At 58.8% G+C, this 115,343-nt stretch carries 82 protein-coding genes and 4 tRNA genes (2 of these 86 running past the window's edge); 29 read left to right on the top strand and 57 right to left on the bottom strand.

Annotated features, from left to right (window positions below):
- Together KP808_RS09470 and KP808_RS09465 are read right to left on the bottom strand one after the other, a co-directional pair.
- A protein-coding gene (locus tag KP808_RS09470) for an imidazole glycerol phosphate synthase (protein ID WP_230018250.1) crosses the window boundary here: on the bottom strand, positions 1–2,545 show its start. Its footprint begins 2,648 nt before the window's first position; the window shows 2,545 of its 5,193 coding nt (coding positions 1–2,545); its start codon is at positions 2,543–2,545; its stop codon lies beyond the left edge, outside the window.
- Positions 2,546–2,594: 49 nt separating this feature from the next.
- A complete protein-coding gene (locus tag KP808_RS09465; RefSeq protein ID WP_230018249.1) occupies positions 2,595–6,881 on the bottom strand; it encodes a hypothetical protein in 4,287 nt (1,428 codons plus the stop codon).
- 280 nt (positions 6,882–7,161) lie between these two features.
- Between KP808_RS09465 and KP808_RS09460 the strand changes: the two genes are divergently transcribed.
- The 5 genes from KP808_RS09460 (at position 7,162) to KP808_RS09440 (ending at position 17,883) form a co-directional block, all read left to right on the top strand.
- Entirely contained in the window at positions 7,162–12,402 is a 5,241-nt protein-coding gene (locus tag KP808_RS09460; protein WP_230018247.1) for an RHS repeat-associated core domain-containing protein, read from the top strand.
- Between the two features lie 356 nt (positions 12,403–12,758).
- Positions 12,759–13,313 carry a fimbrial protein gene (locus tag KP808_RS09455; protein WP_230018245.1) on the top strand — a complete coding sequence of 185 codons (555 nt, stop codon included), beginning with the start codon at positions 12,759–12,761 and terminating at the stop codon, positions 13,311–13,313.
- A gap of 107 nt (positions 13,314–13,420) precedes the next feature.
- Positions 13,421–14,167: a fimbrial biogenesis chaperone gene (locus tag KP808_RS09450; RefSeq protein ID WP_219171259.1), complete on the top strand. Its 747-nt coding sequence runs from the start codon at positions 13,421–13,423 to the stop codon at positions 14,165–14,167.
- Between the two features lie 36 nt (positions 14,168–14,203).
- The gene (locus KP808_RS09445; protein ID WP_230018243.1) at positions 14,204–16,720 is read left to right on the top strand and encodes a fimbria/pilus outer membrane usher protein; all 2,517 of its coding nucleotides are present in this window, start codon (positions 14,204–14,206) and stop codon (positions 16,718–16,720) included.
- Between the two features lie 47 nt (positions 16,721–16,767).
- A complete protein-coding gene (locus KP808_RS09440; protein ID WP_230018241.1) occupies positions 16,768–17,883 on the top strand; it encodes a fimbrial protein in 1,116 nt (371 codons plus the stop codon).
- A gap of 41 nt (positions 17,884–17,924) precedes the next feature.
- Here KP808_RS09440 and KP808_RS09435 read toward each other — a convergent pair whose 3' ends face one another.
- The 3 genes from KP808_RS09435 to KP808_RS09425 form a co-directional block, all read right to left on the bottom strand.
- Positions 17,925–19,463 carry a hypothetical protein gene (locus KP808_RS09435; protein ID WP_219171257.1) on the bottom strand — a complete coding sequence of 513 codons (1,539 nt, stop codon included), beginning with the start codon at positions 19,461–19,463 and terminating at the stop codon, positions 17,925–17,927.
- A gap of 107 nt (positions 19,464–19,570) precedes the next feature.
- Positions 19,571–21,766: an autotransporter outer membrane beta-barrel domain-containing protein gene (locus KP808_RS09430; RefSeq protein WP_230018239.1), complete on the bottom strand. Its 2,196-nt coding sequence runs from the start codon at positions 21,764–21,766 to the stop codon at positions 19,571–19,573.
- A 321-nt stretch (positions 21,767–22,087) separates the two neighbouring features.
- On the bottom strand, positions 22,088–24,136 hold the full coding sequence (locus tag KP808_RS09425) for a hypothetical protein (protein ID WP_230018237.1): 2,049 nt from the start codon (positions 24,134–24,136) through the stop codon (positions 22,088–22,090).
- Positions 24,137–24,499: 363 nt separating this feature from the next.
- Between KP808_RS09425 and KP808_RS09420 the strand changes: the two genes are divergently transcribed.
- The 3 genes from KP808_RS09420 (at position 24,500) to xopAW (ending at position 27,145) form a co-directional block, all read left to right on the top strand.
- A complete protein-coding gene (locus KP808_RS09420) occupies positions 24,500–25,249 on the top strand; it encodes a response regulator (protein ID WP_122258728.1) in 750 nt (249 codons plus the stop codon).
- Positions 25,246–26,271 carry a sensor histidine kinase gene (locus tag KP808_RS09415; protein ID WP_058400478.1) on the top strand — a complete coding sequence of 342 codons (1,026 nt, stop codon included), beginning with the start codon at positions 25,246–25,248 and terminating at the stop codon, positions 26,269–26,271. The genes KP808_RS09420 and KP808_RS09415 overlap by 4 nt, the downstream gene beginning before the upstream one ends.
- Before the next feature lie 115 nt (positions 26,272–26,386).
- Entirely contained in the window at positions 26,387–27,145 is a 759-nt protein-coding gene (gene xopAW / locus KP808_RS09410; RefSeq protein ID WP_230018233.1) for an EF-hand domain-containing protein, read from the top strand.
- A gap of 45 nt (positions 27,146–27,190) precedes the next feature.
- On the opposite strand, the gene KP808_RS09405 is transcribed toward xopAW, so the two are convergent.
- The 8 genes from KP808_RS09405 to KP808_RS09370 form a co-directional block, all read right to left on the bottom strand.
- On the bottom strand, positions 27,191–28,240 hold the full coding sequence (locus tag KP808_RS09405) for an AI-2E family transporter (RefSeq protein ID WP_122258725.1): 1,050 nt from the start codon (positions 28,238–28,240) through the stop codon (positions 27,191–27,193).
- Between the two features lie 91 nt (positions 28,241–28,331).
- Positions 28,332–29,150, bottom strand: a complete 819-nt coding sequence (locus KP808_RS09400; protein WP_032707053.1) for a DUF4892 domain-containing protein — start codon at positions 29,148–29,150, stop codon at positions 28,332–28,334.
- Positions 29,151–29,289: 139 nt separating this feature from the next.
- Positions 29,290–30,144, bottom strand: a complete 855-nt coding sequence (locus KP808_RS09395; protein WP_230018231.1) for an alpha/beta fold hydrolase — start codon at positions 30,142–30,144, stop codon at positions 29,290–29,292.
- A complete protein-coding gene (locus KP808_RS09390) occupies positions 30,141–30,950 on the bottom strand; it encodes an alpha/beta fold hydrolase (protein ID WP_057403337.1) in 810 nt (269 codons plus the stop codon). The genes KP808_RS09395 and KP808_RS09390 overlap by 4 nt, the downstream gene beginning before the upstream one ends.
- Before the next feature lie 119 nt (positions 30,951–31,069).
- On the bottom strand, positions 31,070–31,513 hold the full coding sequence (locus KP808_RS09385) for a hotdog fold thioesterase (protein WP_004664705.1): 444 nt from the start codon (positions 31,511–31,513) through the stop codon (positions 31,070–31,072).
- 60 nt (positions 31,514–31,573) lie between these two features.
- Positions 31,574–32,029, bottom strand: coding sequence for a phosphohistidine phosphatase SixA (gene sixA / locus KP808_RS09380; protein ID WP_230018229.1), 456 nt, complete (start codon positions 32,027–32,029; stop codon positions 31,574–31,576).
- Entirely contained in the window at positions 32,026–32,316 is a 291-nt protein-coding gene (locus KP808_RS09375) for a DUF4389 domain-containing protein (RefSeq protein WP_230018833.1), read from the bottom strand. Before KP808_RS09375 ends, sixA begins: the two co-directional genes overlap by 4 nt.
- A gap of 79 nt (positions 32,317–32,395) precedes the next feature.
- Positions 32,396–33,421, bottom strand: coding sequence for an NAD(P)H-dependent glycerol-3-phosphate dehydrogenase (locus KP808_RS09370; RefSeq protein WP_230018227.1), 1,026 nt, complete (start codon positions 33,419–33,421; stop codon positions 32,396–32,398).
- A 161-nt stretch (positions 33,422–33,582) separates the two neighbouring features.
- On the opposite strand from KP808_RS09370, the gene KP808_RS25905 reads away from it, so the two are divergent.
- The 4 genes from KP808_RS25905 to fabB all read left to right on the top strand — a co-directional run bounded on the left by KP808_RS25905 (position 33,583) and on the right by fabB (position 37,615).
- Positions 33,583–33,711 (top strand): hypothetical protein, encoded by a 129-nt coding sequence (locus tag KP808_RS25905; RefSeq protein ID WP_268257619.1) that lies wholly within the window; start codon positions 33,583–33,585, stop codon positions 33,709–33,711.
- On the top strand, positions 33,708–35,645 hold the full coding sequence (locus KP808_RS09365) for an ATP-binding protein (protein WP_219171249.1): 1,938 nt from the start codon (positions 33,708–33,710) through the stop codon (positions 35,643–35,645). Before KP808_RS25905 ends, KP808_RS09365 begins: the two co-directional genes overlap by 4 nt.
- 220 nt (positions 35,646–35,865) lie before the next feature.
- On the top strand, positions 35,866–36,381 hold the full coding sequence (gene fabA / locus KP808_RS09360; RefSeq protein WP_002552989.1) for a 3-hydroxyacyl-[acyl-carrier-protein] dehydratase FabA: 516 nt from the start codon (positions 35,866–35,868) through the stop codon (positions 36,379–36,381).
- Positions 36,382–36,391: 10 nt separating this feature from the next.
- Positions 36,392–37,615 (top strand): beta-ketoacyl-ACP synthase I, encoded by a 1,224-nt coding sequence (gene fabB, locus KP808_RS09355; protein WP_058400468.1) that lies wholly within the window; start codon positions 36,392–36,394, stop codon positions 37,613–37,615.
- A gap of 1,245 nt (positions 37,616–38,860) precedes the next feature.
- Here the strand turns inward: fabB and KP808_RS09350 are convergent.
- Both KP808_RS09350 and htpG read right to left on the bottom strand, forming a co-directional pair.
- Positions 38,861–39,589: a dienelactone hydrolase family protein gene (locus KP808_RS09350; protein ID WP_058400467.1), complete on the bottom strand. Its 729-nt coding sequence runs from the start codon at positions 39,587–39,589 to the stop codon at positions 38,861–38,863.
- A gap of 90 nt (positions 39,590–39,679) precedes the next feature.
- Positions 39,680–41,587 carry a molecular chaperone HtpG gene (gene htpG, locus KP808_RS09345; protein ID WP_058409236.1) on the bottom strand — a complete coding sequence of 636 codons (1,908 nt, stop codon included), beginning with the start codon at positions 41,585–41,587 and terminating at the stop codon, positions 39,680–39,682.
- 313 nt (positions 41,588–41,900) lie between these two features.
- On the opposite strand from htpG, the gene KP808_RS09340 reads away from it, so the two are divergent.
- Complete coding sequence (locus KP808_RS09340; RefSeq protein WP_002552985.1) at positions 41,901–42,161, top strand: lipoprotein; 261 nt, start codon at positions 41,901–41,903, stop codon at positions 42,159–42,161.
- Positions 42,162–42,269: 108 nt separating this feature from the next.
- Here the strand turns inward: KP808_RS09340 and brnQ are convergent, their stop codons facing one another.
- The 10 genes from brnQ to sdhC all read right to left on the bottom strand — a co-directional run bounded on the left by brnQ (position 42,270) and on the right by sdhC (position 55,400).
- Complete coding sequence (brnQ, locus tag KP808_RS09335; protein WP_058409237.1) at positions 42,270–43,583, bottom strand: branched-chain amino acid transport system II carrier protein; 1,314 nt, start codon at positions 43,581–43,583, stop codon at positions 42,270–42,272.
- A 371-nt stretch (positions 43,584–43,954) separates the two neighbouring features.
- A complete protein-coding gene (gene sucD / locus KP808_RS09330; protein ID WP_003316562.1) occupies positions 43,955–44,836 on the bottom strand; it encodes a succinate--CoA ligase subunit alpha in 882 nt (293 codons plus the stop codon).
- The gene (gene sucC, locus KP808_RS09325; RefSeq protein ID WP_003316561.1) at positions 44,836–46,002 is read right to left on the bottom strand and encodes an ADP-forming succinate--CoA ligase subunit beta; all 1,167 of its coding nucleotides are present in this window, start codon (positions 46,000–46,002) and stop codon (positions 44,836–44,838) included. Before sucC ends, sucD begins: the two co-directional genes overlap by 1 nt.
- A 208-nt stretch (positions 46,003–46,210) precedes the next feature.
- A complete protein-coding gene (lpdA, locus tag KP808_RS09320; RefSeq protein ID WP_230018225.1) occupies positions 46,211–47,647 on the bottom strand; it encodes a dihydrolipoyl dehydrogenase in 1,437 nt (478 codons plus the stop codon).
- Between the two features lie 170 nt (positions 47,648–47,817).
- The gene (gene odhB, locus KP808_RS09315) at positions 47,818–49,038 is read right to left on the bottom strand and encodes a 2-oxoglutarate dehydrogenase complex dihydrolipoyllysine-residue succinyltransferase (RefSeq protein ID WP_044323471.1); all 1,221 of its coding nucleotides are present in this window, start codon (positions 49,036–49,038) and stop codon (positions 47,818–47,820) included.
- Between the two features lie 41 nt (positions 49,039–49,079).
- Positions 49,080–51,911, bottom strand: a complete 2,832-nt coding sequence (locus tag KP808_RS09310; protein ID WP_058400463.1) for a 2-oxoglutarate dehydrogenase E1 component — start codon at positions 51,909–51,911, stop codon at positions 49,080–49,082.
- A 259-nt stretch (positions 51,912–52,170) separates the two neighbouring features.
- Entirely contained in the window at positions 52,171–52,875 is a 705-nt protein-coding gene (locus KP808_RS09305; protein WP_004658943.1) for a succinate dehydrogenase iron-sulfur subunit, read from the bottom strand.
- Positions 52,876–52,887: 12 nt separating this feature from the next.
- Positions 52,888–54,660: a succinate dehydrogenase flavoprotein subunit gene (sdhA, locus tag KP808_RS09300; RefSeq protein WP_002552976.1), complete on the bottom strand. Its 1,773-nt coding sequence runs from the start codon at positions 54,658–54,660 to the stop codon at positions 52,888–52,890.
- A gap of 3 nt (positions 54,661–54,663) precedes the next feature.
- Entirely contained in the window at positions 54,664–55,032 is a 369-nt protein-coding gene (gene sdhD / locus KP808_RS09295; RefSeq protein ID WP_003382006.1) for a succinate dehydrogenase, hydrophobic membrane anchor protein, read from the bottom strand.
- Complete coding sequence (gene sdhC, locus KP808_RS09290; protein WP_002552975.1) at positions 55,026–55,400, bottom strand: succinate dehydrogenase, cytochrome b556 subunit; 375 nt, start codon at positions 55,398–55,400, stop codon at positions 55,026–55,028. Before sdhC ends, sdhD begins: the two co-directional genes overlap by 7 nt.
- A gap of 362 nt (positions 55,401–55,762) precedes the next feature.
- On the opposite strand from sdhC, the gene gltA reads away from it, so the two are divergent.
- Positions 55,763–57,052, top strand: coding sequence for a citrate synthase (gene gltA / locus KP808_RS09285; protein ID WP_002552974.1), 1,290 nt, complete (start codon positions 55,763–55,765; stop codon positions 57,050–57,052).
- Between the two features lie 67 nt (positions 57,053–57,119).
- Here gltA and KP808_RS09280 read toward each other — a convergent pair whose 3' ends face one another.
- The 9 genes from KP808_RS09280 to KP808_RS09240 form a co-directional block, all read right to left on the bottom strand.
- Complete coding sequence (locus tag KP808_RS09280; protein WP_122258717.1) at positions 57,120–57,731, bottom strand: START domain-containing protein; 612 nt, start codon at positions 57,729–57,731, stop codon at positions 57,120–57,122.
- Positions 57,732–57,788: 57 nt separating this feature from the next.
- Complete coding sequence (locus KP808_RS09275) at positions 57,789–58,046, bottom strand: YkgJ family cysteine cluster protein (RefSeq protein WP_230018223.1); 258 nt, start codon at positions 58,044–58,046, stop codon at positions 57,789–57,791.
- 94 nt (positions 58,047–58,140) lie between these two features.
- Complete coding sequence (locus tag KP808_RS09270) at positions 58,141–58,782, bottom strand: translation initiation factor 2 (RefSeq protein WP_326839560.1); 642 nt, start codon at positions 58,780–58,782, stop codon at positions 58,141–58,143.
- Positions 58,783–58,898: 116 nt separating this feature from the next.
- On the bottom strand, positions 58,899–60,338 hold the full coding sequence (locus KP808_RS09265; RefSeq protein ID WP_002552970.1) for an aminotransferase-like domain-containing protein: 1,440 nt from the start codon (positions 60,336–60,338) through the stop codon (positions 58,899–58,901).
- A 217-nt stretch (positions 60,339–60,555) separates the two neighbouring features.
- Positions 60,556–61,371, bottom strand: coding sequence for an OmpA family protein (locus KP808_RS09260; protein WP_011168312.1), 816 nt, complete (start codon positions 61,369–61,371; stop codon positions 60,556–60,558).
- Positions 61,368–61,721 carry a DUF4398 domain-containing protein gene (locus tag KP808_RS09255; RefSeq protein ID WP_004658957.1) on the bottom strand — a complete coding sequence of 118 codons (354 nt, stop codon included), beginning with the start codon at positions 61,719–61,721 and terminating at the stop codon, positions 61,368–61,370. Before KP808_RS09255 ends, KP808_RS09260 begins: the two co-directional genes overlap by 4 nt.
- Positions 61,722–61,731: 10 nt before the next feature.
- Positions 61,732–62,559 carry a substrate-binding periplasmic protein gene (locus KP808_RS09250; RefSeq protein ID WP_058409240.1) on the bottom strand — a complete coding sequence of 276 codons (828 nt, stop codon included), beginning with the start codon at positions 62,557–62,559 and terminating at the stop codon, positions 61,732–61,734.
- A 121-nt stretch (positions 62,560–62,680) separates the two neighbouring features.
- Positions 62,681–63,610 carry an electron transfer flavoprotein subunit alpha/FixB family protein gene (locus KP808_RS09245; protein ID WP_058400456.1) on the bottom strand — a complete coding sequence of 310 codons (930 nt, stop codon included), beginning with the start codon at positions 63,608–63,610 and terminating at the stop codon, positions 62,681–62,683.
- Entirely contained in the window at positions 63,611–64,360 is a 750-nt protein-coding gene (locus KP808_RS09240) for an electron transfer flavoprotein subunit beta/FixA family protein (RefSeq protein WP_230018212.1), read from the bottom strand.
- A gap of 519 nt (positions 64,361–64,879) precedes the next feature.
- Between KP808_RS09240 and KP808_RS09235 the strand changes: the two genes are divergently transcribed.
- Positions 64,880–66,535, top strand: a complete 1,656-nt coding sequence (locus tag KP808_RS09235; RefSeq protein WP_058400454.1) for an electron transfer flavoprotein-ubiquinone oxidoreductase — start codon at positions 64,880–64,882, stop codon at positions 66,533–66,535.
- A gap of 47 nt (positions 66,536–66,582) precedes the next feature.
- Here KP808_RS09235 and KP808_RS09230 read toward each other — a convergent pair whose 3' ends face one another.
- Entirely contained in the window at positions 66,583–67,476 is an 894-nt protein-coding gene (locus tag KP808_RS09230) for an AraC family transcriptional regulator (protein ID WP_058400453.1), read from the bottom strand.
- Between the two features lie 179 nt (positions 67,477–67,655).
- Between KP808_RS09230 and KP808_RS09225 the strand changes: the two genes are divergently transcribed.
- Positions 67,656–68,708, top strand: a complete 1,053-nt coding sequence (locus tag KP808_RS09225) for an NAD(P)-dependent alcohol dehydrogenase (RefSeq protein ID WP_230018210.1) — start codon at positions 67,656–67,658, stop codon at positions 68,706–68,708.
- Positions 68,709–68,719: 11 nt separating this feature from the next.
- Here KP808_RS09225 and KP808_RS09220 read toward each other — a convergent pair whose 3' ends face one another.
- The 9 genes from KP808_RS09220 to leuC form a co-directional block, all read right to left on the bottom strand.
- Positions 68,720–69,529: an IclR family transcriptional regulator gene (locus tag KP808_RS09220; RefSeq protein ID WP_230018203.1), complete on the bottom strand. Its 810-nt coding sequence runs from the start codon at positions 69,527–69,529 to the stop codon at positions 68,720–68,722.
- A gap of 76 nt (positions 69,530–69,605) precedes the next feature.
- Positions 69,606–70,916, bottom strand: coding sequence for an MFS transporter (locus KP808_RS09215; protein WP_002552961.1), 1,311 nt, complete (start codon positions 70,914–70,916; stop codon positions 69,606–69,608).
- A 303-nt stretch (positions 70,917–71,219) separates the two neighbouring features.
- The gene (gene dgoD, locus KP808_RS09210) at positions 71,220–72,368 is read right to left on the bottom strand and encodes a galactonate dehydratase (RefSeq protein ID WP_004667510.1); all 1,149 of its coding nucleotides are present in this window, start codon (positions 72,366–72,368) and stop codon (positions 71,220–71,222) included.
- Between the two features lie 53 nt (positions 72,369–72,421).
- Positions 72,422–73,057: a 2-dehydro-3-deoxy-6-phosphogalactonate aldolase gene (locus KP808_RS09205; RefSeq protein WP_002552959.1), complete on the bottom strand. Its 636-nt coding sequence runs from the start codon at positions 73,055–73,057 to the stop codon at positions 72,422–72,424.
- A 1-nt stretch (position 73,058) separates the two neighbouring features.
- Positions 73,059–74,063: a 2-dehydro-3-deoxygalactonokinase gene (locus KP808_RS09200; protein WP_230018201.1), complete on the bottom strand. Its 1,005-nt coding sequence runs from the start codon at positions 74,061–74,063 to the stop codon at positions 73,059–73,061.
- A gap of 176 nt (positions 74,064–74,239) precedes the next feature.
- Positions 74,240–75,352: an aspartate-semialdehyde dehydrogenase gene (gene asd, locus KP808_RS09195; RefSeq protein ID WP_002552957.1), complete on the bottom strand. Its 1,113-nt coding sequence runs from the start codon at positions 75,350–75,352 to the stop codon at positions 74,240–74,242.
- Between the two features lie 70 nt (positions 75,353–75,422).
- Positions 75,423–76,505 carry a 3-isopropylmalate dehydrogenase gene (gene leuB, locus KP808_RS09190; protein WP_004658980.1) on the bottom strand — a complete coding sequence of 361 codons (1,083 nt, stop codon included), beginning with the start codon at positions 76,503–76,505 and terminating at the stop codon, positions 75,423–75,425.
- Between the two features lie 147 nt (positions 76,506–76,652).
- Positions 76,653–77,294, bottom strand: coding sequence for a 3-isopropylmalate dehydratase small subunit (gene leuD / locus KP808_RS09185; RefSeq protein ID WP_005732380.1), 642 nt, complete (start codon positions 77,292–77,294; stop codon positions 76,653–76,655).
- Between the two features lie 10 nt (positions 77,295–77,304).
- A complete protein-coding gene (gene leuC / locus KP808_RS09180; protein WP_219171241.1) occupies positions 77,305–78,729 on the bottom strand; it encodes a 3-isopropylmalate dehydratase large subunit in 1,425 nt (474 codons plus the stop codon).
- Between the two features lie 145 nt (positions 78,730–78,874).
- Between leuC and KP808_RS09175 the strand changes: the two genes are divergently transcribed.
- A complete protein-coding gene (locus tag KP808_RS09175; RefSeq protein WP_002552953.1) occupies positions 78,875–79,744 on the top strand; it encodes a LysR family transcriptional regulator in 870 nt (289 codons plus the stop codon).
- Positions 79,745–79,814: 70 nt separating this feature from the next.
- On the top strand, positions 79,815–82,007 hold the full coding sequence (locus tag KP808_RS09170) for a putative bifunctional diguanylate cyclase/phosphodiesterase (RefSeq protein WP_058409245.1): 2,193 nt from the start codon (positions 79,815–79,817) through the stop codon (positions 82,005–82,007).
- A 45-nt stretch (positions 82,008–82,052) separates the two neighbouring features.
- Here KP808_RS09170 and KP808_RS09165 read toward each other — a convergent pair whose 3' ends face one another.
- The 9 genes from KP808_RS09165 to uvrB form a co-directional block, all read right to left on the bottom strand.
- On the bottom strand, positions 82,053–82,496 hold the full coding sequence (locus KP808_RS09165) for an Hsp20 family protein (protein ID WP_058400450.1): 444 nt from the start codon (positions 82,494–82,496) through the stop codon (positions 82,053–82,055).
- A 130-nt stretch (positions 82,497–82,626) separates the two neighbouring features.
- Positions 82,627–83,592, bottom strand: a complete 966-nt coding sequence (locus KP808_RS09160) for a tRNA dihydrouridine synthase (protein WP_230018199.1) — start codon at positions 83,590–83,592, stop codon at positions 82,627–82,629.
- A gap of 28 nt (positions 83,593–83,620) precedes the next feature.
- Positions 83,621–84,082, bottom strand: coding sequence for an acyl-CoA thioesterase (locus KP808_RS09155; RefSeq protein WP_122258710.1), 462 nt, complete (start codon positions 84,080–84,082; stop codon positions 83,621–83,623).
- 418 nt (positions 84,083–84,500) lie between these two features.
- Positions 84,501–84,576 (bottom strand) — tRNA-Glu (locus tag KP808_RS09150).
- 46 nt (positions 84,577–84,622) lie between these two features.
- A tRNA-Ala gene (locus KP808_RS09145) sits at positions 84,623–84,698 on the bottom strand.
- Positions 84,699–84,750: 52 nt separating this feature from the next.
- Positions 84,751–84,826: transfer RNA gene (locus KP808_RS09140), tRNA-Glu, on the bottom strand.
- An 88-nt stretch (positions 84,827–84,914) separates the two neighbouring features.
- Positions 84,915–84,990: transfer RNA gene (locus KP808_RS09135), tRNA-Ala, on the bottom strand.
- 148 nt (positions 84,991–85,138) lie between these two features.
- Positions 85,139–86,620 carry a glutamate--tRNA ligase gene (gltX, locus tag KP808_RS09130; protein ID WP_005734390.1) on the bottom strand — a complete coding sequence of 494 codons (1,482 nt, stop codon included), beginning with the start codon at positions 86,618–86,620 and terminating at the stop codon, positions 85,139–85,141.
- Between the two features lie 556 nt (positions 86,621–87,176).
- Positions 87,177–89,192, bottom strand: a complete 2,016-nt coding sequence (gene uvrB, locus KP808_RS09125; RefSeq protein WP_230018198.1) for an excinuclease ABC subunit UvrB — start codon at positions 89,190–89,192, stop codon at positions 87,177–87,179.
- A gap of 362 nt (positions 89,193–89,554) precedes the next feature.
- On the opposite strand from uvrB, the gene KP808_RS09120 reads away from it, so the two are divergent.
- Positions 89,555–90,751: an amino acid aminotransferase gene (locus KP808_RS09120; protein ID WP_230018196.1), complete on the top strand. Its 1,197-nt coding sequence runs from the start codon at positions 89,555–89,557 to the stop codon at positions 90,749–90,751.
- A 234-nt stretch (positions 90,752–90,985) separates the two neighbouring features.
- Entirely contained in the window at positions 90,986–91,303 is a 318-nt protein-coding gene (locus tag KP808_RS09115; RefSeq protein WP_230018194.1) for a hypothetical protein, read from the top strand.
- Between the two features lie 55 nt (positions 91,304–91,358).
- Here the strand turns inward: KP808_RS09115 and pvdQ are convergent, their stop codons facing one another.
- Positions 91,359–93,698, bottom strand: a complete 2,340-nt coding sequence (pvdQ, locus tag KP808_RS09110; protein ID WP_230018192.1) for a bifunctional acylase PvdQ — start codon at positions 93,696–93,698, stop codon at positions 91,359–91,361.
- A gap of 203 nt (positions 93,699–93,901) precedes the next feature.
- Between pvdQ and KP808_RS09105 the strand changes: the two genes are divergently transcribed.
- From KP808_RS09105 to KP808_RS09095, 3 genes are read left to right on the top strand one after another with little or no spacing between them, the layout of a single operon-like run.
- Positions 93,902–95,074 (top strand): efflux RND transporter periplasmic adaptor subunit, encoded by a 1,173-nt coding sequence (locus tag KP808_RS09105; protein ID WP_058402425.1) that lies wholly within the window; start codon positions 93,902–93,904, stop codon positions 95,072–95,074.
- Entirely contained in the window at positions 95,075–97,045 is a 1,971-nt protein-coding gene (locus tag KP808_RS09100; RefSeq protein ID WP_230018190.1) for a MacB family efflux pump subunit, read from the top strand.
- Positions 97,046–97,052: 7 nt separating this feature from the next.
- Complete coding sequence (locus KP808_RS09095; RefSeq protein ID WP_230018189.1) at positions 97,053–98,441, top strand: efflux transporter outer membrane subunit; 1,389 nt, start codon at positions 97,053–97,055, stop codon at positions 98,439–98,441.
- A gap of 560 nt (positions 98,442–99,001) precedes the next feature.
- Here the strand turns inward: KP808_RS09095 and pvdP are convergent.
- Entirely contained in the window at positions 99,002–100,636 is a 1,635-nt protein-coding gene (pvdP, locus tag KP808_RS09090; protein ID WP_230018187.1) for a pyoverdine maturation tyrosinase PvdP, read from the bottom strand.
- Positions 100,637–100,819: 183 nt separating this feature from the next.
- Here pvdP and pvdM point away from each other — a divergent pair, with 183 nt between their 5' ends.
- The 5 genes from pvdM to KP808_RS09065 all read left to right on the top strand — a co-directional run bounded on the left by pvdM (position 100,820) and on the right by KP808_RS09065 (position 108,693).
- Entirely contained in the window at positions 100,820–102,214 is a 1,395-nt protein-coding gene (pvdM, locus tag KP808_RS09085; RefSeq protein WP_122258706.1) for a pyoverdine-tailoring dipeptidase-like protein PvdM, read from the top strand.
- Complete coding sequence (gene pvdN / locus KP808_RS09080; RefSeq protein ID WP_230018186.1) at positions 102,207–103,493, top strand: pyoverdine-tailoring periplasmic protein PvdN; 1,287 nt, start codon at positions 102,207–102,209, stop codon at positions 103,491–103,493. Before pvdM ends, pvdN begins: the two co-directional genes overlap by 8 nt.
- A 48-nt stretch (positions 103,494–103,541) precedes the next feature.
- The gene (pvdO, locus tag KP808_RS09075) at positions 103,542–104,408 is read left to right on the top strand and encodes a dihydropyoverdine dehydrogenase (RefSeq protein WP_057402005.1); all 867 of its coding nucleotides are present in this window, start codon (positions 103,542–103,544) and stop codon (positions 104,406–104,408) included.
- Positions 104,409–104,477: 69 nt separating this feature from the next.
- Positions 104,478–106,154 (top strand): cyclic peptide export ABC transporter, encoded by a 1,677-nt coding sequence (locus KP808_RS09070; RefSeq protein WP_230018184.1) that lies wholly within the window; start codon positions 104,478–104,480, stop codon positions 106,152–106,154.
- Between the two features lie 307 nt (positions 106,155–106,461).
- Positions 106,462–108,693, top strand: a complete 2,232-nt coding sequence (locus KP808_RS09065) for a TonB-dependent siderophore receptor (RefSeq protein ID WP_230018183.1) — start codon at positions 106,462–106,464, stop codon at positions 108,691–108,693.
- A 163-nt stretch (positions 108,694–108,856) separates the two neighbouring features.
- Here the strand turns inward: KP808_RS09065 and KP808_RS09060 are convergent.
- Positions 108,857–110,208, bottom strand: a protein-coding gene (locus KP808_RS09060; protein WP_122259038.1) for an IS3 family transposase whose coding sequence is annotated in 2 segments (ribosomal slippage) — positions 108,857–109,749 and positions 109,749–110,208 — 1,353 coding nt in all. Because the reading frame shifts where the segments join, the coding sequence is not laid out codon by codon here.
- Between the two features lie 398 nt (positions 110,209–110,606).
- Here KP808_RS09060 and KP808_RS09055 point away from each other — a divergent pair.
- The gene (locus tag KP808_RS09055) at positions 110,607–113,012 is read left to right on the top strand and encodes a TonB-dependent siderophore receptor (RefSeq protein WP_230018181.1); all 2,406 of its coding nucleotides are present in this window, start codon (positions 110,607–110,609) and stop codon (positions 113,010–113,012) included.
- A gap of 801 nt (positions 113,013–113,813) precedes the next feature.
- Here KP808_RS09055 and KP808_RS09050 read toward each other — a convergent pair.
- Positions 113,814–115,343 carry the 3' end of an amino acid adenylation domain-containing protein gene (locus KP808_RS09050; protein WP_230018179.1) on the bottom strand. Its footprint extends 7,095 nt past the window's final position, so the window shows 1,530 of its 8,625 coding nt (coding positions 7,096–8,625); its start codon lies beyond the right edge, outside the window; its stop codon occupies positions 113,814–113,816.

Here is a 115,343-nt window from a genome sequence, read left to right as displayed (position 1 = left end):
CAGGCAGAAACGACAGGACCGGCACGCCCAGCTCGACCTGTTTCAGACGAACAGTGTCGCCTTGTCGCTCATCCACCACGATGTCGCCGGTGAACAATGGCAAGAAGGCCAGATCCTGATAGCGCTCGATGTATTGTTGCTCTATATGCAGGTTGAGCTCGCTGCGACTGACCGCCGCGACGGCTCCCCAGCCTTGGGTCAAGGTACCTGCACCCGCTCGCTGCACAATACCGCTCAATGAACGGGGCATTGCATTAGCCGCCGTGCCCCCTGCTGTCCCGGTCAGTGCCTGCACCACACCGGAGGAACCACTCAATGGCAGCGGCAGAATCAAGTGCCCGGCCATTTTGCCCAAAGCTTCGTCTTCAAATTCTGCAAACACGACAACGTAGCGTTCGGGTGCTTCGGCATCACAGCTGTACACACCCGTCGCGTCTATAGAACCCGGCCCATCAAGACTCCAGGTGACTTGAAGGTCATGACCATTGACGACGACTTTCAGCTCGGCACGCTGATCATTGACGCTGACAAGCGTGATGAACAGCATCGGCGAGTGGCGAAGAACCAGAACCTGAATTGACTGGGTGTGCTGATCGTCGCTGACCGTTATTGTGTCGAGGACATAGGTATTCCCTGCCCCCCCTGCACCGGCGACGTAAAACTTCTCATGCGGTGCATCGACGCCGTCCTCAAGCGTCCCGCTTTCTCCGGCTACCGGATCGACCACCGTCCATTTCAGGCTGGTTGCGCGCGAACTGCGTGCTGAAAGCGCTACCCGTTCACCGTAATTACACACCTGAATCAACGGGCTGACGCTGACGCTGCTGGTGAGCACCGTCAACACCGCGGTACTGTCATGCCCCGACACCGGGTCCATCGCCTTGATCAGTACACGCTGAAAACCCTGCCTTGCGGGCAGCGTTGCGGGAGCCGTATACCGGCCCTGCATATCGATTTTTCCCAGTCCTTCAGCATCGCCACCCAAAGGATCTTCCAGAGACCAGACGATGCCCGCCCGCGCAGGCTGGGTGGTCAATTGCAGCTCTTCGCCTGTACCGATCAGTGCCTGGTGCCCGGCGATACTGAACGTGGACGCACCGGGATCGATACGACCGAACACGGCCAGGTCATAAGGCAGTCGCTTGAGTACGGGTTGCAAAACTTGCTCGTCAGGCAATAACCAGCCGCCCAGAAAACGCTCGGCGCCGGTAGCATCCAGAGTTTTGCTCAACCCTTGAAGCACAGCGTGTTTGACGGTGTAGGCCACGAAGCCGTTGACCTGCTCCAGCTCCCTGGCACTCAGGTTGTCCAGCGTTCCTGGAACGGCGCTGACCTCATGGTCGAACAGGTAAGGTGTATAAAGATGCCCTTCCACTGCTTGATCATCTGACTCACCTTCCACCAGATGAAACTCATGCTTGAGGCTGATGTTGAAGGTAGCGTTGTGCGATTGCCATTCATCGCTTTCCAGCGCTCTGTAGCGAAAACCCAGCGTGCAGGGAAATTCCCAGGTCTGCGTGGTCTGGCCGTACTCGAAGTCAATGGTCAGGGGATGCTGGGCGTTGAAGGCCTGAACGCTGAAGGGTTCTGATTCAAAGACGAATTCCGCGCTGCGATATTCTCCAGCCGGAACTGCAAACGCGCCGGCCTGAGCGACCATCTGCTGCAGTGGTTTATCGTCCGGAACGTTGAAGCTGAATTCAGGCGCTTGCAGCATCCGTATCGCCGCATGGCCAAAGGCAGCACGGTGCAGTGCGTGAGAGGAAAACACGGCGGTCGCCGAATACGAATGCTGAGCATCGTTGGGAATCAGGTAACGAAAGTCGGAGTCGCCACCCGGAATCCCGCCCGTCACGCCGTATTGCATGGTCGTGAACAGCAGCAACGCGCCTTTTTTATGGACCGATACAGCATTGGGGCTTTCAAGCTGTGATCGCACATCAATTCTACGTACATTGAGCAATTCGTTGCTCTGCTCGTTGAAAATACCCAGCCTGAACTGCTGCTCCTGATTTTCCGGGTTGCTGAACCAATCCTGAAAAAAGTCGCCGATCTTCTCTCGTTCGGTAGAACGGCCCGGAAAATCCAGTGAAAGGTTTTTAGCCAGACCAAGGTCCACCACCAGATCCGCGCTTTGACTGCTCATTTCCAGATCGAAATCCAGGCCCGGCGTATTCAGTGGGTCGTAGGCTGCGATTCTGTGAACATTGTGCTGCCCTTGAGCGTTCTCTAGCACGGTATGCAAACCGGCGATAACCGGAATGCGCCAGGCCAGCAGTGAATTCTCCAGAACGCTGTGCTTGAACGACAAGGTTGGTGCCCCGAGAACGCAGCCCGAGAAAAAATGGGAATCAAACGTATCGGGAATCGTGATACTTCCGTCCGGCACCGGACGCGACATTCCCTGAGCCAGACTCTGTTGGTAAACATGGTCGAGGAGCTCGTTGACCTTGTCGCCATCCAGAGCAATGATCGCGTCCCAGCCTCTGAGACGCGTGTTATCTTTCATCCATGCCAACAGACTTTCCGCTGAATAACCAGCCATGACATCACCTCCTGTGATGTTGATATAGATAAGACCGATGTGCCTTGGGTCAGGACGCCGGTACTTCTTTGCCCTTCATCAATTCCAGCTCCGTGGCAAACCCGTCCACCGGTAGCGGCAATATGATATGCCCCTCAACGAAGAAGAGTGGATGATCGGCTTCGGCAAAAATAAGCACAAACCGGTCAGTCGACGATATGTCGGGGGTGTACAAGCCGTCACTGATGCTCCCGCTCCCGGCGCCTATTCTCCATTCGACGCAGACCGGCGTAACGCCATCGGTAAACGCTTGCAGTTGAACCTGATCGGCACGAATGGTCACAACGTCCACGGGCTTGCCGACCTTCGCAACCTCCAGAACTTCCGAAACCTCCACGGTTCTTACGACTTTCACGGTTAACAGTGGGGTTTGATGCTTTACCAGTACCCACGACGAAACACTCGCCTGCCCACTGGTCACGACTATCTGATCCAATAGGTAGGTTTTACCGGACACCTGCTGCGCCGCGACGTAACGGTGATCACCGTCAGCCAGTGGGCTGGGCTCCAGGACACCGCTTTCGCCGGGAACCGGATCCTTGAGCGACCAGTGCATTTCTTCTGTGCCGAGCGAGCCTGCCTCGAGCTCCACAATCTGCCCGGCGTCACACACCTGAATCAACGGATTGAGGGTGATCGGGTTGGTCACGATCGTGACCAGCGCCGAACTCTGATAGTTGGAGTTCATGTCAGTGGCCGTCACCCGAACACGTGTGAACGGAAACTCGGTTGCCGAGCTTTCTGGCGCGTAATACCGGCCGGCACCATTGATGGCACCGTAGTTCTGCGTATGACCATCCAGACGTTCGACACCCCACGTCACACTCAACCCCAGCGGTTGAGTGGTGAAGGTGGTGGAACTGTCGACTACCATCAGATGCTCCGCCGGGCTGACGACAAAGTCTGCCCCGGAACTATTGATGCGCCCGAAGGCGGCTATGTCTCTGGGCGCACGCAGTACATCAGGCACAATGGCTTCGTTGAAATTGAGATTGATACTGTCCCGGATGAACGAACTGATCGGCACACGGGTAGCGAGTTTGCCCTTTAGTACGGCCCTGATCCCGGACTCGAACGGATGAGTGTCAAGGGTCTCGAAATTCGTCTTTACTGCCCCTATCAACAACGCTAATGACACGCTCAATGGTGGTGGATCCAAATCTCCGACAGCCGGTTCACCGCTGGTGGTATTTATCGTGAGGCTGGGGGTCAGAACGAGGTCGTTGTTTTCTTCGGCGAAGGTATAAATGCACCGTACATCGACCGTGATGACCTTGGTCATGACCAGTACCGTCTGGCCTGGCAGCGTAAGCAAAACGCTGGGTGTAGCTTTGGGCTTCCAGGTCAATGCCACCGTGCCATCGCAAATGAGTTCCACAGACAAAGGCGTGCTCTCCAACGCCTCAAGCCAGGTCTCGGCTTTGTAAACATTTGCCATGACTGACACGCCATCGATTTGAACCTCGACATCCCGGCTGCTCGACTCGGACGTCTTCAATCTGCCCGACTTGGCCGTCGCCTTGACCAGTCGGCCGGAGCCATCATGAACAGGTTCGAAATCCACGCCTGCAATAACCGAAGCAATGGTCTTGGTCACCTCGCCGATGAACAGTGCCGCCTTGAACGTACGCTCAGCACTGAACAAAACTGTTGCTGAGTAATCTTTCCCGACATCATCCGGTATCAGGTATTGGTACTCTACCGGGATGTCGCCGTCTTCCTGACTGCCCTCCAGACGAATGAACACCAGCACGGCCCCGTCGCCATAGTTGGCGGCATGCGGGTCGAGAGGTGCAGCAGGATTGGTCTGGGTGCGCAGTTTGAAAGACTGAGGGTGCATCAGATCATTGCTGCCACGCTTGATCACGCCAAGCGTCCATATGCGCTCATCGTCCGGCAAATCATTGAACAGGGCTTTGAAAAAATCTCCGCCGAGTGCCCGGTCAGCCCTGTCAGCCGCGAAGGTAAGAATGAAATTGTCACTGTCCTTGAGGTCGAGCCGCACCCGGCCATCGCTCTCGATATTGCCCGGGACCCTTTCCAGCGCGAGATCCAGTGTCAGCTTCGGACCTTGCAGCGCATCGATATGGATAACCCTGTAGGCTTCCCAATTATCGACGTTATTCTTCATCGTCAATTGGGTTCCGCCCAGAATCGAACAGGTCAATGTCGCATGAGACTGACCGAGGTTATCGTTCGAGAAGGCCAGCCTGGGCGCATCCAGAATAAAATTGTGAATACATTCTTTAAACCCGTCGCTTAGTATCACCTCTCCGCTGACAGGCTTTAGACACGTGTCCGACGAAAAACGCGCGACATACTCCTGAAGCAACAGGTTATTCACCTCGCCTCGGGCCATTGCAGCGATGGAGTCCCAACCCCACATAACATTGTTAGCGGGGTCTTTCATCCACTCGGTCAGGTGGTTCAGCGTGTTATTGGCCATAGGGTTGCGTCCTTGCATGTGTGGGATCATGCCAGTGGCTGTTGCGTCCTGCGCCACCCCGCCGGCCTGTAAAGAATGACCGTCCAGTACGATGAAAGCGATAGACGGAAACAGTGTGTAAGTCGCCCCGTCATCAAAGCTGACTTCAACCGCCACGGTGTTGGTCAGATAGTTTCTCTGCAGACTCTCCAGAAAGTCCCTCGGGATGATCACCGACACCTGCCTGGCTTGGTATTCCGCCTCACTGAGCGGTTCGGCTGCGCCGGTACGTAGCCCGAGCGCTTGTGGCGAACCCGACTGGGACAAGCCAGTAACCTTGATTCGTACCCGTTGCCCGGGTGCCATGTAGGCCCAGGATGCGAGGTCCAGACCCGCACCTTCTGACGGCACACGGTCGAGGTAAAGCAGGGTATCGATAATGCGTGGTCGCATGATCTGGATAACCGGCCAAACGCCGACAAGGCCTCTGACTTCCAGTTTGAATACCGGCGAAGTGCCTGACTGCGACAGCGAAACGACCTTGTAATACACCTCTACCCACTTGCCCATATTGGCCGGAACCGCCGTGGAAGGGATGATGAACAGGCGCGGATCGTCTGGTGAAGGATCAGCGATAAAGCTGCCCGTGCTTGTATTGCCCTCCCAGTGCATCTGTACCGTGGAATCGTCACCGATGAAAGCATCGTCCGGTATGCGAATTTTCACCCCGTTCTGCAGCCGCGAGGCATAGATATAGCCCTCTACTCCCCATTCTTCAGAGCTCTCGATCTCGGCGTCGTCGACTATGGGCACAGGAAGATCGAGCGGTAGACTCAGCATGACCTTGCGCGGCAACGAGCTGGCGGCATGGCCTGGTCGCGCGTACTGATACACCAGCTCGATTTCCTTGCCGTTATTGGCGCAAAGCCAGGTCTTCGCCAGCGAGAACTGCAGTACGCCACTGTCGAGATTGGATATATCGGCCCTCAGGGTCTGCACCAGCAGATTGCCGCTGGAGATGTAAACTACGACATCGTCATCAATCTGCATGCCGAAAGGATCGATCAACAGGGTGATGCCGCCAGGGAAGGCTTCCGGGTCCAGTGAGCCACCGTTGAAATCCTTGATCCTCAATGGCGGCAATAACGCCGCTAACGGTGCGACGATGGCCAGTGACTGGGTGACTGAATCCGTTATCAATGTGGAATCGGCATACTCGATGCGGTAGCTCATCAGCGCGACGCCATCTGGAATTGACAAAAATTCGCCAGCGGTTATCGGCCACCGCAAAGGCTGGCCCACCTCGTTCCCAGTCAATAACCGGGACTCGACCAGAGGGTAAAAGGAGCTGCCGTCCTCGAAATAACGATCCAGTGTGAGGGTCACTCTGTCGCCCTCGCGCATGGCCAGATACGGCGGCGTCACGATCGACACCTCATTGAGGTCCCACAACAGGCCGGGATCAAGCTTCAGATCGTGAGACTCCTTGCATTGCGGCACCCCCAGTCCGGCAGCCGTTGGCGGACGTTTGCCGACATAGAAAAACAGTCGCCGGGACTCCTCGACGCTACCGTCGACTGTGTACGAGTAAAACACCCAGCCCTTGTCAAGCCTCATCAGCGACGGGTTTTTGATCATCAGCGGCATGCCTTCAGGCTGCAGCCGCGCGACCTCGATCAAATCGTTGACGTAGTCGTCCACTTCGCCCAGGGCGCCGCAACCTCGCCAGTTGGGCATGAACAGATCGCCGTTCTTGATCCCTGGGTAGTAGATCCAGGTGAGCAGGTCGTCGCTGCCCAACTGATCCAGGTCGAGGTAATTCCCGGGCTGCTGCAGGTCGGGCACCTTGGGGGCGGGAAAATCCAGCGCCATGAGTGAGACTCCTTTCTCGTTTCCGCCTGAATGGGTGTATCGCAAGGGTTGACCTTGCAATGCGGATAGGACTTTTTTACGCCGGTGCCCACCAGCTGCCCACTAGTACTACTGCTAGGTTGCTGCCCGGGTTCGGACTGTTAGGGTTAGGCAAGACCTCCAGCCACACGGACGCCTCAGGGAGTTCAGGCTTGGGGGGCGTCAATGACCAGAGCGCAAGGACTGCACAATTGTCAGACACCGCTGCGCTTGTCCCGCATCAATCAGCGAGGTCCGCTCCATGGCTGCTTCTACTTCCGTGCACTCCAACGCGCTCAATTTCATGAGTTGTCTGAAAAGCGGCGTTGACCCGCGCACCGGGCTATACAACATATCGATCAGCATGCCCGAACTGCAAAGCAATGACCTGCGCGGACCAGGGTTCCGACTCGACCTGTCCTACAGTCAGCTCAATACGCTGGACAGCGGCTATGGCATGGGCTGGAACCTACAGGTTTCGCAATACAACCCTGCCACTCAGATCCTGTCCCTCAGCACAGGCGAGACCTTCCTGGTCGACGGCACCGGCAGCAACGGCCTACGGACGATGACCGAAAAGAAAATTGACACCTTCCACTTCTACAAGCTGGACGATACGTCCTACCGGGTGGTGCACAAATCAGGTCTGGTGGAAATCCTCGAGCTGCACATCAGCGGCAATAAAAGAATGGCCTGGGCGGTGAAAATCATCGCGCCGTCCGGGCACAGCATCACGCTCAAGCACAAGCCGTTCAACAGCAGCACCTACAGGCTTGCTTCGATCACTGACGACCTGGGTCAGACGCTGTTGGAAATTGCACGCAGCAGCACATCTGTCGAGCTGAAACTGCATCCGTATGCGGGCATTGGCGGTGCTCCACTGGCGCGCTTTTTGATGACCCTCGCCGGCAGCGACAAACGCGTATCGCGCATCACCCTGCCCACCGAGAATAATGCTTCATGGCGCTTTGAATATGGCCTGGAGAACGACCAGCAATTGTGCGTGAAGCATGTAGAGACACCGTCTGGAAGCAGCGAAGATGTTTACTACGCGGACGAAGGCCATGCGTTTCCATACAGCGCCGGTCGCCAGCCCCTACCCAGAGTGACCAGGCACGTCATCGATCCCGGCCTCGGTCAGGCAAAGGTCGATGTGCGATATACCTATAAGGACGGCCAGCAACGCTCACGAAATTTTCTCGGTGCAGGGCTGACCATCGCCTGGGAAGACAACGGCCTGGACAACCTCTATAAATACCTGCAGGACTACAACTATGTCTGTACCGAAAGCCTGTGGGTCGACAACAAGGCTGTGCGCAGCATAGAGCGAACCTTCAACCGCTTTCACTTGCAGACCCTTGAAGTCACCACCCAAAACAACAACCAGCAAACGGTCACGACCGCCTATAACATTCGGCCGGGCGAGCGTTACTGCATGCAGCCCAACAATTGTCAGCTACCCAGCGAAGTCACCACCCGTTGGCAACGGCTGGACGAGCCTGAGCGGACGCGCACAGAAACCGTCACCTATACCTATGACCTTTACGGCAATCCGCTGGTGCATACACGCGCCGACGGGATCAAAGAAGTCAGCAGCTGGTACCCGGCCGGCGGTGGCGACGGTTGCCCGGCCGATGCGGAAGGGTTTGTCTCCCGACTGAAAGAAAAAGTGGTCAAACCCGCGCCATCGTCGCAGTCCGGGGCCCCTACCCTGTCCACACGTTATCGCTACAGCACGCTGCCTGCACTGACCGGCAGCGAGTTACCCGACTGGATCGTGCCGGAAACCGAAACACTGCTGCAGCTTGAAAGCGATGGAACCTCTGTGGAGTTGCAAAAGATCCTGCTGGAGCATATCAACCAGCCGGACGCGCCTTTCCAGCATGGTCGAACCGGGAGAAATATCGAGTCCCTGAATGGAAAGGACACCGTTACCGTCTACGAGTACAGCCACTCCAGCATCAGTCACAGCAACAGCAACAGCAACAGCAGCAATAGCAGCAGCAGCAGCAGCAGCAGCAAGAACAAGGGTAAGGGCAAGATCAGGATCAAGATCAAAGGCAAGGGCAAAAACCGGATCAAGATCAAGATCAAGATCAAGATCAAGGGCAAAGGCAACAACAAGGGCAAGGGCAACAGCAAACACTTGCAGGTCCCGGTACAGCTGATAGAGATCACCACTATCGGCTTCGACAACGCTCGCATAAGCAAGCAGCAACAGCATTCGTTGTTGACCGGCCAGGTGCTGCTGACCCTGGAAGAAGGCGTAGAGATCCGCTATGTCTATGACGCGCTCAACCGGCTGACCAAAGAAACGATCGCACCGAATTCAAGTGCTGGCTATGAAGCCAGTCGCGAGTACGAGTACACCCTGTGTTCCGCCAGGGGACAGAGGGCAGAACAAGTGCTGACCGACGCCCGCAAAGTCAGGACCCGCTCTGTCATGGACGGCCTGGGCCGGGCAATACTCGAGGAACGGGACCACATCGACAGCAATGATCCGCAAGCAATGTGCATGATCCATACAGCGCAATACAACGCCTGGAACAATGTGCAATACGAAACGGATTACGACTGGTTCGACAACCGGCAACTGTGCGCCACGAGCAGCACCTACGCCTACGACGACTGGAACGTCCAGTCCGTCGTTACCACTGATCAAGGCGTGCAGACGCATCAGTACTACGACCCCATCGGCAGTGCAGAACATAACGGTCCTGTTCAGAAGACGTGGGTGCAAAGCGGTGACGCAGAAACCCTGATCAGTGGTCGTAGCGAGACCTGGCTGAATATGTTCGGCAAGCCAGCCAGGATCAAGAGCCAGAACGCAGCAGGAAAAGATCTGGGCTCACAAACCTTTCTCTACGACGGAATGGGACGCTGCACGGAACAGACCGATGCGTCAGACCACAAAACGCAGTTCAGTTATGACGCTTGGTCGCGCATGGTCAGCACACGCTTGCCCGATAGCAGCGAGGCACATCGTGAATATGAACCGTTCAGCACCACCGAGCTGCCGACCAGCCTGAACGTGATTCATCCGGACGGTATTACCAAAACCCTGACAGGCCAACAGACGTTCGACGGGCTCGGGCGTCTGACACTGGCCCAGGCAGGGCAACGTATCGAGCATTACGAGTATGAGGACGGTCACCGGCAGATCAAAACCCGCAAAACGGCCAAGGGTGATGACATTAGCTACACCTACAACCTGGCACTCACCGATCAGATCGTCTCCAGTGTCTCCAGTACTGCACCGGATGACGCTGCCCGTTTCGAGTATGACAACGTCAGTGCCCGCCTGATCTCTGCCACCAATAAGCAGGGCAAGCGCACTTACGCTTATGACGCGCATAACCAGCTGACCAAAGAGACCTGGGAAGATCTGCAAGGCCGGACCTGGCAAACCCTGCATCGGACATCCTTGCAGGGCCGTGCGATGTATCGCACCGATGTCGAACAAAAAGACGTCAAAAACCCGGTTAAAGGTGTAGTCAAAGGCCGGAGCAAAGGCGGCGTCAAAAACAGTGTCAAAGGCGTTGAAACGATTTACCGGTATGACACCTTCGGCCGACTCGAAAGTGCCGTTCAGGGCAACGTGAAGGTGACCACCCGTTATGACACACTGGGTCAGTCCTGCGAGATGACGACCCATGACACAGTAGCCGGAACCAGCCTGGTAAACCGTATTGAATATGACGACCAGGGACAGGAAGTTCTCAGAACGCAGAATGCCGGCAATCACCCTGTACGTACGCTGAAACAGCAATGGCAACCCGACGGGCTCATGCAAAGCCGTCATTTGCATGAAGCGGGCAACCCGCTGCTGCTGGAAGAGTTCAAGTATGACGCTCGAGGTCGTCTGAGCGGCGTCACCTATTCAGGCAGTAACCGGCCAGTGCACGCATCCGGCAATGCAATCATCAACCAGACGTTTATCTTCGACGAGCTGGACAACATGACCCTGACCGTTACCAGATTTGACGACGTCAGCAATGAGGCCGGCTTCAGCACTGAGACGGCCATTTTCCGCTATGGCAAAGAAGGGGACCCCGATTCCAGGGACCGATGCCAGTTACTGGGCATCACCTACCGGCCTCCACGGGACACACCGGACCCGACGTTCAGCTATGACGCCAACGGCAATCAGTGCACTGACGAGCATGGCAACCAGTTGCACTACGACAGCCAGAGCCGCCTTCTTCGGGTGGCAAAACCGGCGGGTGAGCCCATCAACACCTACACGTACGACGGCCATGATCATCTGGCCACCACCCGCAATGGCAGTGACAGCGAAATACTGCGTTTTTATCAGGGCCAGCAATTGAGCAGCACGGTGCAGGACGACCGACGTACTCAGTTTCTGCACATTGACGAGCAACCCATAGGCCAGCAGACCATCGGAGAACCTGCCGAAACCCTGCTGTTGCTGACGGATGCGAACCAGAGCGTTGTTGGTGAGTTCCAGCAGAACACGTTGCGAACAGCTGTTTACAGCGCCTACGGTGAACGCCACAGCGATGACGCGCTGCTCAGCGTTGCGGGGTTCAACGGCGAGGTGTGCGAAAAAGACACGGGCTGGTACCTGCTGGGCAACGGCTACAGAGCCTACAACCCGGGCATGATGCGTTTTCACAGCCCTGATTACTTGAGCCCCTTTGGTGCAGGCGGGGTCAACCCCTATACCTATTGCCTGGGCAATCCCATTGCCTGGCGCGACCCTACCGGGCATGACGCCAGCTCCCAGAGTGGCAGGCTGCGACGGCCCGATGAGGATGCGATCCCTGCAGAGACGTCGGAGGGTATTGGAACGATGACCTGGGTCATGCTTGCGTTTGGCGTAGCGCTCACTATATGGGGTGCCTACGCGACAAAAGTAGCGTATGGAATGACCAAGGCCGTCCCGATTCCTGTAACGGCCCTGGGTATCACGATGACCTCAACTACGGCGGCCTACATCGCAGCGGGGGCTTTGGCATCAGGGACCGCGCTCAGTGCTGCATCAACGACCGCCACTGGTTATGGTGTAGCGAAAGGAGACGACACAGCCCTTCGGGTAGGGGAATACATTGGCTACGCCTCGATACCTGTGGACATCGCTGGGGGGCTATTGAAAAGTATGGTTAAAAGCGCGCTCAAGGCTGCGAAGAAGGTTTTAGAAGAAGGAACTGAGGGGATAATAAGGCGCTCGTCACTCGGGGCACTTGACGATGCCGCGCCTGGAACAGCTGCGCGACGTGGGTCTGCTTCAGCGGATTCGGCCGTACCCGGATTGGTTGGGGATGGGGGGACTCCAGGAGCGTCCATGTCGGGGCGTGTGCCACCTCCACCGAACCCGCGGCCGACGAAAGGTCCTAACGCCAGGGTCAACCAGCAATCGGCAACTAACACAGCATCATCCAGCGACCCTTCATGGCTTCAAAAAAGGACGGCTTTTCTTGAACCGATGCGCGAGTTAGGGCGAAACGTATTCAAGCTTAGACAATACAATACTCGCATGTGATAAAGCTGGACTTCCCGCCGCCGACAAAAAGCTCGTGGCTGTCGGCGGCATTTCAGTCAACGCCTCTATTTCCATACCGTTACATTTGCCCTTCGGATTCTCTGCCCGAACAGACAAGCACAGACCCATGAAAAATCCGGAACAACGTAAAAACTCAAGATTTTAAATGTATGACACTAATTTAGGAAATATCCTACACCTCCCGCCACTAACCAAAGTCCGCCAAAGACTTCGCAACTAACGCACCTGCTGTAAACTCCCGTCCTGTCATGACGCACAACACAAACTGTCTATCAAGACACCATAAATAGTTACATTTCCACTCTTGTGACTTTAATACTTATAAGGTTTTTATCGTGAATAAAATGCTATCCGTACTAGGCCTTGCTCTGGCGACCACACTGACCGGCACTGCCGCATCCGCCAACTCCGGCACCATCCGTTTCGAAGGCAAGATAACCTCCACCACCTGCCCTATCGAAGTGGTCAATCCGGGCGATGGCTCTACCGGCAACCTGGTTAACATGGGCTCTATCGAGGCCAGCCGCTTCACCGGCATCGGTGACGAACTGTCTGGCAAGAGCTTTGCCCTGCGCGTCAATGACAACGGCAACTGTGGCCTGGCGAGTGGTAACTTGAATGCGGCCAAAGTCACCTTCATCGGTGACGCGGACAGCAGCGGCGACTACTTCGGCGTCACCCCTACTGCCGACGGGGCAAAGGGCGTTGCGATTGTCATCAAGGACCAGACCGGGGTCTCGATCAAACCAGGCGACACGTCGGCGCCTTACACACTGCTCGACGGCGGTGTCACCGACATGGTGTTCAACGCCTACTACCGTTCGACAGCAGCTACCGTTCAAGCCGGTGCTGCCTCGGCGGATGTCCAGTTTATTGTCGCGATTAACTGATACATCGACCCACTCGCTCACTGTGTAAGGATCGATAGTCTTTTCACGTGAAGCATCTTCAATACGTTCAGGTCCGTTTCGGATCTGAACGTACAAGGTAACTTTTCATGATTTGCCAACAGTCTTTTAAAAGACCTGCCCTCGCGGGGTGCACGATATTATTCATGTGCGCAGCCTATATACCTGCCAGCCAGGCAGCACTGACCGTCAACGCAACGCGCATAGTATTCGATGGCGACAAGCGCAGTACGTCGGTGGTCATATCCAATCCAAGTGATCGGCCGTTCGCGGTACAGACCTGGGTAAATACGGAGGCAGACGACACTGTCACCGTCGTTCCATTCGCACCTTCGCCGCCACTTTTTCGCCTTAATCCGGGCAAGGAACAACACGTACAGATCAATGGCCTGCCCCAAGACCTGCCCTCCGATCGTGAATCATTGTTCTACTTCAACGTGCAGGAAATACCTCAGGCCAACTCTTCGCAAGGCAATGTACTGAATATTGCCCTGCGTACCCGTATCAAACTGTTTTATCGCCCGGTTCTGCTGACTGACAACCCCACTGCCCGCCTCAAGGACCTGCAATGGTCGGTCCGGCAGATTGCCGGCAAGGCAGAGCTGACCGCCATGAATCCGACGCCCTTTCATGTGTCGTTCATTCGCCTCGACGTCTCCGGCGATGGCAGGACTGAAAAGGTCAGTGAAGTCGCCATGCTTGGCCCGTTCAGCTCTCGCCATTACAAGCTCAACGAAACGAAAGCGATACCGGGCCTTCAGGTGGTGTTTGCCGCGATCAACGATTACGGCGGCTACAGCCAGCCGCTGACAGCTACGGCCACGCTGACTGACTGAAACAGCGCAAGCCCGCTTCATCCCAGGACATTGAACATGACCTTATTACCCGATTCCGGGCTCATACCAGTGCGCCTGCGCTTTATGCAGGTGCTGATTGTGTGCGGCAGCGTTACCGTTGTGCTGGAGCCGACCAGAGCGGCAACCGCCGTCAATTTCCAGCCTGGCTTCCTGCGTCAGGGCCAGGACTATGACAGTGCGGCCGCGGCCAGCGTGCTGAACCAGTTGTCAGCTGTCGAGAGCCTCGGGCCAGGCGAGCATTGGGTAGAAATCCACGTCAATATGCGCTATTTCGGCCAACGTCAGATCCGTTTCGATGCCGACCCACAAGGCAACGGCCTGCTGCCCTGCCTGTCACCGGAGTTGCTGGAGCAGATCGGCGTACGTCTCGGCAGTCTGGCCGACCCGGCCTTGTTGCAAGTCGCCTGTGTCGCGCTGGGGCAACTGATTCCGGACGCCAGGGTCGTACTGGACGGCGGCAGACTGCAACTGTCGATCTCTATACCGCAGATCGCCATGCGCCGCGATGCCAACGGGCGAGTGGACCCGGCGCTTTGGGATTACGGCATCAACGCCGCCTTCATCAATTACCAGACCTCGGCGCAACAGACGACCCACAGGGAGACAGGCACCAGCAGCAGCGCAGACCTGTACCTCAACACCGGTATCAACCTGGGATCATGGCGATTGCGCAGCAATCAAAGCGTGCGTCAGGATGCGCAGGGACATCGCGAGTGGACCAGAGCCTATGCTTATGCACAGCGCGACCTGCCCGGCACGCACGCTAACCTGACCCTGGGTGAAACCTACACCGGCGGCGATGTCTTCCGGAGCGTGCCGATCAAAGGCGGGTTGATCAAAACCGATCAGGAGATGCTCCCCGATTCCCTGCAGGGTTACGCACCGGTGATTCGTGGCGTTGCGCAAAGCAGGGCCAAACTGGAAGTGCTGCGCAACGGATACCCGATCTACTCCACATATGTCAGTGCCGGCCCCTATGAAATAGATGACCTGAACACGGCGGGCAGCGGCGAACTGGAGATCGTGCTGACCGAGGCCGATGGTCAGGTCCGGCGCTTTACCCAACCTTACTCGACCATGAGTAACCTGTTGCGCGAAGGCGTCTGGAAATACAGCGCCGCCCTGGGCCGCTTCAACGGTGCCTACGCCACCGAGCATCCGTGGCTGTGGCAAGGCACGCTGGCCGTTGGAACAGGCTGGAACTCGACACTTTATGGCGGACTTATAACCAGCGACTTCTACCACGCCGCTGCACTGGGCGTGTCACGGGACATGGGCACGCTGGGGGCGATGGCGTTCGATGTGACCCGGTCACGCGCCAGCATCGACCAACCCGGTCAGTCCAGCGTGCAAGGCATGAGTTACGCCATCAAGTATGGCAAGGCGTTCACTACCCAGACCAATCTGCGCTTCGCAGGTTATCGCTACTCCACCGAAGGCTATCGGGATTTCGACGAAGCCGTCAGTCAGCGCAGCAACGACGCTACGTTCACAGGCAGCCGCCGAAGCCGCCTGGAAGCTTCGGTTCATCAGAGAATCGGCTTACGCAGCAGCGTTGGCCTGACGCTGTCGCAACAGGATTACTGGGGCAGCGATATCGAACAGCGACAATTTCAATTCAATTTCAACACCCATCGTGCCGGGATCACCTATAACTTCTACGCCTCACAGTCACTGAGCGCAGCCAGTAGTAGCCGCGGCAACGACCGGCAGTTCGGCCTGAGCATCTCGATGCCCCTCGACACCGGCCATTCGAGCAATGCCACATTCGACCTGCAAAGCAGCGCCAATCGCCACAGTCAACGGGGCAGCCTGAGCGGCAGCCTCTATGAAAACCGCGTCAACTATCACGCCAGTCTGAGCAACGATGACGGCAAGCAGCAAAGTGCAGGCCTCGCGGCCGGCTATCAGGCGCCCTTCGCCAGCCTCGGCGCCGGTGTGACCCAAGGCAATGATTATCGAAGTGCATCAGTCAACGCCAGTGGTGCCTTGTTGCTGCATGCGGACGGCATCGAGTTCGGCCCGAATCTGGGCGACACCATCGCCCTGATCGAAGTACCCGATACACCCGGCGTTGGCATACAGAACGCTACCGGTGTCAGGACCAATAGTCGCGGCTACGCATTGATGCCCTATCTGCGTCCCTACCGCCATAACCCGATCACCTTGCAAACCGACCGACTGGGGCCCGAGGTGGAAATCGATAACGCCAGTACTCAAGTAGTACCTGCCAGGGGTGCCGTGATCAAGACTACTTTCGCTGCGCGCACGGTGACACGCCTGATCATCAATGCAACCACTGACGGTGGCAAACCGTTGCCATTCGGTGCCCAGGTGAGCGATGCGCAGGGCAACATTCTGGGCATCGCAGGTCAGGGCGGGCAGATTTTGCTGTCCACCGGCATGCAGGCACAAACCCTCGATGTCCGCTGGGGTGAGAAAAGCGACCCTCAGTGTCATCTGCACATAGACCCCGCCGGCATGCCTCTGGCCAAGGGCTACCGAATGCAAGACATGACGTGTGCCCAGTGACATCAGGTCTGAGCCATCCGCGACATTGTTATTTCAGGAATCCCCCCATGAACTCTGCATTGAACGCCCTGCTCCCCAGTCTGATCCTGTTGGGGACCAGCTATAGTGCTGCGGCTTATTCCGACGTACCGGATGACATACCGAGCAACGATTGCTATTGGATTTCCCCACCGGGAATAAAAGATTACCGGCGCGACATCGGCACGCTCTACGTCCCGAAAGACGCCGCAGTGGGCACCTTTATCGGCAGCATCGATATGCTTCACACCACGCCAGACAAGGCAGGTCTGGAGGCGGCCTGCAGAAATGACGGCACGGCTCTTCTGGAATTCAATGCAACGGCTACGGTTCCGATATTTCCTGGCACGCTGGAGCCGATAAACGGGGAAGACCTCACAGGCAAGATACTGCAAACCAATATTCCGGGCGTCGGAGTGCGGATAAGACTGGGGTATCCGTATGACAGGAACTGCAGCAATTGCTTCACGCCTGTAGGAGGAAGCGCCTCCGTTCCGTTCATCGGCCTCAACGACCACCAGAAAATGCTCACGAGCCTGCCTTTCGTTCATTTGAACAACTATGTAACGCTGGTCAAGACCGGACCGATCCCCTCCGGACCCAATGTGCTCAATGGCAGTGAACTGTTCTCCGGAAGCGTGACAACGCTTGGCAGGATCATGAAGTACGGGCTAACCGGCACGATACTTCAGGCACAGTGCAGCGTTGGTGCAGATCCGGTCAGTGCCGACCCGGTGCAGCTGGGTGAGTGGGACAGCGCGGACTTCACCGGTCCCGGCTTCACCACACCGGCAGTGCCCTTCAGTATTGCGTTGAGTAACTGCGAGACCTACATGGACGCAGGCTTCGTGGCAACGGCGCATATCCAGCTCGATGGTGTCGAAGGCTCGGTTCCCGAGGGCCCTGTCGGCAGCGGGGTTTTCACCCTGACCAGCGACTCGGACGCCAAGGGCATGGGGATTCAGATTCTCAAAGGTGATGGAGTCACGCCCATGGAGCTGCAGACCGAAGTGCCAATGATGGTAATCACACCCGGTAACGTTGTGCTGAACTTTTACGCCCGTTTCTATCAGACACAGGCCAGCAGCGCGATCCGGCCGGGCAAGGCCAAAGGGGCCCTCAGCTTCACGATGACCTACAAGTAGCAATGCGCCGTGGACTGCCAACCTGGCGGTCCATGACCTCCTCAGGGGTACAACGTTGGTCTGAGCGAAGGGAAAGACTGCCAGGAGAGCGTCTGGTCGAAACTCACACGCACCCGGACATCCAGCTGAGTGCCGAGATTAAATGCCTTCAAATCCGTTTTGCTGATAACACCGGCGTCGATTCTATCGTCCACCCGCGGCACCGGGTATTCATCCAGAACGTTCACGATCAACAACTCATTATCAGCACCGCTGACACCACGCACATCAATGGTGACGAACTGGTCAGTGCCCATGAATGACCAACTGTCGAGCGTGAACCTTGCGTAGCCTCCCTCGGCAATGTCTTGCAGGCTCAGAATCGTCCCGGAGACCTTGTCACACTGCACGACTGGAAAGCCTGTCATCCCCGGAATACGCAGAGTCAGAGTATGCTGGTCCGAACGATAAGGTGGTTCGGCGCTATTTTCGAACACCTCGTAGTACACCGGGATCGCCTTGCCGAAATGCTGGGCAATCTGTGTGGAAGGAATGTTGAACAGTCTCGAGTCTGCTACCTCCGTAAGAAAGGAACCCACACTGCCGGGCTCGGCCCATTGGACGCGGACGGTGTCACCGGGAGCAATCACGGCATTCTCGGGTATCGATACCACTGCGCCCCCATAAGCATCTACCGGATCGAGGGTACTGGCGTATGCCGAGCCTGAGGCCTTCTGAACCAGCGGGGGTGGCAGCACACGCTGTACTGGCTGAGCGCACACCAGCAGCGAAACAGCCAGCGCCCGGGGCCCGCTATTCCCCGAGCGATCCTTCAGCCTGTAGGACACGTAACGAATGCCATCGCCGCTCTCGAGAACCAGTTGCCTGTCGAAGGCAATATTAATCGCGCTTCCGATATCGGACTCTTCAAGCGTCAGGGTTCCGGTGCGCTCCGATCCCGTCGGCGTACTGCTCCAGTACCAGATAACGAGATCCCCGGGGTTCGGCAAAAAATACGCGGGCACTTCGGCCAGCACGGTGTCGCCATGAGAGTCCAGCCAGGCCGAGGTAAGACCATCCCTGATGATTTCTTCCGGAAAAATCAGCGCCCCTTCGTCTGCGAATACCGGTGCCGTTTTATCAATGACAAAGGCCAGTGTTTCGGATTCAGTCTGCACCTGGTTCGCGGTCTCGACGCTATAACGGAGTTGATGCCGGCCTTCGCCAAGGCGTTGCTGCTCGATCATGATGAACAGATCGACAGGCTGTACAGGTTCGGTCCAGACCTTCTCGTCCAGCAGCACGTCATTCCAGTACACGCGCAGATGCTCAGGGTTGCTTGGGGTGGGCTCGGAGTTTTGCCACATGGGAAAATCGACCCGCAACGGCACGAGCCAGGCACTGCAGGGAAGCAGATTGGGCTCACCGCCGGGTACGTCAGGGAGGAGTTCGGCGATCAAGGGCGGCGCAAGCAGCACGCTCTTGCGCCATGAAGCCGGCCGAAAAAGGATTCTGATCCGTTCGATCCACGTTGAAATGACAGACATTAGCCGGGCCTCCAGCACGAGAAAGAGGTGGCCGACCCGTTTGCCGACCGCCATGCCCGTCAGTTAACACCTAGTTTTTTTCTGCGGATACTGGCACAAGTGATAGGACCGTTGGCGCATCAGCGCCATCGATCAAGCATCAGCCTCCCGCTTCGCTGTCGCTACCAGCTGTAACGCAAGCCTGCACTGGCGCCCCACGGCTGCTCGATGGCATCGCCATTGCTGTAATCGAAATCAGCATGTAACTGCAGGTTGTCAGACAGCGACACCGAAACGCCCGCCCCCAACTCGCCACGGGAACCGGAGAGGTCGTTATTGAAGACGTTGTCGTTGACCTTGACCTCGTTCCTGTTGACGAATTCGTGAGCCACGGCAACCCGCACATAAGGTTGCAGCGTACGTCCCTGGCCCAGATCGAAACTGCGCCCCGCCGTCGTACCGACCTTGCCGAGCAGCGACCGGCTGCGGTCACCCTCAGCGCGCATACGATTGTCCAGTGCGTAGTCCTTGCCCTGAACGACCAGGCCCGTCAGTTGGGTGTAGGGTTCGAGAAAATAACCGTTGTCCAGTTTGATGTGCCGCCCCAGCTCCAGCGACGCACCAATACCCAGATTGTCGTACCTGCCGCGCGTGCGGGAACCATCGCTGAGATTGACTCTGGCCTTGTTTTTGAACTGATTGAGTTTGATAACGCCATCGACGTAGTAGCCGCTCTCGCTGTCCAGCCAGGTGCTGTAAGCGCCCAGCGAGTAGCTGTCGACCTTGCCACTGGCACCGTGATCCAGACTAAGGTCGGACGTGCTCTGCCCGATCATGACACCCGCCAGCCATTGCCCCGACCCCACAGGCAGCTTGCCATCTGCGCCAAGAGCAACACCGCTCTGAACCTGCTGATATCCGAAGCCCGAGGCGTCGGCGACATTGAATTTGTTGCCGTAGGTACGCATCCAGCCACCGGAACGGGCCTGGTCCATGCGCAACTCACCCATGCGCGAACGTAACGTGCTCAACTCTCCATACCAGACAGTCGGTGCGGTATTGAACAACGCCATGACAGTCTGTGCGCCCGGGCTGATGGTTCGGGTGGCGGTGTCCAGATACCAGTCGTTTGCGCCATGCTTGATCAGGTCATAGGACCATGCCCCCAGATCCACGGCGCCGCCTGCCAGGGAAAAACTGGCATCGCCGGCTGCGGCATGTACTACGTGCAGAGAGGTGTCACTGAGAGGATCGGTACCGGTGCTGCCGATAAGCAAGGAATGGCTGCCGGTTGCATTGCCGGTGATATCCAGAAAGTCTGTGGCCGCGCCGCCGAAATCCACGTCCATCATGAACGTGCCGCTCCCTGACAGGCTTGCAAGTGACAAGGTGTAAAACGAGGCCGCGTCACCAAACCTGACCGACCCGCCATTCATGGACACGTTACCCACCTGGCTGTTTTCGACCATCGTCCACTGCCCCCCGCTGGCGAGCGAAAAACTGGCGACGTTCTGCAGACGTCCGGTCAGGGTGGCATTGTTTTGTAATACCAGACCGGCAGTACTGCCTGCGTCAGCGGATATGTCGCCCAGCAATTGACTGTTGTCGACGGTCATATTGGCTGTAGAACCGTTGATCAGCTCCAGTATCTTGCCGTTGCCGCCGGTCAGCGTGGAGCCATTTTTTACGAAAATAGTGGCAGTGGCAGGCGCCCCGGTGGGCGTTCCGACAATCAGTGCCGAATCCGTGACACCTTCAACCCGGGTCCCTTCCAGGGTCAATAGATTGCTTGAGGGCACGCCGGGGTCGGCACGCATACGGATGCCATATTGCTGCCCGGTGATGGTACTGTCGGACGCCTTCACAGTGGAGTCAAACATCTCCACGCCTCTGCCGTTGGTGCCCGTGGCCGTTACTGCGCTGTGCTCCAGTGTCAGATTGGCGAGCGAGCCGGCATTCACGCCACGATTGGTTGCCGTGATCGTGCTGCCGATAACCGTTGCCGTGGAGCCAACCAGTTGCGCAGTGTTATTGCCCATCCCCATACCATCCGCGCCACCCGTCAGCTGGCTTCCGGTAATCAAGGCATTTGCCCCGGTCAACGAGACTGCTGTGCCGGTAGCCGCGCTGACCTGACTGCCATTGAGTGTCAGCTGCGCACCGGTGACTGTAGATATTTGCAGGGTGGTCGCGCCATTGGCGGTCAGCACCCCATTGCTGCCCACCCGATAGCTGTCCAGCGGGGTCGTGGCATCAATGGTCGCGGGGCCATTGACAGAGGTTTGCGCAAAGACAGAACTGCTGGACAGGAAGGGGGAGAGAAACGCCATGATCTTTAGTGTTCGTGAGAGCGGAAGCAGCGCGAATGGAGCATTCATTATGGTGTATTACCTGAATGAAACGGCGTTGAACCCCGTGGTCCTTGCCCGAACTCGGCCACGAGAAAGAGGCCGGAAGGTTACGGGGATCAAACTGAATGCTCTGTAGGACGTTTCCTATGTAAATGTAGGGAGGTTCTGGTATTGAGGCTCTGCCAGTCGTTAATTTACGGGGAGGTACCGGTAAGCGTAGGCAAAATGCCCCCATACGCACAGCTTCATTAAACTGTTTGGGAGCAACCTGGACCGGCGCAATAACTGAAAACACGGCGCGCAGAGGATCGCAGGCACCTTCTGCCTGCGATCCGTCTTTAAAGCTCTCTACACGATAGGACACGCTCCATTTGCCCAGTACATACCCACCTTGGCAGTGGTTTCCAGTGAGGTAATGGTGGAGCCCTTCAGAGTGAACGAATACTTGATCTTCCCGCGCGCATCTATGCCATGACCAGCAGGGTCATAAGTGGGCAGAAGGTGTGTCGCGTATGGCGTGACCAGCCAAGTAAAGCCCGTGACTGGATAATCGTCCCCCAACACAATATCTTCGGTCTTTTCGGCACCTGAAATAGGCGTATCGTCATTTGGATCCGGCGGAAAAGCGTTCCAGTACAGAGTGACGGTATCGCCTGTCACCAGATAGTTCGAAAGATCAGGAACGGCCACTCGCACACCGGGCTCTCCTGAGGATGGATTGGCAGGATCCTTATAGAGCGAGGTGCAATTCAGCCAGCCGCCTGAACTGGTACCTTCAAAGACCGGGGCATCGGGAGTGATGACCACAGCACTCACGTCGACCCGCGTATCCGGCGATTGTTGCGTATTCTCTGAGTCGGCGGCACGAATGCTGTAATGAACCGGCAAATCAGGGCGATTACCTTCAAATTCGATATAACGCCAGGGTATTTCGACCTCGCGCTCGTCTCCGGCCTTATCAGTGCCTACCACGGTGTATTGCACCTCAGGCACATGGCTCGCGCCCCAGTAGAAATCTACAACTTCGCCCGCTAGAAGCGGGTCATAAAGTTTGAATCTGACACTGGCATCCTTCTTATCGTCCTGCGGCGTCAGGACATTCAGCGCGTTGGAAACTTCGCCGTAGACCTCGACCGGTAACAACTGATCGTTGACCGGATCAGGCCAGTCAGGATCAGGAACGGGATAAGGCCCGATAGTGAAGAAATTGACATTGACACTGATGCTTTTCACTGCGGACGGAACAACGCCACGCAGGACTCGATAACTCACTGTAGTCGGCTGATCACCGCCAGTCGCTTGATCGTACTGATCACGCAACACCGTGTCAGGAACCCTGACCGAAAACGGAAACTGCGGGACCTCTCCCATGTACTCAGGCCACAGTACTGCTGTACCCCAAGTGACCTCGATACGATCGGTAGGCTTCCAGTTATCGAACGACTCGATCAGCACCTCGACGCCCATTCGTGCGTCAGGCAGGTTGATCAGATTTTCCGGAGGCAGCGCCAGTGGCACCAGCGGGTCCTTCAGATTGTCGGGCAGCAGCCCCAACGCTACGTCTATGCGCTTGTAGTTGGAAAGCGGACTGCGGTTGGTCGCTTTGTCCACCAGAAAGTAAGCGACGTAGTAGGCCTCATCCTTGGAGTCGCCAATTATATCAACCGGGAATGTCACCTTATTATCCGTCGCGCTGGCCACGTCAACGACACCGACAGGAGCCGGCAGATCTGCGGGCTTGTCGGGCAACGGAGTGCCAACCCAATAGAACGCTACCTTGTCGCCGGGTGTCCAGTCGTCATAGTCAGGCAGCGTGCCGACAATACCGTCCGGATTGTTATCCAGAAACGCCTGGGTCAACTGATCTGTGTTCAGACTCATCTGCCCGGGCTCAACATGCCCGCCGGGCGGCGTGGTATCGACGATCAGCTTGAGCAGCGGGCTGATAGTCTCCTGGTCGTTCGGCTGCCTGATCCGATAGCGAAGACTATAAACACCGTCTGCCGGTTTGGGGAATCCAGGCGAAAGGGCGGTCAGCGGAATGTTGATCGTCTTTGGAAAGGTGCCAACGGCCACTGGCGCAGTGACCTTATCTGTGAACACTTCCACGAATCCGTCGTCAGCCGGTACTTCACCCACTGCCCAATCGATGAAAAAGGTATCGGATTCGTTATCGCCAGTGACCAACTGCGCCCACTGGGCGAGAGTAACGTCAAGCGATGCACCGAGCAAAACGTCCTTGTTCAACGTCCCGTCCGTCGGGTCCACGATGTTGGCCACTTGCGCCACTGCGAGCTCTGCCTTGAGGTCCATACCGCGCTGACTGCGCGCCAGCCGGTACGCGATGCGCGCCGTCTTGCTTTGTTCAGGTGTCAGTATTGTTTTCGAACCGACCATAATGAGCACTCCTTTGCTACCGATTGCCGCCCCCTCCCTTCACAGGAGCCCTGCGGCGGATTTATGGGTGAAAAGCTCTCTCAGTGAGCGCTTTTCTTCAGACCACAGGCCATCCGGGCCTATGCTCCAGCTGATTAAACGGCAGTTACCGGAGACGGGATACTGTCAGAACTAGCAGTAGCAGGGCTGAGCCGGAAAGCACGTTCGACAGCTTTTGTATCAGGCTGGATACATTTCTGAAATGCCCCCGACATTCGATCACGTCACCCTTCCGCCGCAACTCCCGGCGAAGTAGCATGAGGAGCAGCGTTGATCTTCAACAGCGGCCAGACAACGGCGGCACACGCAGGCGACAGACGCACTATGCAAGCACTTCACGATAACCCCCTGGATGCCACATCGACCGAACAACGCTGGAGCGTTCGCGCGCTGATTGTCGATGACGATGTGGCCATTCGCGAACTGCTCTGCGATTACCTGACGCGCTTCAATATCAACGCTCGTGGCGTCACCGACGGCACGCAGATGCGTCAGGCATTGACCGATGAAACCTTCGACGTGGTGGTGCTCGACCTGATGCTGCCCGGTGAAGACGGCCTGTCGCTGTGCCGCTGGCTGCGCAGCACCTCGGACATCCCGATTCTGATGCTGACCGCACGCTGCGAACCGACTGACCGGATCATTGGTCTGGAACTGGGTGCCGACGATTACATGGCCAAGCCGTTCGAGCCGCGCGAGCTGGTCGCGCGTATTCAGACCATACTGCGCCGGGTACGCGACGAACGCAGCGATCAGCGCACCACCATTCGCTTTGACGCCTGGCGGCTGAACAGCGTGCTGCGTCAATTGACAGCCGCCGACGGTCTGGTGGTGCCGCTGTCCAACGCCGAGTTCCGTCTGCTGCGCGTATTTCTCGAACGGCCGCACCGGGTGCTGAGCCGTGAACAGTTGCTGGACGCCGCCCGAGGCCGATCGATCGAAGCGTTCGACCGCAGCATCGATTTGCTGGTCTCGCGTTTGCGTCAGAAGCTCGGCGACGATCCAAAGAACCCGCAGTTGATCAAGACTGTGCGCGGTGAAGGCTATTTGTTCGATGCCAGGGAGCTGGGTTGATCCGCCGGTTCGACACGCTGTTTGCGCGCCTTTTCGGGGGCGCACTGCTGGCTATTCTGCTGGCGCATTTACTGGCTTTCATCTGGTTCACCCAATACGGCATGCGCCCTCCACCTGATGACCGCCCCGACGCGCAGCATTCGCAGGATGATCAAGGGCGACGTCATCGACCGCCACCGGGTGGCCCGCTGGTGCTGCTGTTCTTTCAGTTCGTCACCCTCATTGTTGCCGCATGGTATGGCGCCAAGGCACTGAGCCGCCCGGTACAGCGCCTGAGCGAGGCCGCCGAGCGCCTCAGTGAAGACCTGGACAGCCCGCCCCTTGAAATAAGCGGCCCGCAGGAAGCACGCCAGGCCGCGCAGACCTTCAACCTCATGCAGCGCAAGATCCGCGAACAGATGCAGCAGCGCGGGCGCATGCTGGCTGCGGTATCCCATGACCTGCGCACGCCCCTTTCGCGGCTCAAGCTGCGTGTTGAACAGATCGAAGAGCCAAGGCTGCATGGCCAGATGACACAGGACCTCAACGACATGATCAGCATGCTCGACGCCACGCTTGCCTACCTCAATGAACATCGGCGCAGCGAAGCGTTGCAGCAGTTCGACCTGCAGGCGCTGATCGAATCCCAGGCCGAGAATGCGCAGGACAATGGCGATGATGTGCAGTACCAAGGCCAGTGCAAGCCGCTCAGAACACAACCGATGGCACTGCGCTCGTGCCTGCAGAACCTGGTCGACAACGCGCTTCGCTATGCCGGTAGCGTCCATATCGTGATCGAGGACAGCGCCGAACGTGTACGCGTATCGGTCGTTGATCACGGACCGGGCATTGCCCCTGAATTTCACGAAGCGGTGTTTGAGCCGTTCTATCGCCTGGAAGGTTCGCGCAACCGCAACTCCGGCGGTATCGGCATGGGCATGAGCATCGCCCGTGAAGCTGCGCGAAGAATCGGCGGCGAGCTGACGCTTGCGCAAACACCGGGTGGCGGCCTGACCGCGATACTGAATCTGCCGCGCCTCTGACACATTCTGTATCACACCGCGTACAAAGCTTAAATCTCCAGGACAACTGACGCCCCGAGGCTGCAAAAGCCGGTACACCGCTACCGGACACATTTATCTCAGGGGAGTGAGACTCATGATCAACGGGATCAGCAGCAGCTTTTCCAGCTACACCAGCTCGACCAGTGCCACCGCCAGCACCAACAGCAAGAAGTTTCAGGAAGAGTTGCTGGCAAAACTGGACACCGATGGCGACGGCAGCATCGGCAAGGATGAGCTGGGTTCGGCCCTGTCGTCGGACAGCAAGGATGGCATTACTGTCAGCCTGAGCAAGGCGTTCAGCGATCTGGACAGCAATGACGACGACAGCCTGGATGCCGATGAACTGGCCGCCATGACGCCGCCACCGCCGCCGCCCATGCAGTCGGTCGATGAGCAGGCAGAAGACCTGCTCGGCTCGCTGGACAGCGATGGCGATGGCGCGATCAGCAGCGACGAACTGACCACCGGCCTTAGCAATGCGGGCAGCACGGCGAACAGCAACCAGGTGTTCGATGCACTGGACACTGACGAAGACGGCACAGTCAGCCTTGAAGAACTGGTCGCCGGTATGCAACCGCAACAGCCCCCTGCCGGTATGCCGCCTGCGCAAATGAGCACCTCCGGCAGCACTGACAGCGCCAGCCTGTTCAGTACGCTGGACAGCGATAGCAACGACAGTATCAGCGCCTCCGAGTTGTCTGCCGCGTTGAAACAGAGTGACAACACCATTGATCAGGGCAACACCAACCAGATTGCCACTCAGGCGTTGAACAAGATGATCGCCGCACTCAGCGAAAAATATGACACCCAGAGCAGTAAGCCAGTCGGTAAGTACCTGAACACCGCTGCGTAAAGCGAGGCTCCGCCGCCCGTCCTGGCGCGGCGGAAACTCTCGCTGTCAGCGGCTGCTGCGAGCTCGTTCGCTGCCGACCCAGTCAGTCAGCAGGCTATAGGCTACCGCCAGCAGGGTCGGGCCGATGAACAGGCCGATGAAGCCGAACGCCAGCAATCCGCCGAACACACCCAACAAGACAATCACCAGCGGCAGATTGCCGCCCCTGCTGATCAGGTATGGCTTGAGCACGTTGTCCACGCCACTGATGACGAACATCCCCCAGATGCCCAGAAATATCGCCATGCCGTACTCGCCCTGCCAGGCCAGCCAGGCAGTGGCAGGCAGCCAGACCAGGGGCGGGCCCATCGGGATCAGACTGAACAGAAAAGTCAGAATACCCAGCACCAACGCGCCGGGAATGCCCGCGATCAGGAAGCCGATCAGCGCCAGTACCGCCTGGGCCGCTGCCGTGCCGATCACCCCGTTGACGACACGCTGTACCGTACCCGCGACCAGATCCAGATAATACTGGGCGCGATCACCGATCAGACGCTCCAGCAGGCTGAGCACGAATGCGGCCAGGCGCGGACCGTCCCTGTAAAAGAAGAAGGCGAAGACGATGCTCAGGGTCAGTTCCAGAATCCCGCTGCCAATCTGCGCACTGCGTGCCAGCACCCAGTTACCGACCTGACCCAGATGCGGTTTGAGCGTCGCCATGAACGCCGCGCCTTGCTGATCGATGGTGGTCCACAGCGCTACCAGTCGTTCGCCCACCAGCGGAATACCCGCCAGCCACTGCGGTGGATCGGGCAAGCCGTCGACCTGAATATCCTTGATCAGGCCTGTAGCGTCACGCACATGGTCAGCGAGATTGAAGCCCAGCCATACCAGCGGCGCCGCGACCAGCAGCATCCAGCACAGGCACATCACCAGCGCGGCCAACGACTCACGGCCCTTGAACCAGCGGGTCAGCAAACGCATCAGCGGCCAGCTGGCAAACGCCAGCACCGCGCCCCAGATCAGTGCCGACCAGAAAGGTGCCATCACCCAGAGGCAGGCACCGAATAGCGCCAGCAGCAGAATCTGCACCAGTAAACGATCATTGTTGAACATGCGGCATCCACGAATAGGCTCGGAGGTCACGAGCATAAGGCTGAACAAGGCTGACGTCAGCCATTGTTCGCCATAACCTTACGCATCAGGGTTAGCGGATGACCTCGATCACCAGCCCCTGGCTATCGGCAGCGCCCGCTTCCAGACGCGCAGCGCGCACGCCCTTGGCCACCAGAGCGTCGCGCCATGCACTTGCACTCGGGCCGGAGACGGTTGCGCGCAGCGTGCTGTCCAGATTCAGACCACGGGAAATCAGCGTGACCCAGGCTTCCTGTGGTTCGCCACCCAGCTTGGGCAGTACCAGCTTGCCCGTGCTTTTCAGTTGGCGCAGCAACGTGGCCGAGGTTGGCAGCAGTTCGCCGAGCGGCGCGGCGGATTCAAACTGCTCGACATGCAAGTAAGCCCTACGGTTGCCGCGGGTGATGCTGTATAGCGCGACCAGGGTTTCGCTCCGGGGCTCGGCCAGACGCAACAGCAGGTAGGCCTGCCGGTCGTCCGCGCCATACAGCTTGGCATTGCCGAACACCTCGTTGGCCCACAGACTGCTTTCTCCGCAGTCACGCGCCTGGCACCAGAACAGCAATTCTGCACCCTGCTGCTGCAAGGCTTCACGAGCGGCGGTAAAGGCGTCGTCGGATGCGTGCTCGGCAGGTAATTGATAAGTAACCGACGTCAGAGTGCCACGCGCACTGACCTGGCCATCGAAACGCAACTGACCGCTGATCTTGCGGATCGAGCCCATCGGGTAGACACGCTCAAGCTCGGCGGCAGGACGATAGTCTACGATTTCGGTATCGGTCAGACGGGGCAAAATCTCCAGATCACGGCTGCCCGGCGCATCGGCAGCGAAAAGGACAGCGCTGAACAGCGACATGCACAACGCCGCAACGGGAACACTTGATAAACGCATGAGTGCTCTCATTGGCAGGCAAGCAGGGGGCGAGAATAAAAAAGATCGCCGACAAGGCGGTCGCGAGAGGCTGCGGATTGATCCATCACGGTTGACTCCTGTTTCAACCCGCTCAGCGTCGGCAGTTGCCGGTCTCAAGTCAAGAAGCAGCGAAGAAGCGATTGATACAGTGTGCAACAGAATGTGCTCCCTGCTCATCGTTCAGGTGCAAATGATGCCCGCCGACCAGCCGTTCGACGTCAAAGGGCAGCGCTGACAACAGCTCCTGCCTTTGCGCCAGCATGCCATCGGAGGCAATCACCAATTGCGTCGGGCAACGAATGCCATGAACGAACGCCATGGCCTGTTGATCCGTGAAGCGTATTGCGGAGGGCAAGGTCAGGCGGCTGTCGCTGCGCCAGGTGTAACCACCCGGCACCGGCATCAAACCTCGCTGAGCCAGCAGCTCGGCCGCCTCGCGACTGACCGCCACCACGCCTTTCATCCGCGCCTGAATGGCTCGATCCTGATCCTGATAAACCGGTTTTTTCTTGTTCGCCAGTTTGAGTTGCGCCTGCATGGCGGCACCCATTCGCTCGGCGGCGGATTCGGCCTTGCCCGTCAATGGCAGCAGACCGTCGATCAGCGCCAGGCGCGTGACCCGCTCGGGTAGCGAGCTTGCCAGCACCACAGAAATGATCGCGCCCAGCGAGTGCCCCAGCAGGGCAAAGCGCTGCCAGCCAAGTTGCTCGGCGACGCGCAGCACGTCGAATGCATAATCAGCCAGTGCATAGGACGAGCCTGCTGGTCGGTGATCAGAATGACCGTGCCCCGCCAGGTCCAGCGCCACCACCCGTAACCCCTCAAGACGTGGTGCGAGCCGGGCGAAACTGTTGGCGTTGTCGAGCCAGCCGTGCAGCGCGATAACCGGCTGACCGTCCTCGGGGCCGTACAGATGAGCCGCCAGCTCGATATGCCCCAGGCTCAGGCGCACTTCCTCCACCGCAAGCGTCATGCACTGGCCCTGGAGGCACTGCGGGCATTCCAGCGTGCAAACAGCGTCTTGAGCAGCAACGCTGTTTCATCCGGTCGTTCAAGTGGAAACATGTGCCCTCCGGGCATGGACAGGTATTCGCCTTCGCGCATGCGTCGGGCAAGGTAACCATGATGAGGCATGATCACCCGGCTGTGTTGGCCACGCACCATGGCCAGCGGCACCTTGAGCTGCCGCGATGGTATCGGGCTGGTGTGAGGAATGCTGCGGTAAATACTGATCTCCGTCGCCGGGTCAAAGCGCAGACGCAGTTGCTCGCCATCCTGCTGCAGGCCGTGTTCAAGGTAAGCGGTCAGGCAGTCGGGATCGAAACGGCGAAACAGGGTCTTGCTGGCAAAGTAGGCGCGGGCTGCATCCAGATCGGCAAATGCCTCGCGACGCCCCAGTGTGCGGCCCGCTGGCGTGATGCGGTCAATGAAACCCAGCCGTTTGGCTGCGCGGATGAACAACTGATCAGCCAGGCCCAGCACCGGCGAATCCAGCATCACCACACCACGATAAAGTTGCGGACAGCGCAGCGCGGCATGCAGGTGCAGAACCCCACCCAGCGAGTGCCCCACACCCCATACCGGGCCGGGCTGCTCACGCAGATGATGGATCAGCTCATCGACCAGGTTCAGCCAGTTGTCATCCACCGGAAAGCGCGGGTCGTGAGCATGCTGATCAAGGTGCGTGACGGCATATTCCGGTGCCAACGCGCAGAACAGCTTTCCATAGGTAGCCGATGGAAAACCGTTGGCGTGAGCGAAGAACACGGGTTGCGACATACCGATACTTCCAGAGGCCGTACGAGTCGCAATTGTGCGCAGCCGCTTCAAGCAACAGCAATGACTGGAACTGCCATCGCAGATGGCACTCCGGCCATCCACAAATCAGGCGCATGAACTCAGCGGGCAGGCGGCTCCTGGCCATGCGGCACAACCGCCACGGTCAGACGCGATATGCAGCTCAGCTTGCCCTCTTCAGTACTGATGCGGATGTCCCATACATGAGTGGTACGGCCGATGTGCACGGGACGCACAACACCGGTTACCCGTCCGGTACGCACACCGCGCAGATGGTTGGCGTTGACCTCTAGCCCGACGCAGAAATACTTGCTCGGGTCGACAATCAGGTAACTGGCCATCGATCCCAGAGACTCGGCAAGCACCACGGATGCACCGCCATGCAGCAGCCCGAAAGGCTGATGGGTACGCTGATCGACCACCATGCTGGCCGTCAGGGAATCATCCGTGAACGATTCGAAGCGAATATCCAGCACCTCGCCAATGGTGTTTTTCTGAGCCGCCATAAGGGCTTCGATATCAGGAGCCTGACGCCATACACTCATGTTAAATCCTTTTTCAAAGAGAGCCGCGTTCGCGGTGATTCATTGCTCGAACAGACCGTTTCAAACGTGTCGAACGCTGTTGAGCTGCATTGCGCCAGCCAACACGAACTCGCCTTCCAGCTCGGCCAGACTGGCGGTACTCATGGGCTCGGCCTGTTGCGGACTGCCGTGCGCCAGTACGCCGATCAATTCGCCCACCAGGGGTTGATGACTGACCAGCAGCACTTCACCGACGCCCAGCTTGTCCAACTGGAGCAACACCTCACGCGGGCTGCTGTCCGGCGTCAGCCAGGGCACCGTCACCACCGGATCATTGAACCCCAGCGACTGGCGTACCAACTCGGCAGTCTGCTGTGCACGAACATAGGGGCTGGCGATGATCCGTCGCACCGCCTTGTCAGTCAGGTGTACTGCACTTTTGAGCACCTCCTCACGCCCGTGTGCGGTCAGCTCGCGTTCGGCATCACTGCGCGCCCGCGACTGCGCTTCGCCATGACGCAATACCCAGACCTTCACAGTTTTGGCTCTTCGTTACGCACCGGATGCGGCGCTGGCGGAACATGATGAGCCGCCTCGCCTTCAGCAGCGCGCGGCGCTGGCCAGTCGGCGAAGGGCCAGGGCTTGTGGTCGCTGTGAAACGTCCCGAAACGACCAATCTGGGCCAGGTACTGGCTGATACTGTCGCCGAAACTCATCAGGCCGCCATTCGGCGCGCCATAAATAAGGCGATAAACCAATTGCACCAGCACTACGCCCGCCAGAATGATCTGCGCAACGTGCCATACACCCAGAAACAGCAGCATCCACAGAATGCGCAGCAGGATCGATTCGTTATGCTGGATTTTCGACTCGTTCAAGACATTCTCCCTGATCAGAATGAGGTCAATTAAAGCCGGTAATTGAAATGAAATCGACATCCGTCTTGGGCTCGGCACGCATCAACGCCTCAATGACCTGACTGAGCGTACGGCCTTCAAAAAGAATCGCGTGCAGCCCGGCGACCAACGGCATATAGACCTGCACCTCCTGCGCTTTGACCTTGAGCACCTTGAGCGTGTTCACGCCCTCGGCTACTTCGCCCAGACGAGTAACCGCCTCCTCCAGCGTCAGCCCCTGGCCCAGCGCAAAACCGACCTGATAATTGCGACTTTTGGGAGAGGAGCAAGTGACGATCAGATCGCCCACCCCGGCCAGACCGAGAAAGGTCATCGGGTTGGCACCCTGACTGACCGCAAAACGGGTCATTTCCGCCAGCGCCCGGGTGATCAGCATGCTCTTGGTGTTTTCGCCCATCTCCAGCGCTACGGCCATGCCGGCGATAATTGCGTAGACGTTCTTCAATGCCCCGCCCAGTTCTACACCAAACCGGTCGTTGCTGGCGTAGACCCGAAACGTACGACCGTGCAGCGCGGCCTGGACCTGCTGACACAGCGCCTCGTCTTCGCTGGCAACCACGGTGGCGGTCAACGCATGCTCGGCGATCTCCCGGGCCAGGTTGGGTCCGGACAATACGCCGATACGCGCCTGGGGAACGATCTCTTCGAGGATCTGGCTCATCAATTTGAAGCTCTGCGCTTCAATACCCTTGGTCAGACTGACCAGCATCTTGCCGTTCAGGCGCTCGACATGGGGCGAGAGTACCGAGCGCAGGGCGCTTGAGGGCAGAGCGACGAAAATCAGCTCGCAGGCTTCAAGCGCGGCGGTGATGTCGGTAACCGGCTCGACTTCAGGCCGGACCTTGATGCCCTTGAGATAACGGGGGTTCTCCCGGTTGACGCGAATCGCCTGCGCCTGCTCCGGATCACGCATCCACTGGAGAACCTGATGGCCGTTCTCGGCCAGCAGATTTGCAATGGCAGTACCGAAGCTGCCACCACCAAGAACCGCGACTGGTTGCTGTGTGGTCATAAAACTATCCATCCAGAGCCATTCAAGTGGCGATGCCCGCATTATACGGAGCGCTGCGGTATCGGCCAGCAACAAAGCTGATCTGTCGCACATGCAGGGACTGCCTGCGACAACAAGTTCGCTGGAAACGTGCGCTATCTCGGTTAACATGCGTGCACAGCATGAATTATCGCGACACCCGGCACTGCGCTGCACAGCCGGACCGGGTCGCGACCACCGGGCGAACAGGCATGGACGCATCAATCGAGTCACTAGCGCAAAGCATTGCGCGCAAGGCACGCAGCCGATGAAATTTCGGCACTGGGATATCAATACCCGCACTCAGATCATCAGCCTGGGCCCTGCCCTGTTGCTGACGGCTCTGCTGATCAGTTTTTTCACCTTCGTGCGTATTCAGGACTTGCGTCAGGAGCTCAATCACACCGGGCAGCTCATCGCCAATCAATTGGCTATGGCCGTCGAACCGGGTGTGGCGACAGGCGATATCGACGGGTTGAAGGCGTTGATGCGCGCCACCCTGTCCATGCCCAGCGTTCGCTATGTAGAGATTCAGGACAGCTCCAATACGGCCATGATCTATATAGATCAGCCCCGCGAAAACGAGCAGTTGGCACGGCAGATGGAAATATTCCAGGCTTCTGTCTACCCACAGCGCGCAAAGGCTAACAGTCACCCCGCCACGTCGCCCAAAGGCAATCGCCAGGCACCTGAAAATACGTCGCAGAGCTATCTGGGACGAGTATTGGTCGGGATGTCCAATGAAGCCTTCAGTCGACGGCAACAGGAAATATTGCTCAAGGCCGGTGTTCTGGCGCTGGGCGCGTTGCTGTTCGCTTTTTTGCTGGCCCGCGGCCTGGCCTTGAGCCTGTCCAGACCTGTCAAGGAAATGGGCGAAGCCCTCAAGGCCATTCAGCAGGGCGACTACCATGTGCCCCTGCCGGTCAGCGACGATGCCGAGTTAGGCGCACTGGCGCGGCACATCAACAATCTGGCAGAGAACCTGCACCGCACCAGCCTTGAACAGCAGCGCTCGGTGGCGCAGTTGATCCAGACACGTGAGGAAGCCGAGCAGGCCAACCGTGCCAAGTCAGATTTCCTGGCAATGATGAGTCACGAGTTGCGCACCCCCATGAACGGCGTGCTGGGCATGCTGCAACTGATGGAAACCACGCGCATGACCGCTGAGCAAAGCGAGTATGCGACGCTGGCGACCGAGTCAACCGAGCATCTGCTACGGGTCATCAACGACATTCTCGATTTTTCCCGCATTGAACGCGATGCCCTGCAAATGGAAGGCATAGCGTTCAATCTGGCCGAACTGGTCAGTGCCTCGACCCATGCGTTCAACCACAGCGCACTGCAACGCAAGCTGCTACTGGAACTGCACATTCAGCCTGGGCTGGAAACAGTGACCGTCACAGGCGACCCGACCCGGATCAGGCAGATCCTGGTGAATCTGATCGGCAACGCACTTAAATTTACCGAGCAAGGCAAGGTCAGCGTTGTCGCCCAATGGGCGATGCTCGACAACGACCAGCTGCACTTTACCTGTGCCGTGCATGACAGCGGCATTGGTATCGACGCTGAGCGACTGGAGTCGATGTTCGATGCGTTCAAGCAGGCCGACAGCTCGATTTCCAGGCGCTATGGCGGCACAGGGTTGGGACTGCCGATTGCCCGTACCCTTGCCGAACGCATGGGCGGCACGTTGCGTGCCGAGAGCCAGGAGGGTTCGGGTTCTGTGTTCACGCTGCAGATTCCCCTGCCCGTTTCACGCGATGTTTCGGTGGATATCGCCAAGCCGCTGTCGGTACTCGATGCACATGGCAAGGAGCGCAGCATATTGCTGGTCGAGGACAACCCGGTGAACCGCACCGTGGTGCAGGCCATGTTGCGTAATCTGGGTTGCGAAGTCGACGTGGCGGTGGATGGCGCCGAAGCGGTGATGAAGGCAAGCGCGGGAAACCACGCACTGATCCTCATGGATTGCCGACTGCCGGTTATGGACGGCTATGAAGCCACACGTAGAATCAGGCAACTTTCCGGCCTGGAACGAATCCCAATCATTGCCCTGACTGCCAATGCACTGCAGGGTGATCGGGACGCGTGTTTACAGGCAGGTATGGATGATTACCTGGCGAAACCTTTCAAACACGCTGATTTACAGCAGGTTTTACACCGTTGGCTGCCCTTTGACGCACCTGTGACTGGCGATAAATGTTAAATTGCGGCAGTCTTGGCACGCAAATCAGCCAGCAAAATCGGCTGAATGACAAAATTCAGTGAACAGGTGTACCTTGATTTCACCTGAGCTGTGACTTTCATTACAACGCAACAGTCTATGAGTAGGCTGCCGGACAGGGTCCTGGCGAATTGGTACGACAGGACCAGCGTTCTAGCCAGTGACGCCACAACCTGCCGCACGAGATTATTGAGGAGCTCGCATGACCAAACAACACGCCTTTACCCGGGAAGACCTGCTGCGCTGCAGTCGTGGCGAGCTGTTCGGCCCAGGTAATGCGCAACTGCCCGCCCCCAACATGCTGATGGTTGATCGCATCACACACATCAGCGACGAAGGTGGCAAGTTCAGCAAGGGTGAATTGGTCGCCGAACTGGATATCAACCCGGACCTGTGGTTTTTTGCCTGCCACTTTGAAGGTGATCCGGTGATGCCAGGATGCCTGGGCCTTGACGCCATGTGGCAACTGGTTGGTTTCTATCTTGGCTGGCAGGGTAACCCCGGCCGTGGCCGCGCCCTGGGTTCGGGCGAGGTGAAGTTTTTCGGCCAGGTGCTGCCTACCGCCAAAAAAGTCACCTACAACATTCATATCAAGCGCGTCCTGAAAGGCAAACTGAACCTGGCCATTGCCGACGGCTCAGTGAGTGTCGACGGTCGTGAAATCTATACCGCCGAAGGCCTTCGGGTCGGCGTGTTTACTTCCACTGAAAATTTCTAAGGGTACTCGCATGCGCCGCGTCGTTATCACTGGTCTGGGTATTGTTTCCTGCTTGGGCAATGACAAAGACACCGTCACCGCTAACCTGCGTGCTAACCGCCCTGGCATCCGCTTCAACCCGGAATATGCCGAAATGGGTCTGCGCAGCCAGGTTTCCGGCTCCATCGACCTGAATCTGGAAGAGCTGATCGATCGCAAGATCTTTCGCTTCGTCGGTCATGCGGCAGCTTATGCCTACCTGGCGATGAAAGACGCAATCACCGATTCGGGTCTTACCGAGGAACAGGTTTCCAACGTGCGTACCGGCCTGATCGCTGGCAGCGGCGGCGCATCGACCCTGAACCAGATGGAAGCGCTGGATACCCTGCGCGAAAAAGGCGTCAAGCGCGTCGGTCCTTACCGTGTCACGCGGACCATGGGCAGCACCGTTTCGGCCTGCCTCGCCACGCCGTTCAAGATCAAGGGCGTGAACTACTCAATTTCGTCCGCCTGTGCCACCAGCGCTCACTGCATCGGCAACGCTGTCGAGCAGATCCAGCTGGGCAAACAGGACATCGTCTTTGCCGGTGGCGGCGAAGAAGAGCACTGGAGCCAGTCGTTCCTGTTCGACGCAATGGGCGCACTGTCCACTCAGTACAACGAGACGCCGGAAAAAGCCTCCCGTGCCTACGACGCCAAGCGTGACGGTTTCGTCATTGCCGGTGGCGGCGGCATGGTTGTCGTCGAAGAGCTGGAACACGCTCTGGCACGCGGCGCGAAAATCTATGCTGAAATCGTCGGCTACGGTGCTACATCCGACGGCTACGACATGGTTGCGCCAAGCGGTGAAGGTGCAATTCGCTGCATGCAGATGGCCCTGGGTGATATCAACTCCGGCGACATTGACTACATCAACACCCACGGCACCTCGACCCCGGTCGGCGACGCCAAGGAAATGGAAGGCGTGCGCGAAGTATTCGGCGCCAACGCTCCGGCGATCAGCTCCACCAAGAGCCTGTCGGGCCACTCGCTGGGTGCCGCCGGTGTTCACGAAGCGATCTATTGCCTGCTGATGATGGAAAACAACTTCATAGCAGGTTCGGCTAACATCGACGAGCTGGACCCGGTGGTTGCCGACATGCCTATCCTGCTCAAGACCCAGGAAGATGCGAAGATCGACCTGGTCATGAGCAACAGCTTCGGCTTCGGTGGCACCAACGCTACGCTGGTGTTGAAGCGCTGGGCGGGCAAGTAATACTGCTTTTGCGACAAACAAAAAGGCGCCTTTCGAGGCGCCTTTTTTGTGAACAGGCCAAAGTGGCTGTTGTTCTCCGGTGTACCTGCAGGAACGATGGATCTTCAGAACACCTATCGTTTCTCACGCTCCAGTGCGGGAATGCAGTTCACGACGCTCTGCGTCGCAAGAGGACGCAGAGCGTCCAGACCGGCATGCCCACGCGGAGCATGGGCACGAGGATGCTCTGCGGTGTGCCTGCAGGAACGATGGATCTTCAGAACACCGCTCGTTCCTCACGCTCCAGCGTGGGAATGCAGTTCACGACGCTCTGCGTCGCAAGAGGACGCAGAGCGTCCAGACCGGCATGCCCACGCGGAGCATGGGCACGATGATGCTCTGCGGTGTGCCTGCAGGAACGATGGATCTTCAGAACACCTATCGTTTCTCACGCTCCAGTGCGGGAATGCAGTTCACGACGCTCTGCGTCGCAAGAGGACGCAGAGCCTCCAGACCGGCATGCCCACGCGGAGCATGGGCACGATAGTGTTCTTCGGTACATCTGCAGGAACGATAAATCTTCAGAACACCGCTCGTTCCTCACGCTCTGCGTGGGAATGCAGTTCACGACGCTCTGCGTCGCAAGAGGACGCAGAGCGTCCAGACCGGCATGCCCACGCGGAGCATGGGCACGATAGTATTCTTCGGTACATCTGCAGGAACGATAAATCTTCAGAACACCGCTCGTTCCTCACGCTCTGCGTGGGAATACAGTTCACGACGCTCTGCGTCGCAATAGGACGCAGAGCGTTCAGACCGGCATGCCCATGCGGAGCATGGGCACGATGATGCTCTGCGGTGTGCCTGCAGGAACGATAAATCTTCAGAACACCGCTCGTTCCTCACGCACTGCGTGGGAATGCAGTTTACGACGCTCTGCGTCGCAAGAGGACGCAGAGCGTCCAGACCGGCATGCCCACGCGGAGCATGGGCACGATGATGCTCTGCGGTGTGCCTGCAGGAACAATGGATCTTCAGAACACCGCTCGTTCCTCACGCTCCAGCGTGTGAATGCAGTTCACGACGCTCTGCGTCGCAAGAGGACGCAGAGCGTCCAGACCGGCATGCCCACGCGGAGCATGGGCACGATAGTGTTCTCCGGTGTGCCTGCAGGAACGATGGATCTTCAGAACACCGCTCGTTCCTCACGCTCTGCGTGGGCACGATAGTGTTCTCCGGCACGCCCTAGGCGCGATAGGTATCCATTCAGCCGAACACTTCTTTCAGCAAATCATGCATCGACTTGAACGCACGGCTCGACACTTTGGCGTCGTACATCATCATGCCGGGAACATTGGCGTGCGGGTCGGTGAAGGAATGGAATGCCCCACCGTAACTGTGCAGCTGCCAATCCACACCAGCGGCGTTCATTTCCTCTTCAAAAGCAGGCAACTGCTCTTTCGGCACCAGCGGGTCCGACGCGCCGTGGAGAACCAGCACCGAGCCCTTGATGTTCTTCGCATCAGCCGGGTTGGGCGTGTCCAGGGTGCCGTGGAACGAAATGGCGGCCTTCAGCTCTGCCCCGGTACGCGCAAGCTCCAGCGAGCAGCAGCCACCAAAGCAGAAACCGAATGTTGCGATCTTGCTTGAGTCCAGAGACACATCCGCCTGGCTCAACAACTGGTCGAGGCCTGCCTGCATACGCTTACGCAAAAGACCGCGATCATTCTTGAGCGGCGTCATGGCAGCGCCCGCCTCGTCATTGTTACTCGGGCGAATCTGCTGACCGTAAAGGTCAGCCAGCAGCACCACATAGCCCTTCGCAGCGACCGCTTTGGCGATATCTTCAGCGCCCTGGCTGACACCCATCCAGTTAGGCGCCATCAGCAGCCCTGGCTGTGCAGCGCTAGCTTTCGGGTCGTACGCAAGACGGCTTTCATAAGTCTGGCCATCGATCTGATAGACCACAGAACGAATTTCAATGTTGCTGCTCATTACTGACTCCTGATCGTTAGGGAGATGAAAAACGTGTCGCGGGAACTGAAACAAAAAACCCGCCGAGGCGGGTTTCTTGTCAACCGGCTATCAAACCGACAGTTCTACCAACAGCTTGTTCAGACGACGCACATACGCGGCTGGATCCTTGAGGCTGTCACCGGCGGCCAGCGCCGCCTGATCGAACAGGATGTGCGACAGATCGCCGAAGCGTTCTTCGCTCTGCTCTGCATCAAGCTTGCCGATCAGCGGGTGGGCCGGGTTGAATTCGAAGATTGGCTTGGAGTCCGGAACCTTCTGACCGCTGGCTTCCAGAATCTGACGCATCTGCAGCCCCATGTCCTGCTCGCCAATGGCCAGAATCGCAGGTGAATCGGTCAGACGATGGGAAACCCGCACTTCGCTTACAGACTCACCGAGCGCCGCTTTCAGGCGCTCGATCAGGCCCTCTTTGTCCTTGGCGATCTCTTCCTGAGCCTTCTTGTCCTCTTCGGAGTCAAGACTGCCCAGATCAAGGTCGCCACGCGCCACATCCACAAAGCCCTTGCCGTCGAAATCGCTCAGGTAGCTCATCAGCCACTCGTCGATACGGTCGGTCAGCAGCAGCACTTCGATGCCTTTCTTGCGGAAGACTTCAAGGTGCGGGCTGTTCTTGACCTGCGCGTAGGATTCGCCAGTGAGGTAGTAAATCTTGTCCTGACCTTCCTTGGCACGCGCCAGGTAATCGGCCAGAGAAACACTTTGCTCGCCGCTGTCGTCGGAGGTCGATGCAAAGCGCAGCAAGCCGGCGATCTTTTCCTTGTTGGCGAAGTCTTCCGCCGGACCTTCCTTGAGCACCTGACCGAAGTTTTTCCAGAAGCCCTTGTACTGCTCGGGCTCGTTCTTCGCCAGTTTCTCGAGCATGTCCAGCACGCGCTTGGTCAGCGCCGACTTCATCGAGTCGATGATCGGGTCTTTCTGCAGGATTTCGCGGGAGACGTTCAGCGACAGGTCATTGGAGTCGACCACACCCTTGATGAAGCGCATGTACAGCGGCAGGAACGACTCGGCCTGATCCATGACGAAGACGCGCTGCACATAGAGCTTCAGGCCGCGCGGTGCTTCACGCTGATACAAATCAAACGGAGCACGCGCAGGCACGTACAGCAGCGACGTGTACTCCAGCTTGCCTTCGACCTTGTTATGGCTCCAGCTCAGCGGGTTCTCGTAGTCGTGCGCGACGTGCTTGTAGAACTCCTGATATTCCTCATCCTTCACCTCGGTGCGAGAACGGGTCCAGAGGGCGCTGGCGCGGTTGACGGTTTCCCACTCCGGTGCCGGTGCCTCCTCGCCCTCGGCTGCCGGAGCCTGCTCTTTGGGCAGCTCGATCGGCAAAGCAATGTGGTCGGAGTACTTCTTGATGATGTTACGCAGGCGGTAGCCGTCAGCGAATTCCTCTTCACCGCTTTTCAGGTGCAGAACGATACGCGTACCGCGCTCGGCCTTGTCGACGTTTGCAACTTCAAACTCGCCCTCACCTTTGGAGGACCAGTGCACACCTTCACTGGACGGCGAACCGGCACGACGGCTGAACACCTCGACCTGATCGGCAACGATGAATGCCGAGTAGAAACCCACGCCGAACTGACCGATCAGGTGCGAGTCCTTCTTCTGGTCGCCCGACAGGTTTTTCATGAAGTCAGCGGTGCCGGACTTGGCGATGGTCCCCAGATGGGTGATCACATCTTCACGGCTCATACCGATGCCGTTGTCTTCAAGGGTAACGGTCTTCGCGTCCTTGTCGAAGCTCACGCGAATCTTCAGCTCGGCGCCGCCTTCCAGCAGCTCCGGCTTGGACAACGCTTCAAAACGCAATTTGTCGACCGCGTCAGACGCGTTCGAGATCAATTCGCGAAGGAAAATTTCCTTGTTGGAATACAGCGAATGGATCATGAGGTGCAGCAGTTGCTTTACCTCGGTCTGGAAGCCCAGGGTTTCCTTTTGAGTTTCCACACTCATAATCATCAAACTCCGATCTGGATGGTATAAGCCGTCACGGTCAGGCAGCAGCCTGTGTGACAGCGGGTAGTCATCAAGGTGGGGGCTGGGTCGGGGATTTCAAGAGCCAATGATGCGCGGAACGCGTTTCATGCGCCGGATAACACACGCATTGCGTTGGTGGGGGCTGGCCAGAACTGTCCGCAATCGGTACAGCGCCATCGGCCTGTAACGACCGCGAAACAACGGCTTTCAATATTGTCATCACGGGTGGAACTTAACTCACGAGCGCAGGCTCTTAGCCTCGTGAACACTCAATAAGGAGAAACACCCCATGCGTAAATCTTTAGCCTATGCCTTGATGCTTTCTGCCACCCTGGGCCTTGCCGCCTGTGACAAAAAGTCCGAAAACACTCAGCAAGATGCCAACAAGGCAGCTCAGCAGTCCCAGGAGTCGATGGAAAAGGCTCAGGAAAAAGTGAATGACGCGGCCAAGGAAAGCCAGGAAGCCGCTCAGAAGAACGCTGAAGCCGCTCAGCAGCGTACCAATGAGAACGCCAACAAAGCGCCAGAAGCAGCGCCAGCCACCAAGTAAGGCTGAAACGCTTACAGAACTAAAAAAGCCCGCTCAAAGCGGGCTTTTTCATTTAACTTGTCTTACCTGACACCTGACGTCAGTTCGACATTGCATCGTGTACCGACTTCAAGCCAGCGCCTCGCTGCGCTTGCCCATGAGCCTGTCAACGGCCACAGCGCCCGCCAGCGTGACTACCGAGGGCACCAGCCACGCCAGGCCTTGATCACTCAGCGGCAGACTGGTCAGAACACCCGGCAGATAGTCAGTAAAACCGGCACCCTTCAGCGCATCGATCAGGCCAAAGATGAGTGATACCAGCATCACCGGTGCAACAACCCGTCCCTGGCTCTGCCAGAGGCCTTTGCAGAAGCTCAGCGCCACCAGCACGATGCACGGTGGATAGATGGCGGTGAGCACCGGAATCGAAAACTGGATCAGCTTGGTCAGCCCCAGGTTGGATACCAGCAGCGAGAACACCGCCAGGATGATCACCAACGTCCGGTAGGACAGCGGCAGCACCTTGGCAAAGTACTCAGCACAGGCACAGGTCAGGCCTACCGCTGTCACCAGACACGCCAATGAAATCAGCACGGCGAGAAAACCGCTGCCCAATGAACCGAAGGTGTGCTGCACGTAGGCATGCAGAACCGCCGCGCCGTTGCTTGCGCCTGCCGCGACCGCATGGCTGCCGGAACCCAGGCGAAACAGGCTGACATACACCAGCGCCAGCCCGACACCGGCAATGAGCCCGGCAATGATCGCGTAGCGCGTGATCAGACGCGGTGACTCGACACCACGAGAGCGGATGGCATTGACGATGACAATCCCGAAGACCAGCGCCCCAAGGGTGTCCATGGTCAGATAACCATTGATGAAACCCTGGGAAAACGGCGCAGCGGCATAGGCGGGCTCAGCCTCGCCTATTCCGCCTGCGGGTAATGCGAATGCCGCGATCCCCAACACTGCCAGGGCGATAATCTTGAGCGGTGCCAGAAAGCGCCCGACCGTGTCGAGCAAGCGCCCCGGGTACAGCGAAACCCAGAACACCACCAGAAAATACACCAGGCTGTAGAGGAACAACGCGACTGGAGTGTCACCGGTCAGAGGTGCCAGGCCGACTTCAAACGAGACCGTCGCGGTACGCGGGGTCGCAAACAACGGGCCGACCGCCAGATAGCAGACTGCGGCGAGCGCCCCGCCGGCAATCTTGCCGATCGGGCTGCTCAGGGCATCCATTGCTCCCCCTACCCTGGCCAGAGCAATCACCGTAACGACCGGCAGCCCGACCGCCGTGACCAGAAAGCCCAGCGCCGCCATCCAGACATGTGGCCCGGCCTGCAGGCCGACAATAGGTGGGAAGATGATATTGCCAGCCCCGACAAACAGGGCAAATGTCATAAAACCGAGTGCCAGGATGTCCTGGCCTTTCAACACTTTCATTACGAGGGACCACACGGAATCGAAATAAGGGATGGGACGTCACCCATGAATGGGGCAGACGCAGCCCGTCGGCGTAAGACGTGGCAGTACCTTGCGAAACGCCCCTCGTGAGGGCAACGCAAAAACGGCGGACAGGGTAGCCAACTTCGACCGAAAATGCACTGTCTCAGGGCGCGACAGCCGACGACGCACCGTTTGTTGGCGGATGGAAAGCCCCAGACAGTTGGAAATGCCGGCAATGAGAGGTCCAGGTGAACCAGACCGGGTAAGGCGAACCTTTTCAGGCGCCCAAACAAAAGCCACCCGAAGGTGGCTTTTGTCGATTGCTCGAATCAGGCAAGCGAGCTTACCTGATCAGCAAACAGTGAAGCTTACTTGGTTGGCCAGCCAGTCAGCTCGGCTAGGGCCTTGCCGATGTCTGCCAGGGAGCGCACGGTTTTTACACCAGCGTCCTGCAGTGCAGCGAATTTCTCGTCTGCAGTACCTTTACCACCCGAGATGATTGCACCGGCATGGCCCATGCGCTTGCCCGGAGGAGCAGTCACACCAGCGATGTAGGAAACAACCGGCTTGGTCACGTGCGCCTTGATGTAGGCAGCGGCTTCTTCTTCAGCCGAACCGCCGATCTCGCCGATCATGACGATCGCCTCGGTCTTCGGGTCTTCCTGGAACAGCTTCAGGATATCGATGAAGTTCGAACCAGGGATCGGGTCACCACCGATACCTACACAGGTGGACTGACCGAAACCGGCGTCAGTGGTCTGCTTCACAGCTTCGTAGGTCAGGGTGCCGGAACGCGACACGATGCCTACTTTGCCTGGCAAGTGAATGTGACCTGGCATGATGCCGATCTTGCACTCGCCCGGAGTGATGACGCCTGGGCAGTTAGGGCCGATCAGGACCACACCCAGCTCGTCGCACTTGACCTTGGCTTCCAGCATGTCGATGGTCGGGATGCCTTCGGTGATGCAGACGATCAGCTTGATGCCGCCGAACGCTGCTTCAAGGATGGAATCCTTGCAGAAAGGAGCCGGAACGTAGATGACGCTGGCAGTAGCGCCAGTGGTGTCTACGGCTTCTTTCACAGTGTTGAACACTGGCAGGTTCAGGTGCGTGGTGCCGCCCTTGCCCGGAGTCACGCCGCCAACCATTTTGGTGCCGTAGGCAATGGCTTGCTCGGAGTGGAAGGTACCTTGCGAACCAGTGAAACCCTGGCAGATAACCTTGGTGTCTTTATTGATCAGGACGCTCATTACTTGCCCTCCGCGGCTTTGACAACTTGTTGAGCAGCGTCGGTCAGGCTGGTCGCAGCGATGATGTTCAAACCGCTTTCTGCCAGTACTTTAGCGCCCAGTTCAGCGTTGTTACCTTCAAGGCGAACAACAACCGGGATTTTCACGCCGACTTCTTTCACTGCACCGATGATGCCTTCGGCAATCATGTCGCAACGAACGATGCCGCCGAAGATGTTGACCAGTACTGCAGCGACGTTAGCGTCGGACAGGATGATCTTGAACGCTTCGGTAACGCGCTCCTTGGTGGCACCGCCGCCAACGTCAAGGAAGTTTGCAGGCTTGCCGCCATGCAGGTTGACGATGTCCATGGTACCCATGGCCAGGCCAGCACCGTTGACCATGCAACCGATGTTGCCTTCCAGCGCAACGTAGTTCAGTTCGAACTTGGCGGCGTGAGCTTCGCGAGGATCGTCCTGCGAAGGATCGTGGAAGCCCTTCAGCTTTGGCTGACGGTACATGGCGTTGGCGTCGATGTTGATCTTGGCGTCCAGGCAGTGCAGATCGCCGTCAGCCTTGATCACCAGCGGGTTCACTTCCAGCAGGGCCAGGTCGTGGTCCTGGAACAGCTTGGCCAGACCGGTGAAGATCTTGGCGAACTGAGTGACCTGCTTGCCTTCCAGACCCAGCTGGAATGCCAGATCGCGACCCTGGAACGGCTGAGCGCCGACCAGTGGGTCAATCGTGGCCTTGAGAATCTTTTCAGGAGTGTCGTGAGCGATCTTCTCGATGTCCACGCCACCTTCGGTGGAAGCCATGAACACGATACGACGGCTGGAACGATCGACCACAGCGCCCAGATACAGCTCTTTGGCGATGTCGGTGCACGATTCGACCAGGATCTTGGTCACTGGCTGACCATTGGCGTCAGTCTGGTAAGTCACCAGGCGCTTGCCCAACCACTGTTGGGCGAACGCTGCAGCGTCTTCCTTGCTGCGAACCAGCTTTACGCCGCCCGCTTTACCGCGACCACCTGCGTGAACCTGGGCTTTGACGACCCACTCGGTTCCGCCGATCTTGTCGCAGGCTTCTGCTGCTGCTTCCGGGGTGTCTACCGCGTAACCCTTGGATACTGGCAGGCCGTACTCAGCGAACAGCTGCTTACCCTGATACTCGTGAAGATTCATGCTTATTACCGTCTTCGTTTAGGTACTGCGCATTCGGTGCTGCACGTCAGCGTGCCGCACCACCTGTGACCGCTACTCCGGGTGGACTCCGCAAGTGCCGTGGGACACTCGTGAAGCCGCCTGAGAGGTCGAGTCCGGCGCAGATTCCGCGGTAAGCCCTGCTTGCAAGGCCAACGACGGGCACTGCGCCGTGGTTTCTCTTGTTGTCTTAGCGTTTCTTGCGATTCTGGATATGGATGGCGCCGCCATTCACAGCCAGTGCAGCTTCATGCAGCGCTTCGGACAGGGTCGGGTGCGAGAAGACCATCATGCCGATGTCTTCTGCGCTGCTACCGAATTCCATCGCGATTGCGCCCTGCTGTACCAGCTCGGCAGCGCTTGGACCAATAACGTGAACACCCAGTACGCGGTCAGTCTTGGCATCGGCAATGATCTTGACGAAGCCGCCGGTGTCGTTGGCTGCCATGGCACGGCCGCTGGCCGCGAACGGGAACGTACCGACATTGACTTCAACGCCTTCGGCCTTGAGCGTCTGCTCGGTCTTGCCGACCCAGGCGATTTCCGGGTGGGTATAGATAACCGACGGGATCAGGTTGTAGTTCATCTGAGCCTTGTGGCCCTTGATGCGCTCGACAACCATGATGCCTTCTTCCGACGCCTTGTGTGCCAGCATCAAGCCACGCACCACGTCACCGATGGCGTATACGCCAGGAACGCTGGTGGTGCAGTAGTCATCAACGTAGATGAAACCGCGCTCGTCCAGATCAACGCCGCTGTCCGATGCCAGCAGGTCAGTGGTCACGGGACGACGGCCAACGGCAACAATCAGACGATCAAAGGTAATCGACTGCTCGCCAGCGGCGTCGGTGTAGCTGACCACCACTTCTTCGCCTTCGACCTTGGAACCGGTCACGCGAGCACCCAGCTTGATGTCCAGACCTTGCTTGGTAAAGGTTTTCAGCGCTTCCTTGGAAACTGCTTCGTCGGCCGCCGGAATGAACTTGTCCAGTGCTTCCAGAACAGTGACCTTGGCGCCAAGGCGAGCCCATACAGAACCCAGCTCCAGACCGATCACGCCAGCGCCGATGACGCCCAGACGCTGTGGAACCTGTTGGAATTCCAGAGCACCGGTCGAGTCGACGATGACTTTCTGATCAACCGGAGCTGGCGGAATGTCGATAGGACGCGAGCCCGAAGCCAGAATCACATGGTCCGCTTCGATGATTTCAACGGTGCCGTCGGCAGCCGTCAGCTCGACCTTCTTGCCAGCCAGCAGTTTGCCGTGGCCTTGCAGAGTGGTCACGCCATTGGCTTTGAACAGGCTGGCAACGCCGCCGGTCAGGCCTTTGACGATAGTCGACTTGCGACCGATCATGGCCGGCACATCGATATTCACTTCAGATGTCGAGATGCCGTGCACGCTGAAGCCGTTCTTGGCTTCATAGAACTTCCAGGAGCTGTCGAGCAGCGCCTTGGAAGGAATGCAACCAACGTTGAGGCAGGTACCACCGAGGGCCAGTTTGCCCTCCTTGTCCTGGTACTTCTCGATGCAGGCAGTCTTGAGACCAAGTTGCGCAGCCTTGATGGCGGCAACATAACCGCCAGGGCCTGCGCCAATCACTACCACGTCGAATTTCTGGGACATAACAAAGAGTTCCTCTTTAGCTGCGAGCTTTTAGCTGCAAGCTGCAAGTCGATCCGCGATCAGGCAAAAACGACTTGCGACCTATTAATCAGGTGAAACACACCAGCCCCGGCTGCACGCTTTTTCACTTCTGACTTGAAGCTCGAAGCGTGCAACCCAGGACTGCCTCATCAGATATCCAGCAACAGACGAGCCGGATCTTCCAGCAGGTTCTTGATGGTCACGAGGAAGGTTACCGCTTCCTTGCCGTCAATCAAACGGTGATCGTACGACAGTGCCAGATACATCATCGGACGAATCACTACCTGACCGTTGACTGCCATCGGGCGCTGAAGAATGTTGTGCATGCCCAGAATTGCAGCCTGTGGCGGGTTGACGATCGGCGTCGACATCATCGAACCGAAAGTACCACCATTAGTGATCGTGAAGGTGCCGCCGGTCATCTCGTCGATGGACAGTTTGCCATCACGGGCTTTCTTGCCGAAGGTGGCGATGCCGCCTTCGATTTCAGCCAGGCTCATGTGCTCGGCGTTACGCAGAACCGGTACAACCAGACCACGGTCGCTGGACACTGCAACACCGACGTCGGCGTAGCCGTGGTAGACGATGTCGGAGCCGTCGATCGACGCGTTGACAGCCGGGAAGCGCTTCAGCGCCTCGGTAGCAGCCTTGACGAAGAACGACATGAAGCCCAGACGTACGCCGTTGTGCGACTTCTCGAAGAGGTCCTTGTACTTCGAACGCAGTGCCATGACTTCGGTCATGTCGACTTCGTTGAACGTGGTCAGCATGGCCATGTTCGACTGGGCTTCGACCAGACGCTTGGCAACGGTTGCACGTACACGGGTCATCGGCACGCGCTTCTCGGTACGGTCGCCAGCAGCGACAACCGGTGCGGCAGCGGCAGCAGGTTTGGCGGCAGGAGCAGCGGCTGGAGCGGATTTCTTCGCTTCAACGGCAGCGACCACGTCTTCCTTGGTGATACGGCCGTCTTTACCGGTGCCCTTGACGCTCGCCAGGTTGATGCCGTTTTCCTCAGCGAGTTGACGCGCAGCAGGCGCGGCAATCGGGTCTTCTTCGCCAGCGGCAGCCGGTGCAGCGGCAGGTGCCGAGGCAGGCGCAGCAGCAGGTGCTGGAGCAGCAGATGCCGTGGCACCATCATTCAAAGTGCCAAGCACTTCGTTGGAGAGGACGATAGCGCCCTCTTCCTTGGTGATCGAGCCCATCACGCCGTCAGCTTCGGCCAATACTTCCAGGACAACCTTGTCAGTCTCGATGTCGACCAGCATCTCGTCCCGTTTTACCGCATCACCCTCTTTTTTGTACCACTTGGAAATGGTGCCATCGGCAACGGATTCCGGGAAAGAGGGGGCTTTGATCTCGATAGCCATTATCTGTAATTCCTTAATTCGGTTTCTAATGCTCGAAGGCGTTAAACAGTGAAGGCATCTTGCAACAGTTTTTCCTGCTGCTCGGCGTGCATCGAAGCGTAACCACAGGCTGGAGCGGCAGAGGCGTCACGACCGGCGTACTCGAGAACGAGTTCACGTTTGTGGTTGCCCATGCTGCGGCGCAGATGGTGCTGACTGCTGTACCAGGCACCCTGGTTCATCGGTTCTTCCTGACACCAGACCACATGCTGCAGGTTGGTGTACGGCGCGATGGTTTCCATCAGGTCGTCTTCAGGGAACGGGTACAGCTGCTCGAGACGAACGATGGCGATGTCTTCACGCCCTTCGGCACGGCGTTTTTCCAGCAGGTCGTAGTAAACCTTGCCGCTGCACAGCACCAGACGCGTGACCTTGGCCGGATCGAGGGTATCGATTTCCGGAATGACGGTCTGGAACGAGCCTTCGGCCAGATCTTCCAGGGTCGAAACAGCCAGTTTGTGACGCAGCAACGACTTGGGAGTCAGCACGATCAGCGGCTTGCGCAGCGGGCGGATGACCTGACGACGCAGCAAATGGTAGATCTGCGCCGGAGTCGTTGGTACGCACACCTGAATGTTGTGCTCGGCACACAATTGCAGGTAACGCTCAAGACGTGCCGACGAGTGCTCTGGCCCCTGCCCTTCGTAGCCGTGAGGCAACAGCATGGTCAGACCGCACAGACGGCCCCACTTGTGTTCACCGCTGGTGATGAACTGGTCGACAACCACCTGGGCACCGTTGGCGAAGTCGCCGAACTGCGCTTCCCAGATAACCAGTGCATCCGGCTGGGTGGTCGAGTAACCGTATTCGAATGCCAGCACGGCCTCTTCCGACAGGAACGAGTCGTACAGGTCGAAACGCGGCTGACCGGAGTACAGATTCTGCAGCGGGATATAGGTCCCGGCGTCTTTCTGGTTGTGCAGTACGGCGTGGCGGTGCGAGAACGTACCGCGACCGATGTCCTGCCCTGTCATACGGATCGGGTGACCTTCGAACGCCAGCGTGGCGTATGCCATGGTTTCGGCGTAACCCCAGTTGATCGGCAAGCCACCGGCCTGCATCTTCTGACGGTCTTCGTAGATCTTCTGAACCTGACGCTGCACGACGAAGCCTTCAGGCAGTTCCATCAGCTTGGCGGACAGCTCCTGCAGGGTCTTGAGGTCGAAGCGAGTGTCGTGACGCGCAGTCCAGGCGTGGCCCAGATAAGGACGCCAGTCGACGAACAACTCCTTGTTCGGCTCCTTGACCAGGCTTTTCACTACGTGCAGACCATTGTCCAGCGCGCTGCGGTAATCATCGACCTTGGCCTGAACACGGGCTTCATCGAGAATGCCGGTCTTGATCAGATGCTCGGCATACAGCTCACGGGTGGTGCGCTGCTTGGTGATCTGCTGATACATCAGAGGCTGAGTGCCACTCGGCTCGTCAGCTTCGTTGTGACCACGACGACGGTAGCAGACCAGATCGATCACGATATCGCGCTTGAACTGCATGCGGTAATCGATCGCCAGCTGGGTCACGAACATCACGGCTTCCGGATCATCACCATTTACATGGAGGATCGGCGCCTGGATCATCTTGGCAACGTCGGTGGCGTACTCGGTCGAACGCGAGTCCAGCGGGTTGCTGATGGTGAAGCCCACCTGGTTGTTGATGACGATGTGGATCGTGCCGCCCGTCTTGAAGCCGCGGGTCTGCGACATCTGGAAGGTTTCCATGACCACGCCCTGACCGGCAAAGGCCGCGTCGCCGTGGAGGGAAATCGGCAGAACCTTGTCACCGTTAGGATCGTTGCGACGATCCTGACGCGCACGCACCGACCCCTCGACCACCGGAGAAACGATCTCCAGGTGAGACGGGTTGAATGCCATGGCAAGGTGAACCTCACCGCCTGCGGTCATGACGTTGGAAGAGAAACCCTGGTGATATTTGACGTCACCGGAACCCAGTTCCACTTTTTTCTTGCCTTCGAACTCGTCGAACAGGTCGCGCGGGTTCTTGCCAAAGGTGTTGACCAGTACGTTGAGGCGGCCGCGGTGGGCCATACCGATCACGACTTCCTTGGTGCCATAGGACCCGGAACGCTGAATCAGCTCGTCGAGCATCGGGATCAGGCTTTCGCCACCTTCCAGACCGAAGCGCTTGGTACCCGGATATTTGGTACCCAGATACTTCTCGAGACCTTCGGCTGCGGTGACACGCTCGAGCAGGTGGCTCTGGATATCAGCCGAGAACGCTGGACGGCCGCGAACACTCTCAAGACGCTGCATGAACCAGTTGCGCTGCTCGGAATCCACGATGTGAGTGAACTCGGAGCCGATGGTGCGACAATATGTCTGCTGCAACGCTTCATGAATTTCGCGTAGGCTCGCTTCCTCTTTGCCGATGAACAGGTCGCCGGCACGGAAGGTCGTATCAAGATCGGCATTGGTCAAGCCGTAATGATTGATCGACAGATCCGCAGGCGCAGGGCGCTGCCAAAGGCCCAACGGATCGAGCTGAGCAGCCTGGTGGCCACGCATCCGATACGCCTGGATCAGTCGCAGCACTTCAACCTGCTTCTTCTCGTGCTCGCTGCTCACACTGCCGGCGGACACCGGTTGAGCGCGGCGCTGGTTTTTGGCCAGCAACACGAAATGATCGCGAATAGTCGAGTGCGATACATCAGTGGCAGAGCTGCCGTCTGCTGGCAACTTCTGAAAGTAGGTGCGCCATTCTTCTGGCACAGCGTTAGGGTCGTGCAGGTAAAGCTCATAGAGCTCTTCCACATAGGCAGCGTTACCACCGGATAGGTGGGCACTGTTCCACATGCGCTGCATCACGCTTTCTTGCATGCTTGGTCACCCTCGGTAAGGGGACACCACCGGCGAAGACACCAGAGCAATCCTGAAATAGTCGTGTGCAGCGACTGTATCAAGTCACCAGGGATCACGCAGATAGTCCGGGTACCAGCCCGGATGCCCCTGCTGGTCTCATTTCTTCAAAATAAGAGCGGCAGCTTTGCGAGCTGCTGCTCAGGTTAAAACTACGGCGCCGGTTGAAGCCTGCGCCGCAGCCACTTCAGTGCAACGGTGTAACAGATAAAACGATGAATCAGACGCCGCTTTGCAACAACATGTTGCGCACGTGACCGATAGCCTTGGTTGGGTTAAGGCCTTTCGGGCACACGTTGACGCAGTTCATGATGCCGCGGCAGCGGAACACGCTGAACGGGTCATCAAGCGAAGCCAGACGTTCATTGGTGCGGGTGTCACGGCTGTCAGCCAGGAAACGGTAGGCTTGCAGCAGCGCAGCAGGACCCAGGAACTTGTCGGGGTTCCACCAGAAGGACGGGCAGGAAGTCGAGCAGCAAGCGCACAGAATGCACTCGTACAGACCATCGAGCTTTTCGCGCTCTTCCGGAGTTTGCAGACGTTCGATGGCCGGAGCCGGCGTGTCATTCTGCAGGAACGGCTTCACCTTCTCGTACTGCTTGTAGAAGATGCTCATATCGACGACCAGGTCACGAATGACCGGCAAACCAGGCAGCGGACGTACGATCAGCTTGTTCTTGGCAACAACGGCAGACAGCGGCGTGATACAGGCCAGACCGTTCTTGCCATTGATGTTCATGCCATCGGAACCGCACACGCCTTCGCGGCATGAGCGACGATAAGAGAACCCTTGATCCTGTTCTTTGACCAGGGCGAGCACGTCCAGCACCATCAGGTCCTTGCCACCGGTATCGACCTGAAACTCCTGCATGAACGGCGCGGCGTCCTGCTCAGGGTTGTAACGATAAACACTGACTTGCAACATATCGGCCACCCCTTAATAAGTCCGAATCTTGGGTTCAAAAGTCGGAACAGTCTTCGGCGAGAAGTTCACGGCACGTTTGGTCACGCGCTTGTCACCCGGGAAATACAGGGTGTGGCACAACCAGTTCTCGTCATCGCGATCTTCAAAGTCTTCACGGGCGTGAGCGCCGCGGGACTCTTTACGATGCTCTGCGGCGATCGCCGTGGCTTCGGCAACTTCCAGCAGGTTTTGCAGTTCAAGCGCTTCGATACGGGCGGTATTGAATGCCTGGCTCTTGTCATTGATCTTGACGTTGGCGATACGCACGCGCAGGTCAGCCAGCTGAGCAATACCCTTCTGCATGTATTCGCCGGTGCGGAACACACCGAAGTAGTTCTGCATGCAGCTTTGCAGCTCTTTACGCAGCGTGGCGACGTCTTCGCCGGTAGTGCGCTCGTTCAGGCCGGCAACGCGTGCCAGCGCAGCATCGATGTCGGACTCGGAGGCACGGGCGTAGTCGATACCTTCGCTCAGCGCTTTCTCCAGGTGGATACCCGCAGCGCGACCGAACACCACCAGATCGAGCAACGAGTTGCCGCCCAGACGGTTGGCACCGTGAACCGATACGCAAGCCACTTCACCTACCGCGAACAGACCCGGAATGATCTGATCGACACCGGCGGCGTCCTGAGTGATCGCCTGACCATGAATGTTGGTGGCAACGCCGCCCATCATGTAATGGCAGGTAGGAACTACCGGAATCGGCGCTGTTGCAGGGTCGACGTGAGCGAAGGTCTTGGACAACTCCATAATGCCTGGCAAACGGCTGTGCAACACTTCTTCGCCCAGGTGATCGAGCTTGAGCATTACATGGTCGCCATCCGGACCGCAGCCGTTACCGGCAATGATTTCCTTGACCATGGAGCGCGCAACCACGTCACGACCTGCAAGGTCCTTGGCGTTAGGAGCATAACGCTCCATGAAACGCTCGCCGTGCTTATTGATCAGGTAACCGCCCTCACCACGGCAGCCTTCGGTGACCAGTACACCTGCACCGGCAATGCCGGTCGGGTGGAACTGCCACATTTCGATGTCCTGAACCGGGACACCGGCGCGCAGTGCCATACCGATACCGTCACCGGTATTGATCAGGGCGTTGGTGGTCGAAGAGTAGATACGACCTGCACCGCCGGTTGCCAGCACGGTAGCGTTGGCACGGATGTAGGAAGTTTCGCCGGTTTCAATGCAGATGGCGATGATGCCGACAAAGGCACCGTCCTGATTCTTGACCAGATCCACGCCGTAGTATTCGTTGAGGAATACGGTGCCAGCCTTGAGGTTGGCCTGATACAGGGTGTGCAGCAGTGCGTGACCGGTACGGTCGGCAGCAGCACAGGTACGTGCAGCCTGACCGCCCTTGCCGAAGTCCTTGGACTGACCGCCAAACGGACGCTGGTAGATGCGACCCTGTTCGGTACGGGAGAACGGCAGACCCATGTGCTCGAGTTCGAAAACAGCTTCAGGGCCTACGGAACACATGTATTCGATAGCGTCCTGGTCACCGATATAGTCGGAACCCTTGACGGTATCGTACATGTGCCAGCGCCAGTCATCGTTCGGATCGGCAGAGGCAATTGCGCAGGTGATGCCACCCTGGGCAGAAACGGTGTGCGAGCGTGTCGGGAACACCTTGGTGACCACGGCAGTCTTGTGACCACCCTGAGCGAGCTGCAGAGCAGCGCGCATACCGGCACCGCCACCACCAATGATGATGGCGTCGAAGGAAAGCGAATTTATGTTAGCCATGAATCAGATACCCCAAAGAATCTGCACGCCCCAGACGAAGTAGGCGAACATCAGAACGCCGCATACCGCCTGAAACAGAAAACGTACTGCAGTGGCGGACTTGCCCAGCGCCATCGGCGTCAGGTAGTCGGTCGCGATGGTCCACATGCCGACCCAGGCGTGAGCGCCAAGGGCAACGAGAGCCAGCAGACTGAAGATACGCATTCCGTTGTGTGCGAACAGATCATGCCATTGGGCGTAACTCAGACCCGGATGAAAGACCATGTATCCGATCAGGAATATGAAATAAGCCGCGAGCACGACCGCAGAAACACGCTGAGCCATCCAGTCATAGAGGCCCGAACGCGAAAGGTTGGTGACGTTGGTTACCATATCCATACTCCCGCCAGAAGAATCAGTACCACGGAAACCGCGATAACGATTTTGGAGCCCAGCTTGCCGCCTTCGAGCGTCTCGCCTACCCCGGAGTCCATGATGAGGTGACGGATACCGGCCACCATGTGATACAGCAGGGCAGACAGAAGCCCCCAGATGATCAGCTTGGCCAGCGGGCTGGTCAGACACGCCTTGACTTCACCGAAGCCTTCTTCGGACGCCAGCGACTTGTCCATTGCATACAGCATGATTGCAATACCGACAAAGAGGATGACACCGGAGATGCGGTGAAGGATGGACGTGTAAGCGGTGACTGGGAGCTTGATGGTCCTTAGGTCTAGATTTACAGGTCGTTGGCTATTCACGGCTTTTTTTCACACTGAAGAGCCCCTAACAATCAGGGCAAGTTGTTGGGAAGTGCACTGGTCAGGTACCCACCACCCAGGAAGTGACGACCCCCTTGAAACAGGCCAAAAAGCCTTTGGCGGTCGGACGCCGAGTATAGACAGTTAGGTTACTAATGACAACGCGCAGACTTACCGCCAATGGCGCATTGCGTTGCCGGGACAAAAGGCGTAAATGGCAGGAAACAGCTTGAAAAAATCCACAGCGAGCCCTTGCGGAACACGACTTTAGGCAAATTGACTTTAGAATTTATCTCACTATAGTGATGCGGGCCCTGCGTGGGGGGCCTGTCTGATGATTTGAAGCATAAATAGGAGGCCACATGGCTGACAAAAAAGCGCAGTTGATCATCGAGGGCGCTGCCCCCGTCGAGCTGCCAATTCTGACCGGTACAGTGGGTCCGGACGTGATCGACGTACGCGGCCTGACCGCCACCGGCCGCTTCACATTTGACCCTGGCTTCATGTCCACGGCCTCTTGCGATTCGAAGATCACCTACATTGATGGTGACAATGGCATTCTGCTGCACCGCGGCTACCCGATCGAACAACTGGCCGAGCAGTCCGATTACCTCGAAACCTGCTACCTGCTGCTCAACGGCGAACTGCCGACCGCCGAACAGAAAGCCCAGTTCGTGGCCGTAGTCAAGAACCACACGATGGTTCACGAGCAACTCAAGACCTTCTTCAACGGCTTTCGTCGCGATGCCCACCCGATGGCCGTCATGTGCGGCGTAGTCGGCGCCCTGTCAGCGTTCTACCACGACTCGCTGGACATCAATAATCCGCAGCACCGCGAGATTTCTGCTGTACGCCTGGTCGCCAAGATGCCGACCCTGGCAGCGATGGTCTACAAGTACTCCATGGGTCAGCCCATGATGTACCCGCGCAACGACCTCAGCTACGCCGAAAACTTCCTGCACATGATGTTCAACACCCCGTGCGAGATCAAACCGATCAGCCCGGTGCTGGCCAAGGCGATGGACAAGATCTTCATCCTTCACGCCGACCACGAGCAGAACGCCTCGACGTCCACTGTACGTATGGCAGGCTCTTCGGGTGCCAACCCGTTTGCCTGTATCGCTGCCGGCATCGCCGCGCTGTGGGGCCCGGCACACGGCGGCGCCAACGAAGCGGTACTGACCATGCTGGATGAAATCGGTGACGTGTCGAACATTGACAAGTTCATCGCCAAGGCCAAGGACAAGAACGATCCGTTCAAGCTCATGGGCTTCGGTCACCGCGTCTACAAGAACCGTGACCCGCGCGCCACCGTAATGAAGCAGACCTGTGACGAAGTACTGAAAGAGCTGGGCATCACCAACGATCCTCAACTCGAACTGGCCATGCGCCTCGAAGAGATCGCCCTGACCGACCCATACTTCATCGAGCGCTCGCTGTACCCGAACGTCGACTTCTACTCGGGCATTATCCTCAAGGCTATCGGCATTCCGACCAGCATGTTCACCGTAATCTTCGCTCTGGCGCGGACCGTCGGCTGGATTTCGCACTGGAAAGAAATGCTCTCCAGCCCTTACAAGATCGGTCGTCCTCGCCAGCTCTACACCGGCAATGTGCAACGCGACATCGTCGCCCTGCAAGACCGCAAGTAAGCGTTACACGCAAAAACAAAGGGCTGCCACTGGCAGCCCTTTTTTGTGCGTACTGCATACTGCAGGATTATTGCGTTTGCGCGGCCCGCTCTCTGAGCGCTTTCAGCGTGTTGAACGGCGCGTCGACAACAAACTTGTTGGCCAGCATCGATGGCACGCTACCACCGGGCTCGGTGTGAACCTGATAAGTCACCTCGGTCTGGTTTGGCCCCTTGGGCACCATCTTCCAGAACCCCTTGACCTCGGTCACACGCACGAAACCCTTTTCCTCGGGAACGTACTTGGGCTGCTCCTCAAGATTCCGGGTAATACTGCCGTCAGCCCCCTCCTGAGTGGTGATCAACAACACCGAGTCACGGGGCGTCACCGGCCAGGGCGTATTGAACTGGCTGTAAGTCCAGGTCTTGTTACCTTCGTGCTTGAGTATCTTCTGCAACTTGCACTCATGAATCCAGGCGCAGGCCCCGGCAACATCCTCTTGAAGCGCACGCAGCTTGCTCACGCTGGCATTGATCAGCGCAATGCCCTGGTAGGCCTTGTAGTCGGACCCAGGCACGTCACTCAACGAAACCTTGATGCCATCCTCGTTCTTGACCACTTTCCAGTCGTCAGCCTGTGCCGTTCCAGCAAGCATTACAGTAAAACCACAAGCAACAGCCATGCGATACAGCGGACTCATTGTTTTATTCCTTGTTTTGAAGTTCCGACAAAGCACTTGCGCTCAAAAACAGCCCTTTCATGCCACTGCAGTAGCTTTTTCCCACCAACCAATAAGGCGAATGGCATCCGCCCGATCGACTCCGCAAACATCTTCCGCCGCCTTGAACTGACTGCATACCGCAGGTCGCTCGGGCCTGCCGAACAAGGCGCACAGAAACTCGACCGACAAGTGCAGGCATCGCTCACCTGCAGGTTTTCCCTCAGGCATGCCGGGTATGGGAGACGTGATGGAAGGCGCTATGCAGCACGCACCACAATCGGAACGGCAGTCCATGACCAGACACCCTTACTGAAAAATAGAAAAAGAGGAAGGATATTAACCGTCAAAACATCTGTTTGAAAACGCTGTATCGGACGATAGGCAGGGCTTACTGCTTGAATTTGAAATCCAGTGCAGCACCTTCGACATCACGACGGTTTTCGTTGCGCATCTGCAATTGCATTTCGTTGGTCAGCAATCGACCTTCAAGCTCAAAGGGGCCCGGATTGGCCGAAGACCCCTTGTCGCTGAACATCTGCGGCAATATCGGCTTGCGCTTGCTGGTAATCACATTGGCGGGCGGGTCCAGCTCCTTGACAAGCTCGGGCGGCAAACTCAGGTCGAGCTTTGGCGACTTGATGCGCACATCCTTGGCACTGGCCGTTTTGGCGTCTTTGGCGTTCTTGCGCTTGCTGACAGGCGCCTTGGCCGCCACTACTTTCGACGGCGACTTTTCAGAGACTGCCGCCTTGGCCACCGGAGGCGCTGATGGTTGTGATTTTTCCTTGCCCACCACTACCGGCACCACCGGGACACCCGGCATCAACTGATGCATGGTATCGGGTGCCTTTATCTGTTTTGCATCCGTCGCCACCGCCTCCACAGGTGCCTCGGTCTTCAAGTGCACTTCAGGCGAGACCGGGGCAGTAATAACCGCCTCGGTTTTGGACTTGGGCACAGGAGGATCCTGAGCATCACAACCACTCAGAAGCACGACGACAAGCAATCCCAGACAGCGAAAAACATTCATAGGCAAAAAGTCAGACAAGACAGTGGCAAATAGCCGGAAAAGAAACACATGCTGTGCTTTTGAGGCCAACCTGACAAGCCAAGAGTTCAAAACAATTGACAAAAAATCTTTACAACTCAGTACACATGTACCGCTTCCTGACACAACTGCTTGGCCAGAATACCCAGCGTCATCAGTGCCCGCTCAGCCTCTTTGTTCCAAGGCATCCCGCAGTTGAGGCGAATGCAATGATTGAACTGCTCGGTATTACTGAAGATCAACCCTGGCGCGATACTGATACCCTGCTCCAGCGCGCGAACATGCAGTTCCTGAGTATTGACCCGGCCCGGCAGACTCACCCACAGAATGAACCCACCCGCAGGGCGACTCATCTGCGTGCCCTCAGGGAAGAACTGCTGCACCGCCAGCTGGAAGGCGCTGAGATTCTTGCGGTATTCCAGGCGAATGAAACGCAAGTGCCGATCGTAGCCACCGTTTTCGAGGTACGCGGCGACTGCCATTTGCGTGACACTGCATGCAGAGTGCGTGCTGAAAGTCTGCAAACGTTGAATTTCTGCCTGATATTTGCCAGCAATGATCCAGCCGATGCGTACACCCGGCGACAGGGTCTTGGAAAAGCTGGAACAGTAAATCACCCTCCCCAGCCGATCGAACGCCTTGAGCGCCTTGGTCCTCCCGACTTCGAACATCAACTCGCCATAGACGTCGTCTTCAACCACCTGAATATCGAAGTCCGAGGCCAGACGCAGGAGGTTCTTCTGCCGCTCCTCCGGCATGGTGCCGCCCAGTGGGTTGCTCAAGCGTGAAGTCAGTACCAGTGCCTTGATTGACCATTGATTGGCCGCCAGTTGCAGGGCCTCCAGGCTGATGCCGGTGGCCGGATCGCTGGGGATTTCAATCACTTTCAAGCCCAGCAGATCGGCAAGTTGCAACAATCCGTAATAAGCAGGCGACTCGGCAGCAATCAGGTCACCCGGCCGGGTCAGCACACGCAGGGTCATTTGCAGTGCGTCCACGCAACCATGAGTGATCACCACCTCGGACGGGTCGACCACCACACCAGCGTCGCGCATACGGATGGCGACCTGCCTGCGCAGCGGCTCGAAACCCGGACTGAACATATAGCTGAAGGCCCGCGGGCTGTGAAAACGCGTCACTTTCGCCAGTTGCTGATGCAGCGCGCGCACCGGCAGGTAGTCCACATGAGGCACAGCGGCACCCAGGGCGAACACGCCCTCGCGGCGGGATTCTTCGAGCACTTGCTGGATGATGCTGCTGCGCGTGACCAGACCAGGCCGCTCGACCCGCGCGATATCCGGGGTCGAAGCTGTCAGCGCGGGCGTTTGATGGACGTAGTAGCCGGATTGAGGACGCGCCCGGATCAGCCCCTGGTCTTCAAGGTTCGCGTAAGCCTGCAACACCGTCGCATGGCTGACGTTGAGCTGCGAACTCATTTTGCGAACGGACGGCACACGCTCGCCGGGCTGATACACACCACGGCGGATGTCTTCGGCCAACTGCTGAGCGATACGCTGGTAGAGCAAGAGATTGGTCATGACACAGCCTCGAAAAGACCGGTGATTTATTGTTTTTAAAAATACAGATACGGAATAACCGGCACAGTCCAGAAGTGTACGGGAACAGTTTACATTCAAGCCAGCGATCGCGACCTCTGCATGAAAATAAACGCGGCTGAAAACGCCATATGCAAAGCCTTTAAAGCCAAAAAAGCCCGAGGCCGTTTCCGGCGTCGGGCTTTTTGAGAGGTCTTTATCAGCGCGCTGCGCCTAACTGACCTTTTTCATCGGAAAAAACAATTTCCACACGGCGATTTTGCGCGCGCCCTCGCTCGGAGGCGTTAGCGTTCACCGGGAACTGCTGACCATAGCCCTCGACATGGATACGTTTTTCGTCGACACCCAGGTCCATCAGAACGTCTGCGACCGCTTGTGCACGATCCTTCGACAGCTTCAGATTCTCCTGACGGTCACCTGTGCTGTCGGTATACCCCTCGATCCGGACCACTCGACGCGGATTGATCTGCAAGAACTGCACAACCTTGAGAATGGTGCGACTGGCCGAGCTTTTCAGCTCGGCGTGCCCGGCGTCGAACAGCACATCTCCCAACGTCATGACCAGCCCGCGATCGGTCTCGGTGGTTGCCAGACTGAGGATCTGATCTTCCAGCCAACGCCCCTGCTGCTGGGCGCTGGCCAGCTTGGCTTCACGCAGCGCCAATTGCAGACGCTGGCGCTCCATGTCCATTTTCGCCAGGCGCTCCTGGCTCAGCATCAGATTGCTGTGCTCACGCGCGATCTCGCTATAGCGGCTGCTGAGGTAGGCGTAGTGAGCGACATCGGCACCGCTCCCCAAGTAACTGGACAGACGCTCGGCGCGAGCCAGAGATTCGCCAGCGCGAATGACATCCTTGGGCGCGCTGCGCAACACATCGGTATCTTCCTTGACCTTCTGGAAATCGGCACTGGCCTGTTGCAAGGCCTGCCCGCTGTCCTGATGACCGGCACACCCGTAAAGGCCAGCCGAACCCAGCAACAGGCACACACTCAGTACACGCGGAAGACGGTTCATTGTGCCTCTCCCAGTTGCTTGCGTAACCGATTGAGGCGGGTATTCAACTGATTGACCTGCTCCTGACTCTTGAGGGTGAGCACTCGGGCCTCTGCCAGCCGGGCATCAAGCTCGGCCTGCTCGGCTTTCATGCGCGCGTCCTTGTAGGCGTGGGTCGCCATGGAGGCGCGAGCTTCGGCAAAGCGGGCCAGAGCGACTTCCATCTCGGGCTGATCATCACCCGCGCCAACGGCTTTGGCCTGCTCCAGCGCCTGCTCGGTCAGCTTGAACTGCTCGGTCGGTAGCGGGTCGCTGGCGCAGCCAGCCAGCGTGGCGATGGCCATGACGGCGATTGAAAAACGAATACTCACAAAAACATCCCTACTTGTCTGGTGCGCTGGCGCTGGCAGGTTGCAACAGTTGGGCTTTCCACAACTCCAGGTTGTGCCTGATGACATCACCCGCAAGGCCGGAGGCGGCCGATTCTGTCATCTTTTTCGCCAGTTGTCCGCGCAACCATGGTTCGTTGCAGGCCGAATTGAACGACAACGCCAGATAAAACCCGGGCGTATCGACCGGCAAGGGTTGCGCAGCCAGGTCTGCAGAAAGACCCAGCGTCTGCACCATGACCATCCCGGCGTAACGACCGGCAAGCACGTAATCCACCTCACCCAGCGCCAGCTTCTGAAAAGCCGGGGTCAGGCCTGGCAGGCGTGTCAGGGTCAGATGCTGCTTGGCCGCAGCCTCGAATGAAGGCGTCAATCGGGTCTTTTCCGACATGGCGCCAGGATGATCGTGCAGCTCGGCCAGGGTATTGAACGGTACGCTGTGATCGTGACGCGTCCAGACCATGATGTCGTTCTGCACAATCGGCGGATGAATGTAATCAAGCGACTCAAGCTGCGCTGCATTGAACGGCGCGTCCGCCAGCAAGTCCATGCGCCCGGTGCGCACCTCCTCAAGTGCCTGACTGCGCTTGCCGCCGTACAGGAACTCGACCTTGATACCCAGCTCACCTGCCGCCTGTGTCAGCAGATCGGCATTGGCGCCCATCAGATGACGTGGGTCCTGAGGATCACGCCACAGATAAGGCGGCGCGTCCGGACTGCCGGTCACAATCAGACGCTCGCACTTGCTGGCAGCGAATGACAGCGTAGGCAGCATGATCAGCCCGAGAAAAAGCGAAGACAGCAGCCGGGGGTGCACCATGAAAAGTCCTTTTGATACCCGATAAAAAAACCCGCTCGATCCGGGCCTATGTACCGCAAGCAACCTGCCGGCACACAACCCCCGAACGGAACGGGTTCTCTTTATAGTGGAAGCGCGTGGCTTAAACCAGCTTCTCCAGCTCGGGAATGGCTTCGAACAAATCAGCCACCAGCCCGTAATCGGCCACCTGGAAGATCGGAGCTTCCTCATCCTTGTTGATCGCAACGATCACCTTGGAGTCTTTCATGCCGGCCAGATGCTGAATGGCACCGGAAATACCGACAGCAATATACAGCTGAGGCGCAACGATCTTGCCGGTCTGGCCGACCTGCATGTCGTTGGGCACAAAACCGGCATCGACCGCAGCACGGGAAGCCCCCACTGCAGCACCGAGCTTGTCGGCCAGCGTGTACAGGTGCTTGAAGTTGTCGCCGTTCTGCATGCCACGACCGCCGGATACGACGATCTTGGCTGCCGTCAGTTCTGGACGATCGGATTTGGCCAGTTCTTCGCCGACGAAGCTGGACTTGCCCGCATCGTGAGCAGCCGAAACCGCTTCAACAGAAGCCGAACCACCCTCGGCAGCGACCGGATCGAAACCGGTGGCACGCACGGTGATGACCTTGATCGCGGCAGTGGACTGCACGGTGGCAATGGCGTTACCGGCGTAGATCGGGCGGGTGAAGGTGTCGGCCGAGACCACCGAAACGATCTCGGAGATCTGATCGACATCCAGCTGCGCGGCAACGCGCGGCAGGATGTTCTTGCCGTTGGAGGTTGCAGCAGCCAGAACGTGACTATGACCCGCAGCCAGTTCTACGACCAGTGGCGCAACGTTTTCAGGCAATTGATGTGCGTAGGCAGCGTTGTCGGCCACCAGCACTTTCGCCACGCCGGCAATTTTGGCGGCGGCGTCGGCAACGGCGCTTACGCCTGAACCGGCAACCAGCAAGTGGATGTCACCGCCGATCTTCTGCGCGGCAGCCAGGGTATTGAGCGTAGCCGGGGCTACGGTCGCATTGTCGTGTTCAGCGATAACCAGGATCGTCATTTAGATTACCTTCGCTTCGTTTTTCAGTTTCTCGACCAGTTCAGCCACCGATTTGACCTTGATGCCCGCGCTGCGTGCAGCCGGTGCTTCAACCTTGAGGGTCTTGTTGGTCGATGCCGTGGAAACGCCCAGTGCATCCGGGGTCAGCACTTCAAGCGGCTTTTTCTTGGCTTTCATGATGTTGGGCAGCGAAGCGTAGCGCGGCTCGTTCAGACGCAGGTCCGTGGTCACGATGGCTGGCAGGGTCAGGGAAACAGTTTGCAGGCCGCCGTCGATTTCACGGGTCACGGCAACCTTGTCACAGGAGACTTCAACCTTGGAGGCGAACGTACCTTGCGGGTAGCCACTCAGCGCAGCCAGCATCTGGCCGGTCTGGTTGTTGTCGCTGTCGATAGCCTGTTTGCCAAGGATCACCAGTTGTGGCTGCTCCTTGTCGACTACTGCCTTGAGCAGCTTGGCCACGGCCAGAGAGGTCAGTTCTTCGGCAGACTCGACCAGCACGGCACGGTCTGCACCCAGCGCCAGCGCAGTACGCAGTTGCTCCTGAGCAGTGGTCGGACCAATGGTGACGACCACGATTTCCGTTGCCACGCCCTTCTCTTTCAAGCGCACCGCTTCTTCAACAGCGATTTCGCAGAACGGGTTCATGGACATTTTGACGTTGGCAAGATCGACGCCGGAGTTGTCCGCCTTGACGCGAACCTTGACGTTGTAGTCGACCACTCGTTTGACAGCTACAAGAACCTTCATGGATTCCTCACTCTCCGGTGAAAAGAAGTCGCCTGGCGATGCCAGACGATCGATATGTGTCCTCAACAAGCAATCGCAATGCGTGCAGGCCGCCCGGGCGACTTTAAAAAGCCATATAAAAGCCGGGAGTCACCCGTCAAGCAGCGGCAGGGTGTGTAAAATGCGCCGTGCGACGTTGACCTGTTGCCTGCACCGCGTCCGCCTGATGCCTTTTGAGAGACTTCCTGCAACGCAGGTGCCTCGTTTCAGCCTACGGCAAACGCAAAACCGCCCGTATATTGACCGCAACGCCTTTTCCGGTCAATACGCCAAATCGGCCAGTTCCGAGTCTGGTGTCTTTGATTTATCTGGGCTGCGGGCAATTCAAACAAACGTTTGTATTGGACCCATGCAGTGGTGTAGATATAATGCGTGCCATTAAAAGACGGGTGGTGCTCAACACCTCCTGCGTCGGCCTGCAGCGACTCATAAAGCAGCGCCCATAAAAACACCGTGAGCCTTGAACGTAGGAGATAGCCTGTGGAACGCGAATACATGGAATTCGACGTCGTCATCGTCGGAGCCGGCCCTTCCGGGCTTTCTGCCGCTTGCCGCCTTAAACAGAAGGCCGCTGAAGCCGGGCAGGAAATCAGCGTCTGCGTGGTGGAAAAAGGCTCCGAAGTCGGCGCACACATCCTGTCCGGTGCCGTGTTCGAACCGCGCGCGCTGAACGAGCTGTTTCCAGACTGGCAGGAATTGGGCGCTCCGCTCAATACACCGGTCAAGCGTGATGACATCTACGTCCTGCGTGACGCCGAAAAGGCGCAGAAAATTCCGGACTTTTTCGTCCCCAAGACCATGCACAACCATGGCAACTACATCATATCCCTGGGCAACCTGTGCCGCTGGCTCGCCCAGCAGGCTGAAAACCTCGGTGTGGAAATCTACCCGGGCTTTGCCGCTCAGGAAGCGCTGTTCGACGAAAACGGTGTAGTGCGCGGCATCGTCACCGGCGATCTGGGTGTCGACCGCGAAGGCAACCCCAAGGAAGGCCTGTACACCCCCGGCATGGAACTGCGCGCCAAGTACACGCTGTTCGCCGAAGGCTGCCGCGGTCACATCGGCAAGCAATTGCTCAAGCGCTTCAACCTCGACGACGAAGCCGATGTGCAGCATTACGCCATCGGCCTGAAGGAAATCTGGGAAGTCGACCCGGCGAAGCATGAACAGGGCCTGGTGGTGCACACCGCAGGCTGGCCACTGGACGACGCCAATCCGGGCGGCTCGTTCCTGTACCACCTGGAGAACAATCAGGTGGTAGTCGGCCTGATCGTCGACCTGTCCTACAGCAACCCGTACCTGTCGCCGTTCGACGAATTCCAGCGCTACAAGCACCACCCGGTCATCAAACAGTACCTTGAAGGCGGCAAACGCATCAGCTACGGCGCACGCGCCATTGCCAAGGGCGGCCTGAACTCACTGCCGAAGATGGTATTCCCTGGCGGCGCGTTGATCGGTTGCGACCTTGGCACCCTGAACTTCGCCAAGATCAAGGGCAGCCACACGGCAATGAAGTCCGGCATGCTCGCAGCCGAGTCGGTTGCAGATGCGCTGTTCGCCGGCAAGGAAGGCGGAGACGTGCTGACCTCCTACGTCGATGCCTTCAAGGCCAGCTGGCTGCATGCAGAGCTGTTCGCCAGCCGCAACTTTGGCGTGGCGATCCACAAATACGGCGCGATCAAGGGTGGCGCCTTCAACTTCATCGATCAGAACATCTTTGGCGGCAAGCTGCCGTTCACGCTGCACGACACCACGCCGGACTACGCCTGCCTCAAGCTGGCAGCGGACTCAAAGAAAATCGATTACCCGAAACCCGACGGCAAGCTCAGCTTCGACAAGCTCAGCTCGGTATTCCTCTCCAGCACCAACCATGAAGAGGAACAACCTTGCCACCTGAAGCTGACCGACCCGAGCATCCCGATCAGCAAGAACCTGCCGCTGTACGACGAGCCTGCCCAGCGCTATTGCCCAGCTGGCGTGTATGAAGTCATCACTAAAGAAGATGGCGAGAAGCGCTTTCAGATCAACGCGCAGAACTGCGTGCACTGCAAGACCTGCGACATCAAGGACCCTTCGCAGAACATCACATGGGTTGCACCGGAAGGCGCTGGCGGGCCGACTTACCCGAATATGTAAGGCAGCGGCAAGTTACAGGCGCTGATCTTGCCGCTTGTAGCTTGCCGTTAAACCCTGCAGCCCTCTTCTCCCGGACTGCGCTCAAAGTAACGTTTGTATTCACGGCTGAATTGCGACGCACTCTGATAGCCGACCCTGAGCGCGACCTGCGACACATTCAGCCCGTCGGCCACCAGCAGTTGCTGGGCCTTGAGCAGGCGCAGACGTTTCAGGTACTGCACCGGTGACAACAAGGTGCTGCGTTTGAAGTGCTCGTGAAAGGTCGAGGTACTCATGTTTGCGCAACTGGCCAGCGTGTCGACGTTCAGCGCGTGATCATAGTGCTCATGCAGATAGGTTACCGCCGAAGCAATACGTGCGAATTGCCCCTGCTGTTCGACCAGCGCACGCAAAACCCCTGATTGCGGTCCACGCAGCGCGCTGTACAGCACCTCACGAATCCTTGATTGCCCCATCGCCTGACACTCCAGCGGATCGTGCAGACAACGCAGCAGGCGTTCGACGCTGTCACGCATCGCAGAGTCGATGCGCACCGAGGTCATCGACTCCGGGGTCTGCATCTGGCTTTCCTGGCCGCTGGCCGGGCCCATCGCTTGCACCAACTCGCCAAGCAGCACGCGGTCGATGGCTACCGATACGCCATACAACGGCTTGTCCGGGGTGGCGAAGGTCTCGCACTTGAACGGCACAGACAGCGCCTGAATCAGGTAATGCCCGGTGCCATACTCAAACGTACGTGGCCCCAGGCAGGCGACCTTGCTGCCTTGCACGACGATCATCAGGCTCGGCTCGTAAATCTGCGGGCTGCTGGCGACATAGCCAAACGCCGAAAGCACGCGAACCTCGGGCAAATGCGTCGCCACAAAGCCGGGACGCACTGCCAGCGGCTGGATCAAGGAGACAAGCGTGGCATTGCCATCAATAACAACAGGTAACGTCATGGGAGCAGCCTGACAGAGAAACAGACAACTGTATCATCGCAGATTTGCGCTTCATAGCCGACCCTGAAACGTCAGGCCGGAGGAATAGGCATGAAACACGTAGGATTCACCATAGCCACGAAGGACACGTATCAGGACAATTGATCGCCTCTATTCCGTAACACCTTGCGAGGTCAAACATGTACACAGCAATAGGTTATGCCGCACAGTCAGCTACCGCCCCCCTCGCCCCGATGACCTTCGAACGTCGCGCTCCGCGTGCCGACGACGTTGCCATCGAAATCCTCTACTGCGGCGTCTGCCACTCCGACATTCACCAGGCGCGCAACGAATGGGGCATCGCTGTTTACCCGCTGATGCCTGGCCATGAAATTGTCGGTCGCGTGACCGCCACTGGCGCCAACGCCAGCAAATACAAGGTCGGCGATCTGGTCGGTGTTGGCTGCATGGTCGATTCGTGCCGCGAATGCTCGGCCTGTAAATCGGATCTCGAGCAGTATTGCCTGGAAGGTCCGACCATGACCTACGCCACGCCTGACCGCGTGGACGGCAGCAACACCATGGGTGGCTACTCCAACAGCATCGTGGTCGCCGAGCATTTCGTTGTGCGCATTCCAGAGAAACTCGACCCGGCCGCTGCTGCGCCAATCCTTTGCGCAGGCATCACCACTTATTCACCGCTCAAGCACTACGGTGTGAAGTCTGGCGACAAGGTCGGTATTCTGGGCATGGGTGGTCTGGGCCACATGGGCATCAAGTTCGCCAAGGCAATGGGCGCTGAAGTGACCCTGTTCACTCGCTCCGCAGCCAAGGCTCAGGAAGCACGTCGTCAGGGTGCAGATCATGTGATCGTGTCCACCGACGCTGAACAGATGAAAGCCGCTGCCGGTCATTTCGACTTTCTGCTCGACACCATTCCGGTTCAGCATGACCTGAACCCCTACCTGGAGACGCTGCGCTTTGACGGCGTGCACATTCTGGTCGGTCTGATCGAACCGGTCGAGCCGCCAGTCCATGCAGCCCACCTGGTGATGAGCCGTCGCGTATTGGCCGGTTCGCTGATCGGTGGTATCGCTGAAACTCAGGAAGTGCTGGATTTCTGCGCCGAGAACGACATCACCTGCGACATCGAAATGCTCGATATCCGCAACATCAACGAAGCCTACGAGCGCATGCTGGCCGGTGACGTGAAATACCGCTTCGTGATCGACATGGCCACGCTGCAGGCCTGATTCACTGCGAATCAGCCGCCGAGATCGGCCGAGAGTTCCGCTGCTATCTGCTTGATCAGCGGGACCAGCTCGGCCATCTTCTCCAGCGGCATGTAGGGCACGGTACTGGCGACACTGATGCCGGCAACGATCTGTTTGCTGGCATCACGTACCGGCGCTGCAACGCAACGGATCGACGGTTCGTTGTCCTCCAGATCGAACGCATACCCTCCCTGCACATATTCTTCCCTTCGCGCCTGCAACTGCTCCCAGGTTTGCTGCTCATGAGCAGGCCATAGCGGATTCCTGCCACTGCTCGGCATGCTGGCGTCATACAAGCGCTGCCACTCCGGCAACCCGCTATCCAGCAGCAACGCCTTGCCGATACCGGTTCGCACCAGCGGCATGCGATGCCCGACCCGCGAGCGCATTTCCGGGCCATTGCGACCAGGGTTCTTGTGCAGATAAAGCACGTCGTCACCTTCCCGCACCGCCAGATGCACCGTATCGCCCGTCAGCTCCGACAGCCGATCCAGATATGGCCGGGCGAGCATTGCCAGTGGCACTTCTTCGCGCGCCTGAAACCCCAGCTCGATCAGTTTCGGTCCGAGCAGATAACCCACTTGAGGCACCACCCGAAGGTAGCGCTCTTCGACCAGGCAACTGGCCAGACGGTGAGTGGTGCTGCGTGTGGTGCCGATCAGCCGGGCGATTTCCTTCAGGTCCCGCGCACCACCGGCCACCGCCTGCACCACGCCAAGCCCGCGCAGCAGAGTCTGGGTCCCTGTCGGCGCCGGTTCTTTGCCGGTAATTTTTTCAGGGATGATCGAATCGTTGTGCATGACAGGCCATTTTCATAAAAGGGGCGGATCGAAAAGCTGACGGCATTATCGCCGCCAGCATCCAGATACGTCGACATCAGAGCTCGATACGCTCTACTTTGCCTACCAGCAGGATGTACGACAGCGCGCCCAGCAATGCCAGTACCGAAATGTAAGTGATGGCCGGCGCAAACGAGTCACCGGTTGCCAGAAAGCCGATCACGATCGGCGTGGCGATGGCGGCGAGGTTGCCGATGAAGTTGAACGTGCCGCCAGTCAGGCCCAGCAAGCGCGCCGGGGCCAGGGTCGATACCAGCGACCAGGTGATCGACGCCAGACCGTTGCCGAAGAATGCCAGCGCCAGAAAGGTGATGACCAACGGGGTGGAGTCAACGAAGTTGGCACCGATGATCGAGGTCGAGATCAGCAGCCCGGCAATGATTGGCAACTTGCGCGCAAAGCCCACGCTATGCCCGCGACGGATCAGCCAGTCGGAAAAGAACCCAGAACACAGTACGCCGACAAATGCCGCAAGAAACGGCAACGACGCCAGCAGCCCGGACTTGATGAAATCCATGCCGCGGTATTTCACCAGATAGGTCGGGAACCAGGTCAGGAAGAACCATAGCGTGGAGTTCAGGCAGAACTGCCCCAGATAGATCCCCCACAGCTTGCGCTTGCTCAACACAATACCCAGGTCCAGCCAGCTGAAACCCTGCTTCTGCTTTTCGACATCCTTCTGGATGTCTACCAGACCGCCGCCCTCTTTGATCAGGTCGATTTCCTGCTGATTGACGCCTTTGAAGTCACGCGGCTCGCGATACACCGTGTACCAGATCAGCGCCCACAACACGCCGACGCCACCGGTGGCGACAAACACCATGTGCCAGCCGTAGTGCGCCTGCAACCAGGCCAGCACCGGGGTCAGAAATGCCAGGCCGACGAACTGCCCCGAGGTATAGACGCCAATGGCGGTAGCCCGCTCGCGCTCGGGAAACCAGGTGGTCACGACACGGCTGTTGATCGGATAGGCAGGTGCTTCCAGCGCACCGACCGCCATACGCAGTACGAACAGCGCAATAAAGCTGGCGGCAAAACCAAGCATGATGGTCGCGATGGACCACAGCAGCAGCGCCGCAGTGTAAAGGATACGCGGCGGCACACGGTCCACCAGCCAGCCACCAGGTAATTGCATGGCGGCATAGGTCCAGCCGAACGCGGAGAAGATCAGCCCGATGTGAACCGTATCAAGGCCCAGCTCGGCGGTCAGCGCCGGAGCGGCAATCGACAGGTTGCTGCGGTCCAGGTAGTTGATCACCACCGTAATGAACAGCAGCACCATGATGAAGAAACGTTTGCGGGACGGCGTCACCAGGGATGCCGCACCCTCAAGAGTTCGAGTGCGCATGGAATGTAGCCTCTTGTTGGATTTATTGAGGTCTGTGTTTCGATTGGCGAGCTCTCGTTCCCACGCTCCCGCGCTCAGTGCTATACAAATCCGCTTTTGATTCTGGCTGAAGGCCGTGGGAGCGAACTTGTTCGCGAAAGGGCCAGTGCATTCCCCAAAAACGCATCGGCTGAACTACCTTCTTCGCGAACAGGTTCGCTCCCACGCCCTCCGGGCAGAAGCCCGATCTACGGGCTTCTCAGGACTTATGTATAACGCTGAGTGCAGAGCGCGGGAACGATGGTTACGGGGATTTACTGTGCTCTACCACTCGGCAAAACTGCCATCGGCATGGCGCCAGATCGGGTTGCGCCAGCGGTGGCCGATGGCCGCGCGTTCGATGACATATTCTTCGTTGATCTCGATGCCCAGGCCCGGCCCGTTGGGAATCTTGACCATGCCCTTGTCGTAGTCGAAGACTTCCGGGTGCTTCACGTAATCGAGCAGATCGTTGCTTTCGTTGTAGTGAATGCCCAGGCTCTGTTCCTGAATGAAGGCGTTGTAACAAACCGCGTCCAGTTGCAGGCATGCCGCCAGCGCGATAGGCCCGAGCGGACAATGAAGCGCCAGCGCGACGTCATACGCTTCGGCCATATTGGCGATCTTGCGGGTTTCAGTGATGCCACCGGCGTGGGACGCATCAGGCTGGATAATGTCGACATAACCTTCGCTCAACACGCGCTTGAAGTCCCAGCGTGAGAACAGCCGCTCACCCAGGGCAATCGGCGTGCTGGTCAGCGGTGCCAGCTCCTTCAGTGCTTCATAGTTCTCGCTGAGCACCGGCTCTTCGATGAACATCAGCTTGTAGGCGTCCAGCTCCTTCATCAGCACCTTGGCCATGGGCTTGTGAACCCGGCCATGGAAGTCCACACCGATGCCGACATTCGGCCCGACGGCATCGCGCACGGCAGCCACGTTGGCCAGCGCCAGGTCGACCTTGTCGAAGGTGTCGAGAAATTGCAGCTCTTCGGTGCCGTTCATTTTCACCGCAGTAAAACCACGTCCGACCGCTTCTTTCGCAGCCCGCGCCGTGTCGGCAGGACGATCACCACCGATCCACGAATAGACACGAATCTTGTCACGCACCTGACCACCGAGCAGGTCACTGACGGAAACGCCCAGAGCCTTGCCCTTGATGTCCCACAACGCCTGATCGATGCCTGCCAGAGCGCTCATGTGGATCGCCCCACCCCGGTAGAAGCCGCCGCGGTACAGCACCGTCCAGATGTCTTCGATGTTGCGCGGGTCCTTGCCGATCAGGTAATCGGAGAGTTCTTCCACAGCAGCGGCCACTGTGTGCGCGCGGCCTTCGACCACTGGCTCGCCCCAGCCGACAACGCCCTCGTCGGTCTCGACCTTGAGGAAGCACCAGCGCGGCGGAACGATGAACGTGGTGAGTTTGGTGATTTTCATGGGTGCGGTTTCTCTTGTTGATTCTCTTATTGGATAACGACTACCGGAGCCGGTCAGTCTGCAAGCGCTGCGCTGTGCTGCTTCCAGGCAGCCACATAGGCTTGGGCGCGCTCAGTAACGTCGGCGACGCTCATGCCTGGCTTGAACAGCCCGGAGCCCAGGCCGAAGCCTTTCACACCTGCGTCAAGGAACACCTTCATGTTGTCCGGCGAGATCCCCCCGACCGGCAACAGAATCGTGCCCTTGGGCAATACTGCCAGCCACGCCTTGACCACCGCGGGCGACATCTGCTCGGCAGGAAACAGCTTCAGTACATCAGCTCCTTCGGCCAGCGCGGCAAAGGCTTCGGTCGGCGTCGCCACGCCCGGTGAGAGGAACAGCCCGGCAGCCTTGGCGGCACGTAACACCTTGGCGTCGCTGTGCGGCATGACAATCACCTGGCCTCCGGCATCCTTGACCTGAGTCACTTGCTCCGGGGTCAGCACCGTTCCCGCACCGATCAGGCAATCGGCTGGCAGTTGCTGGCGCAACAAACGGATGCTGTCGAACGGCTGTGGAGAGTTGAGCGGCACCTCGATGACTCGAAACCCGGCCTCGTACAACACATCGCCAATCGCAGGCGCTTCCTCGGGACGCAGGCCGCGCAGGATTGCGACCAGACCGTTTTCCTTCAATGCTTGCTTGAGCATGTCAAACCTCTCGAATGTGTTGGGACGAGCGGCGCGCGATCAGACCGGCTTGAACGGCGACCTGCCAGAGGCCGCGCTCGGTCGCCTGCTCGGCCAATGTCACGCCGGGAAAGCCACAAACGGCCAGCCCGCGTGCATAGCGCGTGCACAGCGAATCGCTGCCGATGAGGATCACCGCAGGCAATTGTTCGTGGTTGTGCAGATGCAGCCTGGCGATGGCGCCCAGTTCATGGCCAATCAACAGGCCGGAAAGATAGTCAGGTTGCGCACTGGCAGCCAAATGCCCGGTAAGGCCGAGCGTTCGTGTGCTGAAAATCGTCGATAGCGGCCCGGCAGAGCCCGCGTCGGACAGGGCAATCGACAAGCCGCGGTCAAACGCCTGCTCGTCGAACGCCTCCGAAGGCTGCATGGTGCGTCCCAGAATAGTGTGCGCGCAGAGCGCGGCGTAGACCTCGCCGGTCATGAAGGTGTCGAAGTGAACAATGCGACCCCGTTCTACCTGCACCCATTTGGAGTGGCTGCCGGGCAGACCGATCAGCAGCTGCTGGCTGCTCTGCCCGGCGTCGAGGCCGGCCAGCACACCCAGCACCTGGGTTTCTTCGCCACGCATGACGTTGGGCAGGGTCGAGCGTTGCAGGACGCCGGGGATGATGTGCACCGTCACGCCGCGCACGCTGCGCACCGTCTGCAGCGCTGCGCTCAGCTCATTGACGCTGGCCGGCGTTTCCCGGTAAGCCGCCTCGCGCCAGCCCTGTGCGCTGCCGACCATGCCACAGGCGATGACCGGCAGGCCGGGCTGGGCATCGAGCCAGTCGCCGCAGGCCTGATCGAAAGCCAGCTCGAAGCCGTCACTGCACAACTGCCCGGCAATCAGGCGCGGCGTGGTCGGCAGCTGCATGATGCCCGCGCTCAAGGCGCGCTGTTCCAATACCTGGCCGTGCTCGCCAAGTCGATAAGCACGAAGTGAGGTGGTCCCCCAATCGAGTGCGATCAATTGCGCCTGCATTGCTTCACCTGTTGTTTTATTGGAAGTGAGTGCAGACCGACTATAAACCTGTTGTAACAGTTATCTCAATATGTAAATTTCAATCCCATATATTGGGAAGCGTCAGATATAAAAACCACCGCCCATAAAAAACCCGCTGCCCTTTCAGGAAGCGGGTTTCGTGTGAAACCGAAGCATCAACGCTCCAGCAGTATCCTCAGCATGCGGCGCAGCGGTTCTGCCGCGCCCCACAACAACTGGTCACCCACGGTGAAAGCGCCCAGGTACTGCGAACCCATGTTAAGTTTGCGCAAACGGCCCACCGGAATACTCATGGTGCCGGTCACGGCAGTCGGGCTCAGCTCGTGCATGCTGGCTTCGCGGTTGTTCGGCACCAGCTTGACCCACGGGTTGTGCTGGCTGATCAAGCCTTCGATGTCCGCAATCGGCACATCCTTGTTCAGCTTGATGGTCAGCGCCTGACTGTGGCAACGCATGGCGCCGATGCGCACGCAAATGCCGTCGACCGGGATCGGGCTCTTGAAGCGACCGAGAATCTTGTTGGTCTCGGCCTGACCTTTCCACTCTTCGCGGCTCTGGCCGTTCGGCAACGCCTTGTCGATCCACGGGATCAGGCTACCCGCCAGTGGCACGCCGAAGTTCTCGGTAGGGAACGACTCGCTGCGCATGGCTTCAGCCACCTTGCGGTCGATGTCCAGAATGGCGCTGGCCGGGTTGGCCAGATCATCGGCCACCGAGGCATGCACGGCACCCATCTGCCTGATCAGCTCACGCATGTTCTGCGCGCCGGCGCCGGAGGCCGCCTGATAGGTCATGACATTCATCCACTCGACCAGCCCGGCGTCGAACAGACCGCCCAGGCCCATCAGCATCAGACTGACCGTGCAGTTACCGCCGATATAGTTTTTGGTGCCCGCGTCCAGCTGCTGATCGATGACCTTGCGGTTCACAGGGTCAAGCACGATAACGGCGTCATCCTGCATGCGCAGACTGGAGGCGGCATCGATCCAGTAACCCTGCCAGCCGGCTTCGCGCAGCTTGGGGAACACCTCATTGGTGTAGTCGCCACCCTGACAGGTCAGCACTACGTCCAGGGTTTTCAGCTCGTCGATGCTGTAGGCGTCTTTCAGCGGCGCAACATCCTTGCCCACCGAAGGCGCCTGGCCACCGACATTGGAAGTAGTGAAGAACACCGGCTCAATGAGATCGAAGTCCTGCTCTTCCCGCATCCGCTGCATGAGCACGGAACCGACCATGCCACGCCAACCGATCAGACCTACACGTTTCATCGCAACTACACCTTGAATAAAAGTGGGACCACCGCTCTGCGCATGCACAGCAGGCGGCGGGCCAGAGAGATTACAGATTCCGCAGCGCGGCGACTACTGCATCGCCCATTTCCTGCGTACCGACTTTGACTTTGCCTTCCGACCAGATGTCGCCGGTGCGAATGCCCTGATCCAGTACCACGCTGACCGCCTTCTCGATGGCATCAGCCGCATCGGTCAGGTTGAAGCTGTAACGCAGCATCATCGACACCGACAGAATGGTCGCCAGCGGGTTGGCAATGCCTTTGCCGGCGATGTCCGGCGCCGAACCATGACAAGGCTCGTACATGCCCTTGTTGGCGGTGTCCAGCGAAGCCGAAGGCAGCATGCCGATGGAACCGGTGAGCATCGACGCCTGATCGGACAGAATGTCGCCGAACAGGTTGTCGGTCACGATTACATCGAACTGCTTGGGCGCACGAACCAGCTGCATGGCGGCGTTATCGACGTACATGTGGCTGAGTTCGACTTCAGGGTAATCCTTGGCCACCTGTTCGACGATTTCGCGCCACAGCTGGCTGGACGCCAGCACGTTGGCCTTGTCCACCGAGCAGAGCTTTTTGCCACGCACCATGGCCATGTCGAAACCGACCTTGGCGATGCGGCGGATCTCGCTTTCGCTGTAAGGCAGCGTGTCGTAGGCCTGACGCTCGCCATTATCCAGCACGCGAGTGCCGCGTGGCGCGCCGAAGTAGATGCCACCGGTCAGTTCGCGGACGATAAGGATATCCAGACCGGCAACGATTTCCGGCTTGAGGCTCGACGCATCCGCCAGTTGCGGGTAGAGGATCGCCGGACGCAGGTTGCCGAACAGGCCCAGTTGCGAACGAATTTTCAGCAGACCGCGTTCAGGACGAATGTCGCGCTCGATGGTGTCCCATTTCGGGCCGCCGACTGCGCCCAGCAGTACGGCATCGGCCGCACGGGCACGATCCAGGGTCTCGTCTGCCAGCGGCACGCCGTGTTTGTCGATGGCTGCGCCGCCGATCACGTCGTGGGTCAATTCAAAACCCAGCTGATACTTTTCGTTGGCCAGTTCCAGCACCTTGACCGCTTCGGTCATGATTTCCGGACCAATACCATCACCTGGGAGAATCAGAATCTGCTTGCTCATAACATCCTCGATTTTGTGCATCGGCGTCGTGAACAACGCCTGTTTATAACGCTCGCAGCGGCGAAAAATTTATCACCTGTCTTAAACACTTTTGCCAGCAAGGCGCAGAGCCCCTTGCTGGCAAACAGACAGGTTGCGATGAATCAATCAGTCGCGGAACAGCCACGGCTGGCTGGCGCGGTGCCGGCTTTCGAAACTGGCAATGGCGTCAGCGTCCATCAGCGTCAGGCCGATGTCGTCCAGGCCATTGAGCAGACAGTGTTTGCGGAACGCATCGATTTCAAAGCTCAGCACCTTGCCGTCGGGGCGGGTCACGGTCTGTGCCTGCAGATCGATGCTCAACTGGTAGCCGGGGCTGGCCTCGACCTGCTTGAACAGCTCGTCGACCTCGGCTTCAGACAGAATGATCGGCAGCAGGCCGTTCTTGAAGCTGTTGTTGAAGAAGATGTCGGCATAACTCGGCGCAATAATCGCGCAGAAACCATACTCTTCCAGGGCCCACGGCGCGTGCTCGCGGCTGGAGCCACAACCGAAGTTTTCCCGGGCCAGCAGCACGCTTGCACCCTGATAACGCTCGTGGTTGAGCACGAAGTCATGGTTCAGCGGACGCTTGGAGTTGTCCTGATACGGCTGCCCCACATCCAGATAACGCCACTCATCGAACAGGTTCGGGCCAAAACCCGTGCGCTTGATCGACTTGAGAAACTGCTTGGGGATGATCTGGTCGGTGTCGACATTGGCACGATCCAGAGGAGCGACCAGGCCATTGTGCTGGGTAAAGGCTTTCATGCTGGATTCCTCAGAGCTGGATCAAGTCGCGAACGTCAATGAAACGGCCATTGACCGCCGCCGCGGCAGCCATCGCAGGGCTTACCAGATGCGTGCGGCCGCCAGCGCCCTGACGGCCTTCGAAGTTGCGGTTGGACGTGGATGCACAGTGCTCGCCGGAACCCAGGCGGTCCGGGTTCATCGCCAGGCACATCGAGCAGCCCGGCTCACGCCATTCAAAACCGGCTTCGATGAACACCTTGTCCAGCCCTTCCTTCTCGGCCTGTTCCTTGATCAGGCCCGAACCCGGCACCACGATGGCCTGCTTGATGGTCGCAGCCACCTTGCGGCCCTTGGCGACGTCGGCAGCCGCGCGCAGGTCTTCGATCCGCGAGTTGGTGCAGGAACCGATGAACACCCGGTCCAGCTGGATATCGGTGATCGGCTGATTGGCTTTCAGGCCCATGTACTTCAAGGCGCGCTCGATGGAGCCACGCTTGACCAGATCGGGCTCTTGCGCAGGGTCCGGCACGCTCTGATCGACGGCAAGCACCATTTCCGGCGAAGTGCCCCAGCTGACCTGTGGCTTGATCTGCGCAGCGTCCAGCCTGACCACGGTGTCGAATACAGCATCAGCGTCGGAAACCAGATCCTTCCAGGCCTCGACTGCCAGGTCCCATTCCGCACCTTTAGGGGCAAACGGACGACCCTTGACGTACTCGACGGTCTTCTCGTCGGTGGCAACCATGCCGACTCGGGCACCGGCTTCGATGGACATGTTGCAGATAGTCATGCGGCCTTCGATCGACAGGTCGCGAATCGCGCTGCCGGCGAACTCGATGGCGTAACCGTTACCACCTGCCGTACCGATCTTGCCAATAACGGCCAGCACGATGTCTTTTGCTGTCACGCCAAACGGCAGTTGCCCCTCGACCGAGACCAGCATGTTTTTCATTTTCTTGGCAACCAGGCACTGAGTCGCGAGCACGTGCTCGACCTCGGAAGTGCCGATACCGTGCGCCAGCGCACCAAATGCGCCGTGGGTCGAGGTGTGCGAGTCACCGCAGACCACGCTCATGCCTGGCAGGGTTGCGCCCTGCTCCGGGCCGATCACGTGAACGATGCCCTGACGCGGGTCGTTCATCTTGAATTCGGTAATGCCGTACTCGTCGCAGTTGTCATCGAGGGTCTGCACCTGCAGCCGCGACACCTGATCTTCAATGGCGTCGATACCCCCCTTGCGTTCCGATGTGGTCGGCACGTTATGGTCAGGCGTGGCGATGATCGAGTCGATCCGCCATGGCTTGCGCTTTGCCAGCCGCAGGCCTTCGAACGCTTGCGGCGAGGTCACTTCGTGGATGATATGGCGGTCAATGTAGATCAGCGCCGAACCGTCGTCGCGCTGCTTGACCAAATGCGAATCCCAGAGCTTGTCGTAGAGCGTTTTCCCGGCCATCGGACGTACTTCCTCATCAGCTTGTTTCTATGCCTTGGGCAATCGTGACGATGACCCTTTGGCTTGTGCGGTCATCCTATGGAATATGCTTAAATAACTCAAATTCATAATTTTCATACTTTGGATAACCAAATGGAATCCGACCATGGATCTCGCCAACCTTAATGCTTTTATTGCCATCGCCGAGACCGGTAGCTTTTCCGGGGCAGGCGAACGCCTCTACCTGACTCAACCGGCCATCAGCAAGCGCATTGCCGGTCTGGAGCAACAATTGAATGTGCGCCTGTTCGACCGCCTGGGTCGGGAAGTCAGCCTCACCGAGGCCGGGCGCGCCCTGCTGCCGCGTGCCTATCAGATTCTCAACGTGCTGGATGACACTCGCCGCGCGCTGACCAACCTGACCGGCGAAGTCACCGGACGGCTGACTCTGGCGACCAGTCATCACATCGGTCTGCATCGCCTGCCCCCGGTATTACGGGCATTTACCCGTACCTATCCAAAGGTCGCACTGGACATTCAGTTCCTGGACTCGGAAATTGCCTATGAGGAAATTCTTCACGGGCGCGCCGAACTGGCAGTCATTACACTCGCACCCGAACCGCATACGCTGATCCGCGCCGTGCCCGTGTGGGACGACCCGCTGGACTTCGTCGCGGCACCGGAACATCCGCTGGCCAACAGCGGCCCCATGAAACTGGAGGATGTCGTGCGCTATCCGGCAGTATTTCCGGGCGGTAACACGTTTACCCATCACATTGTCAGCGGCTTGTGCGAAGCCCAGGGCCTCAAGCCCAACATCGCGATGAGTACCAATTATATGGAGACCATCAAGATGATGGTGTCCATCGGCCTTGCCTGGAGCGTTCTGCCACGCACCATGCTTGACGAACAAGTGGCGCGCATTCCATTACCGGGCGTGCAACTCAATCGCCAGCTAGGCTACATCCTGCATACCGAACGCACGCTATCGAATGCAGCAAGAGCATTCATGAAACTGCTCGATGCGCAGACATAGTGGGTAGATCATGCTGCAAACCGCAGACTGATCGCTCTATCGGTTCTTTCGATTAAAGGCTCGTGATCACATGTCCAACCCACCGGATAACTCCGTGCTGAAAGTCCCTGCACAGGCAGCCGCCCCCAGTCTGCCGCCGACAGGCGCGGAGCGCGTCCTCCAGCAAACCCGGGACCGTCTGGAACTGGCGCTGGAACTGGCGCAGATGGGCACCTGGGATCTGGACATCACCGGCAACCGGCTGCAAGCCTCGGCCCGTGCGTCTGCGCTGCACGGCATGGCGGCACTGCCCTTCGACGAGGATGGCCGGCAGTTCTTCGGCAGCCTGCCCGCTGAAGAGCGCCGGCGCATGCGCGCAGTTTATGCTGCAGCACTGGAAAACCAGCAGGACTGCCTCCAGGTGACCTACCGGTTTCAATTGCAAAACGGCACATCGCGACTGCTTGAAAGCCGTGCACGAATCTATCGCAATGAACATGGCCAGGCCGTGAAGCTGTCCGGAACCGTGCTGGACATCACTCAACAGTGCGTCCAGTCGGCGCTGGAGGCCAGCGAGGAGAAGTTTGCCAAGGCATTTCACTCAAGCCCGGACTCGATCACCATCACTGAAATCGAGTCAGGCCGCTATGTAGAGGTCAATGACGGCTTCTGTCGCCTGACCGGCTTCAGCGCCCAGGAAGTCGTGGGGCGCACCGCCCACGAAATCGGTATCTGGTCCGACACCGTGCAGCGCGAATACATGATTGACGAGCTACGCCAGAAAGGCCGCGTGCATCATCGCGAAATGAATGGCCAGGACAAGCACGGCGCGCCTCTGGTGCTGGACATCTCGGTCGAGTTCATCACCCTGAACAATACCGCCTGCCTGCTGATGAACGCCCGAGACATCGGCCAGCTGAAAACCGCCCAGGCACAGGTTCAGCATCTGGCTTATCACGACCCGCTCACCGGGCTGCCCAACCGCGCACTGCTGATGGACCGCCTCAGCCAGCAAGTCTCGCTGCTCCAGCACCAGAACCTGCGCGGTGCCCTGCTGTTTCTCGACCTGGACCATTTCAAGCACATCAATGACTCACTCGGCCACCCGGTGGGCGACAGCGTGCTGAGCATCATCGCCGCGCGCCTGGAGGCCAGCGTACGCCAGGAGGACACCGTGGCCCGCCTGGGCGGTGACGAGTTCGTGGTGCTGATCTGCGGGCTTGACGGCACCCGCGATGAAGTCACTCAGCAGGTCCGCGTGCTGGCCGATAACCTTCGCGAGCTGCTGGCCGAGCCGATGTTCCTCGACGGTCATCGCCTGCAGGTCACGCCGAGCATCGGCATCGTTCTGATTCCGGACGATGGCCTGGCCCCTGCCGATTTGCTCAAACGGGCCGATATTGCGCTGTATCGCGCCAAGGATTCCGGACGCAATGCGTCACAGTTTTTCCATGTGTCCATGCAGCAGGCCGTCAGCCAGCGCCTGCGTCTTGAAAACGACTTGCGACTGGCGCTGACCCGCAACGAATTCCAGCTGCACTTCCAGGCCCAGATCGATTGCCGGGACCAGTACATTACCGGCGCAGAGGCGCTGCTGCGCTGGGACCACCCCGAATACGGGTTGCTGTCGCCTGATCAGTTTGTCCAGATACTTGAAGAAAGCGGGATGATTCTGGAGGTCGGCAGCCACATTCTGGACGAAGCCTGCAAAACCGGCGGCCTGCTTTTAAAGCAGGGGCTGATCTCGAAAAACAAATTCCTGATGGGCGTCAATATCAGCCCGCGTCAGTTCCGCCAGAACGATTTTATCGAGCGTGTGCAACACAGCCTCAAGTTGCACCAGTTGCCTGCCTCCATGCTCAAGCTGGAAATCACCGAAGGCATTGTCATCCAGAACCTTGATGACACGATCCTCAAAATGCGCAGCCTGAAAGAATTGGGCGTGAGCTTTGCGATGGACGACTTCGGCACCGGCTACTCCTCACTGACTTACCTCAAGCGCTTGCCGGTGGATACGCTGAAGATTGACCAGTCCTTCGTTCAGGACGCCACCAGCGACCCCAACGATGCAGAAATCATTCGCGCCATCGTGGCCATGGCTCAGAGCCTCAACCTTAACGTCATCGCTGAAGGCGTCGAAACGCCGGAGCAGCTGGCGTTCCTGGAAAGAGTGGGCTGTTACAACTATCAAGGCTACCTGTTCAGCGAACCGCTGCCGGGGCCGCAGTTCGAGAACCTGCTGCAGCTCAAGCGGCAGTTACAGGAAAGTGCGTCTCTGGAGTGAAGACAGAAAAGGCGCCCGAAGGCGCCTCTTCTATAGAACAACTGATTAGCTGCCCAGTACTTTCTGGGTATTGAGCGGAATGCGCTTTGGTTTTGCTTCTTCCGGCACGTTGCGCACCAGGTCGATGCTCAACAGGCCATGAGACAGGTCGGCACCCTTGACCTCGATATTGTCGGCCAGCCTGAACGACAGCTTGAATTCACGCCGGGCAATACCCTGATGCAGATAGGTCACGTTGTCGGCTTCCTGCTCGCGCTTGTTGCCGATCACGGTCAATACGCCCTTCTCGACTTGTAGTTCAAGGTCCTGCTCTTGCATGCCTGCTGCAGCAATCACGATCCGGTAATGATCATCGGTATGCCGCTCCACGTTGTAGGGAGGGTAACCGCTGGCTGTCTCATTTCGTGCTGCCGACTCGAAAAGGTCGTTGAAGCGGTCGAAACCCACGGAATGACGAAAGAGTGGGGCCAGTGAAAATGCAGTCGCCATGATAAGTTCTCCTGTTTGTCAGCGAGTGGTTTACGCGACCCGTATCCGGCATCGCTTGATCACCAAAATAGGGATACCCATTCACTTTTCAAGAGACTTTTTTCAGGTTTTTTTTGACCGTTCGTCGGGGTTAGCTTTGGGGTAAGCCGCTGGGCAGGCAGCCCAACATCACACCGATTCGATCACAGTCGGTTTCGCGGCGTAGCGCATTGAACATCAGGGTCGCCTCAGGGTAGCTCTTGGTCAGCAGCACCAACCACTGCTTGAGACGACCCGGCGCCTGAATGAGCGTCATTTTAATCAAACAGGCCTGCCAGAAAGCGCGCAGCATCGGCTGCAACTCGTCCCAGGTCATCGGCACGACCTCTTCCCCCTTCTGTGCCGCAGCAATCTGCCGGGCCAGATCAGGGCGCGCCACCAGCCCGCGACCAATCATGATGTCGCGTGCGCCGCATATTTCCCGGCAACGACGCCAATCATCAACGGTCCAGATTTCACCGTTGGCCACCACGGGGACCTTGACCACCTCCTGAATGCGCGCAATCCACTCCCAGTGCGCGGGCGGCTTGTAACCGTCGACCTTGGTGCGCGCATGAACGACGATTTGCTCTGCCCCGCCGTCAGCCAGTGCCCGGGCACAGTCCAGCGCGCCATCGGTGTTTTCGTAACCCAGGCGCATCTTGGCGGTCACTGGAATATGCCTGGGTACCGCACGGCGTACCTGGCTGACAATGGAATGCAGCAGTTCCGGCTCTTTGAGCAGAATTGCGCCGCCACGCGAGCGGTTGACGGTCTTGGCCGGGCAGCCGAAGTTGAGGTCCAGTACCGGTGCACCCAACTCACAGGCGAACGCGGCATTCTCGGCCAGACATGCTGGGTCGGAGCCCAACAGCTGGAGCCGCAACGGCGTGCCTGCGTCGGTCTTCGCGCCTTTGTGGAATTCCGAAGCGTATTTGTAAAAGTAGTGTGCAGGCATCAAACGCTCGGACACCCGAATGAATTCAGTCACGCACCAGTCGATACCACCTACTTTCGTCAGGGCATCGCGCAGGATGTCGTCGACCAACCCCTCCATGGGCGCCAGAGCAATTTGCATGAGTCACACTCGAAAAAAGTCCGGCAGTTTACTGCCCGGCGTGCGGATTGGGAACGGTGCCGTCAGGGATGGCTGCGCCGTAGCCGTCAATGAACTCGGCAGGCATGCGCTTGGGTCGCCCACTGGACAGCTCGATACAGACAAAGGTGGTTTGCGCGCGCAGCAACGTCAGGTTGTCGGCGGGCCGCTTGAGCTGAAAGCAACGGGTCATTTTCAGGCGGCGATCCCAATCGACGATCCAGGTCGCCAGTTGCAGTTCGTCGTTCTCATAGGCACTGGCCAGGTAGTCGATCTCGTGCCTGACCACCGCCATGGCCCGGTCCAGACGCCGGTACTCGGTCAGGTCCAGGCCCAGATACTGCGAATGCCGCCAGGCGCAGCGCTCCAGCCAGGAGACGTACACGGCATTATTGGCATGCCCCAGCCCGTCGATGTCTTCAGCGCAGACGTTCAGATCAATGACGAAAGGCGTTGCCCGATCCCAGACCATGCGTGCTCCTGCTTGAGTGAATTTGGTGTGCGGAGAGTGTAGCGGGTCATTAACCTCGTTCACACGACGGTCTGCAATGCCCGTAATGTTGACTATCGTGCCGATGCTCCGCGTCGGCATGCAGTTCTGGACGCTCTGCGTCCTCTTTGTGGCGCTACGCGTCACACTTGGGGTTCTGCGAGTGCCATCGTGGCGAAAAAAGCGTTTTTATGTGCAGTAACTTCGGCGAGGCATGATGCAGTACAGACGTGACGCCTTGCGTCATCTGATGCAGGCCACCGAAGCATTGGCGCGAGGGTCAGTTGGATTTGTGTATGGAAACAGCAAGAATCTGAAAGGAAGGATTTTTCAAACCCTGAAAAAACAAAAGGGCCATTCAATAATCGAATGACCCTTGGTCCCGCAGAGCGGGAAATCGTGGCGTCCCCTAGGGGACTCGAACCCCTGTTACCGCCGTGAAAGGGCGGTGTCCTAGGCCACTAGACGAAGGGGACGCAAAACCTTCAGTCAGGTTCATCGAACGATGAACCCTGGCAAATTTGGTGGAGCTTAGCGGGATCGAACCGCTGACCTCCTGCATGCCATGCAGGCGCTCTCCCAGCTGAGCTAAAGCCCCGGATTTATCGCCTCGCGGCGGAGATCAACGTTGAAGTATCACTCGATGAAACTGGCGTCCCCTAGGGGACTCGAACCCCTGTTACCGCCGTGAAAGGGCGGTGTCCTAGGCCACTAGACGAAGGGGACAAAACCTTCTTACAAAACAAACGGTCGCTGGATCCGTTTGTTTCACATCGCCCCAGAGCAGTGTAGCAGCGCTCTGAAACGCTAAATTTGGTGGAGCTTAGCGGGATCGAACCGCTGACCTCCTGCATGCCATGCAGGCGCTCTCCCAGCTGAGCTAAAGCCCCACATCAGTGGACGGGGCGCATATTAAGCGTGAGTGACAGGGCTGTCAAATTTATTTTTTACATTTTCCAAACTTTTTTGTCGGTAATACAATCACTTACCTTTAAACCCCCGGAAAACCGGGGGCGTCTGACAGGAACAGGGAACGCCTCAGGCGATGGAGCCCAGCAGCTTTTCCCATTCCTTGTTTTCTTTTTTCGAAACGCCACCCAGCAAATCCAGAGCCTGACGCAGGCGGAAGCGGGTCAGGTCCGGACCGAGGATCTCCATCGCATCGGTCACCGAGACCGAATTGGCCTGGCCGGTAATCGCCGCAAACATCAAGGGCATGGCATCACGCAGCTTGAGCTCGAGGTGCTCGACGACGGCCTGGATGCAGCCCATGATCCGGTCTTTCTCCCACTGGCGCAGCGACTCCAGCTTCCACAGAATCAACTGCATCACCTGACGGACCTGCTCCGGGGACAGCTTCTTGTGCTCGAACAGCTTCACATCGGGCGTAACGCCACCGGCGAAGAAGAAACCGGCCAGCGGAGCCACCTGACTGAAGGTCTCTACCCTGCCCTGCACGTGCGGTGCGATCTTCATCATGTAGTCTGGGTTCAGTGCCCACGTTTTCAACCGGCTGGCAAACTCCTCGACCGGCAGATCACGCAGCCACTGACCATTGAGCCAGGACAGTTTTTCGATATCGAAGATCGGCCCGCCCAGCGAGACACGCGACAGGTCGAAGTTGTCGACCATTTCCTGCAACGAGAACTTCTCGCGCTCGTCAGGCATCGACCAGCCCATGCGGCCCAGGTAGTTGAGCATGGCTTCAGGCATGAAGCCCATGCGCTCGTAGAAGGTCACCGAGGTCGGGTTCTTGCGCTTGGACAGCTTGCTCTTGTCAGGGTTACGCAGCAGCGGCATGTAGCACAGCTGTGGCTTGTCCCAGCCGAAGTACTCGTAAAGCAGGATCAGTTTGGGTGCCGATGGCAGCCATTCTTCGCCGCGCAGTACGTGGGTGATGCCCATCAGGTGGTCATCGACGACGTTGGCGAGGAAATAGGTCGGCAGGCCGTCAGTCTTCATCAGGACCTGCATGTCCATGCGGTCCCACGGGATTTCGACTTCGCCGCGCAGCATGTCCGGCACTACGCAGACGCCTTCGGTCGGCACTTTCATGCGAATCACGTGTGGCTCGCCAGCGTCCAGACGGCGCTGCACTTCTTCCTTGGAGAGCAGCAAGGCGCGACCGTCATAGCGCGGGGTTTCGCCCTTGGCCTGTTGCTCGGCGCGCATTTCGTCCAGTTCTTCGGCGGTGCAGAAGCACGGGAAAGCGTGACCCAGCTCGACCAGTTGCTGCGCGTATTTCTGGTAGATATCGCCCCGCTCGCTTTGACGATACGGGCCGTGTGGACCACCGACATCCGGCCCTTCGCTCCACTCGATACCCAGCCAGCGCAGTGCGTCGAAGATCTGCTGTTCGGACTCGCGGGTAGAGCGCAGTTGATCGGTGTCTTCAATGCGCAGAATGAACTCGCCGCCATGCTGTTTGGCAAAGCAGTAGTTGAACAGCGCAATGTAGGCCGTGCCGACGTGAGGGTCGCCCGTGGGCGATGGCGCGATGCGGGTACGAACGGTGGTCATGGAAAATTCCGAAATAGGTCGATCAAGCGCGGAATGTTAACAGGCTGGGGGCATGCGGCTCCAGCGTGAAAGGTAATCGCCGGAACACCTATCGTTCCGCACGCTCCGCGTGGGAATGCAGTTCGTGACGCTCCGCGTCACACGCCGGTTCTGCGATGTCGGTCGGGTCGGGGTTCGGCTCAGGTCACCTTTGCGCCCTTACGGCGCCCTACTTTGAGGGACCAAAGTAGGCAAAGTCCCCGCTCCTGTTTCCGGCCCGACTTCGTCGGGTTCCTTCGCCCTGGCACTGATCCGGGGGTCGCCGCAACGGACCATCCATGGTCCGGTGCGGCTAGCCTGGCGTCCTGCCAGGCTACCCCCGGATCAGCGCCAGGACTCAGCCGTCACTAAGGTCGCAATTTGCGTCGTCTGTGCCATCGCGGTTGAAAAACACTGCGTTGGCAGCGGCTGCGCGCATGGCTTGGACGTCGTGCTGCAGCACAGATGTGACACAAAGCGTCACTAACAAAGTGCCAGAGCATTGGCACTGTGATCAGTTGCGTATCCAGCACACAAATCAAACCGCCAGCAACCGCTCCCGCAACTTGCCGATCTCGTCGCGCATCTGCGCAGCAGCTTCGAATTCCAGGTCGCGGGCCAACTGGTACATTTTCTCTTCCAGTTGACGAATGCGCTTGTTGATCTCGCTCGGCGAGCGCAGTTCGTTTTCGTAGCGAGCGTTTTCTTCGGCGGCCTTGGCCATGCCTTTGCGCTTCTTGCTGCGCGAGCCGGGCACCGTGGCACCTTCCATGATGTCGGCAACGTCCTTGAACACGCCTTTTGGGGTAATGCCGTGCTCAAGGTTGAAGGCGAGCTGTTTATCGCGGCGCCGTTCGGTTTCGCCAATGGCGCGCTCCATGGAACCGGTGATGCGGTCGGCGTACAGGATCGCCCGGCCATTGAGGTTACGCGCAGCCCGACCAATGGTCTGAATCAGCGAACGGTCGGAACGCAGGAAACCTTCCTTGTCGGCGTCGAGAATCGCCACCAGCGACACTTCCGGCATGTCCAGGCCCTCACGCAGCAGGTTGATCCCCACCAGTACATCGAAGGTGCCCAGACGCAGGTCGCGAATGATCTCGACACGTTCAACCGTATCGATGTCCGAGTGCAGGTAACGCACTCGTACTCCGTGGTCGCTGAGGTAATCGGTCAAATCCTCGGACATGCGCTTGGTCAGCGTGGTGACCAGCACCCGCTCTTCCAGCGCCGCACGTTTGTGGATTTCCGACAACAGGTCGTCGACCTGGGTCAGCGCCGGGCGGATTTCGATCTGCGGGTCCACCAGGCCGGTCGGACGCACGACCTGCTCCACGACGCGCCCGGCGTGTTCCGCTTCATAGTTGCCCGGCGTCGCCGAGACAAAAATGGTTTGCGGGCTGATCGCCTCCCACTCGTCAAAGCGCATGGGCCGGTTATCCAGCGCCGATGGCAAACGAAACCCGTACTCGACCAGAGTTTCCTTGCGTGAGCGGTCACCTTTGTACATCGCGCCGACCTGCGGAACGCTGACGTGGGACTCGTCGATCACCAGCAAGGCATCGGCAGGCAGGTAGTCGAACAGGGTCGGAGGCGGCGCACCGGACGGACGGCCCGACAGGTAGCGCGAGTAGTTTTCGATACCGTTGCAGTAGCCCAGCTCCAGCATCATCTCCAAATCGAAGCGGGTCCGTTGCTCCAGACGCTGGGCTTCCACGAGCTTGTTCTGAGTGCGCAGGTATTCAAGACGCTCCTGCAACTCGACCTTGATCCCTTCCATTGCCTCGATCAGCGTCTCGCGCGGGGTAACGTAATGGCTCTTGGGGTAGAACGTGAAGCGCGGCAGCTTGCGGATCACCTCACCGGTCAGCGGATCGAACGCCGACAGGCTTTCGACCTCATCATCGAACAGCTCGACGCGGATCGCTTCCAGATCGGATTCGGCCGGGTAGATGTCGATGACATCGCCACGCACCCTGAACGTCGCACGGGCGAAGTCCATGTCGTTGCGGGTGTATTGCAGGTCGGCCAGTCGTCGCAACAGGGCGCGCTGGTCCAGTTTGTCGCCACGGTCGATGTGCAGAACCATGCGCAGATAGGTTTCCGGGCTGCCCAGACCGTAGATGCACGACACCGTGGTGACGATGATCGCGTCCTTGCGCTCCAGCAGCGCCTTGGTTGCAGACAGGCGCATCTGCTCGATGTGGTCATTGATCGACGCATCCTTCTCGATGAAGGTGTCCGACGACGGCACATAGGCCTCGGGCTGGTAGTAGTCGTAATAGGAAACGAAGTATTCCACGGCGTTGTTCGGGAAGAACGCCTTGAACTCGCCATACAACTGCGCGGCCAGGGTCTTGTTCGGTGCCAGGACCAGCGTCGGGCGCTTCACCTGAGAGATCACGTTGGCGATGCTGAACGTCTTGCCCGAGCCGGTCACCCCCAGCAAGGTCTGGTGCGCGAGCCCTGCGTCGATCCCTTCGACCAGTTGGCGAATGGCCTCGGGCTGATCGCCGGCTGGCTCAAAACGGGTAACGAGCTGGAACTCGGACATAACCTACCTCTTGGTTCATACGCGACGGGATCGCGCAAAGGGCTCGCCTCACCTGAATGGACTGACAGGCCATGACGAAATCATCGCCAACGCCCGGTCCCGCCGGGAAAAGGCGTGCGATGTCTTGAAATGATGCTTACTAGATGGAGCCATATGCTGGCCTTTCAAGTCACACACTTAAAGCATTGAGGTTCGAACGGGACGAACGTTCTGAAAATATGCATATAAACCTCGAAAAAAGCCGTCCGGCCTGTCGCCCGACAAGGGGATGCTCTCTATACTAAGCGCTGTTTGTGCACCGCTTTGGCGCATTCAGCCGCAGCGTGCATCCCTACCCACTCTTCATCAAGAGCCGCCGCACAATGAGCCTGTTTTCCGCTGTCGAAATGGCACCCCGCGATCCGATCCTGGGTATCAACGAAGCCTTCAACGCTGACACCCGCACCACCAAGGTCAACCTTGGCGTAGGCGTCTACTGTGATGAAGACGGGCGCATTCCTCTGCTGCGTGCCGTGGCTGAAGCTGAAAAGATCCGTGTCGCCCAGCACGCGCCGCGCGGTTACCTGCCGATCGACGGCATTGCCGCTTATGACCAGGCCGTGCAAAAACTGCTGTTGGGGGCCGATTCACCGCTGATCGCCTCAGGCCGTGTACTGACCACTCAATCGGTCGGCGGCACAGGTGCCTTGAAGATTGGTGCCGACTTCCTCAAGCAACTGCTGCCCAACGCAGTGGTAGCGATCAGCGACCCAAGCTGGGAAAACCACCGCGCGCTGTTCGAAACCGCAGGTTTCCCGGTGCAGAACTATCGCTACTACGACGCTGCCACCCACGACGTGAACCGCGCCGGCATGCTTGAAGACCTGCAGAACCTGCCGAACAACTCGGTCGTCGTGCTGCACGCCTGCTGCCACAACCCGACCGGCGTCGACCTGAGCCTGGACGACTGGAAAAAAGTGCTGGAAGTGGTCAAGGCCAAGGGCCACGTACCGTTTCTGGACATGGCGTATCAGGGCTTCGGTCAAGGCATTCAGGAAGATGCACTGGCTGTGCGCCTGTTCGCCGAGTCGGGCCTGACCTTCTTCGCCTCCAGCTCGTTTTCCAAATCGCTGTCGCTGTATGGCGAACGTGTCGGCGCGCTGTCGATCATTACCGAATCGAAAGAAGAAACCGCCCGCGTTCTGTCGCAGGTCAAGCGCGTGATCCGCACCAACTACTCCAACCCGCCGACCCACGGCGCAATCATTTCCGCTGCGGTCCTCAATGACCCGGCACTGCGCGCCCTGTGGGAAGAAGAACTCGGCGAGATGCGCGTGCGTATCCAAGGCATGCGCAAAGCCATGGTCGAGCGCCTGGCGGATAACCCGGCTGGTCAGGACTTCAGCTTTGTCGGCCGTCAGTGCGGCATGTTCTCCTACTCCGGCCTGACCGCCGCACAGGCACAACGCCTGCGCAGCGAATTCGGCATTTACGCGCTGGATACCGGGCGTATCTGCGTGGCGGCGCTGAACCAGAAGAATATTGATGCCGTGTGCGACGCGATCAAAAAAGTGCTCTAACGCGCTGCCTATATCTTCTGTAGCGAACCTGTTCGCGAAGGCTATATTCCGTTCAATGCATCTCATGCAACTGTACGGCCCCCTTCGCGAACATTGCGCCTCCCGTAGCCACACACAACACTCCATCCTGCCTCACCATCTTTCAGCACCGTTCGGCAACTGAATCGAACGATCCATATGGCTACCTTTCGAAACCCTGTCAGACCATTTTCTGAAACAGATATCGAGGTACTCATGTCCATCGAACCGCAACGTCAGAAAGAGCAGCCACCGGGCCAGCATACGCCCGCTGACCAAGGCGCAGACCGCAACGACCCGGCCATCGAGCCGCAGGTTGCGGACGTAAAACCGGAGACGGAAAAAGGCGGTGGCCAGAATCAGGGCCAGATCCCTGCTCCCAGCCAGTCTCAGTCTCAAGGCCAAAGCCAAAGCCAGTCATCCAGCGACAGCGCTTACGTGCCTGACCATGAGCCAGAGGAAAAAACCGAGGATCTGCGCAACCATCAGCCTACCCAGGGTGTTGACGCCGATATCGATACGCCCGGCGGCTAATCCCGACGGGCAAGCGCATTTGGGCCGCACGGCCCAAACGCTTCTCCTGCCATGTTCAGCGGCTGCCCTTCTCGCTGATCACCTGCACCTGATACGCCGGATCAGCCTTGATCTGCTGTTCGGTGAACGGCAACACACTCCACTGCTTTTTCGAAAACGCCTCGGTCTGGTCCCTTGAATGAGCCGACTGCGGGTTGCTCGATTCAGAGAACGCCAGCAGACCTTGCGCTTTGGGCCCCTGTTCATCAAACGTCACCACCTGCAGATAGCTGGTGCCGCTGACCACCTCACGCTTGCCGCCCTTGCCAGCGATGGTCTGCATGGCGTTGTAGATGCCGAGCCCGGCCGGGCCACCATGAATCGGAATGGGTTTGCCGCTGAGGCTGGAGACCTGAATGTCGCCCCATTTACTCTCGGGCGAAAGACCGGCCTTGGCCACCTCATCAACCGCCGCAAGCATGGCGGCGCGCAGTGCGCTGGCAACCTGAGGGTTTTCAATGGCCAGCCCGCTTGGCGTGTGGGTCGGGTTCTGCGGGTCGAACACCACGCGCCAGCGCGAGGCAACGCCCTGCATGGACGTCACGATCCGCTGGAAGTACACGAAACCGATGCCACTGTTCAGATCAGCGCGTCCGTCCCAGGCTTTCAAGGCGGCGCACAACGGCGCCAGACGCGCAGCATCATCGCCCAGCTCCGAAGCACAGAACTTCAACAGATCCGGCAGCACTTGCCCGGCCTGATACACCTCGTTGTCCATGACCATCGCTTGCAGGTTCTCGGCGCTGACCTTGCCAGCCTGTTGCAGGCCGCCCAGTCGATCCAGCGCAAAGCGCGCACGCTGACCGAGTGGCTGGCCGTCCTGGCTGATCAGCGGCGAAAAGCCCGTCAGCGGCGCCGCCGGATTGACCATCCATGCCGAGTCATTGGAATGCTGCACAAAGTCGCTACGCAACAGTTGCGGCTGGCGTGAGGACGGATAAATACCGGCCTGAGCCGCCTCCACGGATATATCCCAGTTACATTCACTGCGCGAGCCGTCGAGCACGATCAGCTCGGTGCCGATGCGCGGGTCACTGCACTTGGCGAGCTTGGCGGCGTCAACGTTCGGTACTACCGAGAGGTTCATGTACAGCGCCTGCCCCTTGGCATCAACCGCCAGGGTATTGACCCAAGGGATGCCCTGAATCTTGTGCACCGAATCCTGAAACGCCTCAAGGCTGTCAGCCTTGTCCATCGAATACCACTGTTGCAGCACCCGGTCATTTTCCAGGTTGGCGTCACGCAGGCTGAAGGCGAACTTGTCATCCCAGTCCAGCTTGCCCGGCCACTGCACGATCGGGCCGAACGTCGACGAATAAATAATGCGCGGCACAGCCTTGAGGCTACCGTCCGGCTGCTTCATCTCGACGCTGACTTGCTGCTGGCCCATAGCGATGGATTTTCCATCCAGCAGGTAACGGGTCGAGTCTTTCGGGTCGAGCTGCAAGCGATGCAAGGTGAAGTGTTTCGACGTGTCGACGGTATGGCTCCAGGCCAGATGCCGGTTGAAACCGATATTGATCAGCGGCAGGCCCGGCAATGCGGCGCCCATCACGTCGAGCTTGCCAGGAATGGTCAGGTGCATTTGATAGAAGCGCATGCCGCCGCCCCATGGAAAGTGCGGGTTGGCCAACAGCATGCCGCGCCCATTGGCGGACAGCTCGTGCCCTACTGCAACGGCATTGCTGCCACGCTCCAGGGCAAAGCGCTGGCTGCGCACAGCGGCCAATTGCAGCGCCTGAACCTGCTGACTATCAACCTGCAATGGCTTTTGCGCAGAAGGCGGTTTGGCACCCGCCAGTGCCTCAGTGAACTGCCCTACGCCGCCCTCGACCAGCAAGCGGCGAGTCAGGCGCAGCAAATCATCGGTACTGATCGGTCGAACCCAATCGGCTGCGCAAGGCTGCGGCAGACCCTTGGCCTTCTGCTCACCCAGCGAGCGGTTGTAGCCGGCGACATAGCCCTGCATCAACTGGCGAATCTCGGGCGGCTGGGCTTTCCAGAAATCAGCCAGTGCCTCAGGCGTGTTGAGCCACTTGAACAGCAGGTCGCTGGCCATGTTGCTGCGTTGCTCAAGGGTCGCCTTGTCCGGCCCGAAATAGCGTGAGCGCTCGCCGTTTACGGTGACGATTTCGTTGGCCAGCAGGCACAGGTTGTCCTGCGCATACGCATAACCGATGCCGTAACCCAGGCCGCGCTCATTGGCGGCGACGATATGCGGCACGCCAAAACCAGTACGCCGAATTTCGGCACGGGCAGCCTGATGATCAGCGGCAACCAGGGCCTGGGCAGGCAATATCACCGCGAAAGAAAGACCTGCAAACACAAAACCGCACAGGGGTCTGGAAATAATCACGCTGACTCCAACTCGACAAGACGACCCGAATTAGCCGCTCCCCTTAAACGAAGCGCAGACGAAAAATTTACTCGCGCAATGCAACCCGCAGCCGACGCTAAATTCCCGTCCTCATCCCTCGTTTAAAGGGCAGCTCTATATAAAGGCCCGCTCTGCAGCCGGCGTCCGTCGATCGGTTGATTTTTCCCACCCCAGGAACCTGCATGAAACGCTCTCGCCCTCCTCGACGCGCCCTTCTCGTGGCGCTGTGCCTGTTCCCGGTCATCGCCGTGTGTGCCTGGCAGATCATGCCCGACAGCACAGGTCATGCCGCGACCGTGACGGTGACCCGCAGCAACATCGAAAACAGCGTGACCGCACTGGGTACCTTGCAGCCACGCAGCTATGTGGACGTCGGCTCACAGGCCACCGGGCAGATCATGAAAATCCACGCGCAGGTCGGCGATCAGGTCAAGGAAGGCGACTTGCTGGTCGAAATCGATCCGTCGACACAAAAAGCCAGGCTGGACGCCGCGCGTTACGCCATCGAAAACCTCAAGGCCCAGCTTCAGGAACAGCGGGCGCTGCACGAGCTGGCCGAACAGAAGCAACAACGTCAGAAACGCCTCGCGGCGGGCGGTGCCACGCGTGCCGAAGACGTGCAGGCTGCGGAATCGGAATTTCGTGCCACACAGGCACGGGTCGACATGTTCAAGGCGCAGATCCTCGAAGCTCAGGCGGCGCTGCGCAGTGACGAGGCGGCGCTGGGCTACACGCGCATCTACGCGCCCATGAGCGGTACGGTGGTCGCACTGGATGCGCGCGAAGGTCAGACCCTGAACGCACAACAGCAGACACCGCTGATTCTGCGCATCGCCCGCTTGTCGCCCATGACGGTATGGGCCGAAGTCTCGGAAGCCGATATTGGCCACGTCAAACCCGGCATGACGGCCTATTTCACCACCCTCAGCGGCGGCAACCGGCGCTGGAGCAGCACTGTACGGCAAATCCTGCCGGTGCCGCCCAGACCGCTGGATCAAGCCAATCAGGGTGGCGGCAGCCCGAGCAGCGCGCGCAAGAGCGGGGGCGGTCGGGTTGTGCTGTACACCGTGCTGCTGGACGTGGATAACAGCGACCAGGCACTGATGGCAGAAATGACCGCACAGATATTCTTTGTCGCTGGCAGCGCGCAGAACACCCTGACCGCCCCGCTCGCAGCCTTGCAGAACGGCCCTCAGGCCGATGTGCAGATCGCGCAGGTGCTGTCCGCCAATGGCGAGGTGCAAAACCGTCAGGTACGCACTGGTATCAGCGACCGCCTGCGCGTGCAGGTGCTCGACGGCCTGAATGAAGGTGATCGCCTGCTGGTGCCGGCTTCTGTCGGCAGCGGGGGCTGAATGCAAACGCCGCTGATCGACCTGCGCGCCATCCGCAAATCCTACGGCGGTGGCGACAGCCCGCTGGTCAACGTTCTGCGTGGTATCGATTTATCGATCCATGCCGGGGAATTCGTAGCGATTGTCGGTGCCTCCGGTTCCGGCAAGTCGACACTGATGAACATCCTCGGCTGCCTGGATCGCCCGACCTCGGGTGAATACCTGTTCGCCGGGGAAAACGTCGCCGAGCTGGGCAGCGACGAACTCGCCTGGCTGCGCCGCGAGGCATTCGGTTTTGTGTTTCAGGGCTACCACCTGATCCCTTCCGGCTCGGCACAGGAAAACGTTGAAATGCCAGCCATCTACGCTGGCACACCCGCCGCAGAGCGCCACGCCCGGGCTGCCGCACTGCTCGACCGGCTGGGCCTGGGGTCGCGCACCGGCAACCGGCCACACCAGCTGTCTGGCGGCCAGCAGCAACGGGTATCCATTGCCCGCGCCTTGATGAATGGCGGGCATATCATCCTCGCCGACGAACCCACAGGTGCGCTGGACAGCCACAGCGGCGCCGAGGTCATGGCGCTGCTGGACGAACTGGCCAGCCAGGGCCATGTGGTGATCCTGATCACCCATGACCGGGAGGTGGCAGCCCGTGCCAAACGGGTCATCGAGATCAGCGACGGCCTGGTGGTCAGCGATACCGCCTGCGATCTGTCCGTGCCACGTTCAGCCAACCCCGCTGCGCTACAGGCCGTCGACCTGCGCAAGCGTCTGAGCGACGGCAGCGGCAGTCGCGGGGCATGGAAAGGCGAACTGCTCGACGCGGTTCAGGCCGCGTGGCGGGTGATGTGGATCAACCGCTTTCGTACCGCGCTGACGTTGCTGGGTATCGTTATCGGCGTCGCATCGGTGGTGGTCATGCTGGCGGTCGGTGAAGGCAGCAAACGGCAGGTCATGGCGCAGATGTCCTCGTTCGGCTCCAACATCATTTACCTGAACGGCAAGGCCCCCAACCCGCGTGCGCCCAAGGGCATCATCACGCTTGAAGAGGTCGCGGCGCTGGGCGAGTTGCCCGAGGTAAAAATGATCATGCCGGTCAACGGCGAACAGGCCGGCGTGCGCTACGGCAACGTCGATCATTCCAGCTATGTCGGCGGCAACGACACGCACTTTCCGGCGATCTTCAACTGGCCGGTAGTGGAAGGCAGTTATTTCAGCGAAGCGGATGAGCAAAGTGCTGCCGCCGTGGCAGTGATTGGTTACAAAGTTCGCCAGAAACTGTTCGGCGAACACACCGACCCTATTGGCCAGTACATCCTGATCGAAAACGTACCGTTTCAGGTGGTCGGCGTGCTTGAAGAAAAAGGCGCCACTTCCGGTGACCTGGACAGCGACAACCGCATCGCCATTCCCTACTCGGCGGCCAGCATCCGTCTGTTTGGCTCGCAGGACCCCGAGTACATCACCATCGCTACACGCGATGCCAACAACGTCAAACACGCCGAAGAAGCAATACGCAACCTGCTGCAACGCCTGCATAACGGCAAGCAGGATTACGAGCTGACCAACAACGCCGCGATGATCCAGGCTGAAGCACGCACCCAGAACACCCTGTCGCTGATGCTCGGCTCGATTGCGGCCATCTCGTTGCTGGTCGGCGGCATCGGCGTGATGAACATCATGCTCATGACCGTGCGTGAGCGCACCCGTGAAATCGGCATCCGTATGGCCACCGGCGCGCGGCAGAGCGACATCCTGCGGCAGTTCCTCACCGAAGCGGTGATGCTGTCCGTGGTCGGCGGGCTGGCCGGTGTCGTGCTGGCGCTGGGCATGGGCGCAGCCTTGTTGCTGAGCAAGGTGGCGGTTGCGTTCACCGTGCCAGCAGTGGCCGGAGCGTTTGCCTGCGCACTGGTCACCGGCGTGATCTTCGGCTTCATGCCTGCCCGCAAAGCTGCCCGGCTCGACCCGGTTGCGGCCCTTACCAGTGAATGAACAATCAATGAAGCCGAGCCTTTCTCTTTTGACCGTCTGCCTGTTACTGACCGCCTGCAATACCCCGGCTCCGCGCCTGGACAGCGGCATTCAGCCACCTGCACGCTGGGCGTTTGCCCAGAGCGCTGCCGCCCAGCGCAGCGACGCCCGCTGGTGGCAGCAGTTCGGCAGCCCGCAATTGAATCGCCTGATCGAACAGGCCAGTCGCGACAGCCACGAAGTCGCTGCAGCAATGGCTCGTGTGCGTCAGGCGCAGGCCAGCACCATCATTGGCGGCGCACCTTTGCTTCCGGAGCTGGCCTTTGACCTGCGCGGCGAACGCAACAAGTTCGTGCGCAACAGCGACCGCAAGGCCAACCCTTCCGACGACAACAACACCAACAACTTCACCAGCGACCTGACCGCCAGCTATGAAGTGGATTTCTGGGGCGGTATCGCCGCCGGACGCGACAGTGCGCTACAAAGCCTGCGGGCCAGCGAATTCGATCAGGCGACAGTGGAACTGACCCTGCTCGGCAACGTCGCCGACCGCTATGCGCAAACCCTGGCGGCACGCGAGCAAGGCCGGATTGCCGAGCTGAACCTGGCCAACGCGCAAAGCGTTTTGAGGCTGGTACAGACCCGTTACGACTCGGGTTCGGCCACTGCACTGGAACTGGCGCAGCAGAAGAACCTGGTCGCCACCCAGCAGCGCGAACTGCCACGCGTTCAGCAACTGGCCAACGAGCAGTTGATCAGCCTGGCCGCGTTGCTCGGCCAACCGGTGCAGAATCTGCACCTCGGTGATCAGGCATTCGCTACCCTGAACTGGCCGGACATCGGCCCCGGTCTGCCTAGCGAACTGCTGACCCGCCGCCCGGACCTGGCCAAAGCCGAAGCTGAACTGGCCGCGGCGCAAGCCGATGTCACGGTGGCGCGCGCTGCCATGCTGCCAAAGCTGACCCTGAGCGCCAGGCTCGGCACCGAAGCCACCCGCGCCGAAGACTGGCTGCGCGCACCGTTCAGCAGCCTGGCTGCCGGTCTGGTCGGGCCGATCTTCAATAATGGCCGTCTGGCTGCCGAGCGCGACAGGGCCACAGCACGTCAGACAGAGCTGCTGGAAACTTATCGCGGCGCGATCATCAACAGTTTCGCCGACGTGGAAAAAGCCCTGAATAGCATTCAAGGCCTGGACCAGCAACGCTACTGGCACGAAGAAGAACTCAAACAGGCACAAACCGCCTTCAACATCGCCCAGAGCCGCTATGAAGAAGGTGCCGAGGACTTACTGACGGTACTGGAAACCCAACGCACGCTGTACCAGGCACAGGACGTAAGCGTGCAGTTGCGGCTGGCACGGGTGCAGGCGAGCATCGCGCTGTACAAAGCGCTGGGCGGCGGCTGGCAGGTGCGCTGAGCGCACGCCCCCCTATCGTGCGACGCAGAGCGTCGAGAACTGCATTCCCACGCTGGAGCGTAGGGAACGATAATCCCAACTATCGTACTGAAGCTCTGCATCGGTCTGCGCAGATAACTCAATTATCGTGCGACGCTCTGCGTCGCATGCCGTTCGGGACGCTCCGCGTCCTCTTTGAGACGCAGAGCGTCCTGACCTGCATTCCCACGCTGGAGCATGCGGAACGATAATCCCAACTATCGTACTGAAGCTCTGCGTCGGTCTGCGCAGATAACTCAATTATCGTGCGACGCTCTGCGTCGCATGCCGTTCGGGACGCTCCGCGTCCTCTTTGAGACGCAGAGCATCCTGACCTGCATTCCCACGCTGGAGCATGCGGAACGATAATCCCAACTATCGTACTGAAGCTCTGCGTTGGTCTGCGCAGATAACTCAATTATCGTGCGACGCTCTGCGTCGCATGCCGTTCGGGACGCTCCGCGTCCTCTTTGCGCAGCAGGGCGTCGCGAACTGCACTCCCAAGCAGGGGCGTTGGGAACGATAACCTCCACTGCCGTCCGTTAGAACCACCTGTCCGGCAACAGATTCCTTGCATACCAAGGCCTGCGTGGCACGCGGCGTAGCAGGTTGCTCAATTTGTCATCTGCCGCAAAGGTGATGCGCAGCGCGAGCTTCATGACTTCCGGGTCCATTTCCATGGTCGTGCCTGCCGCCTGCCCTGGCACGGTGCTGCAACCATGAGTCTCCGGGCCCAGCCACGGGTCGCTGACTTCGACCCAGCGGCCCGCTGCGAACCACGGCACGCCATTGACTTCCAGGCGCTTCACTTCGCCCGGATGAAAGCGCTCGTGAGCGCGAAACCAGTCGTCGATGCGATCGTCGATCCAGCCGTGAAACATCCAGAACACCGGGTTCACATGCGATGAAAACGGATCGGCGAGGAAGTCGTTTTCCGGCTCGAACCAGCGCTCGGCGAAGTCGTCCGAACGACGCGCCATCGGCACCGGCTGGCCGTTGGCAGGGTCGCGGGCGACGGAGGCCCAGCGCATGTGCAGCCAGTCGTGCAGTTCCAGCTCGACCTGCGAACCAAACTGACCCAAGGTCAGCTTCGACAGAAAGCGCGGGTCGCGGTACTGCGACTCCCAGACCTGAAAGTGCGTGTGAAACGTCTCGTGACTTTTGATATCGCTGACCAGTTGCGTGTATTCCTCATCGCCCTGCGCCAGCCAGTTCGGCGGCAGCGAACAACCGTCGTGATTATCGAAATAACGTGCGAAACCCAACCGGTCACGCTCCAGCTCAGGCTGTGGCAACGGAAACCGCGGCCACGACGGCAGGTCCTGAATCTTGCGGGCCTGAATCAGCATGTGCCGGTGCATGTAAAAGAAGTCTTCACCCGAACCGTTGCGGTCCTTGTGCGGGCCGCGCGCATCACGCTCTTTCTCGCGTGGCCCCGGCTGCCAGCCGATACCACGCAGGGCGTTGCGCTTGTCGTCGGGCAGCTTGTGCCATTTGTCCCGAGAGGCATGCCACAGCTGGTGAAACAGACGATGTTCCTTGGAAACCAGCCAGGCCAGAAACGGCGGACTCAGGCCGACCCGCTCGCGCGCCTCAGGGAACACCTGCTTGATGGCAATCAGGCGGCTTTCCAGCTCTGGCAGGGCCAACGGCCGGTCCAGACGTTCGATACGTCCGCTCAACGTGCCGCTGCCCGCATTGCCGAACGCGCCCCAGACTTCATCAAGGGTCAGGCTGAATTCGTAATCCGGAGTGTCGCTGTGCGGGTCATTGCCAGCATGGCCGTCCATGACCCGCAGATACAGCTTTGCCGCGTTGGCCGGTTGCAGGTCGCCGATCACCCGGAAGCGTGGCTGTGCGTCGCTGCGCAACTGCTGCGGCGTATCGATATAACCGCGCAGGCCGCGACCGCGCGGGGCAATGTCGAGAAACATTTCCAGACCTTCAAGCGGCGCATCGGCCAGCCCGGCATCGCGCCCCTCGAAACGCAGCGTCCATACCCCGCGCAGCTTGTCGGCCAGGCGCTGGGTAGACGTATCTGCGGGCCCGGCCGTGGCCTCGCCCGGTGTCACGGGTTCCTCGACACGGGTGAGTTCCCGATGTGCGTAATAGGCAGCCGGAACTGCCGCGCCGGTCAGCGCCAGCCCTGCTATGAACCCTCGTCGAGAAATCGTCATTACCCTACCTGTTCCAGCACCGAGACAGCCGTTATCCAAGCTAGAACGTAAACCCGATGATTAAATTTAGCTGGCTGACCTGATCCACCGTAGAGCGCTAAATTTTTCGCCCATCCGCTCGTTCTCCACCAGATAGCAACAGCCCTTGCAGGCTGCGCAACGGTTAATCTGAACGAGACGGAAATGACAAGACCGCGTTGGAAAAAGGCTCTCTTCATCGGCCTGCCGCTGGCCCTGGCCATCAGTGCAGGCGCGGGTTTTCTGGCCTGGAATTACTGGTCGCCTGCCGGTTACCCGGTCAAGGTCATGAAGCAGGCTGACGACCTGCAAGAGCGGATCATTTCCTTCGACAGTCACATCACCGTGCCGATGAAATTCGGCAGCGAGGGCAATGAAGCCGACAAGGACGGTTCGGGCCAGTTCGACCTGGTGAAAACCGCACGCGGGCGCTTGTCCGGCGCAGCACTCACGGTATTCGGCTGGCCGGAAATCTGGAACGGCGACAATGCCCCGCATCGTCCGACACCCGGCTTTGTCGACGAGGCGCGCCACCAGCAGGAAGTGCGCTACAAGATCATCACCGGCATGGTTCGGGATTTCCCCAATCAGGTCGGCATCGCCTATACCCCCGACGACATGCGCCGCCTGCACGGCGAGGGCAAGTTTGCGATCTTCATCAGCATGCTCAACGCCTACCCGCTGGGCAATGACCTGAGCCTGCTGGACCACTGGACAGCGCGCGGCATGCGCATGTTCGGCTTCAGTTACGTCGGTAATAACAGCTGGGCCGACTCTTCACGCCCCCTGCCCTTTCTAAACGACACGCCCGACGCGCTGGGCGGCCTGTCGGAAATCGGCAAGCAGGCAGTGCAGCGCCTCAACGACCTGGGCGTGATCATTGATGTCTCGCAAATGTCGAGCAAGGCACTGGAGCAAGTCAGCCAGTTGAGCCGTACGCCAATGGTCGCCTCGCACTCGGCCCCGCGTGCGCTGGTGGACATCCCGCGCAACCTCAGCGACGAGGAAATGCAGCTCATCAAGCGCAGTGGCGGCGTGGTGCAGATCGTGGCGTTCCCGGCCTATTTGAAGCCGCTGACCCAGAAGACCCAGGACAAGCTCAACGCCCTGCGCAAGGACTTCGACCTGCCGCCGCTGCCCAACCTGGCCATGGCGCTGATGCCCGGCGACGCGATTATCACGGTCTGGCCGGAACAGCGCTTCGGCGCCTACGCCAGCAAGCTGTACGCGATCCTTGAAGAAGAGCCCAAGGCCACGGTCAAGGATTTCGTCGACGCCATCGATTACACGGTGAGAAAGATCGGTATCGACCATGTCGGCATCAGCTCCGACTTCAATGATGGCGGCGGCGTAAAAGGCTTCAACGATGTCAGCGAGATTCGCAACGTGACCGCCGAGCTGATCGAGCGCGGTTACGCCGAAGCGGATATCACCAAGCTCTGGGGCGGCAATTTCCTGCGCGTCTGGGAGCAGGTGCAGGCTTCGGCGCGTCCGGATGCGAAACAAACCAACCTCTCGAACGCCGCTAACCGAACATCAGGCGCAACCGCTCATGACTGACCGCAGAACCTTCCTCAAACAGGCCGGAGTGCTGGCCGCAGCCTTGCCACTGGGCTCCGGTCTTGCGTCAACGGCAATGGCGTCCGCACCTGCACCTGCACCAACATCCACAGACAAATGGGTGCGCCTGAAACAGCTGTTCAATCAGGACCCGGATTACGTCCACCTTTCCAACTTTCTGGTCACCTCGCACCCCACTCCGGTTCGCGAAGCCATCGAGCAGCATCGCGCGCACATCGACCGCAACCCTGGCCTGGCGATGGACTGGGACCTGGGGGAAACCGAGCGCCGCGAACATGAAGTTCGCGTCTGGGCGGGCAAGTACCTGAATGCCCAGCCAGGCCAGATCGCCCTGACCGGCAGCACCACCGAAGGGCTGGCGATCATCTACGGCGGTCTGCATGTGCGCCCGGATCAGGAGATCCTGACCACCGAGCACGAGCATTCCTGCACCCGCGACATCCTCAAATTCCGCCAGCAGCGCGAAGGCACACAGGTGCGCAAGATTCGCCTGTTCAAAGACCCGGCGACCGTGTCGGCGGACGAAATCATCGGCTCCATTGCGCGCAGTATTCAGCCGAAGACCCGAGTGTTGGGCATGACCTGGGTGCAGTCCGGCAGTGGTGTGAAACTGCCTATCGGGGCCATCGGTGATCTGGTCGAGGAACACAACCGCAACCGTGACGACAAAGACCGCATTCTGTATGTGGTCGACGGCGTACACGGGTTTGGCGTCGAGAACCTGGATTTCCCGGACATGAAGTGTGACTTCTATGTCGCCGGCACGCACAAGTGGATGTTCGGCCCGCGCGGTACGGGCATTGTCTGCGCCCGCTCGGAACAGGTCAAAGACCTCACCCCACTGATCCCGACGTTCTCGGAAGCCACCGGTTTCAGCACGATCATGACGCCCGGCGGGTATCACTCGTTTGAACACCGCTGGGCACTGAACGAGGCATTCAAGCTGCACCTGCAGCTGGGCAAAGCCGACGTGCAGGCGCGCATTCACGAGCTCAACAGCTACCTCAAGCAGCGCCTCAAGGCGCAGCCCAACGTCGAACTGGTGACACCGATGGACCCAGCACTGTCAGCGGGCTTCAGCTTCTTCCGGCTAAAGGGCCAGGAAAGCGACGAGGTGGCCGCCTGGCTGATGAAGCAACGCATGGTCGTGGACGCCGTGAGCCGCGATGTCGGCCCGGTGGTGCGTACCGCGCCGGGATTGCTGAACAACGAGGCCGAAATCGATCGATTCATGGCCCTGCTCAGCCAGCGCAGCTGACGTGCGTGCACTGAATCCACTGTTTTCCGTTTTCTATCGAGACCCGTCATGAAAAAAACACTGCTGTCCCTTTCCGCCCTGCTCGGTCTGTTGCTCTGCGGCTCCACCCTCGCCGCCACGCCTGCGGCGGTGCCCGCGCCCGGAAAAGTGTTCAAGGACTGCAAGGATTGCCCGGAAATGGTCGTGCTGCCTGCGGGCACTTTCACCATGGGCGCACCCGAGGAAGAATTGGGTCGCCAGCCGGACGAAGGCCCGCTGCACGACGTGACCTTCGCCAAACCGTTCGCCATCAGCCGTTTTCAGGTGCTGAGCGGCGAGTGGAATGCCTATATCAAGAGCTCCGGCTACAAGATGCCGGATGGCGATACCCGGCCAGGCCGCGAGTGCAAGGCCGGCAAGCCGCGCTACCCGCTGAGCCCGCGTCAGCCCGCCGTGTGCATGGACTGGAACGAAGCCAAGGCCTATGTCGAATGGCTGTCGAAAAAGACCGGCAAGTCCTATCACATGGTCAGCGAAGCGCAACGCGAATACGCGGCACGGGGCGGCAGCAAGGGCTCTTTCCCGTTCCCGATGGACGAAGGCAAGCCTTACAGCATCGCCAAACACGCCAACACCTACGGCCCGGAAGACGGCTTCAGCTACACCGCACCCGCTGGCAGCTACAGCCCCAACGATTTCGGCATTTACGACGCCCACGGCAATGTCTACGAATGGACCGCCGATTGCGAGACCAGCAACTACAACGGCGCGCCCACGGACGGCAGCGCGTGGCTGGCTGGCGATTGCACCTGGAAAATGATTCGCGGCAATGACTGGACCGAAGCGCCGATCTTCTCCCGCTCCGGCAACCGCAACAGCCGTCAGCCGGATGTGCGTGGCGACTGGCTGGGTTTCCGGGTCGCCCGCGACCTGTAACGGACTTCATGCGCGCCTGCGGCCTGCGACAGACGCGGGCCGCACTCACGGACACTGACGAGACACACCATGACCCGCAAAACTGAAAGCCTCGCCCGGGAAACCCTGAGAATCCTCAAGCCCTTCTGGTGGCTGGTGGCGCTGTCGACCGTGCTGGGGATTGTCAGCGGTCTGAGCGTCACCGGCCTGCTGGCCACCATCAACAACGCGATGAACATGCCCGGCGGCCCGGACACGCAGACCGCGCTGCTGTTTGCCGGGTTGTGTGTGCTGACCCTGGCCTGCTCGACACTGTCCAACCTGTCGACCAACTACGTTGGCCAGCGCGTGGTCGCCAACCTGCGCCGCGAGCTGGCTGCCAAGGTGCTGGTGGCACCCATCGAGCAACTGGAGCGTTATCGCTCGCACCGCCTGATTCCGGTGCTGCTCAACGACGTCAACACCATCAGCACCTTCGCCCTGTCGGTCGCACCGATGGTCATCTCGTTCACTGTCACCCTGGGCTGTCTGACCTATCTGGCGCTGCTGTCCTGGCAGATTCTGGCGCTGACCGTGCTCACCGTGGTGCTCGGCACCGGCGCGCAGTACCTGGCCCATGCGTACGGCATGCGCAGCATTCTGGCGGCGCGCAACAGCGAAGACGAATTGCAGAAGCACTATCAGGCGCTGTCTGCGGGTGCCAAGGAACTACGCATTCAGCGCAAGCGTCGCCAGCACATGCTCGACGAGAAGATTCACGGTGCCACCGAGCACATCTGCCGCTCGAACATTCGCGCCGCCAACATTTTCGTCAGCGCGGAAACCTTCGGTTCGATGCTGTTCTTTGCCGTGATCGGCATCGCCATCGCCTTCCAAGCCATGTGGCCGACCACCGAAAAGACCGTGCTGGGCGGCTTCGTGCTGGTGATGCTGTACATGAAAGGCCCGCTGGAACGCCTGATCACCGCCCTGCCCGGCATCAGCCGCGCACAGATCGCCATGCGCCGCATCGCCGAACTGTCGTGGAAGTTTTCCAGCCCCGAACCCCACTTGCTGGTCAGCGACCGCCCCAATTCGTTGGCCAATATGCAAACCCTGGAATTGCACAACCTGCGTTATGACTACCCGCCGGTCGAGGGCAGCGACGCCTTTCATCTCGGCCCGGTCGATTTGAGCATCAAACAGGGCGATATCGTATTCATCGTCGGCGAAAACGGCTGTGGCAAGACCACGCTGATCAAGCTGCTGCTGGGTCTGTACACGCCGCAACAGGGCGAAATCCGCCTGAATGGGCAGACCGTCACCCCGGAAAACCTGGATGACTACCGCCAGTTATTCACTACGATCTTTGCCGATTACTACCTGTTTGATGAGCCGTTGCAGGGACAGGCCGCGCTGCCGCAAGACGCTGGCAAATACCTGGAGCGGTTGGACATCGCGCACAAGGTCAACATCAAGGACGGTGCCTTCACCACCACCGACCTGTCGACCGGTCAGCGCAAGCGTCTGGCACTGATCAACGCGTGGCTGGACGAGCGTCAGGTGCTGGTCTTCGACGAGTGGGCCGCTGATCAGGACCCGGCGTTCCGGCGCGTGTTCTACACCGAACTGCTGCCGGAGCTGAAGCAGCAAGGCAAGACCATCATCGTCATCTCCCATGACGACCGCTATTTTTACATCGCCGATCAACTGGTGCGCATGCAGACCGGGCAGATTCAGGTCGAGCAGGTGCAGAACGACACTTACGGCAAAACCATTCCGGCCTGATTCATCCATGCCTCGAAAGCCCCGCCCGGCCAGTCCGCGAGCGGGGCTTTTTGTTGCCCGGCGAAGCCATGCCCGCCCCAACCAGATAGCTAAGCGCCATCTTTTTTCCGGAATTGTGAAAAATTCATTAAATAAACGTTATTCGCTTTCGTTCTCATTAACAGCGAATTGCGTGCACAGCCATCTCCCGCGCAACGCCCTATAAAAAAGTTGCTCACGCCTGCCCCGTCGACGGCTGAACCCGACTGCGCAGACCTGACCAACGCTCTCAATCTCCTTGCCGATACCCACTGGAAAGAGCCAATTCATGCACAACCCGTCACGACTTACCCCGCTCAGCAAAGCGTTGATGCTCAGTCAGATGTTCCGCTCCCGGCCATCCATGGCGGTCATGGGCCTTGCGCTCTGCATGCCGGTGGCCAGCCAGGCACAGGAAACCGCCGCAGACGGTTCGACCCAGACAGCCACGGTCAACCTGGCGCCAACTGCAATCGACTCGCAGTACCTGGGCACCGCCACTGACGGCACTGGCTCTTACACCACCGGCGCGGTAAGTATCGGCAAGGGCGCGCCACAGTCGCTGCGTGAAACACCGCAGTCTGTAAGCGTGGTGACTCGGCAAGTCATGGATGACAACAACCTCAACAGCCTGAGCAAGGTGTTGGAGGACACCCCGGGGATCACCTTCCAGTACCGTAATTTCGGCGGTCACGTGTACACCTCGCGCGGCTTCTCGCTGCTGGCGGAGAGCTTTCTGGTCGACGGCATTGGCGGTCAGGGCTATCAGATCACCGGCTGGATGCAGCCGGACATGGCCATCTACGACCGTGTGGAAGTATTGCGCGGCGCGTCCGGCCTGCTGGTCGGTGCCGGTCAGCCCGGCGGCGCGGTCAATCTGGTGCGCAAGCGCCCGACCGCCGACAACAAATTTTCGATCACCACTCGCGCAGGTTCGTGGGATCAGTACCGCGTCGATCTGGACGGCAGCGGCAAGCTCAACGATTCGGGTACGCTGCGCGGGCGCATGGTCGCAGCCTACGATGACAGCGGTTCGTACCTGGACGGGCGCGACAGCCGCACCCCGCTGCTGTACGGCATCGTCGAAGCCGACCTGAGCGATGACACCACGCTGACCATGAGCCTGCGTCGCCAGGAACAGGTCATCAATGGCTACTCGATCTACGGCCTGCCGCGCTACAGCAACGGTCAGTCATTGGGCCTGTCGCGCTCGACCAACCTGGCGCAGAAGTGGAACCGTCTCGAAAGCGACATGACCGAGGTGTTTACCGAAGTCGCGCATCGTTTCAATGAAGACTGGACCAGCCGCACGTCTTTGACGTATTCGCAGGGTGGGTTTGATCAGGCTATCGCTTACGCGCGGGGAGCAGTCAACCCTGTGACGCTGGCAGGCTCGACCTTCCAGAACACACTTTTTCGCAGAGACGAAGTGGACAGCACCGGCCTGAACACTCAACTGGAAGGTAACTTCAACGCTTTCGGCCTTGAGCATCAGGTGACGTTGGGCGCCGACTGGTCGAAACAGAACGCCAATACGCATCAGGCTACTGCACCAACCCGATCCGCGATCAACATTTTCGACGTCAACCAGAGTGCGTTCGCCAAACCAGCTCGTCCGGCTTGGCAAACCGACATCGACACGACCGAAGAACGCGCAGGCCTGTACGCCAACACGCGTATTCACCTGAGCGAGCCGTTGAGCGTGGTTCTGGGCAGCCGCCTGAGCTGGTATGACTACAAGTACGACGTCAAAACCGGTGCGGCCACGGATTATGAATCCAAGCAGACTCAGGAATTCACCCCGTTCGCGGGCCTGATCTACGACATCAACGACAACTGGTCGTGGTACGCCAGCTATGCCGACATCTTCACACCGCAGGCCAACTACGTAACCTCAGGCGGCTCGCCGCTGGACCCGGCCATCGGTTCCAACTACGAAACGGGCTTCAAGGGTGAACTGTTCGACAAGCGCATGAACCTGTCGATGGCACTGTTCTACATCAAACAGAAAGATGTCGCCGCGCTGGACGTGAACACTACTCAGACCTGCCCGACCAGCTCCGACGGCTCCTGCTACCTGCAGGACGGCATCAGTCGCAGCAAGGGTGTCGACGTCGAAGCCAGCGGTGAAGTGTTGCCAGGCCTGCAAGTGTTCGGCGGCTATACCTTCAACATGCTGCGCAATAATGGCGATGCGGATGTCGCTTACGAAACGCCAAAACACATGCTGCGCCTCAACACCAGCTACAACCTGCCGGGTGCATGGAACCGCCTGACCCTGGGTACCGGCGTGTCGGCAGATTCGGGCTATGAAGTGCCTTCCAACAAACAGCTGGGTGTTTCTGGCAAGGCCATCTGGGATGCGCGAGCCTCGTGGAAACTGGACGAGAACTGGAAGGTGTCGCTCAACGCCGAAAACCTTTTCGACCGCAAGTACTACGGCACCTCGATCGCCACCGACCGCTCCAACGTCTACGGCGAACCGCGCAGCTATGTCCTGACCTTGCGGGGGGATTTCTGATCTGAGTCCAGGCTTTGACTCTTGTGCAAATGCTCCGCGTTGGCATGCCTTTGTGGACGTTCTGCGTCCGTTCTTGAATACGCGGCGCGGCGCAGATTTGTGACGCGGAGCGTCACCCAAGGCATTCCCACGCTGGTGAACTGCCCCCCAAAAGTTGGACGGTTTAGCTTGCCGCCTGAGCCCTATACTTTACGGGGCTTTGACCGTTGAGCTTCAGCTTGATGCGGTCATGGTTGTAGTAGTGGATGTACTCATCCAGACCTGCTTTCAACTCATCGATGCTTTCAAACTGTTTCAGGTAGAAAAACTCGGATTTCAGTGTACCGAAAAAGCTTTCCATTGCCGCATTGTCCAGGCAGTTGCCCTTACGGGACATGCTTTGTTTGACGCCTCGTACCGATAGCTTATGGCGATACTGCGCATGTTGATACTGCCAGCCCTGGTCCGAGTGCATCACAAGCTTCGGCTCGTCCTGCAACTGCTGCAACGCCTTGTCCAGCATGCTGGTGACCAGCTCAAAGCTCGGCCTTGTCGACACTTCATACGCCACGATTTCACCGTTGTACAAGTCCATCACGGGTGAGAGATACAGCTTTCGATTGCCTACCTTGAACTCAGTCACATCGGTCACCCACTTCTGGTTCGGGCGTTGCGCGCTGAAATTGCGCTCCAGCAAATTCGGCGCAATGGTTCCGATTACGCCCTTATAGGAGCGGTATTTTTTGGGGCGCACCACTGATCGCAGGCCCAGTTCTGCCATCAGTCGTTCTACAACCTTCTTGTTGACCAAAATACCTGCATTGCGAATGACCGCCGTGATACGCCGAGCGCCATAAAGGCCTTTCTCCTCGTGGTAAATGCTTTCGATTAACTGTTTCAAAGCAGCATCGGGATCGGGTCTGGATTGCACCTGAACCTGGTAGTAAAACGTGCTGCGTGCCAAGCCCGCCAGCCTCAGCAGAGCGCAAAGCGGGAACCGGCCCCTCAGTTGCTTGATGATCAGGGCTTTTTCGGTTGCCGTCGTTTCTGCTCCTTCAGCTCTTCCAACTTTTTTAGGTAAGCGTTCTCCATGCGCAGATATTCAAGCTCGCTCATCAACTGGTCGCGCGTCTTCTGCGTATCGTCGGCGGTTACTGGTTTGGCGGGATAAGGCTTCTTTGGCATGGCGACAGGCTTTCTTCTGGCAGGAACATACGGGGCTGTACCGCTACTGTAATGCCGCTTTTCCCAAATGACTATTTGGCCGGGATCCCCGATACCAAAATGCGCAGCGGCCTGACGGAGCGACAGCTTGTGTTCACGCCTGTGTTCAAGCACTGAGCGCTTGAAAGCTTCGCTGTATCGAAGACCAGGCTTGCGATGGCCGGTGTGACCATGACTCTTGTAGTTAGCGACCCAGCGTCGAAGCAGACTGAAATCGATTGAGAACTGGCGGGCTACCATACGAAAGCCCATGTTGCCTTCAAGATACGCTTTGACGACAGTGAGCTTGAACTGCTCTGAATACTTACCCATTTGAACACCCCCATGAGGTCGGATTGGTGTCCAACTTCTTGGGGGCAGTTCACTGGAGCGTGCGGAACGATAGGTGTCCGTAATAACACCTATCGTGCCAATGCTCCGCGTTGGCATGCCTTTCTGGACGCTCTGCGTCCGGTTTTGATGTGCGACGCGTTGTCGGCTTGTGATGCAGAGCTTCACGCGGGGCATTCCCACGCTGGAGTGTGCGGAGCGATAGGTGTCCGTGAGAACACCTATCGTGCCAATGCTCCGCGTTGGAACGCCTTTCTGGACGCTCTGCGTCCGGTTTTGATGTGCGACGCGTTGTCGGCTGGTAATGCACAGCTGTGCCCACGACCAAACCGCGCAAATACATTATCCTGCACCCTCGATTTCAATGAGCCATCCTTCCCATGCCAACACCCTTCAGCCGTCTGCGCACAGGCCGCGTGAAAACGCTTGGCTTGCGTCTGGGCGGGCTGGTGCTGGCATTGGCTTTTCAGGGCGAGGCACTGGCTGAAGAGTTCGAGTTCGATATCCCCGCGCAACCCCTGAACAGCGCCCTTAAAGAGCTGGGGTGCCAGGGCGACCTGCAAATTCTTTACAACCCCGATGATGTGAACGGCAAGTTCAGCAGCCCGGTGCATGGCAGGTTGACGCCTGAGCAAGCGGTCGCTGATCTGCTGAAACAGGCTGGCGTAACGCACAACCTCGAGGCCGACACCCTGACCCTCGGCAGCGCGGCGTCCGCGCAACCCATGAGCCTTGGGCCGGTGGCGATCAAAGGCGACCCGTTCGGTATCACCACCGAGGGCAGCGGCTCGTACGCAGCGACCGGCGTGAGCATCAACAAGGCATCACAATCGCTGCGCGAAACCCCGCAATCGGTCACGGTCATGACCCGTCAGTTGATGAACGACAAAAACCTCAACGGCCTCGACGAAGTGATGGCGCAGACGCCTGGCATCACCTTTTCGCAACGCAACTTTGGCTCTCATGTGTTCAGCTCGCGGGGCTTTGCGCTAGAAGACGAGAGCTACACCATCGATGGCGTGGCCGGCCAGGGTTACAGCGTGACCGGCTGGATGACCCCGGACATGGAGATCTACGACCGTGTCGAAGTGTTGCGCGGTGCTGCCGGGCTGCTTATCGGCGCGGGCAACCCCGGTGGCGCGGTCAATCTGGTGCGCAAGCGACCGACCGCCTTAGCGCAGTTCTCGATCACCACCCGCGCTGGCAGTTGGGACCAGTACCGGGTCGATCTGGATGGCAGCAGCAAGCTCAACGACTCGGGCAGCGTGCGCGGGCGTTTTGTCACGTCTTACGAAGATCGCGGATACTTCATCGACGGTCTGAAAAAGACTGCGCCGTTGTTGTACGGCATTCTGGAAACCGATCTGAGCGAAGACACTACGCTCACGCTGGGCCTGCGCCATCAGAGCGCGGATACCCACGGCTACTCGATTTTCGGCCTGCCCCGCTACAGCAACGGCAAAGCCATCGATCTGCCGCGCTCTACCTCCTTGGCCCAGGACTGGAACCGTCATCAGACCCGGACGGACGAGGTGTTCAGCGAACTGGAAACCCGCTTTGACGAGAACTGGAGCGGCACACTGTCTGCCACTCACTCTGATGGCGCTTTCGATCAGAAAGTCGCCTACGCACAAGGCGCCATAGACCCTGCGACCCAGAGCGGTTCGCGACTGGTCAGAACCCTGTTTCGCTCGGACACGCTGCAAAGCGACGGCTTCGACAGCCATCTGGACGGTCGTTTCGACGCCTTTGGCCTGACCCACCAGTTGACCATCGGCGGCAACTGGTCTGAGCAAAAACGTGATTCGCGCTATGCCACCGTCAACAGTAATCGGCCGCTGGACATCGTCAATCCCGATCACGACGCGATTGCAGAACCTGCGCGTCCGGCCTGGCGCAGTACCGACTACAGCGACAAGCGTTATGGCGTTTACAGCAACCTGCGCCTGAGCCTGAGCGAGTCGTTGAGCCTGGTCATGGGCGGCCGGGTCAGTTGGTATGACTATCAGAGCCAATCCGCAGGCGTGACCACTCGCGCACAGGAGAAGAACCAGGTCACGCCATTCGTGGGTGTGATCTACGATCTGAACCGCGACTGGTCGTGGTACGCCAGCTACACCGATATCTTTCTGCCGCAGAGCGGTTATAGAACGGCATCCGGCGCATTCCTCGACCCGGCCATCGGTGCCAGCCATGAAACCGGTATCAAGGGTGAGTTGTTCGACAAGCGTCTGAACGTGTCTTTTGCGCTGTTCTATGTGAAACAGAAAGACGTAGCGGTCGAGGACGATGCCAATGCGGGCCAGTGCCTGAGCAACGACGCTTACGGCACCTGCTATTTGAATGGCGACATCCGGCGCAGCAAGGGTATCGACATGGAGATCAGTGGTGAGCCGTTACCGGGCTTGCAGACCCTGGCTGGCTACACCTTCAACCTCACGCGCGGCAGCGACGGGAAATCGATTTCAGCAGAAACACCCCGGCACATGCTGCGCTTGTCCAGCAGCTACAACCTGCCCGGCACCTGGCGTCGACTGACCGTCGGCGGCGGTGTATCGGCGCAAAGCGGCTACTCGGAGCACGAGTCGACCCAGCCCATCGACAACCCTGGCCGCGCCATCTGGGACGCACGCGCCTCATGGAAGATCGACGAACACTGGTCGGTGGCCCTCAACGGCAACAACCTGCTGGATCGCAAATACTACAAGGCAACCGGCGACATCGACCGCGGCAACTACTACGGCGACCCGCGCAACTACGTCCTGACGTTGCGCGGTGATTTTTAGAAGCCCGCGCTCGCACCTCACAATCAAGACCGGACGCAGAGCGTCGCACGATAGCTGGGATTATCGTTCCGCACGCTCCGCGTGGGAATGCCGTTCGTGACGCTCCGCGTCACAGATCTGCGCCGCCCCGCACAATCAAGATCGGACGCAGAGCGTCCAGAACTGCATGCGACGCAGAGCGCCGCACGATAGTCGAGATTATCGTTCCGCACGCTCCAGCGTGGGAATGCCGTGCGTCACGCTCTGCGTCACAGATCTGTGCCGCGCCGCAACCTCAAGACCGGACGCAGAGCGTCCAGAACTGCATGCGACGCGGAGCGCCGCACGATAGTCGGGATTATCGTTCCGCACGCTCCACGTGGGAATGCCGTTCGTGACGCTCCGCATCACAGATCTGCGCCGCCCCGCACAATCAAGATCGGACGCAGAGCGTCTAGAACTGCATGCGACGCGGAGCGCCGCACGATAGTCGAGATTATCGTTCCGCACGCACCGCGTGGGAATGCCGTTCGTGACGCTCCGCATCACAAATCTGCGCCGCCCCGCACAATCAAGATCGGACACAGAGCGTCCAGAACTGCATGCGACGCGGAGCGCCGCACGATAGTCGGGATTATCGTTCCGCACGCTCCGCGTGGGAATGCCGTTCGTGACGCTCTGCGTCACAGATATGTGCCGCCCCGCACAATCAAGACCGGACGCAAAGCGTCCAGAACTGCATGCGACGCGGAGCGCCGCACGATAGCTGGGATTATCGTTCCGCACGCTCCAGCGTGGGAATGCCGTTCGTGACGCTCTGCGTCACACAAGCCGCTCGGCAAGCCCGTGCAGAAACGCCTCGGCAAGCACCACGTTGTCATGCCGCTGATCAACCGTTGTCGAGCTGCGCAGCCCGTTGACCGAGCACTGTTCAAGCAACACCGCTTCAGCCCGGGCAATCTGCCCTGACGCACGGCTCTGCCCGGCCCACCAGCAATCGGCCTGTACGTTGAGCGTTTTCAGGGTAAATGCCTGGCTCAGCTGTGCGTTGGCTTCCAGTAGTTTGTAACCGGTTTCGATCTCGTCCTGCACGGCGATGTCCTGGAATATGCTGCGCAGGTTGTCGGCGTTCATGCCGGCCTCCAGCGCGACATGGTCGACTACCCAGTCAATCACCTCGCCCTCGCTGGACAGCGACTGCCGGGCGGTTTCGATAAGCCCCACAATCGACGCTTCCTGCAAGCCCGGCACAAACGCCTGCAAGCTTTTGATCAGGCTGCGGTAGTAGTTTTCGCCCTGTTTCTGCGTGGTGACCTCCGGAGCTTCTTCGACCCACTGCATCCCGACCGAGGCAGGCAGTTGGGTGTCCACCAGCCCGAGGAAACTCACCGCGTCGCCCTCACGCTCAAGCACATGCGCCACCTCGATGGCCAGCGCACCACCCATCGACCAGCCAAGCAGGTTGTAAGGCCCGTGCGGTTGAGTCATACGGATTTGCTCGACGTAGTAATCGACCATTTCCTGCCACGACGTATCAAACCAGCCCGGCACCACGTAAGCCTTGTTGACCAGCCCGTAAACCGGTCGGCTGTCGCTCAATTGACCCGCCAGCGGGTAATACGAGTACGTGCCGCCACCGCCCGGTGGCAGGCAGAATAATGGCGCGTTGTCAGATCGACTGGCGTTCATGGCGATGACTGCCGATTTGACCTTAGCCTCGTCGCTACGCATGAAATCGGCCAGCTCACCCAAGGTCTGCATCAACAGAAAATCATGCAGTTTGATGGAGACATCAAACGTCTCGCGAATCCTGCCTGCCAGCGAAACCGCCAGCAGTGAGTGGCCGCCCAGGGCGAAGAAGTTATCGTTGAGCCCTACCCGTTCGACCTGCAGCACCTGCTCCCACAACGTGGCAAGACGTTGCTCGAATTCCGTGCGTGGCGCGACGTGGCCTTGCTGTGAACGAGCCACGTCCGGTTTGGGCAGTGCCCGACGATCCAGCTTGCCGTTGGCGGTCAGCGGCATCACATCAATGAAGACAAAGTATGTCGGCACCATGTAATCCGGCACGTGAGCCTTGAGGTGCGTTTTCAGGGTTTCGCGCAGAGCGTCCGAGTCCTGAGCGGCATCAGTGCGCACCAGATACGCCACAAGCTGCTTGCCGGAAGGCCCGTCAATGTCGATCACATTGGCTTCTCGCACACCGGCATGCTCATGCAGACGCGCTTCGATTTCGCCCAGTTCGATACGCAAGCCGCGAATCTTCACCTGATGGTCGATACGCCCGGCGTATTCGATAATCCCTTCATCGCGATAACGCGCCAGATCGCCGGTTCGGTAAAGACGCCCGCC

The sequence above is a fragment of the Pseudomonas savastanoi genome (genome assembly GCF_020917325.1).
Taxonomy (GTDB): Bacteria; Pseudomonadota; Gammaproteobacteria; order Pseudomonadales; family Pseudomonadaceae; genus Aquipseudomonas; species Aquipseudomonas amygdali.
Note: the sequence above shows the minus strand (reverse complement) of the source record. Positions and strands in the feature narration are given on the sequence as shown.

What these genes read in the sequence shown, in the direction of transcription:
- KP808_RS09375 (WP_230018833.1), bottom strand. Translation starts at nt 32,316, where the DNA reads ATGCTGCTGTTTCTGGGTGTATGGCACGTTGCGCAGATCATTCTGGCG.
- KP808_RS09405 (WP_122258725.1), bottom strand. Translation starts at nt 28,240, where the DNA reads ATGTTCAACAATGATCGTTTACTGGTGCAGATTCTGCTGCTGGCGCTA.
- KP808_RS09225 (WP_230018210.1), top strand. Translation starts at nt 67,656, where the DNA reads ATGTACACAGCAATAGGTTATGCCGCACAGTCAGCTACCGCCCCCCTC.
- KP808_RS09450 (WP_219171259.1), top strand. Translation starts at nt 13,421, where the DNA reads ATGATTTGCCAACAGTCTTTTAAAAGACCTGCCCTCGCGGGGTGCACG.
- KP808_RS09245 (WP_058400456.1), bottom strand. Translation starts at nt 63,610, where the DNA reads ATGACGATCCTGGTTATCGCTGAACACGACAATGCGACCGTAGCCCCG.
- KP808_RS09370 (WP_230018227.1), bottom strand. Translation starts at nt 33,421, where the DNA reads ATGACCACACAGCAACCAGTCGCGGTTCTTGGTGGTGGCAGCTTCGGT.
- KP808_RS09230 (WP_058400453.1), bottom strand. Translation starts at nt 67,476, where the DNA reads ATGACGTTACCTGTTGTTATTGATGGCAATGCCACGCTTGTCTCCTTG.
- KP808_RS09395 (WP_230018231.1), bottom strand. Translation starts at nt 30,144, where the DNA reads ATGACGCTTGCGGTGGAGGAAGTGCGCCTGAGCCTGGGGCATATCGAG.
- KP808_RS09385 (WP_004664705.1), bottom strand. Translation starts at nt 31,513, where the DNA reads ATGAGTGTATGGCGTCAGGCTCCTGATATCGAAGCCCTTATGGCGGCT.
- brnQ (WP_058409237.1), bottom strand. Translation starts at nt 43,583, where the DNA reads ATGAAAGTGTTGAAAGGCCAGGACATCCTGGCACTCGGTTTTATGACA.
- KP808_RS09055 (WP_230018181.1), top strand. Translation starts at nt 110,607, where the DNA reads ATGCCAACACCCTTCAGCCGTCTGCGCACAGGCCGCGTGAAAACGCTT.
- KP808_RS09115 (WP_230018194.1), top strand. Translation starts at nt 90,986, where the DNA reads ATGTCCATCGAACCGCAACGTCAGAAAGAGCAGCCACCGGGCCAGCAT.
- sdhD (WP_003382006.1), bottom strand. Translation starts at nt 55,032, where the DNA reads ATGGTAACCAACGTCACCAACCTTTCGCGTTCGGGCCTCTATGACTGG.
- KP808_RS09100 (WP_230018190.1), top strand. Translation starts at nt 95,075, where the DNA reads ATGCAAACGCCGCTGATCGACCTGCGCGCCATCCGCAAATCCTACGGC.
- fabB (WP_058400468.1), top strand. Translation starts at nt 36,392, where the DNA reads ATGCGCCGCGTCGTTATCACTGGTCTGGGTATTGTTTCCTGCTTGGGC.
- asd (WP_002552957.1), bottom strand. Translation starts at nt 75,352, where the DNA reads ATGAAACGTGTAGGTCTGATCGGTTGGCGTGGCATGGTCGGTTCCGTG.
- KP808_RS09175 (WP_002552953.1), top strand. Translation starts at nt 78,875, where the DNA reads ATGGATCTCGCCAACCTTAATGCTTTTATTGCCATCGCCGAGACCGGT.
- KP808_RS09265 (WP_002552970.1), bottom strand. Translation starts at nt 60,338, where the DNA reads ATGACCAATCTCTTGCTCTACCAGCGTATCGCTCAGCAGTTGGCCGAA.
- uvrB (WP_230018198.1), bottom strand. Translation starts at nt 89,192, where the DNA reads ATGTCCGAGTTCCAGCTCGTTACCCGTTTTGAGCCAGCCGGCGATCAG.
- KP808_RS09460 (WP_230018247.1), top strand. Translation starts at nt 7,162, where the DNA reads ATGGCTGCTTCTACTTCCGTGCACTCCAACGCGCTCAATTTCATGAGT.
- KP808_RS09240 (WP_230018212.1), bottom strand. Translation starts at nt 64,360, where the DNA reads ATGAAGGTTCTTGTAGCTGTCAAACGAGTGGTCGACTACAACGTCAAG.
- sdhA (WP_002552976.1), bottom strand. Translation starts at nt 54,660, where the DNA reads ATGGCTAACATAAATTCGCTTTCCTTCGACGCCATCATCATTGGTGGT.
- KP808_RS09120 (WP_230018196.1), top strand. Translation starts at nt 89,555, where the DNA reads ATGAGCCTGTTTTCCGCTGTCGAAATGGCACCCCGCGATCCGATCCTG.
- KP808_RS25905 (WP_268257619.1), top strand. Translation starts at nt 33,583, where the DNA reads ATGAATTATCGCGACACCCGGCACTGCGCTGCACAGCCGGACCGGGTC.
- KP808_RS09105 (WP_058402425.1), top strand. Translation starts at nt 93,902, where the DNA reads ATGAAACGCTCTCGCCCTCCTCGACGCGCCCTTCTCGTGGCGCTGTGC.
- sucC (WP_003316561.1), bottom strand. Translation starts at nt 46,002, where the DNA reads ATGAATCTTCACGAGTATCAGGGTAAGCAGCTGTTCGCTGAGTACGGC.
- KP808_RS09430 (WP_230018239.1), bottom strand. Translation starts at nt 21,766, where the DNA reads ATGAATGCTCCATTCGCGCTGCTTCCGCTCTCACGAACACTAAAGATC.
- KP808_RS09200 (WP_230018201.1), bottom strand. Translation starts at nt 74,063, where the DNA reads ATGCAGGCGCAATTGATCGCACTCGATTGGGGGACCACCTCACTTCGT.
- KP808_RS09095 (WP_230018189.1), top strand. Translation starts at nt 97,053, where the DNA reads ATGAAGCCGAGCCTTTCTCTTTTGACCGTCTGCCTGTTACTGACCGCC.
- KP808_RS09270 (WP_326839560.1), bottom strand. Translation starts at nt 58,782, where the DNA reads ATGAATGTTTTTCGCTGTCTGGGATTGCTTGTCGTCGTGCTTCTGAGT.
- KP808_RS09390 (WP_057403337.1), bottom strand. Translation starts at nt 30,950, where the DNA reads ATGTCGCAACCCGTGTTCTTCGCTCACGCCAACGGTTTTCCATCGGCT.
- KP808_RS09065 (WP_230018183.1), top strand. Translation starts at nt 106,462, where the DNA reads ATGCACAACCCGTCACGACTTACCCCGCTCAGCAAAGCGTTGATGCTC.
- pvdN (WP_230018186.1), top strand. Translation starts at nt 102,207, where the DNA reads ATGACTGACCGCAGAACCTTCCTCAAACAGGCCGGAGTGCTGGCCGCA.
- KP808_RS09420 (WP_122258728.1), top strand. Translation starts at nt 24,500, where the DNA reads ATGCAAGCACTTCACGATAACCCCCTGGATGCCACATCGACCGAACAA.
- pvdM (WP_122258706.1), top strand. Translation starts at nt 100,820, where the DNA reads ATGACAAGACCGCGTTGGAAAAAGGCTCTCTTCATCGGCCTGCCGCTG.
- KP808_RS09305 (WP_004658943.1), bottom strand. Translation starts at nt 52,875, where the DNA reads ATGTTGCAAGTCAGTGTTTATCGTTACAACCCTGAGCAGGACGCCGCG.
- KP808_RS09465 (WP_230018249.1), bottom strand. Translation starts at nt 6,881, where the DNA reads ATGGCGCTGGATTTTCCCGCCCCCAAGGTGCCCGACCTGCAGCAGCCC.
- KP808_RS09215 (WP_002552961.1), bottom strand. Translation starts at nt 70,916, where the DNA reads ATGCGCACTCGAACTCTTGAGGGTGCGGCATCCCTGGTGACGCCGTCC.
- KP808_RS09250 (WP_058409240.1), bottom strand. Translation starts at nt 62,559, where the DNA reads ATGGTGCACCCCCGGCTGCTGTCTTCGCTTTTTCTCGGGCTGATCATG.
- KP808_RS09070 (WP_230018184.1), top strand. Translation starts at nt 104,478, where the DNA reads ATGACCCGCAAAACTGAAAGCCTCGCCCGGGAAACCCTGAGAATCCTC.
- pvdP (WP_230018187.1), bottom strand. Translation starts at nt 100,636, where the DNA reads ATGACGATTTCTCGACGAGGGTTCATAGCAGGGCTGGCGCTGACCGGC.
- lpdA (WP_230018225.1), bottom strand. Translation starts at nt 47,647, where the DNA reads ATGTCCCAGAAATTCGACGTGGTAGTGATTGGCGCAGGCCCTGGCGGT.
- KP808_RS09440 (WP_230018241.1), top strand. Translation starts at nt 16,768, where the DNA reads ATGAACTCTGCATTGAACGCCCTGCTCCCCAGTCTGATCCTGTTGGGG.
- gltA (WP_002552974.1), top strand. Translation starts at nt 55,763, where the DNA reads ATGGCTGACAAAAAAGCGCAGTTGATCATCGAGGGCGCTGCCCCCGTC.
- KP808_RS09310 (WP_058400463.1), bottom strand. Translation starts at nt 51,911, where the DNA reads ATGCAAGAAAGCGTGATGCAGCGCATGTGGAACAGTGCCCACCTATCC.
- KP808_RS09205 (WP_002552959.1), bottom strand. Translation starts at nt 73,057, where the DNA reads ATGCTCAAGCAAGCATTGAAGGAAAACGGTCTGGTCGCAATCCTGCGC.
- KP808_RS09340 (WP_002552985.1), top strand. Translation starts at nt 41,901, where the DNA reads ATGCGTAAATCTTTAGCCTATGCCTTGATGCTTTCTGCCACCCTGGGC.
- pvdO (WP_057402005.1), top strand. Translation starts at nt 103,542, where the DNA reads ATGAAAAAAACACTGCTGTCCCTTTCCGCCCTGCTCGGTCTGTTGCTC.
- KP808_RS09400 (WP_032707053.1), bottom strand. Translation starts at nt 29,150, where the DNA reads ATGCGTTTATCAAGTGTTCCCGTTGCGGCGTTGTGCATGTCGCTGTTC.
- htpG (WP_058409236.1), bottom strand. Translation starts at nt 41,587, where the DNA reads ATGAGTGTGGAAACTCAAAAGGAAACCCTGGGCTTCCAGACCGAGGTA.
- KP808_RS09170 (WP_058409245.1), top strand. Translation starts at nt 79,815, where the DNA reads ATGTCCAACCCACCGGATAACTCCGTGCTGAAAGTCCCTGCACAGGCA.
- odhB (WP_044323471.1), bottom strand. Translation starts at nt 49,038, where the DNA reads ATGGCTATCGAGATCAAAGCCCCCTCTTTCCCGGAATCCGTTGCCGAT.
- KP808_RS09365 (WP_219171249.1), top strand. Translation starts at nt 33,708, where the DNA reads ATGAAATTTCGGCACTGGGATATCAATACCCGCACTCAGATCATCAGC.
- KP808_RS09220 (WP_230018203.1), bottom strand. Translation starts at nt 69,529, where the DNA reads ATGCACAACGATTCGATCATCCCTGAAAAAATTACCGGCAAAGAACCG.
- leuD (WP_005732380.1), bottom strand. Translation starts at nt 77,294, where the DNA reads ATGAAAGCCTTTACCCAGCACAATGGCCTGGTCGCTCCTCTGGATCGT.
- leuB (WP_004658980.1), bottom strand. Translation starts at nt 76,505, where the DNA reads ATGAGCAAGCAGATTCTGATTCTCCCAGGTGATGGTATTGGTCCGGAA.
- KP808_RS09280 (WP_122258717.1), bottom strand. Translation starts at nt 57,731, where the DNA reads ATGAGTCCGCTGTATCGCATGGCTGTTGCTTGTGGTTTTACTGTAATG.
- KP808_RS09445 (WP_230018243.1), top strand. Translation starts at nt 14,204, where the DNA reads ATGACCTTATTACCCGATTCCGGGCTCATACCAGTGCGCCTGCGCTTT.
- KP808_RS09350 (WP_058400467.1), bottom strand. Translation starts at nt 39,589, where the DNA reads ATGAGCAGCAACATTGAAATTCGTTCTGTGGTCTATCAGATCGATGGC.
- gltX (WP_005734390.1), bottom strand. Translation starts at nt 86,620, where the DNA reads ATGACCACCGTTCGTACCCGCATCGCGCCATCGCCCACGGGCGACCCT.
- KP808_RS09260 (WP_011168312.1), bottom strand. Translation starts at nt 61,371, where the DNA reads ATGAACCGTCTTCCGCGTGTACTGAGTGTGTGCCTGTTGCTGGGTTCG.
- KP808_RS09275 (WP_230018223.1), bottom strand. Translation starts at nt 58,046, where the DNA reads ATGGACTGCCGTTCCGATTGTGGTGCGTGCTGCATAGCGCCTTCCATC.
- dgoD (WP_004667510.1), bottom strand. Translation starts at nt 72,368, where the DNA reads ATGAAAATCACCAAACTCACCACGTTCATCGTTCCGCCGCGCTGGTGC.
- fabA (WP_002552989.1), top strand. Translation starts at nt 35,866, where the DNA reads ATGACCAAACAACACGCCTTTACCCGGGAAGACCTGCTGCGCTGCAGT.
- KP808_RS09165 (WP_058400450.1), bottom strand. Translation starts at nt 82,496, where the DNA reads ATGGCGACTGCATTTTCACTGGCCCCACTCTTTCGTCATTCCGTGGGT.
- xopAW (WP_230018233.1), top strand. Translation starts at nt 26,387, where the DNA reads ATGATCAACGGGATCAGCAGCAGCTTTTCCAGCTACACCAGCTCGACC.
- KP808_RS09155 (WP_122258710.1), bottom strand. Translation starts at nt 84,082, where the DNA reads ATGGTCTGGGATCGGGCAACGCCTTTCGTCATTGATCTGAACGTCTGC.
- KP808_RS09425 (WP_230018237.1), bottom strand. Translation starts at nt 24,136, where the DNA reads ATGGTCGGTTCGAAAACAATACTGACACCTGAACAAAGCAAGACGGCG.
- sucD (WP_003316562.1), bottom strand. Translation starts at nt 44,836, where the DNA reads ATGAGCGTCCTGATCAATAAAGACACCAAGGTTATCTGCCAGGGTTTC.
- KP808_RS09435 (WP_219171257.1), bottom strand. Translation starts at nt 19,463, where the DNA reads ATGGCGGTCGGCAAACGGGTCGGCCACCTCTTTCTCGTGCTGGAGGCC.
- leuC (WP_219171241.1), bottom strand. Translation starts at nt 78,729, where the DNA reads ATGGCCGGGAAAACGCTCTACGACAAGCTCTGGGATTCGCATTTGGTC.
- KP808_RS09160 (WP_230018199.1), bottom strand. Translation starts at nt 83,592, where the DNA reads ATGCAAATTGCTCTGGCGCCCATGGAGGGGTTGGTCGACGACATCCTG.